Annotated in this window: 101 protein-coding genes and 1 pseudogene (2 of these 102 only partly in view); 56 read left to right on the plus strand and 46 right to left on the minus strand. The window is 65.6% G+C overall.

Translation table 11 applies throughout. The features are described 5' to 3' along the window. A protein-coding gene (locus ACVMB0_RS15490) for a lipopolysaccharide biosynthesis protein (RefSeq protein ID WP_461346812.1) crosses the window boundary here: on the minus strand, positions 1-153 show its start. It extends 1,194 nt beyond the left edge of the window; only the first 153 of its 1,347 coding nucleotides appear in the window; it begins with the start codon at positions 151-153; its stop codon lies off the left edge, out of view. Positions 154-663: 510 nt separating this feature from the next. Between ACVMB0_RS15490 and ACVMB0_RS15495 the strand changes: the two genes are divergently transcribed. Further along, entirely contained in the window at positions 664-1,851 is a 1,188-nt protein-coding gene (locus ACVMB0_RS15495; protein WP_461346813.1) for an FAD-dependent monooxygenase, read from the plus strand. Between the two features lie 26 nt (positions 1,852-1,877). Here ACVMB0_RS15495 and ACVMB0_RS15500 read toward each other — a convergent pair whose 3' ends face one another. Beyond that, entirely contained in the window at positions 1,878-3,008 is a 1,131-nt protein-coding gene (locus ACVMB0_RS15500) for a GNAT family N-acetyltransferase (protein WP_461346814.1), read from the minus strand. A 500-nt stretch (positions 3,009-3,508) separates the two neighbouring features. Between ACVMB0_RS15500 and ACVMB0_RS15505 the strand changes: the two genes are divergently transcribed. Next, entirely contained in the window at positions 3,509-4,321 is an 813-nt protein-coding gene (locus tag ACVMB0_RS15505) for a WecB/TagA/CpsF family glycosyltransferase (RefSeq protein ID WP_456750027.1), read from the plus strand. A 22-nt stretch (positions 4,322-4,343) separates the two neighbouring features. Here ACVMB0_RS15505 and ACVMB0_RS15510 read toward each other — a convergent pair whose 3' ends face one another. Next, positions 4,344-5,555, minus strand: coding sequence for an amidohydrolase family protein (locus ACVMB0_RS15510; RefSeq protein ID WP_461346815.1), 1,212 nt, complete (start codon positions 5,553-5,555; stop codon positions 4,344-4,346). A 133-nt stretch (positions 5,556-5,688) separates the two neighbouring features. On the opposite strand from ACVMB0_RS15510, the gene ACVMB0_RS15515 reads away from it, so the two are divergent. After that, positions 5,689-6,975 (plus strand): MFS transporter, encoded by a 1,287-nt coding sequence (locus ACVMB0_RS15515; RefSeq protein WP_461346816.1) that lies wholly within the window; start codon positions 5,689-5,691, stop codon positions 6,973-6,975. 68 nt (positions 6,976-7,043) lie between these two features. On the opposite strand, the gene ACVMB0_RS15520 is transcribed toward ACVMB0_RS15515, so the two are convergent. From ACVMB0_RS15520 to clpB, 5 genes are all read right to left on the minus strand, one after another. Beyond that, positions 7,044-7,235, minus strand: a complete 192-nt coding sequence (locus tag ACVMB0_RS15520; RefSeq protein ID WP_461346817.1) for a hypothetical protein — start codon at positions 7,233-7,235, stop codon at positions 7,044-7,046. Between the two features lie 81 nt (positions 7,236-7,316). Then, on the minus strand, positions 7,317-8,132 hold the full coding sequence (locus tag ACVMB0_RS15525) for a family 1 encapsulin nanocompartment shell protein (RefSeq protein ID WP_461346818.1): 816 nt from the start codon (positions 8,130-8,132) through the stop codon (positions 7,317-7,319). Then, on the minus strand, positions 8,125-9,183 hold the full coding sequence (locus tag ACVMB0_RS15530; protein WP_461346819.1) for a Dyp-type peroxidase: 1,059 nt from the start codon (positions 9,181-9,183) through the stop codon (positions 8,125-8,127). Before ACVMB0_RS15530 ends, ACVMB0_RS15525 begins: the two co-directional genes overlap by 8 nt. A 120-nt stretch (positions 9,184-9,303) precedes the next feature. After that, the gene (locus tag ACVMB0_RS15535) at positions 9,304-9,570 is read right to left on the minus strand and encodes a DUF2171 domain-containing protein (RefSeq protein ID WP_461346820.1); all 267 of its coding nucleotides are present in this window, start codon (positions 9,568-9,570) and stop codon (positions 9,304-9,306) included. Positions 9,571-9,658: 88 nt separating this feature from the next. Next, entirely contained in the window at positions 9,659-12,271 is a 2,613-nt protein-coding gene (gene clpB / locus ACVMB0_RS15540; protein ID WP_456750020.1) for an ATP-dependent chaperone ClpB, read from the minus strand. A 471-nt stretch (positions 12,272-12,742) separates the two neighbouring features. On the opposite strand from clpB, the gene ACVMB0_RS15545 reads away from it, so the two are divergent. From ACVMB0_RS15545 to ACVMB0_RS15565, 5 genes are all read left to right on the plus strand, one after another. Further along, positions 12,743-14,077 carry a YXWGXW repeat-containing protein gene (locus ACVMB0_RS15545; RefSeq protein WP_461346821.1) on the plus strand — a complete coding sequence of 445 codons (1,335 nt, stop codon included), beginning with the start codon at positions 12,743-12,745 and terminating at the stop codon, positions 14,075-14,077. 86 nt (positions 14,078-14,163) lie between these two features. Continuing rightward, positions 14,164-14,346 carry a hypothetical protein gene (locus tag ACVMB0_RS15550; protein ID WP_456750018.1) on the plus strand — a complete coding sequence of 61 codons (183 nt, stop codon included), beginning with the start codon at positions 14,164-14,166 and terminating at the stop codon, positions 14,344-14,346. Between the two features lie 122 nt (positions 14,347-14,468). After that, positions 14,469-15,371: a DnaJ C-terminal domain-containing protein gene (locus ACVMB0_RS15555; protein WP_461346822.1), complete on the plus strand. Its 903-nt coding sequence runs from the start codon at positions 14,469-14,471 to the stop codon at positions 15,369-15,371. Beyond that, positions 15,368-15,643, plus strand: coding sequence for a chaperone modulator CbpM (locus ACVMB0_RS15560; RefSeq protein WP_461346823.1), 276 nt, complete (start codon positions 15,368-15,370; stop codon positions 15,641-15,643). Before ACVMB0_RS15555 ends, ACVMB0_RS15560 begins: the two co-directional genes overlap by 4 nt. Before the next feature lie 25 nt (positions 15,644-15,668). After that, positions 15,669-15,893 carry a hypothetical protein gene (locus ACVMB0_RS15565; RefSeq protein WP_461346824.1) on the plus strand — a complete coding sequence of 75 codons (225 nt, stop codon included), beginning with the start codon at positions 15,669-15,671 and terminating at the stop codon, positions 15,891-15,893. Between the two features lie 62 nt (positions 15,894-15,955). On the opposite strand, the gene ACVMB0_RS15570 is transcribed toward ACVMB0_RS15565, so the two are convergent. Further along, on the minus strand, positions 15,956-16,189 hold the full coding sequence (locus ACVMB0_RS15570) for a hypothetical protein (protein WP_456750014.1): 234 nt from the start codon (positions 16,187-16,189) through the stop codon (positions 15,956-15,958). Positions 16,190-16,249: 60 nt separating this feature from the next. Continuing rightward, on the minus strand, positions 16,250-17,986 hold the full coding sequence (gene ybaL, locus ACVMB0_RS15575; RefSeq protein ID WP_461346825.1) for a YbaL family putative K(+) efflux transporter: 1,737 nt from the start codon (positions 17,984-17,986) through the stop codon (positions 16,250-16,252). A 114-nt stretch (positions 17,987-18,100) separates the two neighbouring features. On the opposite strand from ybaL, the gene ACVMB0_RS15580 reads away from it, so the two are divergent. The 17 genes and pseudogenes from ACVMB0_RS15580 (at position 18,101) to ACVMB0_RS15660 (ending at position 37,809) form a co-directional block, all read left to right on the plus strand. Beyond that, positions 18,101-18,766, plus strand: coding sequence for an HAD family hydrolase (locus tag ACVMB0_RS15580; RefSeq protein WP_461346826.1), 666 nt, complete (start codon positions 18,101-18,103; stop codon positions 18,764-18,766). 8 nt (positions 18,767-18,774) lie between these two features. Continuing rightward, positions 18,775-19,728 (plus strand): sugar-binding transcriptional regulator, encoded by a 954-nt coding sequence (locus ACVMB0_RS15585; protein WP_461346827.1) that lies wholly within the window; start codon positions 18,775-18,777, stop codon positions 19,726-19,728. Positions 19,729-20,083: 355 nt separating this feature from the next. Continuing rightward, positions 20,084-21,397: an ABC transporter substrate-binding protein gene (locus ACVMB0_RS15590; protein ID WP_456750010.1), complete on the plus strand. Its 1,314-nt coding sequence runs from the start codon at positions 20,084-20,086 to the stop codon at positions 21,395-21,397. A gap of 136 nt (positions 21,398-21,533) precedes the next feature. Beyond that, entirely contained in the window at positions 21,534-22,406 is an 873-nt protein-coding gene (locus ACVMB0_RS15595) for a carbohydrate ABC transporter permease (protein ID WP_456750009.1), read from the plus strand. A gap of 4 nt (positions 22,407-22,410) precedes the next feature. Continuing rightward, positions 22,411-23,241, plus strand: coding sequence for a carbohydrate ABC transporter permease (locus ACVMB0_RS15600; RefSeq protein ID WP_461346828.1), 831 nt, complete (start codon positions 22,411-22,413; stop codon positions 23,239-23,241). A gap of 15 nt (positions 23,242-23,256) precedes the next feature. Further along, the gene (locus tag ACVMB0_RS15605; protein ID WP_461346829.1) at positions 23,257-24,264 is read left to right on the plus strand and encodes an ABC transporter ATP-binding protein; all 1,008 of its coding nucleotides are present in this window, start codon (positions 23,257-23,259) and stop codon (positions 24,262-24,264) included. Between the two features lie 163 nt (positions 24,265-24,427). Continuing rightward, entirely contained in the window at positions 24,428-25,201 is a 774-nt protein-coding gene (locus ACVMB0_RS15610; protein WP_461346830.1) for an SDR family NAD(P)-dependent oxidoreductase, read from the plus strand. A 118-nt stretch (positions 25,202-25,319) separates the two neighbouring features. After that, positions 25,320-26,976: pseudogene (locus tag ACVMB0_RS15615) on the plus strand (FGGY-family carbohydrate kinase). A 12-nt stretch (positions 26,977-26,988) separates the two neighbouring features. After that, positions 26,989-27,927 (plus strand): carbohydrate kinase family protein, encoded by a 939-nt coding sequence (locus ACVMB0_RS15620; RefSeq protein WP_461346831.1) that lies wholly within the window; start codon positions 26,989-26,991, stop codon positions 27,925-27,927. Positions 27,928-28,009: 82 nt separating this feature from the next. Then, positions 28,010-29,440 carry an amidase gene (locus ACVMB0_RS15625; RefSeq protein ID WP_461346832.1) on the plus strand — a complete coding sequence of 477 codons (1,431 nt, stop codon included), beginning with the start codon at positions 28,010-28,012 and terminating at the stop codon, positions 29,438-29,440. Between the two features lie 76 nt (positions 29,441-29,516). Beyond that, positions 29,517-30,467 carry an ABC transporter permease gene (locus ACVMB0_RS15630; RefSeq protein WP_461346833.1) on the plus strand — a complete coding sequence of 317 codons (951 nt, stop codon included), beginning with the start codon at positions 29,517-29,519 and terminating at the stop codon, positions 30,465-30,467. Beyond that, positions 30,464-31,360, plus strand: coding sequence for an ABC transporter permease (locus ACVMB0_RS15635; protein ID WP_461346834.1), 897 nt, complete (start codon positions 30,464-30,466; stop codon positions 31,358-31,360). The genes ACVMB0_RS15630 and ACVMB0_RS15635 overlap by 4 nt, the downstream gene beginning before the upstream one ends. A 2-nt stretch (positions 31,361-31,362) precedes the next feature. Further along, the gene (locus ACVMB0_RS15640) at positions 31,363-32,361 is read left to right on the plus strand and encodes an ABC transporter ATP-binding protein (RefSeq protein WP_461346835.1); all 999 of its coding nucleotides are present in this window, start codon (positions 31,363-31,365) and stop codon (positions 32,359-32,361) included. Next, complete coding sequence (locus ACVMB0_RS15645) at positions 32,358-33,380, plus strand: ABC transporter ATP-binding protein (protein WP_461346836.1); 1,023 nt, start codon at positions 32,358-32,360, stop codon at positions 33,378-33,380. Before ACVMB0_RS15640 ends, ACVMB0_RS15645 begins: the two co-directional genes overlap by 4 nt. A gap of 56 nt (positions 33,381-33,436) precedes the next feature. Beyond that, entirely contained in the window at positions 33,437-34,927 is a 1,491-nt protein-coding gene (locus ACVMB0_RS15650; protein ID WP_461346837.1) for an ABC transporter substrate-binding protein, read from the plus strand. Positions 34,928-35,345: 418 nt separating this feature from the next. Next, a complete protein-coding gene (locus tag ACVMB0_RS15655) occupies positions 35,346-37,055 on the plus strand; it encodes a pyrroloquinoline quinone-dependent dehydrogenase (protein WP_456749997.1) in 1,710 nt (569 codons plus the stop codon). A gap of 184 nt (positions 37,056-37,239) precedes the next feature. Further along, positions 37,240-37,809: a c-type cytochrome gene (locus tag ACVMB0_RS15660; protein WP_461346838.1), complete on the plus strand. Its 570-nt coding sequence runs from the start codon at positions 37,240-37,242 to the stop codon at positions 37,807-37,809. Positions 37,810-38,007: 198 nt separating this feature from the next. On the opposite strand, the gene ACVMB0_RS15665 is transcribed toward ACVMB0_RS15660, so the two are convergent. Both ACVMB0_RS15665 and bla read right to left on the minus strand, forming a co-directional pair. Further along, the gene (locus ACVMB0_RS15665) at positions 38,008-38,922 is read right to left on the minus strand and encodes an ankyrin repeat domain-containing protein (protein ID WP_461346839.1); all 915 of its coding nucleotides are present in this window, start codon (positions 38,920-38,922) and stop codon (positions 38,008-38,010) included. A 117-nt stretch (positions 38,923-39,039) separates the two neighbouring features. Beyond that, on the minus strand, positions 39,040-39,975 hold the full coding sequence (bla, locus tag ACVMB0_RS15670; RefSeq protein WP_461346840.1) for a class A beta-lactamase: 936 nt from the start codon (positions 39,973-39,975) through the stop codon (positions 39,040-39,042). Positions 39,976-40,075: 100 nt separating this feature from the next. Here bla and ACVMB0_RS15675 point away from each other — a divergent pair, with 100 nt between their 5' ends. Further along, positions 40,076-41,050: a LysR substrate-binding domain-containing protein gene (locus tag ACVMB0_RS15675; RefSeq protein ID WP_461346841.1), complete on the plus strand. Its 975-nt coding sequence runs from the start codon at positions 40,076-40,078 to the stop codon at positions 41,048-41,050. A 190-nt stretch (positions 41,051-41,240) separates the two neighbouring features. Here ACVMB0_RS15675 and ACVMB0_RS15680 read toward each other — a convergent pair whose 3' ends face one another. The 7 genes from ACVMB0_RS15680 to ACVMB0_RS15710 form a co-directional block, all read right to left on the minus strand. Then, on the minus strand, positions 41,241-42,209 hold the full coding sequence (locus tag ACVMB0_RS15680; RefSeq protein WP_456749992.1) for an ABC transporter ATP-binding protein: 969 nt from the start codon (positions 42,207-42,209) through the stop codon (positions 41,241-41,243). Next, the gene (locus ACVMB0_RS15685) at positions 42,206-43,186 is read right to left on the minus strand and encodes an ABC transporter ATP-binding protein (RefSeq protein ID WP_461349659.1); all 981 of its coding nucleotides are present in this window, start codon (positions 43,184-43,186) and stop codon (positions 42,206-42,208) included. The genes ACVMB0_RS15680 and ACVMB0_RS15685 overlap by 4 nt, the downstream gene beginning before the upstream one ends. Then, positions 43,183-44,100, minus strand: a complete 918-nt coding sequence (locus ACVMB0_RS15690) for an ABC transporter permease (RefSeq protein ID WP_456730724.1) — start codon at positions 44,098-44,100, stop codon at positions 43,183-43,185. Before ACVMB0_RS15690 ends, ACVMB0_RS15685 begins: the two co-directional genes overlap by 4 nt. Continuing rightward, positions 44,066-45,022 (minus strand): ABC transporter permease, encoded by a 957-nt coding sequence (locus tag ACVMB0_RS15695; protein ID WP_456749991.1) that lies wholly within the window; start codon positions 45,020-45,022, stop codon positions 44,066-44,068. The genes ACVMB0_RS15690 and ACVMB0_RS15695 overlap by 35 nt, the downstream gene beginning before the upstream one ends. 237 nt (positions 45,023-45,259) lie before the next feature. Beyond that, a complete protein-coding gene (locus ACVMB0_RS15700; protein WP_461346842.1) occupies positions 45,260-47,050 on the minus strand; it encodes a peptide ABC transporter substrate-binding protein in 1,791 nt (596 codons plus the stop codon). A gap of 390 nt (positions 47,051-47,440) precedes the next feature. Beyond that, entirely contained in the window at positions 47,441-48,859 is a 1,419-nt protein-coding gene (locus ACVMB0_RS15705; protein WP_456749989.1) for a M20 family metallopeptidase, read from the minus strand. Between the two features lie 129 nt (positions 48,860-48,988). Beyond that, positions 48,989-50,080, minus strand: coding sequence for a mandelate racemase/muconate lactonizing enzyme family protein (locus ACVMB0_RS15710; protein WP_461346843.1), 1,092 nt, complete (start codon positions 50,078-50,080; stop codon positions 48,989-48,991). 149 nt (positions 50,081-50,229) lie between these two features. Here ACVMB0_RS15710 and ACVMB0_RS15715 point away from each other — a divergent pair, with 149 nt between their 5' ends. After that, positions 50,230-51,591 carry a metallophosphoesterase family protein gene (locus ACVMB0_RS15715; RefSeq protein WP_461346844.1) on the plus strand — a complete coding sequence of 454 codons (1,362 nt, stop codon included), beginning with the start codon at positions 50,230-50,232 and terminating at the stop codon, positions 51,589-51,591. A gap of 53 nt (positions 51,592-51,644) precedes the next feature. Here the strand turns inward: ACVMB0_RS15715 and ACVMB0_RS15720 are convergent, their stop codons facing one another. The 7 genes from ACVMB0_RS15720 to ACVMB0_RS15750 form a co-directional block, all read right to left on the minus strand. Then, on the minus strand, positions 51,645-51,857 hold the full coding sequence (locus ACVMB0_RS15720; RefSeq protein WP_461346845.1) for a hypothetical protein: 213 nt from the start codon (positions 51,855-51,857) through the stop codon (positions 51,645-51,647). A 317-nt stretch (positions 51,858-52,174) separates the two neighbouring features. Further along, positions 52,175-52,549, minus strand: coding sequence for a response regulator transcription factor (locus ACVMB0_RS15725; protein ID WP_456749984.1), 375 nt, complete (start codon positions 52,547-52,549; stop codon positions 52,175-52,177). After that, positions 52,546-53,412, minus strand: a complete 867-nt coding sequence (locus ACVMB0_RS15730) for a S1C family serine protease (RefSeq protein WP_461346846.1) — start codon at positions 53,410-53,412, stop codon at positions 52,546-52,548. Before ACVMB0_RS15730 ends, ACVMB0_RS15725 begins: the two co-directional genes overlap by 4 nt. 96 nt (positions 53,413-53,508) lie before the next feature. Then, positions 53,509-53,631, minus strand: coding sequence for a hypothetical protein (locus tag ACVMB0_RS15735; protein ID WP_456749982.1), 123 nt, complete (start codon positions 53,629-53,631; stop codon positions 53,509-53,511). Between the two features lie 88 nt (positions 53,632-53,719). Continuing rightward, entirely contained in the window at positions 53,720-54,433 is a 714-nt protein-coding gene (locus ACVMB0_RS15740; RefSeq protein WP_456749981.1) for a response regulator, read from the minus strand. After that, the gene (locus tag ACVMB0_RS15745) at positions 54,426-56,081 is read right to left on the minus strand and encodes a DUF4118 domain-containing protein (RefSeq protein WP_461346847.1); all 1,656 of its coding nucleotides are present in this window, start codon (positions 56,079-56,081) and stop codon (positions 54,426-54,428) included. Before ACVMB0_RS15745 ends, ACVMB0_RS15740 begins: the two co-directional genes overlap by 8 nt. Before the next feature lie 307 nt (positions 56,082-56,388). After that, entirely contained in the window at positions 56,389-56,967 is a 579-nt protein-coding gene (locus tag ACVMB0_RS15750; RefSeq protein ID WP_461346848.1) for a hypothetical protein, read from the minus strand. A gap of 440 nt (positions 56,968-57,407) precedes the next feature. On the opposite strand from ACVMB0_RS15750, the gene ACVMB0_RS15755 reads away from it, so the two are divergent. The 6 genes from ACVMB0_RS15755 (at position 57,408) to ACVMB0_RS15780 (ending at position 61,515) form a co-directional block, all read left to right on the plus strand. Further along, positions 57,408-59,042, plus strand: a complete 1,635-nt coding sequence (locus ACVMB0_RS15755; protein WP_456749978.1) for an outer membrane beta-barrel protein — start codon at positions 57,408-57,410, stop codon at positions 59,040-59,042. A 61-nt stretch (positions 59,043-59,103) separates the two neighbouring features. Beyond that, positions 59,104-59,847 carry an outer membrane protein gene (locus ACVMB0_RS15760; RefSeq protein WP_461346849.1) on the plus strand — a complete coding sequence of 248 codons (744 nt, stop codon included), beginning with the start codon at positions 59,104-59,106 and terminating at the stop codon, positions 59,845-59,847. A gap of 39 nt (positions 59,848-59,886) precedes the next feature. Continuing rightward, entirely contained in the window at positions 59,887-60,054 is a 168-nt protein-coding gene (locus ACVMB0_RS15765) for a hypothetical protein (RefSeq protein WP_456749976.1), read from the plus strand. A 105-nt stretch (positions 60,055-60,159) separates the two neighbouring features. Next, entirely contained in the window at positions 60,160-60,321 is a 162-nt protein-coding gene (locus tag ACVMB0_RS15770; protein ID WP_461346850.1) for a hypothetical protein, read from the plus strand. A gap of 4 nt (positions 60,322-60,325) precedes the next feature. Continuing rightward, positions 60,326-61,057, plus strand: a complete 732-nt coding sequence (locus ACVMB0_RS15775; RefSeq protein ID WP_461346851.1) for an enoyl-CoA hydratase/isomerase family protein — start codon at positions 60,326-60,328, stop codon at positions 61,055-61,057. Positions 61,058-61,299: 242 nt separating this feature from the next. After that, positions 61,300-61,515, plus strand: coding sequence for a hypothetical protein (locus ACVMB0_RS15780; protein WP_456749973.1), 216 nt, complete (start codon positions 61,300-61,302; stop codon positions 61,513-61,515). Between the two features lie 29 nt (positions 61,516-61,544). On the opposite strand, the gene ACVMB0_RS15785 is transcribed toward ACVMB0_RS15780, so the two are convergent. Continuing rightward, a complete protein-coding gene (locus tag ACVMB0_RS15785; RefSeq protein ID WP_461346852.1) occupies positions 61,545-62,603 on the minus strand; it encodes an AraC family transcriptional regulator in 1,059 nt (352 codons plus the stop codon). 250 nt (positions 62,604-62,853) lie between these two features. Between ACVMB0_RS15785 and ACVMB0_RS15790 the strand changes: the two genes are divergently transcribed. Both ACVMB0_RS15790 and ACVMB0_RS15795 read left to right on the plus strand, forming a co-directional pair. Further along, complete coding sequence (locus ACVMB0_RS15790) at positions 62,854-63,303, plus strand: cupin domain-containing protein (RefSeq protein WP_461346853.1); 450 nt, start codon at positions 62,854-62,856, stop codon at positions 63,301-63,303. Positions 63,304-63,501: 198 nt separating this feature from the next. Beyond that, on the plus strand, positions 63,502-64,995 hold the full coding sequence (locus tag ACVMB0_RS15795; protein WP_461346854.1) for a flavin-containing monooxygenase: 1,494 nt from the start codon (positions 63,502-63,504) through the stop codon (positions 64,993-64,995). A gap of 13 nt (positions 64,996-65,008) precedes the next feature. Here ACVMB0_RS15795 and ACVMB0_RS15800 read toward each other — a convergent pair whose 3' ends face one another. Beyond that, positions 65,009-65,734, minus strand: a complete 726-nt coding sequence (locus tag ACVMB0_RS15800) for an alpha/beta hydrolase (protein WP_456749970.1) — start codon at positions 65,732-65,734, stop codon at positions 65,009-65,011. A gap of 159 nt (positions 65,735-65,893) precedes the next feature. On the opposite strand from ACVMB0_RS15800, the gene ACVMB0_RS15805 reads away from it, so the two are divergent. Together ACVMB0_RS15805 and ACVMB0_RS15810 are read left to right on the plus strand one after the other, a co-directional pair. Then, a complete protein-coding gene (locus ACVMB0_RS15805) occupies positions 65,894-66,871 on the plus strand; it encodes a helix-turn-helix domain-containing protein (RefSeq protein ID WP_461346855.1) in 978 nt (325 codons plus the stop codon). A gap of 22 nt (positions 66,872-66,893) precedes the next feature. Then, positions 66,894-67,961, plus strand: a complete 1,068-nt coding sequence (locus tag ACVMB0_RS15810) for a maleylacetate reductase (protein ID WP_461346856.1) — start codon at positions 66,894-66,896, stop codon at positions 67,959-67,961. A 1-nt stretch (position 67,962) separates the two neighbouring features. Here the strand turns inward: ACVMB0_RS15810 and ACVMB0_RS15815 are convergent, their stop codons facing one another. After that, entirely contained in the window at positions 67,963-69,417 is a 1,455-nt protein-coding gene (locus ACVMB0_RS15815) for a GH1 family beta-glucosidase (RefSeq protein WP_461346857.1), read from the minus strand. Between the two features lie 237 nt (positions 69,418-69,654). On the opposite strand from ACVMB0_RS15815, the gene ACVMB0_RS15820 reads away from it, so the two are divergent. From ACVMB0_RS15820 to ACVMB0_RS15845, 6 genes are all read left to right on the plus strand, one after another. Beyond that, positions 69,655-72,321 carry a M1 family metallopeptidase gene (locus ACVMB0_RS15820; RefSeq protein WP_461346858.1) on the plus strand — a complete coding sequence of 889 codons (2,667 nt, stop codon included), beginning with the start codon at positions 69,655-69,657 and terminating at the stop codon, positions 72,319-72,321. Between the two features lie 78 nt (positions 72,322-72,399). Further along, on the plus strand, positions 72,400-74,052 hold the full coding sequence (locus ACVMB0_RS15825) for an acetolactate synthase large subunit (protein ID WP_461346859.1): 1,653 nt from the start codon (positions 72,400-72,402) through the stop codon (positions 74,050-74,052). Between the two features lie 124 nt (positions 74,053-74,176). Then, entirely contained in the window at positions 74,177-75,817 is a 1,641-nt protein-coding gene (gene pgm / locus ACVMB0_RS15830; protein ID WP_461346860.1) for a phosphoglucomutase (alpha-D-glucose-1,6-bisphosphate-dependent), read from the plus strand. 23 nt (positions 75,818-75,840) lie between these two features. Then, positions 75,841-76,797: an NAD-dependent epimerase/dehydratase family protein gene (locus tag ACVMB0_RS15835; RefSeq protein ID WP_461346861.1), complete on the plus strand. Its 957-nt coding sequence runs from the start codon at positions 75,841-75,843 to the stop codon at positions 76,795-76,797. After that, positions 76,790-77,665, plus strand: a complete 876-nt coding sequence (locus tag ACVMB0_RS15840; protein ID WP_461346862.1) for a dihydrodipicolinate synthase family protein — start codon at positions 76,790-76,792, stop codon at positions 77,663-77,665. Before ACVMB0_RS15835 ends, ACVMB0_RS15840 begins: the two co-directional genes overlap by 8 nt. A gap of 230 nt (positions 77,666-77,895) precedes the next feature. Beyond that, on the plus strand, positions 77,896-80,223 hold the full coding sequence (locus ACVMB0_RS15845; protein ID WP_461346863.1) for a xanthine dehydrogenase family protein molybdopterin-binding subunit: 2,328 nt from the start codon (positions 77,896-77,898) through the stop codon (positions 80,221-80,223). Positions 80,224-80,356: 133 nt separating this feature from the next. Here the strand turns inward: ACVMB0_RS15845 and ACVMB0_RS15850 are convergent, their stop codons facing one another. Genes ACVMB0_RS15850 through ACVMB0_RS15860 form a run of 3 tightly spaced genes read right to left on the minus strand, consistent with a single transcriptional unit; the run spans position 80,357 to position 83,574 of the window. Further along, positions 80,357-81,553 (minus strand): acyl-CoA dehydrogenase family protein, encoded by a 1,197-nt coding sequence (locus ACVMB0_RS15850; RefSeq protein WP_461346864.1) that lies wholly within the window; start codon positions 81,551-81,553, stop codon positions 80,357-80,359. Positions 81,554-81,565: 12 nt separating this feature from the next. Further along, positions 81,566-82,711, minus strand: coding sequence for an acyl-CoA dehydrogenase family protein (locus ACVMB0_RS15855; protein WP_461346865.1), 1,146 nt, complete (start codon positions 82,709-82,711; stop codon positions 81,566-81,568). A gap of 8 nt (positions 82,712-82,719) precedes the next feature. Further along, positions 82,720-83,574, minus strand: coding sequence for an enoyl-CoA hydratase (locus ACVMB0_RS15860; protein ID WP_461346866.1), 855 nt, complete (start codon positions 83,572-83,574; stop codon positions 82,720-82,722). Between the two features lie 159 nt (positions 83,575-83,733). Between ACVMB0_RS15860 and ACVMB0_RS15865 the strand changes: the two genes are divergently transcribed. Genes ACVMB0_RS15865 through ACVMB0_RS15875 form a run of 3 tightly spaced genes read left to right on the plus strand, consistent with a single transcriptional unit; the run spans position 83,734 to position 85,767 of the window. After that, on the plus strand, positions 83,734-84,354 hold the full coding sequence (locus tag ACVMB0_RS15865) for a LemA family protein (protein ID WP_461346867.1): 621 nt from the start codon (positions 83,734-83,736) through the stop codon (positions 84,352-84,354). 20 nt (positions 84,355-84,374) lie between these two features. Further along, on the plus strand, positions 84,375-85,265 hold the full coding sequence (locus tag ACVMB0_RS15870; RefSeq protein ID WP_461346868.1) for a TPM domain-containing protein: 891 nt from the start codon (positions 84,375-84,377) through the stop codon (positions 85,263-85,265). A gap of 4 nt (positions 85,266-85,269) precedes the next feature. Further along, positions 85,270-85,767 (plus strand): TPM domain-containing protein, encoded by a 498-nt coding sequence (locus ACVMB0_RS15875; RefSeq protein ID WP_461346869.1) that lies wholly within the window; start codon positions 85,270-85,272, stop codon positions 85,765-85,767. A gap of 200 nt (positions 85,768-85,967) precedes the next feature. On the opposite strand, the gene ACVMB0_RS15880 is transcribed toward ACVMB0_RS15875, so the two are convergent. From ACVMB0_RS15880 to ACVMB0_RS15890, 3 genes are all read right to left on the minus strand, one after another. Beyond that, on the minus strand, positions 85,968-86,582 hold the full coding sequence (locus tag ACVMB0_RS15880) for a glutathione S-transferase family protein (RefSeq protein ID WP_461346870.1): 615 nt from the start codon (positions 86,580-86,582) through the stop codon (positions 85,968-85,970). An 88-nt stretch (positions 86,583-86,670) separates the two neighbouring features. Further along, a complete protein-coding gene (locus ACVMB0_RS15885; RefSeq protein WP_461346871.1) occupies positions 86,671-87,480 on the minus strand; it encodes an MBL fold metallo-hydrolase in 810 nt (269 codons plus the stop codon). Beyond that, positions 87,477-87,851, minus strand: coding sequence for a Crp/Fnr family transcriptional regulator (locus tag ACVMB0_RS15890; RefSeq protein WP_461346872.1), 375 nt, complete (start codon positions 87,849-87,851; stop codon positions 87,477-87,479). Before ACVMB0_RS15890 ends, ACVMB0_RS15885 begins: the two co-directional genes overlap by 4 nt. 204 nt (positions 87,852-88,055) lie before the next feature. Between ACVMB0_RS15890 and ACVMB0_RS15895 the strand changes: the two genes are divergently transcribed. The 3 genes from ACVMB0_RS15895 (at position 88,056) to ACVMB0_RS15905 (ending at position 91,005) form a co-directional block, all read left to right on the plus strand. Continuing rightward, a complete protein-coding gene (locus ACVMB0_RS15895; RefSeq protein ID WP_461346873.1) occupies positions 88,056-89,111 on the plus strand; it encodes a hypothetical protein in 1,056 nt (351 codons plus the stop codon). 91 nt (positions 89,112-89,202) lie between these two features. After that, entirely contained in the window at positions 89,203-90,750 is a 1,548-nt protein-coding gene (locus ACVMB0_RS15900; RefSeq protein WP_461346874.1) for a hypothetical protein, read from the plus strand. A gap of 90 nt (positions 90,751-90,840) precedes the next feature. After that, a complete protein-coding gene (locus ACVMB0_RS15905) occupies positions 90,841-91,005 on the plus strand; it encodes a hypothetical protein (protein ID WP_167351890.1) in 165 nt (54 codons plus the stop codon). 144 nt (positions 91,006-91,149) lie between these two features. Here the strand turns inward: ACVMB0_RS15905 and ACVMB0_RS15910 are convergent, their stop codons facing one another. Both ACVMB0_RS15910 and putA read right to left on the minus strand, forming a co-directional pair. Continuing rightward, a complete protein-coding gene (locus ACVMB0_RS15910; RefSeq protein WP_461346875.1) occupies positions 91,150-92,355 on the minus strand; it encodes a CaiB/BaiF CoA transferase family protein in 1,206 nt (401 codons plus the stop codon). Between the two features lie 213 nt (positions 92,356-92,568). Beyond that, on the minus strand, positions 92,569-95,580 hold the full coding sequence (gene putA / locus ACVMB0_RS15915) for a bifunctional proline dehydrogenase/L-glutamate gamma-semialdehyde dehydrogenase PutA (RefSeq protein ID WP_461346876.1): 3,012 nt from the start codon (positions 95,578-95,580) through the stop codon (positions 92,569-92,571). Positions 95,581-95,698: 118 nt separating this feature from the next. Between putA and ACVMB0_RS15920 the strand changes: the two genes are divergently transcribed. From ACVMB0_RS15920 to ACVMB0_RS15930, 3 genes are all read left to right on the plus strand, one after another. Next, positions 95,699-96,163 (plus strand): Lrp/AsnC ligand binding domain-containing protein, encoded by a 465-nt coding sequence (locus ACVMB0_RS15920; protein ID WP_461346877.1) that lies wholly within the window; start codon positions 95,699-95,701, stop codon positions 96,161-96,163. 93 nt (positions 96,164-96,256) lie between these two features. After that, complete coding sequence (locus ACVMB0_RS15925) at positions 96,257-96,907, plus strand: hypothetical protein (RefSeq protein WP_461346878.1); 651 nt, start codon at positions 96,257-96,259, stop codon at positions 96,905-96,907. A gap of 70 nt (positions 96,908-96,977) precedes the next feature. Further along, complete coding sequence (locus tag ACVMB0_RS15930; RefSeq protein ID WP_461346879.1) at positions 96,978-99,152, plus strand: tetratricopeptide repeat protein; 2,175 nt, start codon at positions 96,978-96,980, stop codon at positions 99,150-99,152. Between the two features lie 193 nt (positions 99,153-99,345). Here ACVMB0_RS15930 and ACVMB0_RS15935 read toward each other — a convergent pair whose 3' ends face one another. The 5 genes from ACVMB0_RS15935 to ACVMB0_RS15955 form a co-directional block, all read right to left on the minus strand. Beyond that, positions 99,346-99,546 (minus strand): cold-shock protein, encoded by a 201-nt coding sequence (locus tag ACVMB0_RS15935; protein WP_163149424.1) that lies wholly within the window; start codon positions 99,544-99,546, stop codon positions 99,346-99,348. Between the two features lie 286 nt (positions 99,547-99,832). Beyond that, positions 99,833-100,144 carry a SorB family sulfite dehydrogenase c-type cytochrome subunit gene (sorB, locus tag ACVMB0_RS15940; RefSeq protein ID WP_456749944.1) on the minus strand — a complete coding sequence of 104 codons (312 nt, stop codon included), beginning with the start codon at positions 100,142-100,144 and terminating at the stop codon, positions 99,833-99,835. An 11-nt stretch (positions 100,145-100,155) separates the two neighbouring features. After that, entirely contained in the window at positions 100,156-101,355 is a 1,200-nt protein-coding gene (gene sorA / locus ACVMB0_RS15945; protein ID WP_461346880.1) for a SorA family sulfite dehydrogenase catalytic subunit, read from the minus strand. Positions 101,356-101,576: 221 nt separating this feature from the next. Next, the gene (locus ACVMB0_RS15950) at positions 101,577-101,804 is read right to left on the minus strand and encodes a hypothetical protein (RefSeq protein WP_194459279.1); all 228 of its coding nucleotides are present in this window, start codon (positions 101,802-101,804) and stop codon (positions 101,577-101,579) included. A 161-nt stretch (positions 101,805-101,965) separates the two neighbouring features. Further along, complete coding sequence (locus tag ACVMB0_RS15955; protein ID WP_461349660.1) at positions 101,966-103,711, minus strand: adenylate/guanylate cyclase domain-containing protein; 1,746 nt, start codon at positions 103,709-103,711, stop codon at positions 101,966-101,968. Between the two features lie 216 nt (positions 103,712-103,927). Between ACVMB0_RS15955 and ACVMB0_RS15960 the strand changes: the two genes are divergently transcribed. Next, positions 103,928-105,478: a glycosyltransferase family 39 protein gene (locus ACVMB0_RS15960; RefSeq protein WP_461349661.1), complete on the plus strand. Its 1,551-nt coding sequence runs from the start codon at positions 103,928-103,930 to the stop codon at positions 105,476-105,478. Between the two features lie 218 nt (positions 105,479-105,696). On the opposite strand, the gene ACVMB0_RS15965 is transcribed toward ACVMB0_RS15960, so the two are convergent. Together ACVMB0_RS15965 and ACVMB0_RS15970 are read right to left on the minus strand one after the other, a co-directional pair. Beyond that, entirely contained in the window at positions 105,697-106,728 is a 1,032-nt protein-coding gene (locus ACVMB0_RS15965) for a YcjF family protein (protein ID WP_456749941.1), read from the minus strand. Continuing rightward, complete coding sequence (locus tag ACVMB0_RS15970) at positions 106,725-108,188, minus strand: YcjX family GTP-binding protein (protein ID WP_461346881.1); 1,464 nt, start codon at positions 108,186-108,188, stop codon at positions 106,725-106,727. The genes ACVMB0_RS15965 and ACVMB0_RS15970 overlap by 4 nt, the downstream gene beginning before the upstream one ends. A gap of 186 nt (positions 108,189-108,374) precedes the next feature. Here ACVMB0_RS15970 and trhA point away from each other — a divergent pair, with 186 nt between their 5' ends. Together trhA and ACVMB0_RS15980 are read left to right on the plus strand one after the other, a co-directional pair. Further along, entirely contained in the window at positions 108,375-109,070 is a 696-nt protein-coding gene (gene trhA, locus ACVMB0_RS15975) for a PAQR family membrane homeostasis protein TrhA (RefSeq protein WP_461346882.1), read from the plus strand. Between the two features lie 225 nt (positions 109,071-109,295). After that, positions 109,296-110,090 carry an SDR family oxidoreductase gene (locus ACVMB0_RS15980; protein WP_461346883.1) on the plus strand — a complete coding sequence of 265 codons (795 nt, stop codon included), beginning with the start codon at positions 109,296-109,298 and terminating at the stop codon, positions 110,088-110,090. A gap of 287 nt (positions 110,091-110,377) precedes the next feature. Here ACVMB0_RS15980 and ACVMB0_RS15985 read toward each other — a convergent pair whose 3' ends face one another. Then, positions 110,378-110,992, minus strand: a complete 615-nt coding sequence (locus ACVMB0_RS15985) for a TetR family transcriptional regulator (protein ID WP_461346884.1) — start codon at positions 110,990-110,992, stop codon at positions 110,378-110,380. A 91-nt stretch (positions 110,993-111,083) separates the two neighbouring features. On the opposite strand from ACVMB0_RS15985, the gene ACVMB0_RS15990 reads away from it, so the two are divergent. Then, positions 111,084-112,625, plus strand: a complete 1,542-nt coding sequence (locus tag ACVMB0_RS15990; protein WP_461346885.1) for a 4-hydroxyphenylacetate 3-hydroxylase family protein — start codon at positions 111,084-111,086, stop codon at positions 112,623-112,625. 310 nt (positions 112,626-112,935) lie between these two features. Here the strand turns inward: ACVMB0_RS15990 and mdlC are convergent, their stop codons facing one another. After that, positions 112,936-113,992, minus strand: the 3' portion of a protein-coding gene (gene mdlC / locus ACVMB0_RS15995) for a benzoylformate decarboxylase (protein ID WP_461346886.1). 569 nt of this gene lie beyond the right edge of the window; 1,057 of the gene's 1,626 nt are visible here — the last part of the coding sequence; its start codon lies off the right edge, out of view; its stop codon occupies positions 112,936-112,938.

Below are 113,992 nucleotides of genomic sequence, written 5' to 3' on the forward strand. Positions count from 1 at the left end.
CGCAAAGCTGCCAAACGCGTCGGGCGTCATCGCCCGCGCGGCCAGCGAGAACAACGCGAACGCAAGTCCGCCGCTGCCAACCTTGAGCAGGATGGTCCCGGCAACGCCGCGCGTGACGTCGCGCCGCAACAATTGGAGAACGGAAGCAATCACCAGAGAGTTCTCAATATCCAGACAGGCCGTTGACCGTAGCAATCGGTGAAGTCAGGAGTGTTAACGTTTTCTTGCTAAAATTCCGTTCCCTCCGGCTGGCCTGCGGGTGCCGCGTAGCTGCGAACCTGGTAGCTGCGAACCTGACCGATACGATACTGCTCCATTCTGGAACGCTGCTGACTGCGCTGTCTCCAAACGGCGCAGATCGGATTTTTCTCCGGCGCTCGGTCCAGCGGCACGGATCGCGCCGGCCGAGGCCAGGTTTGTGCAGCAAAAGCATTCGTCGAAGCTCCACGGCCCTGCAACTGCCCCGCGATTCTGCTGCGGAGCCTCAAAGGATCAGTTTCAGCACCGCTCCCGGTGCAAGCGGTGTGCCGAAAGCCTGCCGATCGCGCTTCGGTCGCTCTCGTTAACCTCAACGATCGAAGGCGGCCGGTTCGTTCGACAAGGCAGCCAGGCCAGGCAAGGAAATTGCAATTCTGCGGCCAATTCGCCGTGGGAGCGGACATTATGATTGCTGAGGCTGACATCGTCGAAACGGACGTCGCCATTGTGGGCGCCGGTTTGGCAGGCTCGCTCGCGAGAGCCGTCCTCGCCCGAGCCGGGTACCGGGTCGTCCTGATCGACAAGCGCTCGATCCCGCCGGATGAATTCCGTGTCGAGAAGATCGCGGGACGGCAGGTCGATATCTTCCGCCGCCTGGGCTTCATCGACGACGTCGAGGAGGTCGCCACGCCATACGACCGGGTGCTCAACATCCGGGGCGGCAGACTGGTCGATATCGGTGTCGGCCGGTCCTACGGGGTTTCCTATGCCGACCTCGTCAACATGGCCCGCGACCTGACGCCTGATGCGTCGACCTTTCTGCTCGACCAGGTCACCAATGTCAGCTGCAGCGCGGACCGCCAGCAGCTGACGCTGGCCTCCGGCAAGCGCGTCGTCTCTCGGCTGGTCATTCTGGCCACCGGCATGGCGAGCGCACTCGGCTACAATCTCGGAATGCGCCGGCAGGTGATCGCCGCGCGCCACTCGGTGACGTTCGGATTCATGATCGCGCGGCCGGATCATGCTCCGTTCGGCTTCGACGCGCTGACCTGCTACGGCAAGGAGGCGGCCGACGGCGTCGACTATCTCAGCCTGTTTCCGATGTCAGGCGGCATGCGGGCGAACCTGTTCATGTTCCGCGATCCGACCGACCCGATCATGCGCGAATTGCGTCGCGACACCAGGAGAACGCTGCTCCGTCTGATGCCGGGTCTGGAGCGCTACCTCGGTGATTTCCAGATCGTCGGCCAGGTGCAGAATTGGGTCATGGACCTGTCCGTGACCGAGGGCCATCTGCAACCGGGCGTCGTGCTGATCGGCGATGCGTTCCAGACCAACTGTCCGGCCGCTGGTACCGGCGTGAGCCGCCTGCTGGTGGATGTCGAGCGTCTTTGCACCGAATATGTGCCGCGCTGGCTCGAGACCGACGGCATGGGCCCGGAGAAGATCGCGCAATTCTACGCCGATCGGGACAAGCTCGCCGCCGACCGCCACTCGCTGCAATCGGCACGCTTCCGCCAGGCCCTGACCTCCAGCACCGACGTGCGCTGGGCCATGCAGCGGAAGCTGCACTTCCTGCGCCGCATGATCACGCATCGGGTGGACCGGATTCATCCGGGATGGGTCATGCGCGTCCGCGGTGCGCTTCGCTAGGCGACGACAAAGTCCGTCTAAGCGGCTTACCGCGTGCCGGTCGAGGTACGGATCGGCCTGATATCGGCCATCCGCTTGGCGGCCTGCTTGATCCAGGGCGCCTGCTTGAGGGTAAACAACGCAAGCGAGCCGGCCGCGCTGCCGGCTTGCGTCACGACCGACATCGGTGTGGGTTGTCCCCCGAACTGCTTCTTGTAGGGTTCGTCACCGATGGTGAAATCGAGCACGCGATCGCCGCGCTCGATGCAATCCCGGGCGACCCGTTCGAACATCAGCGCGCCGATCGACTGGCTCTTGTACCCCTCGATGTCGAACGCCGTCATCACGACGAGGAGGCTATCGCGGTGGGTCAGCCCGAGGGCGGCCGCGACGACGTTGCCGTCCATCTTCATGGCATAGAGCCGGGTGAACGAGCCCATGCCGCGGAGCGCGACGTCGGAGTAGAAGTCGAAATATTCCGGACGCTGCAGCAGGTCGCCGTCACCCTGTTCGTGAAACCGCGGACCGCGGAACCTGCGCATCGTCTCCATCGCTTCGCCGACGGAAGCGCTGTCGTCGCAGCATGCGAAGGTGAGCGTCCCCTTCTTCTGGATCTGGCGCCATTTCTTCGCCAGTTCCTTCAGGTAGGACTTCCCGAGCGCGTTGATCTGCCATTGCTCGAACGGCGCGACCAGCACCGTCGCATAGGCGTTGGTGTCCATCAGGCTGCGGTGAGGTGCCCCGAGCAAATTCTCGATCGGCATCCTTGCATCGAGCAGTTTGGGTACGCGCAGCAGATCGAACGGCCGCACCAGCTGTCGAATCCGCTCGCAGGCCGCCTGATCCTGCAACAGCTCGGCAAATGTCGCGGTGCTGCAGACCGGCGACAAATAATCGGACACGCGAAGATCGGCGAATTCGATCGTGCGCATCGGCCCGCGCCGCATGCGTAGCATCGGCAGCACGGCTGCGAGTGCCTTGCTTGCGCGACGACGGACGACGACGACCAGTGGCTTCGCCGCGGCCGGAGCAGCGAGCTTGCGATAAAGACTGTCCAGCCACAGCGGATGCTGGAAGGCGGTCGCGTCCGACCATTCAAACAATTCCGCATATTCTTCGGATAAGAAGTCGAATGCGTCGTCGATGCTGACATCGAACGCGTCATCATTCTTATTCATGTGAGACCAAACAAAACGAAAGTTTTCAAAGCGCCGATCAAGCCGACGCGGCGTTGTTATAGCAAAGGCCGATCGGCTCGGGCAGCGGCAGAATATGATTTGTATTAATGTAATTCATCGACCTTTGCATAGTGTTGCTGGTCGAGCGTCCCTTGGCTAGATCAGTCGCGAACGCTGCCGTCCTGCTGCCGCGCGAGCATCGTTAACAATCTACTTACGGTTCGAGCCGAATCCGGGTGCGACGAGATATCACGCGTGGTCTGGACCGGATATTGCAGTTGAGGGCAAGTAAGTTCTGGAGCCCCGCTGAAATGCTGAGTCACTGCCAAAAAGCCCGTGTTTCCTACGCAATTTCGTCCTCGCAGACCGATCGCGAGTGGCCTCGGCGTCTCAATTCGGACATGGCTGCTCCGCCTGTCCGGATTTGCAACACTTCGCGTGGCGAGCCTGTGTCCGCCGCGAGCGCGCCGGGATCGTCGATGCCCGACGGGGCAACCGGCATGCCAGAGCGTCGCGTCAATCCGATCGGCAGGGCTGCGACCGCCGGCGTTCCGCGGGAAACCATCGGCGGGCTGCGGCTCGCCGTGCTCGATCGCGAGCAGACCGCCGACTTCATGGTCGAGGCGGTGCATCCGAACCGGCGGGTCAATCGCCCGCTGTATTTGACCTCGGCCAATGGCGAGGTGCTGTCGCGCTGCTCGACCGAGCCGATGACCGATCGGCTGTTCCGCGCCGCCGACCTCATCAACGCCGACGGGCAGCCGCTCGTCATGGTGTCCAGGCTGCGCTCGTCGAAGCCGCTTCCCGAGCGCGTCGCGACCACGGATTTGTTCCATGACGTCGCATGCAGAGCTGAGAAACTCGGGCTGACGTTCTACCTGTTCGGCGCCAACGAGGCCGAGAACAAGGCGGCCATTGCCAATGTCCGCCGCGCGTATCCGGGGCTCAAGATCGTCGGACATTCGCACGGTTATCTGCGCGGCGATGCGCTGCGGGACAAGGTCGACGAGATCAACGCCCTGGCGCCGGATTTCCTCTGGGTCGCGCTCGGCGTGCCCTATGAGCAGGCCTTCGTCGACGAATTCATGCCGCGGCTCGGCAACGTCGGCGTCATCAAGACTTCGGGCGGATTGTTCAACTTCCTGTCCGGCTCGCGGCCGCGCGCGCCGAGATGGATGCAGATCGTCGGCCTCGAATGGGCCTGGCGGGTTTGGCTCGAGCCGCGCCGGCTGTTCTGGCGTTACCTAACGACCAATCCGCACGCGCTCTATCTGCTGTTCAACCGGACCCGGTCGTCGTCCCCCAAAGACTGAAGTCCGCGCGACGGCGGCGGCCTCAGGACCGATCGGCGTCCTTGACGACGCGATTGTCGCGCGCCACCAGGACTCCGCCCTTGTAGACGGAACGCCCGGAGGGCCGCGCGACCACGGCCTCCTGGATGTGCACGGCGTTCAAGGTGACGAAATCGGCTTTCGCGCCGACATGGAGGCCGTAGCCGTCAAGTCGCAGCGCCTTGGCACCGGCCGCGGTGACCATGTCGAACGCGATCGCGAGCTCCTCGTCGGTGTAGAAGCCCGAGCGGTATCCGATCATCATGGCGCGGCCCAGCATGTCGCCATCGCCATAGGGCCACCAGGAGTCGCGGATGTTGTCGTTGCCGCTGAACACCGTGACGCCGGCTTTCCTGAGCGTGGCGACAGGCGGGAACGGCCGCGCCCCCGGCGCATTGGTCATGATCGCGACGCCCGAGCGCGCCAGGCTGTCGGCGGTCTTCTTCAGCGCATCGGCAGGGATATCGCCGAGCCCGTAGGCGTGGCTGACCGCGACGCGGCCCTCCATGCCGAGCGCGCGCGTCCGTGCCGCGATCTGCTCCACCTCGAAGGCGCCGAGCATGCCGCCATCATGGAGATGGATGTCGACATCGACGCCGTGCTTCTGCGCGACGCCGAACACGACGTCGAGATGCCCTTCGACATTGCGGTCGAAGCTCGCGGGATCGAGGCCGCCGACGGCATTGGCGCCGAGCTTGACGGCCTCGTCGAGCAATTGCGGCGTGCCGGGACTGCTGAGGATGCCGCTCTGCGGAAACGCGACGAGCTGGATATCGATCAGACGGCGGTAGTCGTCGCGCACCTTGAGGATGGTCTCGAGCGATTTCAGGCCCACCGAGCCGTCGACCATGACGTGGCTGCGCATCTGTGTCGAGCCATGCCCGATGCAGAGATCGAGCTGGTTCCGCGCCCGCACGTCCATCGGGGCAGCGGCCGCGAGGTTCTCGGCCTGGAACGCAACCCGTTCGTGAACGTCGAATCCATTGGTGCAGGGGCGGTGCGGCCGCCAGGTATCTCCGTAGAAGCTGGTGTCGAGATGGATGTGACCCTCGACGAAGCCGGGTACGACCAGCGCATTGCCGAGATCGACGATGTCGACCCCGGACGGGCGCGCGGCGTTCGCTTCGATCGCAGCGATGCGGCCGTCACGAACCAGCATATCGCGGCGCATGCCGTCACCGAGCCTGGCATTGATGAAGAGCTTGTCAGCCGGCATCGGATCTGTCCTCCCGCTGATTGTGTCACATGCAGATCGCGCGGCGTGCCATGCCTCAACTCGACCATGCCTTGCCTAACATGAGCAGAGGAATAATACTCGCATCGAACGGCCAGACAAGGAACCGAGAGCGTTGCCGGAGATTGCGAGCAGGGAATTCGATGTCAAGCGCGCAGCCTTTGCCGCGACCATCGGCAATATGCTGGAGTTCTACGACTTCATCACCTACAGCTTCTTTGCGACCGAGATCGGGCGCACCTTCTTTCCCGCGCACAGCGAATACGGCAGCCTGATGCTGTCGCTGGCGACCTTCGGCGCCGGTTTCCTGACGCGGCCGATCGGCGGCATCGTGCTCGGGATCTTCTCCGACCGGGTCGGCCGACGGCCGGCGATGCTGCTGAGTTTCGCGCTGATGGGCGGCGCCATCCTGACCATCGCGCTGACCCCGTCCTATGCCGCGATCGGCATCGTGGCGCCCGTTATCGTGATCCTGGCGCGGATGGTGCAGGGATTCGCGCTCGGCGGCGAGGTTGGCCCGACCACGGCCTATCTGATCGAGATCGCAGCGCCCAGAAATCGCGGCCTGGTGGTGGCCTGGCAGCCCGCCAGCCAGGAGATCGCGGCCACGGCCGGCGCCCTGGTCGGCGTCATCCTGAGCAGCACGATGCCGCCCGACATGCTCGAGGCTTACGGATGGCGCGTCGCATTCCTGCTCGGCGCGGTCTGCCTGCCGTTCGGCATCTGGATGCGTCGCACACTGCCGGAAACGGTCTCGCATGGCGAACATGTCGCCGGGCACGTCGAACGCTCAAGTCACGTCGCACTGGCACGCCGGCACCTTCGCGTGATCGCGCTGGCCGTGATGATCCTGGCCAGCGGCACGATCTCGACCTATGTGACGCAATACATGACGACATACGCCAAGAACACGCTGCATGTGTCGCCGTCGCTGGCGTTCACCGTGTCGCTGGTCAGCAATGGGTTGCAGATCATCGGCGCCGTGCTCGGCGGCTGGCTGGCCGATCGGCTCGGACGCAAGCCGATCATGATCTGGCCGCAGCTCGTCGTGCTGGTGCTGACCTATCCGGCCTTCCTGTGGATCGTGCGCGACCCCGGCGCCTGGTCGCTCTTGTTCGGCTTCGGCGTCCTGTCGTTCATCGGCTCGCTGCCGTTCACGGCCTTCTATGCCGCCTTCACAGAAGCCTTGCCGCAGAACATCCGCGGCGGCGTGTTCGCCACGATCTACGCGATCGCGATCGCGACGTTCGGCGGCACCGCGCAGCTCGTGGTCACGTGGCTGCTGCACGTGACGGGCGATCCGCTGGCGCCGTCCTGGTATCTGCTGCTCGCGGCCGCGGTCGGGATCGTGGCGATGAGCCTGATGCCGGAGACCGCGCCGGTGAAGGCAGGCGAGAAGTAGAGCGTTTTCGAGCGAAGCGGATCCCGGTTCGCGTGAAGGACACGCGTCAAGACAAAACGCCGGCGCGCTCAATCCATGTCGCGGAAGGCGTGGCCGTTGGCCTCGATCTCCTTCACGAGCTGTGGCGGCAGATTGGCCTGCCCGAAGGTGCCGTCGAACACCCAATCCTTGGCATCGGCAAGATCGGGCAGACCGGCGCCCTTGCGAACGTAGAGACCGACCGAGGCCTTCTTCGGATTGATATAGAGATCGTAGCCCATTGCGCGCCTCCTCTCCGTTGAAGCTAGGCGGAAGCTCCGGCCGCGGTCGGAGACTTCCTGGAAGAGTGAACGCCGGAAAGATCAGGCGGGTTTCTTCGCCTCCGGCGCAAGCACCACCGATGCCTCGCTGGTCAGCATCAGGAAGGTCATGGTCTCCTGGAAATACAGCTGGACCGATGTCGCAGAGTGGCTGAGATAGCCGATCGACAGGTCCTGGCCGATCGAGAGCTGGAAATCGCCGCCGCGGGTGGTCAGCAGGACCCCGCCCTCGATCGCGGGCGCCCAGACGATCTTGCCGTCGACCAGGCGCTGGATGTGCTGCAGCACAGGGTAGCCGTCGTCGGTCGCGCCGCCGATTGCGGTATAGGCCTCGGTGCCGAGCAGCAGCGTGTAGGGACCGTTGACGCCGGCGAGCCGCAGCTGGCTCACCGCCTGCGCGACCACATTGGGGTAATTCTTGATGCTCGCCGGCAGCGTCAGCACCGGGTTGCTGCTGCCCTGACGGATGCCCTGAATGCCGGCAGCGGTGTAGCCGTCGAACACCGCGCGATCCTCGGCGAACGCGATTTTTCGCGCGGCGTCCTTGAGCGGGTCCCAGTCGGAATCATTTGCACCGCGCTCGACATCGTCGATCGCCTGACGCGACAGCTCGAACGGCACGCGCAGCTCGACCAGCGCGCGAACGTCGCGCTGCGTCGCCTCGACCCCGTCGCCCGGCGTCGCGATTTTCTTCAGATGGCCGGTGCCCACGGCAGAGAAATCCGTGCCCTTCGGGCCATCGACGTCGACGACACGGCGCGCCGCCAGATGGCGCTTCAACGTGCGCGCGGCTTCCTCTTCGATCTGGGCCCATGCCGCGTCCGAAATGGGGGCCAATCCCCGATGCAGGTTATTCATGTCCAGCGTCTCCTTTCAGCGAGCCGATACCAAGTGAGCCTTCGGCCGGCGGTCGTGTCGGTGCGGGTGCGTCGGCCGCGGCGTCATCCGGCGGCGGCTCGGCGGGCGAGGCGACGGGCGCGGTGTTCGCGGCATCCTCAAGGAAGGTGGCCGACGGAACGAAGTACAGCGTCCCGGTCACGGCGCGGCTGAAGTCGAGCAGGCGGTCGTAATTGCCCGGCGGCCTGCCGACGAACATGTTCTCCAGCATCTGCTCAATCCGGTGCGGGGACTTCGCATAGCCGATGAAATAGGTGCCGAACTCGCCCTTGCTGACGCTGCCGAACGGCATGTTGTCGCGGACGATGTCGAGCTCTTCGCCGTTCTCGACGATCGTCGTCAGGGCGTTGTGCGCGTAGCTCGGCTTCGCCGCATCGTCGAGCTCGATGTCGGACAGTTTTTTGCGGCCAATGATCTTTTCCTGCATTTCGACCGGCAGCTCGTTCCACTTCTTCAGATCGTGCAGGTATTTTTGTACGATCACATAGCTGCCGCCGGCGAACGCAGCGTCCTCGGCGCCGATGATGGTGGCCTCCAGCGCGGCCTGGTCTTCCGGATTCTCGGTGCCGTCGACAAAGCCGAGCAGGTCGCGCTCGTCAAAATATTTGAAGCCGTGCACCTCGTCCGAGGTGGCAACCGCATCGCCGAGCCGCGACATGATCTGGGTCGCGAGCTCGAAGCACAAATCCATCGGCACGGCGCGGATGTGGAACAGCAGGTCGCCGGGCGTCGCGACCGCGTGGTGGACGCCGTTGATCTCGCGGAACGGATGCAGACCCTGCGGCTTCGGCGCGCCGAACAGCCGGTCCCATGCCTCCGAGCCGATGCCCATGACGCAGGACAGCCGGCCTTCGAGATCGCGGAAGCCCACGGCGCGTACCAGCGCGGCCACATCGGCGCACAGCGACCGCACCACCGCATCATATTCCGGATCGGGCTTGATCGTGACCGCAAGGAAGATGGCCGCGCGCGTCAGCTTCGCAGCGACCGGTTGCGGAACGGCTGATGGCACGCAAGTCTCCTCAACTCAAACGGCACGTCGCGACGACGAAAGGCGGGCCGGACGCCGGATCGGCGTCCAGATGCAGGGCAGAGGAGCATGCCATCGGAACCTTTACAAGGGCCCGGATCGCTAGGCTTCCGCGGACGGACCAACCGGCTTGCCGGACTTCTCTTCCTCGAGGGTTACTGCAATCGAGGCATTGGCCGAGAGCCGGACTTTGGAGCCTTCGACACCGGCGACGAAGCCGAGCTCGATATAGTGGTGATGGCCCTTATGCAAGCTGTCGCTCTCGCTTTTCTTGAGCTTGATGCGGTTGCCTTCGACGCGATCGACGGTGCCGACATGCACGCCGTCGGCGCCGATGACCTCCATGTTGTCCTTGATGTTCTGCGTCATGGCGCTCTCCCTGTTGAAGGTCAGCTTGCATATGATGCGCCCAGACGATGCGACGATGACACCGCGTCGTCGGCCATTCCGGCCTGTCTCACACCGGTTCGAATTCGTCCGCCGCCGCGTTCTCGGGCTTCTTGCCGTTGAAGGTGAGGCCGGCCTTGGTCGCGGAGAGTTTGACCTGCGAGCCGTCTCGCACCTCGCCGGCGAGGATCATTTCGGCGAGCGGATCCTGCACGCTGCGCTGGATCACCCGCTTCAGCGGGCGGGCGCCATAGGCCGGGTCCCAGCCTTTCTCCGCCAGCCAGTCGCGCGCCTTGGGCTCGAGCTCGAGATCGATCTTGCGATCCTCCAGCAGCCTGCGCAGCCGCGAGAACTGGATCTCGACGATGCGGCCCATGTCGCTCTTCTGCAGCCGATGGAACAGGATGATCTCGTCGATGCGGTTGAGGAACTCGGGGCGGAAATGCGCTCGCACCATGTTCATCACCTGCTCGCGCACCGCGCTCGTGCTCTGGCCTTCCGGCTGGTTGACGAGATACTCCGCGCCGATGTTCGAGGTCATGATGATCAGCGTGTTGCGGAAATCGACGGTGCGGCCCTGGCCGTCGGTCAAGCGGCCGTCGTCGAGCACTTGCAGCAGCACGTTGAAGACATCGGGGTGCGCCTTCTCGATCTCGTCGAACAGCACCACCTGGTAGGGCCGCCGCCGCACGGCTTCGGTCAGCGCGCCGCCCTCGTCATAGCCGACATAGCCGGGCGGCGCGCCGATCAGCCGCGAAACCGAGTGCTTCTCCATGTATTCGGACATGTCGAGCCGGATCATCGCGGTCTCGTCGTCGAACAGATATTCGGCGAGCGCCTTGGCGAGCTCGGTCTTGCCGACGCCGGTGGGCCCCAAGAACATGAACGAGCCGATCGGCCGGTTCGGATCCTGCAATCCGGCGCGGGCACGACGCACCGCGGTCGACACCGCGCGCACCGCCTCGGCCTGGCCGACGACGCGCTTGCCGAGCATCTCCTCCATGCGCAGCAGCTTGTCCTTCTCGCCCTCCAGCATCTTGTCGACCGGCACGCCGGTCCAGCGCGAGACTACCTGAGCGATATTGTCGGCGGTCACGGTCTCGCTGGCGGACGAGGTCTCGCTGGCTTCGACCGCCGCGAGCTTCTTCTCCAGTTCCGGGATCCGGCCATAGGCCAGTTCGCCGGCCTTCTGGAATTCGCCCTTGCGCTGCGCATTGGCAAGCTCGGTGCGCAGCTGCTCGAGCTCCCCCTTCATCTTCTGTGCATCGGAGAGCTTGCTCTTCTCGGAGCGCCATTTCGACGTCATATCCGCCGACTTCTTCTCCAGCTCGACCAGATCCTTCTCGAGTGTCTGCAATCGGCTCTTGGAGCCGAGATCGGTCTCCTTCTTCAGCGCCTCCTGCTCGATCTTAAGGCGGATGATCTCGCGGTCGAGCGAGTCGAGGTCTTCGGGCTTGGAATCGACCTGCATCTTCAGCCGGGCCGCCGCCTCGTCCATCAGGTCGATGGCCTTGTCGGGCAGGAAACGGTCGGTGATGTAGCGGTTCGACAGCGTCGCGGCGGCGACCAGCGCCGAATCCGCGATGCGCACGCCGTGATGCTGCTCGTACTTGTCCTTCAGGCCACGCAGGATCGAGATGGTGTCCTCGACCGTGGGTTCGGAGACGAACACCGGCTGGAACCGCCTTGCCAGCGCCGGGTCCTTCTCGACATGCTTGCGGTATTCGTCGAGCGTGGTGGCGCCGATGCAATGCAGTTCGCCGCGCGCGAGCGCGGGCTTCAACAGGTTCGATGCGTCCATCGCGCCGTCGCCCTTGCCGGCGCCGATCAGGGTGTGCATCTCGTCGATGAACAGGATGATGCCGCCTTCGGCCGACGTCACCTCCTGCAGCACCGCCTTGAGCCGTTCCTCGAATTCGCCGCGATATTTCGCGCCGGCAATCAGCGCACCGAGATCGAGCGCGAGCAGCGCCTTGTCCTGCAGGCTTTCCGGCACGTCGCCATTGACAATGCGCAGCGCCAGGCCTTCGACGATCGCGGTCTTGCCGACACCGGGCTCGCCGATCAAGACGGGATTGTTCTTGGTGCGGCGTGACAGCACCTGGATGGTGCGGCGGATCTCCTCGTCGCGGCCGATCACGGGATCGAGCTTGCCGTCGCGCGCGGCCTGGGTGAGGTCGCGGGCATATTTCTTCAGCGCATCATAGGCATTCTCGGCCGATGCGCTGTCGGCGGTGCGGCCCTTGCGCAGCGCGTTGATCGCCGCATTCAGGTTCTGCGGATTGACGCCGCCCTTGGCGAGCAGCTTGCCGGCGTCGCTGTCCTTGTCGGCGGCGAGCGCCTGCAGCAGGCGTTCGACCGAGACGAAACTGTCGCCGGCCTTGTCGGCGGCCTGTTCCGCCGCGGCGAAGGCGCGCGCGGTCTCGGGCGCCAGGTAGATTTGACCGGAACCGGCGCCGCTGACCTTCGGCACCTTCGCCAGCGCCTCTTCGGTCGCCTTCAGGATCGCGCGCGAGTTGCCGCCGGCGCGGTCGATCAGGCCGGCCGCGAGGCCTTCGGGATCATCGAGCAGCACTTTCAGGATATGGAGCGTCGAGAACTGCTGGTGTCCTTCGCGCATCGCCAGCGATTGCGCCGACTGAATGAAGCCGCGCACGCGATCGGTATATTTTTCTATGTTCATCGTGGCACCTCAAGGCAACGCGGGCTCATCGAGATCTCGTCATGCCACCGCACGCGCATCGTGTGGTCGTTTCAGCGGAGTGTCAATTGCCCGGCGCGGCCGCCGGAATGCTGCGCCTAAGCTCTTGCGCCGGCAGGTGTTCGTCTCTGGCGCTCGGCCGGGCGCACTGCCACGGACGCACCGTCAGACCCGGCGCCCCGCATCGCGCCGACGGCGGTCCGCTGCTCGCCATTGCGTGCGATCGATGATGCAGCTGCGCGTGGCGATGTTCCATTGAATCGCACGTCACGACGCCACTGCACACTCTGAACTGTCGATGAATGGCAGCGTGATTGCGTTTCCGGTTGCATCGACGTGTTTCAGGCTGGTGTAAGGTGAAGGGGCTAGCGATGAAGTGTGTCGGTGCATTGCCGATGCGCGGAACTTTTGTTCCGGTTCTCACGTTGAACGTGCTCATCGAAGAGGCTCCAAATGACCACTCGTTTCCTTTCGACCGTGTCGTGTGCAGCGATTGCCGCGGCGCTGTTCTCAGCGACAGCTGTTCCGGCAATCGCGCAGGATGCGGCATGCGCGCCGGTCTCCGCCGTCGAGACCGCGCCGCCGCCGTTGCCGACCTACGATCAGCCGCCGATTCCCGGTCCTGGCTACATGTGGTCGCCGGGCAATTGGTCGTGGGACGAAGATCGCGGCGATTACTACTGGGTGCCCGGCACCTGGGTGCAGCCGCCGCGGGTCGGTCTGCTGTGGACTCCCGGCTACTGGGGCGCGTTCGGCGGCGGCTTCATCTTCCATCAGGGCTATTGGGGCGATCGTGTCGGCTTCTACGGCGGCATCAATTACGGCTTCGGCTACGGCGGTGCGGGCTATGAAGGCGGCCACTGGGATCACGGCAATTTCTTCTACAATCGCACCGTGAACAATCTCGGGGGTGCGCGGATCACCAACGTCTACGAGAAGAACGTCACGGTCAATCAGACCACCATCAACAACGTCAGCTACAATGGCGGCCGCGGCGGCATCGAGGTACGGCCGACCCCGGCCGAGCGCGCGGTCGCCAAGGAGCAGCACTTCGCGCCGACGCCGTTGCAGCGCAAGCAGGTCGAGACCGCGAGCCAGGATCCGAGCCTGTTCAAGCGTGCCAATAACGGCGTGCCGGCCGTCGGCGCGACGGCGCGGCCCGGCGAGTTGAAGGGACCGGGCGTGGTCCGCGCGCGGCCGGCCGGCGAGGCGGTGCCTGCCACCGCTGCAAAGCCGGCTCCCGCAGAGCCGGCGCGGCCGGGCGCTCCAGGTGCACCGGCACCGGCTGAATCGCACGCGCTTCCGGTCCCCGGGAAGGAGGCTCCGGCGGTGCACCCGCAAGCTCAGGAGAACAAACCGGCGGTCGAGGAGAAGCGCGCAGCGCCTGCGCCCGAGACCAAGGTCGAGCCGCGGTCTGCGCCGACTGAGTCCCATGCGCTACCGGTTCCCGGCAAGGAAGTTCCGGCGGCGCATCCTTCAGCTCAGGAGAACAGGCCCGCAGTCGAGGAAAAGCGCGCAGCGCCTGCCGCCGAGCCGAAGGCCGAGCCGCGTCCCGCAACGGAAGCGGCGCGTCCTGCCGCACCGGAGGTCCGCAAGGAAGAGCCGCGGGCCGAGCCCCGACCGGAGCCTGCCGCAAGGTCGGAAGCGCGGCCGGAAACGGCTGCACGCCCTGAGCCACATCCGCAGCCGGCGGCACGACCGGAGCCGCACGTTCAGGCCGCACCGCATGTCCAGGCGCCGCCGCATGCCGCTCCTCATCCCGCAGAGGAGAAGCGGCCGGAGCATTAGGGTCGGATCGCGCTCCGCTGGCCCGTTCCGGCGGAGCGCGGTATCTTCTCTGCCCGCGCGCAAGCGATCATCGCTGGAGGTCGGTCATGGCACAGAGTCACGGTGGCAGCGGACAACTTGACGATGGAAAGCCTCGCCTCAGCGAGGATGATATGCAGCGCGCCCTGCTCGGTCCGCGGGGTGTGCCCGGCAAAGCGGATACCGCCAAGATGACGCCGCAGCAGCAAAAGAACATGCCGAACTATCTGGATCCCGGACATACGTCTTAACGCGGCAGTGACATGTGCGTGCTGCGCCGCCCAGCGCCGGGCGGCGCGTCAGCGCACTTGCAAATCGCCTGCTTTTGCGCCCTCATGACTGCAGGTGCACTCACGGTGTTGCGGAGCAGGTTGTGAGAAATCCGTACGAGATTCTTGGCGTTGCGCCCGCGGCATCTGCGGCCGATATCCAGAAGGCCTATCGCAAGCTCGCGAAGAAACTGCATCCGGATCTCAATCCGGGTGACAAGGCGGCCGAAGAGAAATTCAAGGAAGTCGCCGCGGCGAACGATCTGCTCTCGGATCCCGACAAGCGCAAGCGCTTCGACGCCGGCGAGATCGACGCTGATGGCACCGAGCGGCCGCAGCATCGCTACTATCGCGATTTCGCCACCGCGGGCGAGGGGCATCCCTATGCCGACAGTTCCGGCTACGCCGACTATATGGACCAGGACGACGCATTCGCCGAGCTGCTCCGGCGCAGCGAGCAGGCGCGTGCCAACCGGCGCGGCCGCGACCTGCATTACAGCCTTGCGATCGACTTCGCGGAATCGATCACCGGCGCAAGCAAGCGCCTGACGCTGCCCGATGGCGGCACGCTCGACGTGACGATCCCGCCGGGCCTCGTCGACGGACAAATCATTCGCCTGCGCGGCAAGGGCATGCCGGGCAGCGGCAAGGGCGGTCCCGGCGATGCGCTGATCGAGGTCGAGGTGCGCCCCGATCCGCGCTTCACCCGCGACGGTGACGACATCTCGCTGGAATTGCCGATCTCGCTGTCCGAGGCCGTGCTCGGCGGCAAGGTCAACGTTCCGACGCCGACCGGCGCCGTGACCATGACGGTGCCGAAGGGCTCCAACACCGGAACCACGATGCGGTTGCGCGGCAAGGGCGCGCCCAAGGTCGGTGGTGGACACGGCGATGAGTTCGTCAAGCTCAAAGTGGTCCTGCCCAAGGGACCCGATCCGGCGCTCGAGGCCTTTGTGTCGAACTGGGATCGCAAGGCGTTCAATCCGCGCGACGATGGTGCATCATGAACAAGCAGCAATTCCTCATCGATGCGGGTCTCGAGGTGCAGACCCTGGAGTTCTGGATCGAGCAGCAATGGCTGGTTCCCGAGGAGACCGCGCAGGAGATCAGCTTCTCCGCCGCCGACGTGGCGCGTGCGCATCTGATCCGGGATCTAAAGGGGGATTTCGGCGTCAACGACGAGGGGATCGACGTCATCCTGCATCTGGTGGATCAGTTGCACGGGCTGCGCCGTGCGTTCGAAGCGTTGCACAGGGATATTGCGTCACCATCGCGCTAGCTGTCTCGCGAACTGGGAGACCATCATGACCGACAAGCCGACGCCGCTGGCCCATGGCGAGATCGACGTTCTGATTTTGCAGGCGCTGGTGCGCAAGCTGATCGCGAAGGGTGTGCTGACACAAGACGACGTCCGCTCGATGCTGTTCGAGGCTGCCAAGAATCTCGATCTGGTCGGCAGCGAGCTGACAACGGAAGCGGCCAACATCATCGTGCAGGAAGATCTGGCGCCGGCGTTCCTTGGCGGCTAGAGCATGATCCGGAAAAGTGGAAGCCGCTTTTCCGAAAAGATCATGCTCAAACAAAGAGTCTCTCAGGTCTGACCGCCGCGGGTGGAGACCAGCCGGATCTGCGTGATCTGGTCGGCATTGCCGGCGAGATAGGCCTGCGCGTCGCGCACCAGCCGCTCCACTGCGGCGGCGTCGTAGCCCGGATGGCGGGTGTTCAGATGCAAGTCGGTCTCGATCTGCATCGCATTGGTGGTGCCGTCCTTGCCGATCTCGATCGAGAACGACACCAGCGAAACGTGCGGGCTCTTGAATGCCATGTCCTGATCTCCATTGATCCCGCGCGCGACGCGGGCCCGCCCCTTCGACCGGTCCTTGTGTCAGGCTGCCGAGTCTTCCCGGGTCGCCTGCGCATGATGCGGGGCAACAGCCGGATGTCTCCGGTCGAGCTCCTCGATCATGCCTCGAGCGATCTCGCGCTCGCCCATGATGACGATGTCGGCCCCGAGCCCTTTCAGGTGATCGACTTCCGCGTCGGAATGCGCGCGCGCGATGATCTGGATCGCGGGATTGGCGGCGCGCGCCTGCTCGACGATCTGTCCGGCCTCGAACGCTTCGGGGATCGCGATCACCAGCGATCGCGCGCCGGCCGGATTGGTCGCACGCAGTACGCTGGCGCGCACGGCGTTGCCCATCAGGGCTTCGATGCCGCGCTGCTTGAGCTTTGCGACCATGTCGTCGGACGCCTCGACCGCGAGGAACGGCGCGTTGCGCTGATGCAGGGCGTCGCCGACGATGCTGCCGACCCGGCCGTAGCCGACCAGGATGGTGTGATTCTGCAAGTTGGTGACCGGGATCGGCTCGGCGGTTGCGGCGGTCGGCGAGGCGGCCTGCGGCTGCTCCAGCCGCGACGTCAGCCAGTCGACCACCGCGAACACCAGCGGGTTGAGCATGATCGAGAAGATCGCGCCCGCCAGGATCAGATCGCGGCCCGCCTTCGGCAGCAGGTTGAGCGCGACGCCGAGCTCAGCGAGGATGAAGGAGAATTCGCCGATCTGGGCGAGGCTCGCCGAGATCATCAGGGCGGTTGCCATCGGGTGACGGAACAGCACGACGATCAACAGCGCGGCGAGCGACTTGCCGACCACGATGACGAACAGCGTCGCGACGAACGGCCAGGGCTCGCGCACCACGCTGAGCGGATCGAACAGCATGCCGACGGAGACGAAGAACAGCACCGCGAAGGCGTCGCGCAGCGGCAAGGTCTCCTGGGCGGCGCGCTGGCTCAGCGGCGATTCGCGCAGCATCATGCCGGCGAAGAACGCGCCCAGCGCCAGCGAGACCCCGAACAGCTTGGTCGCGCCGAACGCGATGCAGAGCGCGATCGCGAGCACCGTCAGCCGGAACAGCTCACGCGAGCCGGTATGCGCGATGTAGTGCAGCACCCATGGGATCAGTCGGCGTCCGACCACCAGCATCAGCGCGATGAACAAGGCGATCTTGATCAGCGTCAGCACCAGAACGCCGGTCAGGCCGAGTCCGAAGCGGGCGGCAAGCGGGTCGGAGGTGAGCGCCGCACCATCGCCGCCGCCCTGGAAGCTCGCCACCGCCGGGAACAGCACCAGCGCCAGCACCATCGCGAGATCCTCGACGATCAGCCAGCCGACCGCGATCTTGCCGCGCTCGGTGTCCATCAGTCGGCGCTCCTGCAGCGCGCGCAACAGCACGACGGTACTTGCGACCGACAATGCCAATCCGAACACCAGGCCCGCGCCGACGGTCCAGCCCATCAGCAAGGCGAGAGCGAGGCCCATCAGCGTCGCGACCGTGATCTGCGCGACCGCGCCGGGCACCGCGATCTTGCGCACCGACAGCAGGTCGTTCAGCGAGAAATGCAGGCCGACGCCGAACATCAGCAGGATGATACCGAGCTCCGCGAGCTCGGTTGCCAGCGCCTGATCGGCGACGAAGCCGGGCGTGAATGGCCCGACGGCGACGCCCGCGAGCAGATAACCGACCAGTGGCGGAACCCGGAAGCGCTGGACGATGGTCCCGAAGATGAAAGCCAATCCGAGGCCCGCGACGACAGTCGCGATCAGAGGTGTGTCATGCGGCATTTCGCCTTGTCGCACAGCATGGTTGGCGGTGCACCGCGACCATTTGAGGCGCGGCATCGCACCACGGAACTGTGATCTATTGCTCATGACGTGAGCATATGATCTCATGCCGGGATGGATCCGCGGCTCCCGGACACCGATCTGGTCATCTTCGACTGCGACGGCGTGCTCGTCGACAGCGAGGCATTGAGCTGCCGCTGTCTCGCCGAGGCGATGGTCCGGGCCGGCATCGCGATGACGACCGAGCGGGCGCTAGAACTCTTTCTCGGACGCAGCACCTCCGCCCTGCTTGAGTATTGCCGTGACGTGGGCGAGCCGTTGCCGGAAAATTTCCTACCCGATCTGGCGGTCCAGGTCCGCGAGACGTTCCGCTCCCAGCTCAAGCCGATCGCGGGCGTCGCGGCGGTGCTCGCACAACTGCGGCTGCCGTATTGCGTCGCCTCGTCGAGTGACCTCGCGCGGGTGAAATACTCGCTGGAGCTGACTGGTCTTGCCGCAAGCTTCGGGCCGCGGCTCTACACAGCGCAGATGGTCAGGCACGGCAAGCCGGCGCCGGATCTGTTCCTGCATGCGGCGAGCGCGATGGGCGCCGACCCCGGCCGCACGCTTGTGATCGAGGACAGCGTGAGCGGGGTGACCGCGGCGAAGGCCGCGGGCATGAAAGTGTGGGGATTCGTCGGCGGCACCCACTATCGGTTGACGGACGGCAATGCTCTGCTGCGGCAGGCCGGGGCGGATCGAATCTTCGCCGCGATGACGGATTTCTGGATCAAAGGCTGACACGGACGATGGCTGCGCCCGACAACGAAAAGTCTCGCCTCGACGACGCGGCGCGCGCCGGCTGGCTGTATTTCATCGCCGGCCACACCCAGGATGAAATTGCAAAGATGCTTCAGGTGTCGCGTGCCTCGGCGCAGCGCCTGGTGTCGCTGTGTTTGGCCGAGCGGCTGATCACGTTTCGTCTCGAACATCCGATTGCGGCCTGCATGGAGCTCGCCTCGCGGCTGAAGGCGCGGTTCGACCTGGTGCATTGCGACGTGGTGCCGACGGACCCGGCGGCGCCGCTGTCGAATGCGGGGATTGCTGAGCGCAGCGCCAATCTGCTGGAGACGACGCTGCGCTCGGTGACGCCGGTCATCGTTGCGCTCGGCACCGGCCGCGCGGTGCGCGCCGCGGTCGAGCGGGTCTCGCCGATCGAGCGGCCCGACCACCAGATCGTCTCGCTGGTGGGCAACATCTCCGCCGACGGCTCGGCGAGCTTTTACGACACGGTGGGTCGGCTTGCCGACCGCACCGGCGCACGACATTACCCGATGCCGCTGCCGTTCCTGATGTCGAGCGAGGACGAGCGCAACCGCATGGTGCGCATCGACCCGATCGCGCGGGTGAGGGCGGTCGCCGCCAAGGCCGATCTCAGGCTGATCGGGATAGGCCAGATGGACCAGAAGGCCCAGGTCCATGTCGACGGCTTCGTCACCCGCGAGGAGCTCTTGGAGATGATGCGGCTCGGCGCGGTCGGTGAGGTGACCGGCTGGGCCTATGACGCCAAGGGCCGCCTGATCAAGGGTGGCACCAACAAGCGGCTGACCAGCATTCCGCCGCAGGTCCCTGCGGTCTCGACCACGATCGCGGCCGCCGTCGGCATCGCCAAGGTGCCGTCGATCAAGGCCGCACTGGCGGGCCGGGTGATCAACGGCCTGATCACCGATGAGGCCACGGCGCGCGCGGTGCTGGATCGCTAGGGCTGGATAGTTCGAGTCGAGCAGCGCGCCGCTTCACCTCGCCCCGCTTGCGGTCGGAATGCATCGCCAGATGGCATTCCGGGTGAGGGGGACTCTCCACGTACTCGTCTGCTTTCGTATGCGCGGAGAAAGCCCCTCACCCCAGCCCTCTCCCCGTAAGAACGGGGCGAGGGGGCGCAGTCCCGTCGCGGTCACCAATCGCTCTCTTCGCTCCTGCAAAAACTCCATTCCAGCGTGCCGCGGAACCCGCAATCGTGCGGGACGGCGCAGCCGCGCGCTTGACAAAATTTGGCGACAGGATGAACATACGCTCAACACGTGGGCATATGCTCAACGTGGCATAAGGGAGGTCACCTTGAAAAACGTCCTTTGCGCCGTTGCGGGCGCGGCCAGTCTTTTGATCTCTGCCCCCTCGATCGCCCAGACCACGCTGACGGTTGCGACCGTCAACAATGGCGACATGATCCGCATGCAGGGGCTCACCAGCGAATTCACCGCGAAGAATCCCGACATCACCGTGAAATGGGTGACGCTCGAGGAAAACGTGCTGCGCCAGCGCGTGACCACCGATATCGCCACCAAGGGCGGCCAGTTCGACGTGCTCACCATCGGCACCTATGAGGTGCCGATCTGGGCCAAGAAGAGCTGGCTGGTGCCGCTCGACAAGCTCGGCGCCGATTACGACGTCAATGACCTGCTGCCGAAGATCAGGGACGCGGTCTCGGTCGACGGCAAGCTCTATGCCGCGCCGTTCTACGGCGAGAGCTCGATGGTGATGTACCGCACCGACCTGTTCGACAAGGTCGGCCTGAAGATGCCGGAGAGCCCGACCTGGGACTTCGTCATCGACGCCGCCAAGAAGCTGACCGACAAGTCGGCCGGCGTCTATGGCATCTGCCTGCGCGGCAAGGCCGGCTGGGGCGAGAACATGGCGTTCCTGACCGCGATGTCCAATTCGTTCGGCGCGCGCTGGTTCGACGAGAAGTGGGAGCCGCAGTTCAATTCGCCGGAATGGAAGAAGACGCTCACGACCTATGTCGACCTGATGAAGCAGGCCGGCCCTCCCGGCGCCTCCTCGAACGGCTTCAACGAGAACCTCGCTTTGTTCAACGCCGGCAAATGCGCGATGTGGATCGACGCCACGGTGGCGGCGTCATTCGTGACCAACCCGGCGCAGTCCACGGTCGCCGGCAAGGTCGGCTTTGCGCTGGCGCCGAACACCGGTCTTGGCAAGAACGCCAATTGGCTGTGGGCGTGGAGCCTGGCGATCCCCGCCGGCTCGAAGAAGGTTGAAGCGGCCGAGAAGTTCATCGCCTGGGCGACCAGCAAGGATTATTCCAAGCTCGTCGCGTCCAAGGAAGGCTGGTCCAACGTGCCTCCGGGAACACGGACCTCGCTGTACCAGAATCCCGAATATCTGAAGGCGGCGCCGTTCGCCAAGATGACCTTGGCCTCAATCGATGCGGCTGATCCGAGCCACCCGACCGTGAAGCCGGTGCCCTATGTCGGCGTGCAGTATGCGGCGATCCCCGAATTCCAGGGCATCGGCACCCAGGTCGGCCAGCAATTCTCGGCCGCGCTGTCCGGCTCGACCACAGTCGATGCTGCGCTGTCAGCTGCGCAGTCCGCCACCGAGCGCGAGATGAAGCGCGCAGGCTACATCAAGTAGTCCACGCGATCCGATCGCCAGGGCGTGTCAAAACACCCTGGCCGCCGACCAGCTTAGACCTCCCGAGCTGGATCACTTGCGACCATCCTGTCCCGCAGCGGGATGGTCGCTCCTTTCCCTAGAGAAGGAGGCGGGGATGGCGACCCAGCAGACCCAACTGCTCGCACGCACGCTGCTCACGCCCGCGGTGGCGCTGCTGTTCATCTGGATGATCGTGCCGCTGGCGCTCACGATCTATTTCGCGACCCTGCATTACAATCTGCTCGATCCGGGCTCCGAATCCTTCGTCGGGCTGGAGAACTTCCGCTACTTCCTGACCGATCCGGCGTTCCTCGCCTCGCTGCAGAACACGCTGGTGCTGGTCGGCTCGGTGCTCGCGATCACGATCGTCTTCGGCGTGCCGCTGGCGCTATTGCTCGACCAGCAGGTGGTCGGGCTCTCGATCGTCCGCCTGATGGTGATCGCGCCGTTCTTCGTGATGCCAACGGTGAGCGCGCTGGTCTGGAAGAACCTGCTGATGCATCCGGTGTCCGGCCTGTTCGCCTGGATCGCGCATCTGTTCGGCCTGCCGGCGATCGACTGGTTCAACGACGCGCCGCTGTTCTCGGTGATCCTGATCATCTCCTGGCAGTGGCTGCCGTTCGCGACCCTGATCCTCCTGACCGCGCTGCAATCGCTCGACGAGGAGCAGAAGGAGGCGGCCGAGATGGACGGCGCAAGCGCGATCTCGACCTTCATCTACATCACGCTGCCGCACCTGGCGCGCCCGATCACCGTGGTGATCCTGATCGAGACCATCTTCCTGCTCACGGTGTTCGCGGAGATCTTCGTCACCACCGGCGGCGGCCCCGGCCTGCAGACCACCAACATCGCCTTCCTGATCTATTCGCAGGCGCTGATCCAGTACGACGTCGGCAGCGCCTCGGCGGGCGGTCTGGTTGCGGTGGTGCTCGCCAACATCGTCGCGTTCTTCCTCGTTCGCATCGTCGGCCGGAATCTGGAGGCGTAACGTCATGGCACGGATGGTCACGACACGACGCAAGGTGATCTCGACGGCGGCGGCCTGGCTGGTCGGCTTCCTGATCTTCTTCCCGATCCTCTGGATGGTGCTGGCGAGCTTCAAGACCGAGCTCGAGGCGTTTGCGATCCCGCCGTCATTCCTGTTCTTCCACTGGACCACGGAGAACTACGTCACCGTGCAGGAGCGCAGCGATTATTTCCACCACGCGCTCAACTCGATCATCATCGCCGGCGGCTCGACCTTGATCGCGATGCTGATCGCGATCCCGGCGGCGTGGTCGATGGCGTTCTCGCCGACCAAGCGCACCAAGGACGTGCTGCTCTGGATGCTCTCCACCAAGATGATGCCGCCGGTCGGCGTGCTGGTGCCGATCTACCTGATCTTCCGCTCCGTCGGCCTGCTCGACACCCGCACCGGCCTGATCTTCATCCTGTGCCTCGGCAATCTGCCGATCGTGATCTGGATGCTGTTCACCTATTTCAAGGAGATCCCGAAGGACATCCTCGAGGCGGCGCGGATGGACGGCGCCACGATCGGGCGCGAGCTGATCTACGTGCTGACGCCGATGGCCGTGCCGGGCCTGGCCTCGACGCTGCTGCTCAACCTGATCCTGGCCTGGAACGAGGCGTTCTGGACCCTCAATCTGTCGACGCTCGAGGCCGCGCCGCTCACCGTGTTCATCGCATCCTATTCGAGCCCCGAAGGATTGTTCTGGGCGAAACTGTCGGCGGCGTCGACGCTCGCGATCGCGCCCATTCTCGTGCTCGGCTGGTTCAGTCAGCGGCAGCTCGTCCGCGGCCTGACCTTCGGCGCGGTCAAGTAGCAGAAAGGCTTTTCCATGGGTCAGATTACGCTGCAGGGTGTGCAAAAATCATTCGGGCCGGTCCACATCATCAAGGGCGCCGACCTCGACATCGCCGACGGCTCCTTCGTCGTGTTCGTCGGTCCGTCGGGCTGCGGCAAGACAACGTTGCTGCGGCTGATCGCGGGGCTGGAGGACGTCACCGGCGGCGCCATCCTGATCGACGGCCGCAATGTGGTCGACGTGCCGCCGGCCAAGCGCGGGCTGTCGACGGTGTTCCAGTCCTACGCGCTCTATCCGCATATGAGCGTGCGCGGCAACATCGCATTCGGCCTGAAGATGGCGGGCATCGCCAAGGACGAGATCAACCGCAAGGTCGAGGCCGCCGCGGCCACGCTCAACCTGACGCCCTATCTCGAGCGCAAGCCGCGCGAGCTGTCCGGCGGCCAGCGCCAGCGCGTCGCGATCGGGCGCGCGATCGTGCGCGAGCCAAAGGCGTTCCTGTTCGACGAGCCGCTGTCGAACCTCGACGCCGCGCTGCGGGTGCAGATGCGGCTCGAGGTGACGCGCTTGCAGAAACAGCTCGGCACCACGGCGATCTACGTCACCCACGACCAGGTCGAGGCGATGACCATGGCCGACAAGATCGTGGTGCTGAACGGCGGCAAGATCGAGCAATACGGCTCGCCGCTGGAGCTCTATGAGAAGCCGGCAAATTTATTTGTCGCCGGTTTCATCGGCTCGCCGAAGATGAACTTCGTCACCGGCGACCTCGCTAAGCAGCAGGGCGCGACCACCATTGGCGTGCGGCCCGAGCATCTGAAGGTCGAGCGCGACGGGCAGGGCGGCTGGCACGGCACTGTCTCGGTCGCCGAGCATCTCGGCAGCGACACCTTCCTCTATGTCGATGCCGGGCCGCAGGGCATGCTGACCGCGCGCTATGTCGGCGAGCTCGACCTGCATCCGGGCGACAAGGTGTCGCTGATCCCGGATCCGGCGCGCATCCATCGTTTCGACGACAGCGGTAAATCGATCCGCGCCTAGGGCATGATCCGGACCCGGAGGGCCGCGTCAGCGCAAAATATGAAGCGGTTTTCCGAACAGATCATGCCCAAAAAAAGAAGCACGGACGATCTCCGCCGTCGATCTCGCTCTGGCCGGGGCGGCACACCCGCGACATGCGGGCTCTAGGCAAAGGAAGAAGAAAATGTATCTCGAGAAATTCAAGCTCGGCGGCAAGACCGCCATCATCACCGGCGCCGGTCAGGGCATCGGGCTCGCCTGCGCCGAAGCGCTGGCGGAAGCCGGCGCCAAGGTCATCATCGGCGACCGCGACGCCAAGGTTGCTAATGACGCGCAGGCGGCGCTGAAGGCGAAGGGTTTTGACGCCGATATCGCGCTGATGGATGTGACGGATTCCGGCCGCGTCGCCGCGGTCGCCGACGAACTGGTGCGCAAATATGGCAAGGTCGACATCCTGGTCAACAATGCCGGCATCGCGCGCAGCGAGACGCCGGCGGAGACCGTGACCGACGAGCACTGGCTCAACGTCATCGACGTGAACCTCAACGGCACCTTCTGGTGCTGCCGCGCCTTCGGCAATCACATGCTGAAGGCCAAATCCGGCACCATCGTCAATGTCGGCTCGATGTCCGGCTTCATCGTCAACAAGCCGCAGGAGCAGTGCTTCTACAACGCCTCCAAGGCCGCGGTGCACCATCTCACCAAATCGCTCGCGGCCGAATGGGGCGCGCGCGGGGTCCGCGTCAACGCGGTGGCGCCGACCTATATCGAGACGCCGCTGAACGCCTTCGTGAAGAACAGCCCCAAAATGTACGACGCCTGGATTGGTGGAACCCCGATGGCCCGGATGGGGCAGGTCGACGAGATCGCCTCCGTGGTCCTGTTCCTGGCCTCCGATGCGGCGAGCCTGATGACCGGAAGCATCGTTCTGGTCGATGGCGGTTACACTTGCTGGTAGGCTCGCGCCGACGCATGATCCGGAAAAGTGGGGACCGGTTTTCCGGATCATGCTGACACAGAAAGTAAGAGCGCGATGACGTTTCCAAGACACGTCGTCACGCTCCGACGGAGCGGACATGCGGCAAGCCTATATCGGGGTGGACGTCGGAAGCACCAGCGCCCGCGCCGGCGTCTTCGACGAGGCCGGCAAGCTGTTGGGCTCGGCCCGGCATCCGATCCGGGTCTGGCACGAGGGTGGCGATATCGTCGAGCAATCCTCCGATGACATCTGGGTGGCCTGCGTCGCCTCCGTCCGTAGTGCGATGCAGGAGGCCGCGGTTGCAGCCGAACACGTCAAGGGCATCGGATTTGACGCGACCTGCTCGCTGGTCGTGCTCGACCGGGCAGGCCGGCCGCTGACCGTCAGCCCGTCCGGCGATCCCGCGCGCAATGTCGTGGTCTGGATGGATCACCGCGCGATGGACGAGACCGAATTCGTCAACGCGACCGGCGACAAGGTGTTGCGCTATGTCGGCGGCGCCATCTCGCCGGAGATGGAGATCCCGAAGATACTCTGGCTGAAGCGGCATCTGCCGGCGACCTTCGACGCCGCTGGGCACTTCTTTGATCTCGCCGACTATCTCTCGTTCCGCGCCAGTGGCTCGCTGGCGCGCTCGACCTGCACGGTCACCTGCAAATGGACCTATGTCGCGGGCGATGGCGGCTGGAGCGAGCCCTTCCTCCAGCGCGTCGGGCTCGATGCGCTCGCCGCTGATCGCTTTGCCCGCATCGGCAACGAGATCGTGCCGCCCGGCTCGCCACTCGGCCGCGGGCTGTCCGAGGATGCCGCGCGCGATCTCGCCCTGATGCCGGGGACAGCGGTCGGCGCCTCGCTGATCGATGCCCATGCCGGCGGCGTCGGCGCGATCGGCGGGCGTGATGGTTCCGGCGCCGAGGTCGATGTCTGCCAGCGGCTGGCCTACATCATGGGAACGTCGGCCTGCATCATGGCGACCACCGTCGAGCCCTGCTTCGTGCCCGGCGTCTGGGGGCCGTATTTCGAAGGCATGGTGCCGGGCTTCTGGCTGAACGAGGGCGGCCAGTCCGCCGCCGGCGCCGCGATCGATCATCTGCTCAAGTCGCACCCGGCGCATGCCGAGGTTTCGGCCGCGGCCAAGACCGATGGCGTCGACGTCATCGAATACCTCGAGAAGCGCATTCTGGCGCGCAGCGGCAGCGCCGGCGCGGCCGCGCTGCTCGCGCGCAACGTTCACGTGCTGCCGGAATTCCTCGGCAACCGCTCGCCCTATGCCGATCCCGGCTCGCGCGCCGTGATCGCCGGGCTCGATCTCGACACCGACGTGTCGGCGCTGGAGCGGCTGTTCGTCGCCGGCCTGTGCGGGCTGGCCTATGGCCTCGCCGACGTCATCGAGGCCTTGCAGGCCCATGGCGTCGACGGCAAGACCATCGTGATCGGCGGCGGCGCCAGCCGCAGTCCATTGGTCCGCCAGATCATGGCCGACACGACGGGCTACACGGTGGCGTTGCCGCAAACCCAAGAACCCGTATTGCTCGGCGCCGCGATGCTGGGCGCGGTCGCCAGCGGCGCGCATAATTCGATCAACGCGGCGATGGCCGGCATGTCGGCGCTCGGGCGGCTGAGCGAACCGACCAAGCCCGAGCTTGCCGATTTCCACCGGAAGCCGGAAGCGCGGCGTGCACAGGATGCTGCGGCAGCTCGATCACGACAGCCGCGAGGCGATGAAGCAGGCGCCCGGCGAGGCGCCGACTTAGGGTGTTTGTTCTATGCTGCTGAGCTGCGGAGATGCGCTGATCGATTTCCTGCCGTCGCGGACGGCGGATGGACACGAGGCCCTGACGCCCGCGGTCGGCGGATCCTGCCTCAACATCGCAATCGGCAGCGCCCGGCTCGACGTTCCCACCGGCTTTGTCGGCGGCATCTCGACCGACACGTTCGGCCGGATGATCGCCGATCACGCCACGGCGTCAGGTGTCGATCTCGGCCGCGCGGTACGCAGTGATCACCAGGCGACGCTGGCATTTGCTCGTGTGACAGGAACCGAGACGCAATACGCCTTCTATGATGCTGACACCGCATCCCGGAACTGGACCTACCGGCGCGAGACGGTCGCGCTTGACGGCGTGACGTGCGTCCACACCGGCTCGACCACGCTGGTCCATGACAAGGGAGCGGCCGAGACGCTGGCCTTCATCGACGACGCGCGTTCCAATGTGACGATTGCGCTCGATCCGAACTGCCGGCCGAATTTGGTCAAGGATAAGGGCGCCTATCGCACACGCATGCTGGCGTTCTGCGGCAAGGCGGACATCGTGAAAATGTCCGACGTCGATTTTGCGTACCTCTTCAGTGATGAGACCTATGCGGCACGGGCCGAGGCGCTGCTGTCGGGTGGCGCATCGCTCGTCGTCATCACGCGCGGCAATGATGGCGCTTTGGCCTGGCATCGCGAGGCAGGATCGCTTGAGGTCAAGGCACCGGTGGTGACGGTCGTGGATACGATCGGTGCCGGGGATAGCTTCCAGGCGGCGCTGCTCGCCGCGTTGCATCGGCTGGACCGGATCGCGCGGCAGCGACTGCGCGAGGTCTCTGCGGCCGAGCTCACCCGCGCGCTGTCCTTTGCCTGCACATGCGCCGCCTTCACCTGCACGCGCGCGGGGGCCGATCCGCCGCGGAGCCGGGAGTTGCCCGTAGGCACCTGGTAAGCCATGCGCCCGGAGCGATGGACTTGCTCCACGAGGCACGGCACGATGTCGTCATCGAAGATCGATGCGAGCCCGTGCCGGAATGAGCGACGACCTGTGCCTGCTATCAGCCGTTGAACTTCGCGCCCGGATCGCCCGCAAGGACGTGTCTCCCGTCGAGGTCACGGCTGCGGTGCTGGCCCGTGCCGAGCGGCTGCAGCCCGAACTGAACTGCTTCATCACGCTGTGCGGCGACGAAGCGATGGCGCAAGCCAAAATCGCCGAGCGTCAGGTCATGGCCGGCGAGCCGCTCGGCCTGCTGCACGGCATCCCCTTCACCGTGAAGGACATCGTCAGCACCAGGGGCGTGCGCACGACGTTCGGCGCGGTGCCGTACAAGGACAACGTGCCGGACCATGATGCCGTGGCGGTGGCCAGGCTCCGTGCGCAGGGCGGCATATTGATCGGCAAGACCACGACGCCGGAGTTCGGCAGCAAGTGCCTGACCGACTCGCCGCTGTTCGGCCGCACCCGCAATGCGTGGAGCGCCGAGCGCTCGAGCGGCGGCTCCAGCGGCGGCGCGGCGGTCGCGGTCGCAAGCGGCATCGCGCCGCTGGCGGTTGCGACCGACGGCGGCGGCTCGACCCGGATTCCCGCGGCCTGCAACGGCGTAGTCGGGATCAAGCAGAGCAACGGCGTGGTCCCGCACAGCCAGGTGCAGGACGCTTTCGGCAACCAGACCTATGTCACGCCGACCACACGCACCGTCGCCGACACCGCGCTGATGATGCAGGCGATGGCGGGCGAGGATGCATCCGATCCCTGGTCGATCGGCGTGCCGGTGCCCGACTATCTCGCCGTTGCCGCGCCGCGCGGCGATCTCCGCGGCAGGCGGGTGCTGTTCTGCCTGTCGCCGCCGCGGCGGCCGGTGACCGCGGATGTCGCAGCAGCGTTCCGGTCGAGCCTCGACCGGCTGGCCGGCCTCGGCGCCGAGCTCGAGGAGTTCTCCGGCGAGGGCTTTGACATCGAGCCGATCTGGCGCGCCATCAATCACACCGTCTGGCGCACCCGGTTCGAGACACTGGCCGCCGATCATCCCAACGATCTCAGCCCAACCTTCCTGAAACAGCTCGCGCTTGCCGCCAAGGTGAGCGGTGTCGATTACCAGCAGGCAATGTTCGACCGCACCGCGCTGTTTCGCCGGGTGCAGTCGCTGCTCGCGCGCGGCGACCTCCTGGCGATGCCGACCCTGACCCGCACGGCGCTGCCGATCGACCAGGATCTGTTCGGCGGCATCGATATCGATGGGCAGAGCTTCGACAGCGTGCGGCCGCACTGGTTTCCCTGGACCATGCTGTTCAACATGACCGGACATCCCGCAGTCAGTATCCCCGCAGGCTTCGGCCGCGACGGCCTGCCGGTCGGCCTGCATCTGGTCGGCCGCTTCCGGGCCGATGCGGAACTGCTGCGTGTCGCGGCGCTGTTCGAAGAGGCGAGCGATCTGCTCGGGCGCTGGCCGGCCGTCGCGTCGTGAACGGCGCGGCGAAGGGCTTGCATTCACTCGCGAACATGGTGAAACCTGCGCTTCGTTCCTTACTCCTCGGGCGCGCATGAGCGTATTCTTCCTGCGGCGGATCCTGACCCTGGTGGCGACGCTGTTCGCGGCCTCGCTGATCATTTTCCTGGTGCTCGACGCGCTGCCCGGCAATGCCGCCCAGATGCTGATGGGTGCCGACGCCTCGCCGGATGCGGTGCGCGCGCTCACCGTCAAGCTCGGGCTCGACCAGCCGTTGACGGTTCGCTATCTGCTCTGGCTCAAGGGCATGGCAATCGGTGACCTCGGCAACAGCTATGTCTACGGTACGCCGGTCGCCGGCCTGATCGCGGAGCGGCTGGTGCTGACGATCCCGCTCGCGATCATGTCGATGCTGATTACGGTGGTGCTGGCGCTTGCCGCGGGCATCTACACCGCCGCCAACCACAACAAGCTTGGCGATGTCGGCGTGATGTCGCTCACCCAGATCGGCATCGCGCTGCCGAACTTCTGGTTCGCGATCCTCCTGATCCTGCTGTTCTCGGTGAAGCTGCAATTGCTGTCGGCCGGGGGCTTCGCCGGCTGGGATGACGGCATCTGGCCGGGGATCCGCTCGCTGCTGCTGCCGGCGATCTCGCTTGCCGTGGTGCAGGCCGCGATCCTTGCCCGCGTCACGCGCTCGGCGGTCCTTGAGGTGCTGCGCGAAGACTTCGTGCGTACCGCACGCGCCAAAGGGCTCGGCAAGCGCGAGGTGCTGTGGCGCCACGTGCTGCGCAACGCCATGATCCCGGTGATGACGGTGATGGGCCTGCAATTCGCCAACCTGTTGGCCGGCACCATCGTGATCGAGAACGTGTTCTACCTGCCGGGTCTTGGCCGGTTGATCTTCCAATCGATCGCCAACCGCGACTTGATCGTGGTGCGCAACTGCGTGATGCTGCTGGCGGCGATGGTCGTGATCGTCAATTTCGTGGTCGATGTGCTCTACGCCTTCATCGATCCGCGCATCAAGGTGTCCAACCTGTGAGCGCGCCGCTGACCGCATCCGCCGGCACGCCGGCCATCGTGCCGGGCGCGAGGCCCGCGACCGGGTTCTGGCGCCGCGCGCTGCGCCATCGCAGCTTCGTGCTCGGCGCGGTGCTCAGCCTGCTGGTGCTCGGTGCGGCGATGTTGTCGCTGGTCTGGACGCCGTGGTCGGCTTACGACATCGATGTCGCCTCGAAACTGCATCCGCCGTCGGCGGCGCACTGGCTCGGCACCGATGCACTCGGCCGCGATATCGTCTCGCTGCTTTTGGTCGGCGCGCGCTCCACCATCCTGGTCGGCGTCATCGCCGTTGGCATCGGCCTCACCTTCGGTGTCTGCCTCGGCCTGATCGCAGCAGCCCGCAAGGGCTGGACCGAGGAGCTCATCATGCGGCTGAGCGACTTCACCTTCGCGTTTCCCGCGGTGCTGTCGGCGATCATGCTGGCCGCCGTCGCCGGTCCCGGCATGCTGACGTCGATCACTGCGATCGGCATCTTCCAGATCCCGACCTTCGTCCGCGTTACCCGCGGCTCGGCCAATGCGATCTGGGCCCGCGAATTCGTGCTGGCAGCGCGCGCCGCGGGCAAGGGCTCGTTCCGGATCACCGTCGAGCACGTGCTGCCGAACATCCTGTCGATCCTGATCGTGCAGGCGACGATCCAGTTCGCGCTCGCGATCCTCGCCGAGGCCGCTCTGTCCTATCTCGGGCTCGGCACCCAGCCGCCGCAGCCTTCCTGGGGCCGCATGCTCAACGATGCGCAGACGCTGCTGTTCCAGTCGCCGATGCTCGCGGTCTATCCCGGTGCTGCGATCGCGATCGCGGTGCTCGGGCTCAATCTGCTCGGCGATGGCTTGCGCGATCTGCTCGATCCGCGCCTGGCGCGGGAGCGTTGAGCATGAGCGAGGCCCCGCTGATCGAGGTGAAGGATTTGGGCGTTCGGCTCAACACCAGCCGCGGCCCGGCGCAGGCGGTACGCGGCGTCAGCTTTGCGCTGCGCCGCGGCGAGACACTGGGGCTGGTCGGCGAATCCGGCTGCGGCAAGTCGGTCACCGCGCTGGCCCTGATGGGGCTGCTGCCGGACAGCGCCGTGATCAGCGGCAGCATCCGGCTCGACGGCACCGAGCTCGTCGGATTGCCGGACAGAGCCTATTGCAAGCTGCGCGGCAACCGCATCAGCATGATCTTCCAGGAACCGATGACCGCGCTCAATCCGATGCACACGATCGGGCATCAGGTCGCCGAGCCCTTGCTGCGCCACACCGGCGTCTCGGCCGCGCAAGCGCGGCAAGAGGCGATCGCCTTGCTCGATCGCGTCGGGTTGCCTGATGCAGCCAAGCGTATCGATGCCTATCCGCACCAGTTTTCCGGCGGCCAGCGCCAACGCATCACGATCGCGATGGCGCTGGCCTGCCAGCCCGACGTGCTGATCGCGGACGAACCGACCACCGCCCTCGACGTCACGATCCAGGGCCAGATCCTCGATCTGATCGCCGGCCTGGTCGAAGAGCGCGGCATGGCGATGATCCTGATCTCGCACGATCTCGGCGTGATCGCCGAGAATGTCGCGCGCATGATGGTGATGTATGGCGGCACCGTCGTCGAAAGCGGCGAGACCAACACCGTATTCACGCGGATGGGCCATCCCTATACGCAGGGCTTGTTCCGCGCCCGCCCACGGCTCGGCGCGCGCAAGGGGACGCGGCTCAAGACCATCGCCGGCACGGTGCCGGAGCTTGCCGATCTGCCGGCTGGATGCACCTTCGCCGATCGCTGCGCGATCGTGGAGCGCCGTTGCCGCGCGGCTCTGCCGGCCGTGGTCGATGTCGGCGCCAGCCATGGCGTGCGCTGCATCCGGACCGATATCTCGATGGCTGCCGGAGGCGTCGGCGCATGACGGCAGCAACCGCATCCGCAGTGCCTCTGCTCGAGGTCACTGATCTCGCGCAACGCTACACGCTGCCGCGTGAAAGCCTGTTCAAGCCCGCAGCACAGGTGCACGCGCTCAACGGCGTCACGGCGCGGGTCATGCCGGGCAAGAGCCTCGGCGTGGTCGGCGAATCCGGCTCGGGCAAATCGACCTTTGCGCGGCTGGTGATGGCGCTGGAGCGGCCGTCGTCGGGGCAGGTCGTCATGCTGGGCAGCGACCTCAACCAGCTGCCGCCCGATGAGCTGCGCCGCGCCCGCCGCGATTTCCAGATGGTGTTCCAGGATCCCTATGGCTCGCTCGATCCGCGACAGACCATTGCGCGGATCGTCGCCGAGCCGCTGACGGCGCTCGGGCGCATCGATCGCGCCGGCCTGCGCGAGCGCGTCGCCATTGTGCTGCGCCAGGTCGGGCTGCGCGATGCCGACATGGACAAGTTCCCGCACGAGTTCTCCGGCGGCCAGCGCCAGCGCATCGCGATTGCGCGCGCGCTGATCACGCAGCCGAAGCTGATCGTCGCCGACGAGCCGGTCTCGGCACTCGACGTCTCCGTGCAGGCGCAGGTGCTCAACCTGATGCAGGACCTGCAGGACGAGTTCGGCCTGAGCTACATCCTGATCAGCCACGACCTCGCGGTGGTCGATCTGCTCTGCGACGAGATCGCGGTGATGTATCTCGGGCGGATCGTCGAGCAGGCGCGGCCTGCCGATCTGTTCGCGCACGCTGCCCATCCCTATACGCGCGCGCTGCTCGATGCGGTCCCGCGAGCGCGCCCCGGTGGCGGCAGGCGCCGCCGCGGCGCGCAGGCGATTGGCTCGCAGGCGTCGGCCGCGACCGGCTGCCCCTATGCGCCGCGCTGCCCCCTGGCCGATCGGCATTGTCGCGAAACCGCGCCTGCGCTACGCACCATGCGGGATGGCCATCTCGCGGCCTGCCATCACGCCGAAGCCGTGATGGCGCTGCCGCCAGTGGTCGCGGAAGCCGGTTAGTGTTTTGTATCGGGCTGGCCTAGATTGAGCAAAGAACACGTCCGGGGAGCAGAGCAATGTTGAGGAAATTGTGCGTCATCGCGGCAGTTGCCGCGCTCGCCGCAGCGCCGCTGCCGAGCTTCGCGCAAGGCAAGAAGGACAGCGTCGTGATGGGCATGACGCTGGAGCCGCCGGGGCTCGATCCGACCAACGCGGCGGCCGCGGCCATCGCCGAGGTCACGCTCTACAACGTCTACGAGACGCTGACCAAGATCAACGAAGATGGCTCGGTGTCGCCGCTGCTCGCCGAGAGCTGGCAGGCCTCGCCTGATCTCAAGACCTACACGTTCAAGCTGCGCAAGGGCGTCAAATTCCACAATGGCGAGCCATTCGATTCCGCGGCGGTGAAGTTCTCCTACGAGCGCGCCGCGGCGCCGGCCTCGACCAACAAGGACCGCAGCCTGTATCAGGCGTTCGCGTCGGTGACGGCGCCCGATGCGGACACCATCGTCATTGCACTCAAATATTCCGAGCCGAACCTGCCGTTCCTGCTCGGCCAGGCGTCGGGCTCGATCGTCGAACCGAAGAGCGCGCCGACCGATGTGACGCAGCCGGTCGGCACCGGGCCCTATACGCTCGGCAGCTGGACCAAGGGCTCGTCGATCACGCTGGTGAAATGGCCTGATTATCGCAACGCCGCCGCGATCAAGCTTGCCAAGGTGACGATTCGTTTCATCGGCGATCCCGCAGCTCAGGTTGCGGCGCTGCTGTCGGGCGATGTCGATGCGTTTCCCAGGGTCGGCGCGGCGCGCAGCCTGGCGCAGTTCAAGGCCGATCCGCGCTTCAGCGTCCTGATCGGCGGCTCCAAGGCCAAGACCATCGTCGGCATCAACGAGCGCAAGAAACCGCTCGACGATGTGCGGGTTCGCCGCGCCATCCTGGCCGCGATCGACCGCAAGGCGATGATCGACGGCGCGGTCGACGGTTTCGGCACGCCGATCGGCAGCTTCTACACCCCGGGCTCGCTCGGCTATGTCGATACCACCGGCATCAATCCCTACGATCCGGAGCTCGCCAAGAAGCTGCTGACGGAGGCCGGCGTCAAGACGCCACTCGAGCTCAGCCTGAGGCTGCCGCCGCCGGCCTACGCCCGGCAGGGCGGCGAGATCCTCGCCGCGCAACTCGCCAAGGTCGGCATCATTGCCAGGATCGAGAACGTGGAATGGGCGCAGTGGCTGTCGCAGGTCTTCACCGGCCCGCACAACTACGACCTCACTATCGTCTCGCATGTCGAGCCGTTCGATCTCGTGAAGCTGACCGAACCGGACTACTATCTCGGCTACAAGTCCGAGGCATTCAACGCGCTGTACCAGCAGATCATGGCGACGCCCGACGAGGCTGGCCGCGCAAAACTGCTCGGCGACGCACAGCGCATGCTGGCGACCGACGCGGTGGCCGGCTTCCTGTTCCAGCCGCAATGGATCACGATCGCCAGCAAGAAGCTGAAGGGCGTGTGGAAGGACGTCCCGCAATTCGAGAACGACTTTTCGGCCTGGTCCTGGGAGTAGACGGTCGCCGGCGGAGGCCGATGGCCTCTGCCGGCGCTGCTCCACGCGCGATGTCGTCGCTTGACGCTTAGTCTCATTTTGCTTGCTGCGCCTGCGAAGGCGAATGTCGCCCGCGATGCGTGAAAGCTGCGGAAGCGCCCGATATCGCTTGGATTGATGCCAGCCCGCGTTTGCCGCATTCGGCCGCGCGACCGCCTCCAGTTGCGGCTTCGCATTCAGCGCATCGGTTGTCTTTGTGAAAGACGGCGCTAACATGGAACCCATCCATCGATACCTGTCGTTGTTCTTTTTTTGATCATCTATTGCAGCGCAACCAAGCCACGCGACGGTTGCGCGCTCGCTACGGCGGCCAGGCCTCGAGGGGGAAGTAGCAAACACCCATCCCTGACATCGCAACCAAGAAATAACGGGGGAAGACATGTATGTGAAAGGGCTTGCGGCATTTGCCGCCGCGGTCGGCGTGGGCCTGTTGTCGGGCGCCGCCATCGCACAGGAAGTCAAGCAGGAGAAGCAGTCGGTCCTCGGTAACGCCAATGTATCGCCGGTGACCCAGGAGCAGCTCAACGCCGCCGACAAGAACAGCAAGGACTTTCTGCTCACCAACGGCAATTACGCCCAGACCCGGTTTTATCCAGGCAAGCAGATCAGCCGCGACAATGTGAAGAACCTGCACGTCGCCTGGATCTTCCAGACCGACGTCAAGGAGTCGCTCGAGACATCGCCGATCGTCGTCGACGGCGTGATGTATGTCACGACCTCGTTCAGCCATGTCTATGCGCTCGACGCCAAGACCGGCCAGCAGCTCTGGCACTACGCCCACAAGATGGGCCCGATCACCGTCTATTGCTGCGGTCCGAACAATCGCGGCGTTCAGGTGCTCGGCGACCGGGTCTATCTGGCGACGCTGGATTCCAAGCTGCTGGCACTGAATGCCAAGACCGGCGAGGTGGTGTGGACCACCAACATCGCCGATCCCGAGCTCGGCTACAGCGAGACGATGGCGCCGACCGTGGTCAAGGACAAGGTGCTGATCGGCACCAATGGCGGCGAATACGGCATCCGCGGCTTCGTACGTGCCTATGACGCCAAGACCGGCAAGCAGCTGTGGAATTTCAACACCATTCCGGAGAATTCGGTCGGCGTCTGGGCGACCAAGGACGCCACCGGCCGCGACATGCATCGCAATATCCAGGCCGAGAAGGACATGCTCGCCAAGATCGGCGATCCCTATGCCAAGCTCGGCGGCGGCGTGTGGCAGAACCCGTCGATCGATCTCGCGACCAACCGGATCTACTTCGTGGTCGGCAATCCGTCGCCCGACCTCGACGGTTCGAACCGGCCCGGCGACAATCTCTACACCAACTCGTTGGTCTCGCTCGATCTCGACACCGGCAAGTATGTCTGCCACTTCCAGTACATCGCCCATGACGTCTGGGATCTCGACGCGGTCAGCCCGACGGTGCTGGTCGACGTCAAGGACAAGGGCGGCAAGACGATCCCCGGCGTCATCCATGCCGGCAAGACCGGGCACATCTATGTGCACGATCGCAAGGACTGCAGCCTGATCCGCTTCTCCGAGGCGATGGTCCCGCAGGAGAACATGTGGGTGCTGCCGACCAAGGAAGGCGCGCGCATGCTGCCCGGCGCCAATGGCGGCGTCGAATGGTCGCCGATCGCGACCGATCCGGGACAGGAGCTGGCCTACGCCATCAACCTGCACCAGCCGATGACCTACCACGTCGAAAGCTCGGCCTATCCGAACGGCAAGCTGTGGCTGGGGGGCGCCTTCAAGGTGATCCCGAGCGAGAAGCAGTCCGGCAACATCACCGCGGTGAACTACAACAACGGCAAGATCAAGTGGCAGGTCAATACGCCCGAGCCGATGATCGGCGGCATCCTCGCCACCGCCGGCGGCCTGGTGTTCACCGGCGAAGGCAACGGCAAGTTCGCGGCGTATAATTCGTCGAACGGCAAGGAATTGTGGAGCTTCCGCGCCGGCGCCGGCGTCAACGCGCCGCCGTCGAGCTACATGATCGGCGGCAAGCAATATGTCGTGGTCGGCGCGGGCGGCAATACCCAGCTCGACTACAAACGCGGCAACAACATCATCGCCTTCACGCTCGACTGAGCGAGAGACAAACAAAGGTGGGGAAGCGGGACCGGTATGGTCCCGCTTCTGTTTCTTCGGATGAGCGATCAGGCCGCGTCATTGCGAGCGCAGCGAAGCAATCCATCGTGCCGCATATGTGGAAGGATGGATTGCTTCGTCGCTGTCGCTCCTCGCAATGACGATTGCGCTTCAGGATGAGTGGATGTCTTGTAAATTATTGATCTGCGCTACCGCGCTGCTGCTGTTGCTCACGGCCGAGGCGTGCGCCGAGACGATCGAGGACAAGGTTGCGGTCTGCGCCGGCTGTCACGGTGCGGACGGCAAGCCGGTCGACAAGACCATTCCGACGATCTGGGGGCAGCAGGCCGGCTATCTCTACATCCAGCTCCGCGATTTCAAGCGCGGCGATCGCAAGAGCGACATCATGCAGCCGATCGCGACGCAGTTCGAGCGCGACGACATGCTGGCGATCGCCGAATATTTTTCGCAGAAGCCGTGGCCCGACCTCGGCCAGCCGCGCGCGCCGAAGGACGTCGCGGCGAAGGCGATGACGGCCAGCGCGTCGGTCGGCTGCCCGGCCTGCCATCTCGATCGCTTTCAGGGTGACGGCACGGTGCCGCGGCTCGCCGGGATGGGACGCGACTACCTCGCCAAGACCATCGCCGATTTCCGCAGCCGCGCGCGCGGCAACAATCCCGGCATGTCCGATCTGATGCTGGCGACGTCGCCCGACGACCTCGCCGCGCTGGTGGAGTATCTGGCGGGGCTGTGAGCGGCGTGCCTAACGTCGCCCCGCGTGCGGGGAGAGGTCGGATCGCATCGTGAGATGCGATCCCGGTGAGGGGGAGAGTCTCCGCAAACGCATCTCCTGCTGAGTGCGCGGTGACAGCCCCTCACCCCAGCGCTCTCCCCGTAAGAACGGGGCGAGGGAGCGCAGCACCGCCGCTGTTCAAACCGGTTCTATTGTTTCTCACCGCGGCGTCAGCTCTTCGCGCAGCGCCGACAGGATGGTGAGGTCGGCGGCATGCTTGCCGGTCTTGTCGGCCAGCGAAGCATCGGCGCCATGGGCCAGCAGGGTCTTTGCGATCGCCGGATGATTGCCTTCCGCGGCGATCATCAGCGCGGTGCGGCCGCGCGCGTCGCGATCGTCGATGCTGGCGCCGGCGTCCAGCAGATACGACACAACCTCGAGCGCCTGCGCTTCCGGTACGGCCTCGTCCGGCCCGGCGGCCCACATCAACAGCGTCAGATCGTTGGCGTAGCGCGTGTTGACGTCGATCTCGCGCGCGAGCAGCTGCTTGACGATGCCGAGCTGGCCGGCGGCGGCGGCATACACGATAGGCGGCTTGCCGGTGTCGTCAGCCTTGCGGCCGTCGGCGCCGTGCGCCAGCAGCAGGCGCACCACCATGTCCCGGCCGGCATACGCGGCGGCCGCAATGGGGGAGGCACCGCTGCGCCCGGTGAGGTTGACGTCGGCGCCGCGGTCGATCAGCCGCTGCACGATCGCGACATGGCCGCGCTCGGCGGCAAGATACAGCGCGGCCGATCCCGCGAGGTTGCGGGCATCGACCGGCGCGCCGCGCGCCAGCAGCAGATCGACCATGTCGAGATGGCCGGAGCGGGCGGCGTGACTCAGCGGCTTGGCGCCGAGCCGGTCCCGCGCGTCGACCGAGGCGCCGTGGTCGAGCAGATCGGTGGCGAGGTTGACGCAGTCGGCATTGGCGGCCGCGAACAAGGTCAGCGAGATCTCGATTGCGCTGAGCTGGGCCTTGTCGGTCTCATACTTGCGGATCAGCTCGCGGCACCGCGCCGGGTCGGGCGCGGCAAAGCTGCCGTGGACGTGGCCTGCGACAAGCAGCGCGGCGAGGGCGATGCGACGAACCAAGATAAGTCCTCCGGATGGCCTGCCGAGCGCATCGCCATTCGGATCGAGCGTCGCATGATCCTTGGTTGCTGCCAAGCCGCGCAGCGGTATCACGCTGCGCGGCATTGTCGTCCTGCGCTAGCCGCTCTGCCCGGTGCTGGCATTGGCAACCGCGCGCGCGACGTTGGCGATCACCTCGTTGCACGTCTCCATCGGCGCGCTGGCCCCGGTCAAGTAGACCGTCACAATGATCGGCTTGCGGCCGGGCGGCCAGAACACGCCGATATCGTTATAGGTGCCGCGCTCGCCGGTGCCGGTCTTGTCGCCGACCCGCCAGCCGCGCGGCACGCCGGCGCGCAGCCGCGTGTCGCCGGTCTTGTTGGCGACCATCCAGTCCACGAGCCGCTCACGCGAGGCTGCCTGCAACACATCGCCGAGCACCACGCGTTGCAGATCCTTCAGCATCGCGGCCGGGCTCGTGGTGTCGCGCGGATCGCCGGGCACGGCTTCGTTCAACGCGACTTCCCAGCGGTCCAGCCGGCTGACATTGTCGCCGATGGTGCGGAAGAAGCTGGTGAAGCCGGCCGGCCCGCCGATCTCGCGCAGCAGCAAATTGGCGGCGGTATTGTCGCTGAGCGTGATGGCGGCCTCGCAGAGTTCGGACAGCGTCATGCTCGATCCGACGTGTTGTTTGGCCACGGGCGCGTAGGCCAAGATATCCTTGGCTTCGACCTGAACGCGCTGGTCGAGGCTGGATTCGCCACGGTCGACCCGGTGCAGCACGGCGGCCGAGGCCAGCGCCTTGAAGGTGCTGCACATCGGGAACCGTTCGTCGCCGCGCTGGCTTACGCGCAACCCCGTCTCCGTGTCGAGCACAGCGATGCCGAGCCGGCCGGTGGTCGCCAGCTCGATGCGCGCAAATTCCTGCTGCAGCCCTCGCGCCGCCCCGCTTGCTCCCGCCGCGGCGCTCTGTCCGGCCGCGGCGCTCTGTTCTGCCGCAGCGCTTGGCCGCGGCAGGGTGCACGATGCCGCAAGGCCCAGCGCGCGCCATCCAAATGTCCGTCTCGTCAGCATGTCTATACTCCCGTTGGCGGCGCGAACCTGCCGAACCGCGTGACGGCCGACAAACAATCATTTATACAACGAGGCATGAGAAAAACTTGGTCATGATGCCGTGCGCCGGCATCTCCCGCTGAACGCGTTGCGCGCCTTCGAGGCCTCCGCGCGGCTGCTCAGCTTCACTCGCGCGGGGATGGAGCTGCGCGTGACGCAGACCGCGATCAGCCATCAGGTCAAGCAGCTCGAGGATACGCTCGGCGCAAGCCTGTTTCGCCGGCTGCCGCGCGGATTGGTGCTGACCGACGAGGGGCTGGCGCTGCTGCCGGTGCTGACCGACGCGCTCGATCGGATCGGCGCTGCCATCGACCGCATCGAGGCCAAGGGTACGCGCGAGGTCGTCACCGTCGGCTGCGTCACGACGTTCGCGACCGGATGGCTGCTGCAACGGGTCGATCGCTTCAAGCGCGCGTATCCCTATATCGACCTGCGCCTGCTCACCAACAACAACCGCGTCGACATCGCGGGCGACGGGCTCGATCTCGCGCTGCGGTTCGGCGACGGCTCCTGGCACGGCACCGAGGCGATCCATCTGCTGTCGGCGCCGCTGTCGCCGGTGTGCTGCCCCGATGTCGCGGGCCGGCTGCGCAAGCCCTCCGATCTCGCGCAGGAATTCCTGCTGCGCTCCTACCGCGCCGAGGAATGGCCGTTGTGGTTTGCGGTCGCCGGCGCGCCGTGTCCGAAGATCCAGGGTCCGATCTTCGACAGTTCGGTGGCGATGGCCGAGGCCGCCGCACGCGGCGTCGGCGTTGGATTGGTGCCGATCGCGATGTTCAACAACGAACTCGTGTCCGGCCGGCTGATGCGGCCGTTCGCGGCCGAGGTCCCGGCGGGCTCGTACTGGTTGACCTGGCTGAAGTCGCGCGAGGTGACGCCGGGCATGCGTGCGTTTCGCGACTGGCTGCTCGAGACGTTGCGGGCGGAGGCGAGTGAGGGGAGGGAGGTAGGAGGTGAACTTCCTTCACGACCGAAGGCAAACACCAAGGCCAAACCGAAGGCTAAGACGAAGGCCGCGAAGAAGCGGAGGCGTTAGCCTTCCGAGTAATGCTCTCTAACACCGTCATCCTGAGGAGCCGCGAAGCGGCGTCTCGAAGGATGCACGGCCCGGCTGGTGGCCGTCGACCCTTCGAGACGCGCTGCGCGCTCCTCAGGGTGACGGTGAGGAAGTGGAATGCACGGCAAATCGATGCAGTGCTCGCCGTTGTCCTGCAGTGCGATCCATCCTACGCCAGATGGCACGCCACAAAATGCCCGTTGCTGCCTTCGCGCAACTCCGGCGCGGATTGGCGGCAGCGCTCTTCGGCGATCGGGCAGCGGGTGTGGAAGTGGCAGCCCTTGGGTGGATTCATCGGGCTCGGCACGTCGCCCTTCAGGCGGATGCGGTCGCGCTTCGCCTTGGGGTCGGCCACCGGCACCGCCGAGAGCAGCGCCTTGGTGTAGGGATGCTGCGGGTTGCGGTAGAGATCGCTGGCCTTGGCGAGCTCGACGATGCGGCCGAGATACATCACCGCGACGCGGTCGGAGATGTGCTCGACGACCGAGAGATCGTGAGCGACGAACAGATAGGTGAGGTTCAACTCCGCCTGCAGGTCTTCCAGCAGATTGATCACCTGGGCCTGGATCGAGACGTCGAGCGCCGAGACCGGCTCGTCGCACACGATCAGCTTCGGCTCCAGCGTCAGTGCGCGGGCGATCGCGATGCGCTGGCGCTGGCCGCCGGAGAATTCGTGCGGGTAGCGCCGCATGTGCTCGGCCTTCAGCCCGACCTTGACGAGCAGGCTTGCGACGCGGTCTTCGCGCTCGCTGGCCGAACTCACGAGATTATGGATGATGAAGGGCTCGCCGAGGATCGCGCCGACCGTCATGCGCGGGTTGAGCGAGGCGAACGGGTCCTGGAACACCAGCTGCATGTTGCGCCGCATGGCGCGCAAATCGCCGCCGCCGAGACCCGTCACGCTCTGGCCGTCGAATACGACATCGCCGGAGGTCGGCTCGATCAGCCGCAGCACGCAGCGGCCGGTGGTCGACTTGCCGCAGCCGGATTCGCCGACCAGCCCCAGCGTCTCGCCGCGGTTGACCGAGAACGACACGCCGTCGACCGCATAGACCTGGCCGACCTCGCGCGACAGCAGGCCGCCAAGCACCGGAAAGTGCTTCTTCAGATTGGACACGCGCAGCAGCGGTTCGCTCATGACGCGTCTCCGAGGTGGCAGGCGATGCGATGGCCGGGCGCAATCTCGCGCAGTCGCGGCTCCCGTTCGGTGCAGATGCTCATGGCGTGCTTGCAGCGGGGCGCAAACCGGCAGCCGGGCGGCGGGTTGATCAGGATCGGCACCGAGCCGCCGATCGCCTCCAGCCTCGTCTTGTGCTCGGCATCGAGATCGATGCGCGGGATCGAGCGGATCAGGCCCCGGGTGTAAGGATGGCCGGGATTGCCGAACAGCTCGTCGACCGGCGCCTCTTCCACCACCTTGCCGGCATACATCACGACGACACGCTGCGCGGTCTCGGCGACCACGCCCATCGCGTGCGTGATCAGCATCACCGCCATGCCGAAGCGTTCCTTCATGTCCTGCAAGAGGTCGAGGATCTGCGCCTGGATGGTGACGTCGAGCGCGGTGGTCGGCTCGTCCGCGATCACGAGCTTGGGCCGGCAGGCCAGCGCCATCGCGATCATCACGCGCTGGCGCATGCCGCCGGAGAACTGGTGCGGATAATGATGCACGCGGCCCGCAGCATTGGGGATCTGCACCAGCTTCAGCATCTCGATGGTGCGTTCCAGCGCCTGCTTCTTGGTCACCGCCTCGTGGCGGCGCAGGCTCTCGGAGATCTGCTCGCCGATCGTGAGCACCGGGTTGAGCGAGGTCATCGGCTCCTGGAAGATGAAGCCGATCTCCTTGGCCCTGATGTCGTCGAGATCGTGGCTGGTCAGCGGCACCAGGTCGCGGCCTTCGAAGATGATCTCGCCTGCGACGATCCTGCCCGGCGGCATCGCGATCAGCTTCAGGATCGACATCGCGGTCACGGTCTTGCCGCAGCCGGATTCGCCGACCACGCACAGCGTCTCGCCGCGGTTGATGCTGATGTCGACGCCGTCGACCGCCTGGAGGATGCCGTCGTCGGTCGAGAAATGGGTCTTCAGGCCCTTGATGTCGAGCAGCGCCATCAGATCACCTTGCGCGCGTCGAGCGCGTCGCGCAGCCCGTCGCCGATGAAGTTGATGGCGACCACCGCGATGAAGATCGCGCCACCGGGAAACAGCGCCCAATGCGGGCCGATGTCGAGGAAGTCCTTGGCGTCATAGAGGATGCGGCCCCAGGTCGGCGTATCGGGCGGGAAGCCGAGGCCGAGGAACGAGAGCGTCGATTCGGCGATGATCGCGGCGGCGACGTCGATCGTGCCGGCGATGATCACGGGGCCCAGCGCGTTGGGCAGGATGTGGCGCACGACCTGGCGCACCGGGCTTGCGCCGAGCGCGCGGGCCGCCTCGACGAACTCCTTCTCGCGCAGCGACAGGAACTGGGCGCGCACCAGGCGGGCGACCGGCATCCAGCGCAGGCCGCCGATCACCAGCACGATCAGGATGAAGATGCCGCCCTCGGGGCCGAACACCGCCTTCAGCCCGTCGCGGAACAGATAGATCAGCATCAAGAGCAGCGGCAGCTGCGGCAGCGACAGGAACAGGTCGGTCAGCCACATCAGCGCATAACCGAGCGCGCCGCGCGACATGCCCGCGAGCGCGCCGATCAGCGTGCCGACGAACACCGAGACCAGCATCGCGGCAAGGCCGACCGCAAGCGAGATGCGGCCGCCATAGATCATGCGGGCGAGTAGGTCCTGGCCGAGATCGTCGGTGCCGAACGGATGCGCCAGCGACGGTCCCTGCATGCCGGCCAGCACGTCGATGTCGCTGATCGAGACGCGCCAGACGAACGGCCCGATCACGACGGCCGCGATCAGCAGCAACAGCAGCACGGCGCTGACCACTGCCGGCTTGTGCCGGCGGTAGCGCCGCCAGGTTTCGCGCAGGGGCGAATAGCCGCGCCGCTCAGCGGAAGGAGATGCGAGGGTCAAGCCAGCCATAGAGGACATCTGCGATCAGGTTGAACAGCACCACGAGACACGCGAACACGAAGGTCACGGCCATCACGACCGGCGTATCGTTGGCGAGGATGGAGGAGATCAAGAGCGAGCCGATGCCGGGAATCCGGAAGATCTGCTCGGTGACGATGGCGCCGCCGAACACGGCGGGCACTTGGAGCGCAACGAGCGTGACCACCGGGATCATCGCATTGCGCATCACATGCTTGACGATCACCTTGGCCTGCCCGAGCCCCTTGGCGCGGGCGGTGGTGACATAGTCGAGCCGGATCACGTCGAGCATCGCCGAGCGCACGAACCGCGTCATCGACGCCGCCTGGAACAGGCCGAGCACCATCACCGGCATGATGGCCTGCCGGATCATCTCGAGCGCCCATTTGATGCCGCTGCCCGGCACCTCGGTGTAGACGAACGGCAGCCAGTCGAGCTTCACCGAGAATACCAGGATGAACAGGATGCCGGTGAAGAAGGTCGGTAGCGAGAAGCCGATGAAGGCGAAGGTGTTGGCAAGCTGGTCGAAGATCGAATAGGGCCGGGTGGCGGCATAGACGCCGACCGGGATCGCGATCAGCAGCGCCAGCAGCTGCGACGAGCCGACGACGTAAAGCGTGGTCGGCAGCCGCTGCAGGATCAACGTGTCGACATCGACCCGGCTGACAAAGGAGAAGCCCCAGTCGCCCTGCGCCATCGCCGCGAGCCAGTGCAGATAGCGGAGATAGATCGGATCATCGAGGCCGAACTTGGCGCGCAGCGCCGCCTGCACCTCGGGCGGCACGTTCGGATTGGTCGCGAGCTCGCTGAACGGATCGCCCGGCGCGAGCGCCAGCACGACGAACAGAACGAGCGAGATGCCGAGCAGGCTCGGGATCGCGATCATCAGGCGGCGCAGGATATATTGACTCATCTGGAGGTCATTTGACTAACGCTCGCACAGAGCATGATGATTATGCTTCCCATCGAGTGGCGAGCCTCACCTCGCCCCGCGTGCGGGGAGAGGTCGGAATTCAAGCGCAACTTGAATTCCGGGTGAGGGGGACTCTCCACGAACTCATCTCTCACGGTATTTGCGGTTAAAGCCCTCGCCCCAACCCTCCCCGCAAGGACGAGGAGAGGGAGGAGCAAAGCTCAAGCCTCTCGCGGCTCAGGTTTCACGATACCAGTCTTGCAGATTATCGGTTTGGTTGGCCCAACCGGAGAGTGCGGGCCGCACCGTGTTGGAGCAGGCCTCCACCGCGAGGCGATGCATCACAGGGATCACCACCGTGTCCTGCCACATCAGATCGTTGCACTTGATGTAGAGGTCGGCGCGCTTGATCGGGTCGATCTCGGTATCGGCGGCGTCGATCGCGGCGTCGAAATCCTTGTTGACCCAGCGCGGGAAGTTCTGGCCCTGCCACTTATTCTCCTTGGTGGCGACGTTGCGCGAATGGTAGCGGCGCATGTGCAGGGCCGGGTCGGGTTGCGTCATCGGGATCTGGAACATCTCGATGTCGGCGTAGAACTTGGAATAGGTGTCGGGGTTGGCGACGTCGGAGGAGAAGAACACCGAGGCCACCACCGATTTCAGCTCGACGTCGATGCCGGCCTTCTGACAGGCCTGCTTGACGATCGCCTGGGTCTTCTGGCGCGGTCCGTTGATCGAGGTCTGGTACAGGAGCTTCAGCTTCTTGCCGTCCTTCTCGCGGATGCCGTCGGAGCCTGCCTTCCAGCCCGCCTGTTCGAGCAGCGCGCTCGCCTTCTCGACCGAGAATTCCCATTTGGTGTTCTTGGAGACGAACTCCTCTGGGCCGTTGAGATAGTTGGCGGTGGTGCGGCCGGCACGGCCGTAGATCGCCTTCTTGACGGACTCGCGGTCGACCAGCAGCGCCAGCGCCTTGCGCACCGCCGGATCCGACAGGATCGGATGCTTGGTCTTCATCGACGAGCGTTCGCCGTCGATTTCGGTGTTCGGGTCGGTGAAATTGATGGCGATGAATTCGATGTCGCCGCCGACGGCGTAGAGCGTCTTGCCCTTGCCGCCCTTTTCCAGCCGCAGCAGCACCTCGTCCTCGACCTGGATGTTCCAGGCGAAATCATATTCGCCGGTCTGGATCACGGCGCGCGCCGCCGACACGGCGTCGCCGCCGCCCTTCATCTCGATCGTGTCGAAATAGGGCCGGTTCGGCATGTGATAGTCTTGATTGATTTCGCCGCGGATCAGGTCACCCGGCTTGAACTCGACGAACTTGTAGGGGCTGGTGCCGACCGGCTTGAGGTTGTTGGGCGCCTCGCGCGACTTGCTGCCCTTGTAATCGGCGAACAGATGCTTCGGGATGATGCAGCCATAGGCGCCGACGAACGCGTTGGCCCAGAACGGCGTCGGCTCCTTGAACTTGATGCGGACCGTGAGGTCGTCGACCTTCTCCACGGTCATGCCGGAATAGGTGCCGCTCGAGACGGCTGCGGTTGCCGGATCACTGGCATATTCCCAGTTGAACACGACGTCGTCGGCGGTGAACGGTTTGCCGTCATGCCATTTGACGCCGGGCTTGAGTTTCCAGACCACCGTCTTGGCGTCGGCGGAGAGCCCGCCGTTCTGGATCGAAGGGATTTCCGCGGCGAGGATCGGATTGAGATGGCCATCGACGTCCCAGCTGGCGAGCGGCTCGTAGAACAGCCGCGAACCGTCCTGGTCCTTGGTTCCGGTTGCGAAATGCGGATTGAGCAGGGTCGGGCCCTGCCACCACAGCAGCTTCAGCGGGCCGCCGCCGCCGCGCTTGGTCGGCTTGTAGGGATTGGGGCTCTGCGCCATCGCGACGCCGCCGATCGCCAGAATCTGGTTTGCCATCGGCGCGGTGAGGCCGACCGCAATCATTCGCTTGACGAAAGCGCGGCGATCCATCCGCCCGTCCTTCACGTCGTCGATCATGCCTCGCAGATTGTTGTCGAACATAGTCCCCTCGGTCCGGCTCACGTGTGATTGCGGCGGGCCGTGGAACCGGCCGCCGTGCTGGCGGGAGATGGCACACCGAATGACCGCGAAGGTCAACGCCTCCCGGGGGCCAACGCCTAGGTCTTTTGGCTATCGCTTGTGCAGAAGTTGTCCCGGTCGCACAGGAGTTCGGCATTTCGGCGCCAAACCGCGGCATACGTCCCTCGCAGCTGCGGAAAATTTGTTCGTTATCCTTTGTTCTGAGATGCTTTTTTGCCACGCAACCGCGTTTTCACGCGAAGGGACTGCCCCCTTCGCGTGATGCAAACGCCTCAAAAATCCAGAGCCTCGTTCCGATCTGATCGGAACGAGGCTGCCGCCGGATTTCGCGTCGACGAGGAGACGCCGCCCTCAGGCCACCGACATATCCAACGGCGGTGCAACATTCGCCGGCAGCGGGCTGACATAGGGCGTTCGTGCGGTCCGCTTCTTGAGGTCGGCCTTGGCGGCCGCGATCAGCTCCGGCTCCAGCAGCGCCTTGACGCCGAGACCGGCCATCGCCTTGGCGGCCTGCACCATCGCCTTGTGCGCGGCAGGGGTCTTGCCCTGCGCCACAACCTGCCAGGTGTGGAACGGCGTACCGATTGCAACCGTCGGTGCGTGAACCTGCACCGTCGGCACCACCCAGCTGACGTCGCCGACATCGGTCGAGCCGATCAGCGGATTGCGCTTGGCATCCATCGGCACCAGGAAATCGGCCAGCGGCCGGTCGGTCGGCTCCATGCCGATCGCGTAATATACCGAGGCGATGTCCTTGTCGGTCAGGGTCGCGCGGATCTTGCCGGCGAAGTCCTTGTCGGCATCGTCGAAATGCGGCGGTCCGAGTTCTTCCATGATCCGGTGCAGCGTCGCTTCCAGCGGCGTGTTGGGCAGGATGTTGGAGACCGCGGAGATGATCTTCATCTCGACCTTGGTCTCGGTCATCAGCGCTGCGCCCTGCGCGATCTTGTGCACGCGCTCGACCAGTTCGTTCATGCCGGGCAGGTCACGGGCGCGGATCGAGTAGCGGACGCGGGCATGGGCCTGCACCACGTTCGGGGCGATGCCGCCGGTGTCGAGCAGCGCGTAATGCACCCGCGCATCGCTCGGCATGTGCTCGCGCATGTAGTTGACGCCGACATTCATCAATTCCACCGCATCGAGCGCGCTGCGGCCGAGATGCGGCGAGGCCGCGGCATGCGAAGTCCGCCCGGTGAAGATGAAATCGGCGCGGGTGTTGGCGAGCGACGGCGTCACCGCCACCTCCCAGAAGCTGTGCGGGTGCCAGGTGATGGCGATGTCGGCATCCTCGAACGCACCACAGCGCACCATAAAGGCCTTGGCCGCGCCGCCTTCCTCGGCGGGACAGCCATAGTAACGCACCCGGCCCGGCACCTTGTTGGCGGCGAGCCAGTCCTTCACCGCGGTGGCGGCGAGCAGCGCCGAGGAGCCGAGCAGATTATGGCCGCAGCCATGGCCGTGGCCGCCGCTCTCGACCGGGCGGTGCTCGGCGATGCCGGCCTCCTGGCTGAGGCCGGGCAGGGCATCGTATTCGCCGAGGAACGCGATCACCGGGCCGCCTTCGCCCCATTCGCCCATCACTGCGGTCGGAATGTCGGCGACGTTCTCGGTTATGCGGAAGCCCTGATGGCGCAGTTCGGCCAGATGTTCGGCGGATGAGCGCGCCTCGGTGTAGCAAACCTCGGGCATCGCCCAGACGCGGTCGCTCAATTCGATGAAACGCGGCTTGATCGCGTCGACGCCGCGCCAAACATCACTACGGTTGTCCATTTGCTCCGATCCTCGAGTAAGGCAATCTGAAGCGCGAAACGCTAGCAGCTTGCCGCGACCTCGCCTAGCGCCTGGCGGCAGACCTGCTTTTCCGAAAGTCACGACTTGGTGTGCAGAAATATCTCTGCGTCAGGCGGCGTTGAGCCGCTCCAGGCCCTTCCAGTCGAAGGCGATGCCGTGTCCCGACCGATCCGGCGCAATCGCCATGCCCTGATCCAGAACTAGTGGATGCTCAATGTAACGATCAAGGCCGAAACCGTGCGCCTCGAGATACGATCGATTCGGGCACGCAGCCAGCAGATGCACGGTGATGTCATGCGCGCCATGGCTGGTCACCGGGACGTTGAAGGCCTCGGCGAGCCGCGCGATCTTCATGAAGCTGGTCACGCCGCCGCAATTGGTGACATCCGGTTCGGCATAGGACAGCGCGCCGCCGGCGATATAGGGCTTGAACTCCCAAAGGCTACGCAGATTTTCGCCCGCCGCGATCGGCACGCCGCCGGCCTGCAGGATGCGGGCATGGCCTGCGACGTCGTCAGGAATGGTCGGCTCCTCGAGCCAGGTCAGGTCGAATGGTTGCAGGGCGCGCGCGGCGCGGATCGCTTCCTCGACGCTCCATTTCATGTTGGCGTCGGCCATCAGCGGAAACTCGTCGCCGAGTTGGCCGCGCATCGCCTTCACGCGCGCGACGTCGGACGCCAGGCTCGGCCGGCCGACCTTCATCTTGATGGCGCGAAAACCCTTGGCGAGATTGTCGTCGGTCTGCTTCAGCAAGCCATCCAGCGGCAGATCGAGATCGATGCCGCCGGCATAGCAGGGCACGCGACGGTCGAAGCCGCCGAGCAGCCGCCACAGCGGCAGCGACGCCCGGCGCGCCTTGAGGTCCCACAGCGCGATATCGAGCGCGGACAGCGCAAGCACCGCCGGTCCGCCGCGGCCGCCGTAGTGCAACGCCCACCACACTTTGTGCCAAAGCTGCTCGGTGTCGTCCGCCTCCATCTCGCGCGCGATGCCGGGGATTTCGCGGCGCAGGATGTCGGCGACGGCACCGCCATTGCGGCCGACCGTGTAGGTGTAGCCGGTACCCTCCGCGCCCTCGGCGTCGCGGACGCGGATCGTGACGAGCTCGAACGCGGTGATCTCGCCATGCGTGCTGTCGCTCAATACGACCGGAAGCGGGATCTTGTAGAATCCGATGCTGAAGTCCTTGAGGATGGCCACGCCGGAACTCCTTGTCACAGGATGAATGCAATGCGCGGCACACGATCCCAAAAGTGTCCGCCCTCCGCAACCTTGCGCACGCGAATGTCTGCCTTGAGCGATCGGCGTGCCTGCCCCTATGATGTGGTTCGCGGGACGTGGTTCGATCAATGCATGATGCAATTCCGTCGCTATTGCCGAGAAGTCCGGGCCACCGGTTCGTGATCTATGCCGACGCCTGCTCCGGCGTTGCCGGCGCGCCGCATGAGCGCAGCTTCGCGTCGGTGAACAATGTGGTCCGCCGGCTGCATCCGGCGCCCGAATTCATTCTGTTCCCCGGCGACGAGATCATCGGCCTCACCGCTGACGCCGACGCGTTGCGCGCGCAATGGCGGCATTGGTTCGAGGTCGAGATGAGCTGGCTCGATCGGCGCGCGGTGCCGCTGTGGCACACGACCGGCAACCACACCACCTATGACGAGATGAGCGAGGCGGTGTTTCGCGAGGAGCTGAAGTTGCCGCGCAACGGCCCGCCCGGTCAGGACGGGCTGTCCTACTGGGTGCGCCGCGACAATCTCGTGATGGTGTTCGTGCACACGCTGTGGAGCGGGCTCGGCGGCGAGGGGCATGTCGAGACCGACTGGCTGCAAGCGGTGCTCGAACAGCACAAGGATGCCAGGCACAAGCTCGTGCTCGGCCATCATCCCGTGTACCCGATCAACGGCTTCAGCGGCAGCTATCAGCGTGAGATCGGCCACGAATACAGCGCGCGATTCTGGGATATCCTCGTGCGCGCGGATGTCACTGCCTATCTATGCAGCCACATTCTCGCCTTTGACGTCCAGGTCCATCGCGGCGTGCTGCAGATCTGCACCGCAGGCGCCGGCACCGCGCACCGGATGCCCGAAGGCGTCGAGTATCTGCATTGCGTGCAGGCGGCGCTCGATCAGCGTGGCCTCCGCTATCAGGTGCTCGATACCGAGGGTGCCGTGCGCGAGCAACTCGCATGGCCGCTGCCACCCTTCGACAGCGCCGCGTGGTCGCCGCTGCCGCGCGGCACCAGCCCGGCACCGCTGTCCGGGATGCCGGCGCCCGCGACGGTGGTCGCCCTGAAATTGTCGGGCCGCACCGCCGCCGGCGTCGCCGCGCCGCAAACGCTGCTGTGCACGCCGGTGCCTGGCATGATCGCGCCGCTGTGGCTCGGCTTGCGCGGACCGAACCAGACGCTGACCCTGATCCTCGGGCGCGAGCGCGGGCGCAGTCCGCATTACTGGGTCGGTCCCGATCTCGGCGCCGACAGCGATTTCGACCTCGATGTCGCCCTTTATCCGGACATGGGTCCGGGCGGCGTGCTGTGGCGACACAGCGCTGAGGCGCGCTGGACGTCGTGCACGGCGATCTCGGCGACCGGGCTCGAACGGTTTTCATGGCCGGCCGACTGGCGCGTCGGCCACGGCGAGGGCGGGCCGGATCACAAACGCTATGCCGGCCCACGGCTGGATGTCGCGGCGGCGGTCATCGCATTGTCTTGAACGAAGGCAACGTCTGCACCGTCGAGCAACAGCGCTGCATCTCCGTGTGCGTTTCAGTCCGGCGCTTTCGGCTTGGTCCGTCCCGCGCGCTTCAATTCACGATCGATCAGCGTGCAGACCCGGCGCTCCGCCAGCAGGTCGAGCCGCGCGCGCGTGACGCCCTGCCTGGTCTTGCCGTCGATTTCGAATGACCAACTCCAGAGGTCGGGTTCGATGTTGGTGAGTGAGTATTCAATGTCCCGGTGGCGATGGATCAGCTTCTTCATGCCGTTTCTTTTTGTGAGCTGAGCTTGCATAGCCAGATCGGCAACGCGTCAGTATCCGGTCGACTACTTACGCATTTGGTCTAAGCGAGGTCCGCAAGGCGGAATTTTCGCAGAGCTCGCGCAGATCATGGCGCGAAATGCGAGCTGTGCTCACAGATGGTGCCACACACTCATTGTCGTCCCGGGCTTGACCCGGGATAACCATAGGGTGCAATTGTTGTGCGATGCTATGGCCCCAGCGCCGCTTACACAACGCGGTGGTTATGGGTCCCTGCTTTCGCAGTGACGACGCGACCATCGACGACCGCGGCCACCCTTCACAGGTTGATCACCCCGCGCCGCGCCGCATGCGCGACCGCGTCGGTGCGGCCGGTGGCGTCGAGCTTGTCGAGCAGGGAGCCGACGTGAAACTTGGCGGTGTGGACGGAAATCCCGAGCCGCTGCGCGATCATCTTGTTGGATGCACCTTCGGCCAGCAGCGCCAGCACGTCGAGCTCGCGCGGCGTCAGCTCGAAATCGCCGGCGCCCGCGGCCTCCCGGTTGCGGGCGACGATTGCCGCCGTGGTCGGCTCGCCCGGCGCGGCAAGCCGCAGGCCGGCGACGCTGCCGAGCAGGGTCGCCAGCCGGTCGGCGAGCACAGGATCGTCGATCTCGAGCGCGATGACGATATCGGGGGCAGGCTCGCTGCTCACGTCTCGGGCCTCTCGCCGACCGTCACCTTGAAGCTCAACGGTTCGCCGCCGCGATGCACCGTCAGCTCGACGACGCTGCCGACGCTCTGCGGCCCGAGGCCGCGCGACAGCGCCCGCACGCCCGACAGTTTCTCGCCGTTGACGGCAACGATCACGTCGCCCTGGCGGATGCCGGCGGCGGCCGAGGGCCCGGCCTTGTCGACATTCATCACCATCGCGCCGAGACCGTCGTCGAGACGGACCGGCTGCAACCCGACGCCGAGATATCCGCGCGCGATGCGGCCGCTCTTTTCGAGCTGGGCTGCGACCCGCTCGATGGTGGCAGACGGAATCGTCAGCACGCGGCGCGGGCCGAGCACGGCCATGCCGAACGGCTCGCCCGCGGCATTCAGCGCCAGCCCGCCCTGCTGGCTGTGGCGCAGGCGGACGTCAAGCTCGATCCGCGCGTCGATCTCGCCGCCGCGCAGGCTGCGCCAGGCCGGCCCCGACAGCGCGACCATGCCGAGCCGCGCGCTCGCCGCGCCGCGGTCGGCCGCGGCGATCACCGCGAGCGATCCGAGCGGCGGGATGTCGCTCGACAGCTTGACCGGCGCGATATCGCTATCGACATGCAGCAAAGCGATGTCGGTAGTGTGGTCGCGTCCGGCGACGACGGCCGGCTTGCGGCTGCCGTCGGCGAGCTGGATCTCGATCTCGCCCTCATCGGCGAGCGCCTCGTCGGCGGTAACGACAAGGCCCGTCTTCCAGATGAAGCCGGATGCGCGGGCGCGATGCGAATGTACGGAGACGATCGCGGGGGCGGCACGCGCGATGGTGTCCGCAAGGGCTGATGACAGCGAGGAAAGGATGTTCGGTTCGGTCATGGGAAACTCCGTTGGCTTCCCTCAATCTGGGATGTTGCGCATGGCGGCGAAACTGGCCGGATGGGCAGGGCCGGGACCCAGGACCGTCCGTGCACCTCAGCCGCGGTCCCGGGTCCGCCAGCCGAGCAAGCCGAACACCGCCACCAGTGCGGGCACGATCAGCATCCAGTTCTGACCCTCGAAGCCGAGGAAGTGAAATGGTTGAATCAGGAACTGCACCACGTGCCCCTTTTGCGGGCACGCTAAGGCTTTCCGGAGCGAAAATATATTATTTTTGTATATATGCCCGCCGGCAGGCGACCGATCTTTAATCGGCGACGCTGGTCTCCAGCCGGTTCTCCAGCCGATAGCCGACCCCGGACTCCGTTACCAGCAGCCGCGGCTGGTTCGGATCGGCTTCGATCTTCTGGCGCAGCTTGCGCACCAGGATGCGCAGATACTGGATGTTGTCGCGCTGGTTGCCGGTCCAGATCTCCTTCAGCAGCTGATCGTGCGTCACCACCAGTCCGACATGGACCGCAAGCACGTGCAGCAGGCGGTACTCCTTCCGCGTCAGCTTGATCCTGGCCTGGTTGAGCGAGACGGCGCGGCTGACCAGATCGACCGACAGCGAGCCGACCACGACGACCGGATTCTCGGTCGGGCTCTTGAAATAGCGGCGCAGCGCGGCGTCACTGCGCGCCAGCAGCTCGGCCATACCGAACGGCTTGACGACATAGTCGTCGGCACCCGCCTGCAACAGGCGCACCTTCTCGTCCTCGTTGGATTCGACGGAGAGCACGATCACCGGGACATTGGACCAGGAACGCAGCCGCTCCAGCGTCTCGCTGCCGTGCAGGTCCGGCAAGCCGAGGTCGAGGATCACGAGGTCGGGCGCATTGAAGGTCGCGATCTTCAGGCCTTCGGCGGCATTCTCGGCCTCGACGACGGAGAAGCCGTGAATTTCAAACCCGGCGCGCAGGAAGCGGCGGATCTTCGGCTCATCGTCGATCAGCAGGACAAGGTTACGCGGCTTACTCATCGTCGCAGGTCACCAGTTCCGAATCTGTAGGTAGCTGCGCCGGTAGCAAGATCGATGCCGTCGTGCCGAGGCCGTGGCCGCGGCTCGCTATCTCCACGGTGCCGTCATGTGCCCTGATGAAGGTCGATGCGATCCAGAAGCCGAGCCCCGAGCCGGGAACGCTCGCCTGGTGGCGCGGGCTGCGGAACGACTTGCGGCCGAGGTGGCGCTGCTCGTCCGGCGTGACGCCGACGCCCTGATCGATGATCGACATCACGACGCGTCCGTTGTCGTGGCGGGTCTGCACGGATATCGTCGACCCGGATGGCGAGTATTTGGCGGCATTCTCCAGCAGTTGGCCGCAGGCTTCCTCGATCAGGCCGCAATCGACCTTGAGCAGCGGGAGATCGTCGTCGAACCCGATCTCGAGGCGGTGCGCCGCGAGCCGCCGCGCCCGCGCCTTGACCGCGGCATTGACGATGTCGCGCGGGTCGGACCATTCGAGACGGGGCGTTAATCCGCCGGCCGTGACCCGCGTCGCGTTCAGGAGATTGCGGATGTGGCCGTCGAGTCGGACCACCTCGTCGGTGACCGCCTCGATCAGCGAGCGCAGCCGGTCGTCGGCCGCGACCGCCGGCATCTCCCGCATCACACTCACCGATCCCTGGATGGCGGCGAGCGGCGAGCACAGTTCGTGCGACAGCGTGCCGTGGAAGGCGTCGCGTAACAGCTCGGCCTGCAAATGCAGACGGGCATCGTCCATCGCCTTGCCGATGTCGAGCCGTTGCAGAGTCAGCGAGACCTCCTCGAGCACGGCCTCGATCCGGCGCGCGCGCAATTTGAGCGCATCGCGCGTACCGCGCCCGACGTTGATGGCGATGACGCCGTGCACCGCGGTTTTCGAAGCCACGGCGCGCAACAGCCAAACATCCTGGGTGGTCTCATCGACGACGCTGCGATCGGTCGCGCCGACCGCGGCCGTCATCGCCGCCGCGCTGTCCCGGACGGCGGGCGGAGCCACGGCCGATTCGGGCGCGGATTCGAAATGACCGCCGGCAGATGCGACGAACAATGCGGCGCGATGGCCGAGTGTGTGCGCCAGATAGTGCCTGACGGCGCCGATCAGATCCGCGATCGTGAAACAGGCGGCGAGACGCTTGGAGAATTCGTAGAGGTGCTGCATCTCGCGTTCGCGACGCCGCAAACGCTCGGTCTCCTGACGCAGGCGCGACGCCAGGTTGCTGCTCGCCAGCGCGACGATGAGGAACACGAGGAGGTCGATCGCCTCCTGCGGGCTGTCGACCCGCAGGCTGTAGAGCGGCGTGAAAAAGAAGAAATCGGCGGCTGCGATCGCCGCCAGCGACGCCAGAGTGCCCGACCAGATGCCCCATCTCGTGGCGGCAAAGATGACGGGGATCAGGTAGGCGATCGGCACCAGGTTTGCGGCGATCGGCTCTTCGAGCGCGAACAGGATCGCCGTGATGGCGGCGATCGATCCGACCGATCCCAGCAGGGGCAGCACGTTGCTCCAGATCAGCGGTCTCTGCTTCTCGTCGAAACCGGACGCGACGATGTGCTCGGCTTCGGTGCGGCGCGCGCGGACATCAGCGAGCCGTTGAAACAGGGGCAGGGAGTAGATCAAGGATTTTGCCTTCGTAGAGAACGACACCGGATGATCCTCGTCACGGCCATTGCGGCCCGCACGAAATCCGCCCCGGCAACATCCAATGGGAGCGCTGAAGACGCGGGCGCAGTGCCGTCAGAACGGCGCATGTCCTCGCGAATGGTTCAACGTTCGACCGTCGGTTGCTGCTCCGATGTCACCAACTACCCAGCGATCCGAGCATTCCCCAGGAACGGATAGAAAATCCATGTTGTTGCGGCGGGCGAGAAATATAAAAGAAATAGTCGAATCCCGGACTCCGGCCTTGCTGAGTGGATCGATGGGCTGCTCGCCATGGCGCGGCGAGGCGCCTTCAGCGTTGCTCGAGCAGGGCGGCATCATCCGATTTCTGCAGCATTTCGCTGACGTAGCTCAGCGCCAACCGTTCTCCGGCGAGCTCCGGCTTCGAGGTGCCGTAGAGGCCGAATTCGCCGGTCTGGCTCGCCCGCGGCGGAGTGAGCTTGGCGATCGCGGCGGCGCTGAAATATTTCGGCGGATAGAGATAGAAGTCCATCAGCGGGGTCTGTGAACCGCCCGCTTGCCGCTTCAGCACGGCAGCCGCTCTCGCGCCTTGCTCCGGATAGAGCGCAGCCCAGCCCGCAAAGCTGCTGGCCAATATCTCCAGCGACAGGATCGCGGTTGCGATCTCGACGAAGCCGCGATTCGACTTCTTGGCGCTTCGCGTCGTCGAGGCCTTGCGCAGCTGCTGCCTGAATTCGTCGTGCCGCTGGATAAACGGCCCGAGCCGCGCCCGCCACAACATGTCGGGCAGACAGGCATAGCCATGGATGTCGTGATAGCTCTCGATCAGGTTGCGGCACTGCGCCGTGAGATTGGCCGGCAGAAAGTTCAGATCGATGTCGCCGATCTCATCGCCGCTCGCACAGTTCATCACGTTGACCACGATGCGCGGCGCTCCGTTGCTACCGCGGCGAAGGATTCGCCGGATGAAGTGAGCTTAGCCGCTGCGCGCGTATATCTTCGATGCGGATTCACTGCGATCTGCGTAGCAATAAAATAGCGTCCGCGTTGACGATGATCGCGAGACCGATCGAGCTATGGCAGAAATGGCACAGGTCGCGCGGATTCTCTCGCATCGCAACGCGCGGCTGTCACAAAACCTTACGGTTCTTGCCGGGTTCTTCAGCAATCGCCGATGCAAATGACGCTTATCTGCGCAAGCCGGGCGAAGCCTGTCGTTCCGGCTATTTTATCTTAATGAAAGCGCGGCGAGACCCGTATCGCCTTTTTCTCGAGCCCCCACGAAAGATTACGCAGACGTTACACGCGAGAGCGCTCGAAGCGTCGGTAGCAATAGCTTGGGGCAAAATCATGAAGAGACTGTTTCTGGCGGGCGTATCGTTGGCGGCGGTGGGCCTGGTCAACGCGGCACACGCTGCCGACGCCAATCCGCCGCTGCTGAAGGCGCCGGCGGCGAACTGCGATCCATACAAGAATTACGCCTGCCTCGACGGCTATCTCGGCAGCGACTTCTTCACGCGTTTCATCAATTACTACCGGCTCGAATGGGGGCATGACTCCGCGCCATCGGATCCGAAAGCGCCGCCGTCCCGCCGCGACTATTGGCCGGCGACGCCGCAGAGCACGCCGCCGATGCCGTTCACGGAATGGCCGTATGGCGGCACGACCAGCATCGGCGTGACGCGGCCGAGCTCGGTCGACAGCCCGCTGATGGCGGCGCTCGGCACCACGCCCGCCGGACAGTGGATGAACGATGCGCATATCCAGGTCTATGGCTGGATCAACGCCGGCGGCAATCTGAGCTCCAACTCGGTTCGCGGCGGCAACGCGCCGGCCGCCTACGACTACAATCCGAATACGGTGCAGCTCGACCAGGCGGTGCTCTATATCGAGCGGCTGCCCGACACGGTCCAGAAGGATCACGTCGACTGGGGCTTCCGCATCGCGCCGATCTACGGCGAGAACTATCGCTACACGACTGCCTACGGCCTGTGGAGCAACCAGCTCCTGAACCAGAACAAGAACTACGGCTACGACCTGCCGATGGCTTACGGCGAAGTGTTCATCCCGCAGATCGCCGAAGGCCTGCTGCTGCGGTTCGGCCGCTTCATCTCGATCCCCGACATCGAGGCGCAGCTCGCGCCCAACAACTACATGTATACGCACTCGATGACGTATACGTTCGACAACTACACCAACACGGGTCTGCAGAGCACGCTGGCAGTCACCAAGAACTGGATGCTGCAACTGGGCGTCTCGGTCGGCAGCGACACCATGCCGTGGAATGCCGGCGCCAAGATCGCCAACCCGTTCCCCAATCCGCTGTTCCCCGGCACCACCATGCTGAAGGATCCCGGCGCGATCCCGAGCGTGACCGGCGGCGTGCGCTGGACCAGCGACTCCGGCAACGACAGCGTCTACGTCGTCGCCGACGCGATCAACAGCGGCACCTGGGGTTACAACAATCTGCAATGGTACGGCCTGACGGCGTACCACAAATTCAATGACCAGTGGCACATCTCGTTCGAGACCTACAATCTGCATCAGAACAATGTGCTGAACGCCAACAATCCGGCGGCAATGGCCGCCTATGCCGCCGGCGGCACGCCGTTCTCGCCGCAATATCTGCCGTTCAATGCGCCGGGCCTCGCCCAGTGCAGCAGCGCGACGGTGTTCGCCTGCACCGCGTCGGTGCAGACCTATCTGGCCTACCTGAATTACAAGGCCTCGCCGCTCGACAACATTTCGTATCGCATCGAGTTCTACGACGACAAGCAGGGACAGCGCACCGGCGTCAAGACGCGCTACGTCGAGACCGGCATCGGCTGGCAGCACTGGTTCTCGCCGCAGATCGAGATCCGGCCCGAGGTCTCCTACTACAGGTCGCTGGATGCGAATGCGTTCAACGGCAATTCCAATCTCGGCATCGCCCCGACCAAGAATTTCGCTCTGATCGGTTCGGCGGACATCATCATTCACTTCTGATCGTGAGCGCGCCCGGCATGCCCGCCGGGCGCTTCGTCAGAACAAGGGACAGGGGAACAACATGAAGCGAATTCTTCTCACATCCGCAGCGCTCACGCTGCTGGCTGCGACCTCGCCGGCGCTCGGCGCCGACCTTCCGATGTACACCAAGGCGCCCGCGATCGCGGCGCTGGCCTACGACTGGTCCGGCTTCTATGTCGGCGTGTTCGGCGGCGGCGGTTACGGCAACCACAATCTCAACAACGCGCTCGGCCCGGCCGGCTTCGCCGACTACACCATCAACTACTCGTCGACCGGCGGAATCGCGGGCGGCGAAATCGGCTACAACGTGCAGAGCGGCAGCATCGTGGTCGGCGTGGAGGCCGACGGGTTCTGGTCCGGCATCAAGGGCAGCGACGTCTCGCAATTCAACGCCGGCACCTTGCCGATCGCCTCGGTCGATGCGACCAGCCTGCGCGACGGCTTCACGCTGCGCGCCCGCGGCGGTATCGCGCTCGACCGCCTGCTGCTGTTCTTCACCGGCGGCTGGGCCTATGGCGACTTCCAGCATACCAACACCGATCCGGTGTTCGGCGTCGATCAGTTCAGCGCCAACAGGAGCGGCCTGACCGCAGGCGGCGGCATCGCCTATGCGCTGACCAACAATCTGATCGGTAAGTTCGAATATCGCTACTACGACTTCGGCCGCTACGAGCGCGCCGCGCCGCTCAATGGCCAGCTCCCCTACACCGTCGATAACACCTACTCGGTCGTGACGCTCGGCCTCGACTACAAGTTCGGCGGTCCGGTGGTCGCGAAATACTGATCGGTCAAAGCACAGGTGCAACGCAGGAAGGAGGACAGCATGGGGATCTCGACATTGAGGCAAGCATTGTTGCGCATCGTCATGATCGCGGGGCTCTGTGCCACGGCTGCCGGCTGCATCAGCGACGCGGCGGCACCGACCGCGGATGGCGCCACGCCGATGCGCTACTACGGGGGCCCGAAATCCCCGATGTGGGCGAGCCAGTAGGCCCGCCGATGCGACGGCTTCGCTTTCACGCGAAAGGGCGCGCCGGCATCAGGCTCGCCATTCATGTCGGCGTGCTGCTGGCTGTCGGGGCCGGGGGGCGAGGCGATGGCAAAGTCCAGGCGCCACTGCCATCCCCATCGGCCGCACCGCCATCCGATGCACACGGCGGCAGTGCCCGCGCCGGTGCAGCCGGCGCTGCATCTCGGGCCGATGCGCTACTACGGCGGTCCGAAGTCGCCGATGTGGCGCGCGCCGTTGGAGTTTTGAACCGATGGCCGGACGCGTCGCGGTCCGCGAGCAGGGAGCGGTGCTGACGATCGTGCTGCTGCAAGCGGACGGCACGAACGCGGCCGGCGATGGGCTGTATCTCACCATGACAGGCGCGATCGAGGCGGCGCAGTGCAATCCCGCTATCCGTTGCATCGTTGTGACCGGCGGGTTCGATGTCTTCGCGGCCGGCAGCGACCCTGCCGATCATCATGCTGCCGGGGGCGCAGCGCCGGAAACAAGTTCTCCGCAGACGGTAGGCAGGTTTCTGCAGGCGCTCGCCGACAACGCAAAGCCGATCATTGCCGCCGTCGAAGGTGCGGCGATGGGCATCGGCACATCCCTCGTCTTCAGTTGCGACCTTGTCATCACAGCCGCATCCGCGACGTTTGCCTCGCCGCTGGAGTCTCATGATCTGGTCTCGGATGGTGCGATCGGCTTGTTGATACCCCGGCGCCTGGCTCACCACCGCGCCCTCTCGATGCTCGTTTCCGGACGGCCGATGCGGGCGGAGCGAGCCTGTGATGCGGGTCTGATCGACGTGACCGTTGCGCCGGGACAAGCGGCGATCGAAGCGGAGCGGATCGCGCAGCAGCTCTGTCGGTTGCCGGCGGGCGAAATCTCGGGAATCCACACCCTGCCGAAGCCGTCGGCGCAGGATGTGCTGCGGCGGATGGCGGCGGACGACGATCATCGCAGCATGGCGTTGGAAGCGACCGCAGCGCGGCGTAGGTGACGCGAGCGGCACGGGCTGTCCCGTCCGCGACTTGTGCGGCGCCGCAATCGGCTGGGCCTCGTCGCATTCGGCTTTCCTGATCGACGCGGCGGCTTGCCCAAAAAATCAGCAGCTGATGATTATTGTTGCGATTCATAGGAATCGGGACCAGCATTCCTCATCGTCAACAAGACGCCGGGCAGAGGCGTCGATTGGAAACGCCTATCGCTGTTCGGATGTGTCTCAGCCTCCTGGAGGGTGCGATGCTGAAGTCCCTTGCTATCCTGATTAGTGCCGTCGCGATTGCCGCCTTGATGGCGCCCGCCGCCCATGCCGGTGCATCAGCCAGTGCGCCGACAAAATACGCACAGCATTCACAGCAGGTGACGAGCGTGCGCATGGTCAGGCAGACCAAGCGGATCGACACGCCGGTCACGGATTTTTCGGCCCAGGCGAAGACGGCGCCATTTCACCGCTAGACTAGCGGCGGATCGTTGCCCAGGACGGCTCAACTCAGCCGGTGCAACGTCGCCTTCGGCGTCTCGCCGAACTTGGCGCGATAGGCGCTCGCCATCCGGCTCAGATGGGTGAAGCCGAGGTCGAATGCGATATCGACGATGCGTTCGCCCGGCCGCGCCGTCTTGAGCCGGGCGTTGAGATGGGCGAGGCGGATCTCGAGCAGCATCTCGGAGACCGTGGTGCCGAAGTGGCGGCGGAACCCGAGTTGCAGCGCCCGGACACCGGTGCCCGCGATCTCGGCAAGCTCGGCGAGATCCAGCGGCTCGGTGGCGCGGCTCTCGAGATAGGCGCGCACCCGCTTCAGCGCCGCAGGCTGCGCCTCGGTGCGGCCGTTGAAGACGTCGATCGCCGTACTCAGGCTGTGGCGCTGCTCGTTGAGCAGGGCGTTGAGAAACTGCTCGCGCCAGTCGGCTGCCGCAAGCGCAGACAGCGTGCGGCGTGGCCCGAGCTGCTCGGCTGCCATCACGAGATGTTCGATCCTAGCCGAGAGCGTTTGCCCGAGCGGTCCGTTCAGCGCGACGGCAGGATCGAACTCGACCGGCCGGACCGCCACGCCGCCCAGCGCGGCGGCGCGATGCTCCACCAGCTTGCGGTCGAGCAGCACGATGAGCTGGGCGCAGTCATCGCGCCAGGTCATCTCGGTCGGAATGGTCGGCGACAGCAGCGAGGCGCAGTGTTGCGGCCCTGTCGTGAGCTCGCGCGCGGCGGTCCGCACCGAGGCCGAGCCGGACAGCGGCATCTGCAACAGAAAGAAGCGGTCGAGGCAGCCGGGATTGATCGCGACCGATCCGCCATAGGCGACATAGTTGACGGAGAAGCCGTCGAAATCAGCGCAATTGTGGTGTGCGGAGAAATCGCGCTCGGAATGGTCGACCGGCGTCAGATCGTGCGGACAGAAGATGCGGCCGATCGCTTCGGCCGCGTCATCGACCCGTGCGGTCGCGACGCGCGCGAAATCCTTCAGCCTTGCCTTTGCAGGATTTGCCTTGCCAGGATTTACCTTGGCAGGATTGACCCTTGCCGTAACCTCGTTGCCAACAGCAGTCACGCCGGCCGTCCGAGTTGTTTGAGGTCTAAAATATCTGATAGCGTAATCCATTCGCCGGCAAAGGGGAACGCTGTTTTGTCGCGCAAACTGCCCGATCGGCGCGCAGGCCGATGCGACGGCCTTGGGCAGAATTTGCTCCCGCATTGCAGCATGAGCGTGCCGGCTGCGGATTCGTTTAGCGGCTAGACAGCCCCACCGGCTGGCGACAGGCTCCGTGTCCGCAAGACGCATCAACACTGGAGAGGCTGACATGGGCACGCTCGAAAAAGGCATTACCCGCACCGGCACCGGCTACGGCGGCAAGACCTGGAATATCCTGGGCCAGGTCTATTACCCTAAGGCGGTCACCGACTCGACCTTCGCGTTCGAGACCAACAGCGATCCCGGCCAGTTCGTGCCGGTGCACATCCACCCGACCCAGGACGAGTTCATCCTGGTGCAGGAAGGCGTGCTCGATCTCAAGCTCGACGGCGTCTGGGTGCAGGCCAAGGCCGGCGACCTCGTGCGCATGCCGCGCGGAATTCCGCACGGCTATTTCAACAAGTCAGACAAGCCGGCGCGAGCACTGTTCTGGGTGTCGCCGATGGCGAAGCTCGAGGCGCTGTTCGAGAAGCTCGACAATCTGACGGACCCTGCCGAAGTGGTTCGGATCTCCGCCGAGCACGAGGTGGATTTCCTGCCGCCGGACGCCAACGACTAGAGCATGATCCGGACCCGGAGGGCCGCGTTAGTGCAAAGTGCGAAGCGGTTTTCCGAAAAGATCATGCTCAAACAAGAGAGCTAAAGCGAGCTGACACTACGCATGCGAGGCCGCAATCGCCGGAGGAGGCTCCGGCGATGACGGGGACGCGTGCGCCTTAGCGAAATTGGATCTGTTCATTCATCGCGGAGACGTTTCATGGTCAAGCAGAAGCATGTGTGCGTCATCGGCGCCGGCATTTCAGGGCTCGCCGCCGGCAAGGCCTTTGCCGGTCGTGGCCACCGGGTGACGATCATCGAGCGCAGCGGCGATCTCGGCGGGGTCTGGGAGCCGGCGCGCTCCTATCCCGATGTGCAGACCCAGAGCCCGAAGGAGCTCTATCGCTACACCGACAAGGCGATGCCGGAATCCTATCCGGAATGGCCGAAGGGGCCGCAGGTCCATGCTTACTTGCGCGACTATGCGCGCAGCCATGGGCTCGAGGGCGCGATGCGGTTCAATACAAAGGTCGAGGGCATGACGCGCCGGGCCGACGGCAAGCCGGGCTGGACACTGGCGCTGCGCTCGACCGATGGTGCCACCGGCCGCGAGGATTTCGACTTCGTCGCGGTCTGCACCGGACAATTCAACGAGCCGCAGTCGCTGCCGCTTCCCGGCGAGGATAGTTTCAAGGCGCAGGGCGGCCAGATTCTGCACTCGTCGCAATATGGTGACCCCGATCTTGCCAAGGGCCGCAAGGTCGTGGTGCTTGGCGGCTCCAAATCGGCGACCGATATCGCGGTGAACGCGGTCAATTCCGGCGCCAGCGAAGTCACCATCGTGTTTCGCGAGCCGGTGTGGCGGATCCCCTATTTCATCGGCGGCCTCGTCAACTTCAAGCGCATCCTCTACATCCGCGCCCAGGAGCAGATGTTCGCGAGCTGGGGCATCGGGCCGATGGCGCGCCTCGCGCATGCCGTAGCCAAGCCGTTCGTCTGGGCGAACTGGCGCGGCCTCGAGAGCATGCTGAAGATGCAGCTCAAGCTGAAGCAGTGCGGCATGGTGCCGAAGGAGCGGATCGAGGACGGCGTCAATTGCTCGGTGCCGATCGCAACCCCCGGCTTCTATCCGATGGTGGCCGACGGCCGGATCAAGGCGGTGCTCGGCACTTTCGACCATTATGACGGCAACACCATCGTGATGCGCGGCGGTCAGCGTGTCGCGGCCGACATCGCGGTGCTCGCGATCGGCTACAAGCTCGGTGTGCCGTTCCTGCCCGCGGAGTATCAGAAGAAGCTGGTCGAGCCCGACGGGCAGTACCGGCTCTACCGGCTGATCGCCAATCCCGATCTGCCCGACATGGGCTTCGTCGGCTTCAATTCGAGCTTCTGCACCGTGCTGTGCGCCGATCTCGCCGCGAACTGGCTGGTGCGGTATGCCGACGGCCAGCTCGCGCGGCAGCCGAGCGCGGCCGAGATGCAGGACAACATCGCGATGATGCTCAACTTCAGGCGGGTCGAACGTCCGGCGGCGGGCGTCTATGGCGGGCTGTGCGTCGCGCCCTACCACTTCAAGCATTTCGACGAGCTGCTGGCCGACATCGGCACCACGGCGTCGCGCCGCAACCCGCTCGTCGAGAAGTTCACGCCGCCCGACGCGGACGCCTATGCACGCTTTCTCGCGACCGCGCCCGCGTACAAGGCGGTCGCATAGAGCATGATGTCGTTCAGTCCCGGCCGGCGTCGAGGAAGGCCTGCGCCAGGCGCTCCGGGTTGGAGAAGCACAGCTCGTGGCTGCCCGGCACCTGGATCAGGCGGAACAGGCCGAGCTTCTCCGACAACCGCGGATGCCAGGGCAGGCCGTGCGGCAGCGCGGTGTCCTCGGTGCAGTTGACGTAGGATTTTGCGATCGGCATCTCGGCCGGATTGGTTCGCAGCACGATCTTGTCCTGAAACGTCTTCAGCGGGTGCGGATTGAGCACGTCATAGGCGCGCTGCGCGGTATCGAGATCGGCGTCGTTGATGAAGGCCTCCCGCCAGATCGGGAACGGCAGCACCACCGAGCCGTCGCCGCGCTCGGCATGGATGGCGTCGAACAGGCCGACATAGTGCGGCGGCACCATGTCGTTCAGGGACTCGCCATTGTTCGGCACGAACGCGTTCCAGTAGACGAGGCGGCGGATGCGATTTGCGGCGGCATCGGCAACGCCGGTGATGACCATGCCGCCATAGCTGTGACCGACCAGCACGACGTCCTTCAGATCGTGCTCGCTCAGATAATCCACGATCGACTGGATCGCCTCGGCAAGGCCTGAGTCCTTGCGATCGCCGGGCCGGTTGCCCTTGATCGTCGGGGTGTGGACGACATGGCCAGCCTTGCGGATCGCAGCCGCAACCGGTTCGAACTCGGCGCCGGTATGCCAGGCGCCATGGACGAGAACATAGGTCGACATGCTGTGCTTCTCCAATTGTGCTTCTTCAAGCGGTTTGGTTAGATCGACGCTCGCTTCCTGTGATGGCGCGACGTTCGTGCGGCGGTTTGTCGGATATTGCGGTAGCCGGACCGGCCGCGCTTGGCTGAGACTGCACTGAACTAGGCTCGGAGTGCACTGATGCAACAAATCGCTCGCCCGGACCGCGCGCCGGGTCTCGCCTGGAATACCGAGGATGTGCGGCCTGCCGAGCAGTTCGCCTATTACCGGGAGGCGATCTGCCAGGTGTTCATGAAGCTGACGCCCGAGCCGACGGACAGGTCCAGCTTTCCGGCACGGATCGAACGCATCGGACTGGGCGCGGGCGCCATCAATCGCGTCACGTTTCCCGGTCACCTGGTGCGCCGTTCGGCGAGCGATATCGCGGCCTCGAGCAGCAGCTGCTTCTACCTCAATCTGAAGCTTGCCGGACGCTGCCGGATCGACCAGGACGGCCGCGCCGTCGAACTGTCGCCGGGACAGGTCGGCATCTTCGACAGCGCGCGGCGGTTCGCGCTGCATCACAGCCAGGGCCCTGCGCTGCAGGTCGCATCGTTCTGGGTCCCGACGCAATTGCTGCGCGATCGTCTGCCGCCATCGTTCGAATTCGGGCCGGCGCGGGTGTCCGACGATCCGCTGGTCGGTCATCTCATCGTGGAGACCGCGCAGGCGCTCAACTCGGCGGCGTCCGGCATGCCGGAAGCGGAAAGCGCACGGCTGTTTGGCGTGCTGCTCGACCTCGTGGCGCTGAGCCTGTCGCGCGACGGCCGGCGCGGCGCGGACCCGATGAGCCTGGTGGAGGCAACCTGGATCGCGCTGCGCCGAGCGGTGGATAGCCGGCTGCGCGAGCCCAGGCTCGGCGTCGCCGCCATCGCGGCCGCGATCGGCATCAGCGAGCGCTATGTCCACAAGCTGTTCGAGCGCGCCGGCACCACATTCGCGAGCTACGTGATGGACCGTCGGCTCGACGGCGCGGCGCGGGATTTGAAGGACCCGGCGATCGCCGGGCGCGCGATCGGCGACATCGCATTCGACTGGGGCTTCTCCGATCTGTCGCATTTCACCCGGCGCTTCCGGCATCGTTTCGGCTGCACGCCGCGTGACTGGCGCCGCGGGTAAAACAACGGTTTCGGACATCGCCATGCCGCAGTCGTTCACCTATCAGGTCAGCCCGATGCGCGTCGTGTTCGGCGTCGGCACGGTCGCGCAGCTGGCGGACGAGCTCGACCGGCTCGGCATCGGCCGCGCGCTGGTGCTGGCGAGCCGGCGGCAGCAGGCCGAGCTCGGCGATCTCGCAGCCTTGACCGGTGGCCGCATGGCCGGCGTGTTCGATGGCGCGGTGGTGCATACGCCGGTCGCGGTGACCGAGCGTGCGATGGCGGTGGTCGGCGAGCTGAAGCCCGACGGCGTGGTCGCGATCGGCGCCGGCGCTGCGACCGGCCTCAGCAAGGCGATCGCGCTGCGCACCGACCTGCCGCAGCTGATCGTGCCGACCAGCTATGCCGGCTCCGAGATGACGCCGGTGCTCGGCGAGACCGTGGACGCGGTCAAGACCACGCAGTCGTCGCCGAAGATATTGCCCGAGGCCGTGATCTACGACGTCAACCTGACGCTCTCGATGCCGGTGAAATTCTCCGCGATATCGGGCCTCAACGCGATCGCGCATGCGGCCGAGGCGCTGTATGCCCGCGACGGCAACCCGATCACTTCGTTGATGGCGGAGGAGGCGATCGCAAAGCTCGCGTTGTCGCTGCCGGACGTGATCGCGCGGCCGCGCGACCTCGACGCGCGGTCCGATGCGCTCTATGGCGCATGGCTATGCGCGGTCTGCCTCGGCACCGTCGGCATGGCGCTGCATCACAAGCTCTGCCACACCGTCGGCGCGCTGTTCGATCTGCCGCACGCGGAGACCCACGCGGTGCTGCTGCCGCACACCATCGCCTACAACATGCCGGCGGCGCGCGATGCCATCGGCCGCGCCGCGCGGGCGCTCGGCACATCCGACGCAGCCGACGGCCTGTTCGATCTGTCGGCCAAGCTCGGCGCGCCGCGCTCGCTCGCCGAGATCGGCATGCCCGAAGGCGGCATCGCAAAGGCGGCGGCGCTCGCGACCAGGAATCCTTACTGGAATCCACGGCCGATCGAGGAGAGCGGCATCAGCGACCTGCTCCGGCGCGCCTGGTCCGGCGCGCGGCCGCAGTCCGGATAGATCAGACGCCGATCGCATTGCGCGCGATCACGTCGCGATAGAACGCCGCGCTCAGTTTCGGCACGCGGGCCTGGGTCTCGAAGTCGACGCGGTAGAGACCAAAACGCTTCTCGTAACCGAAAATCCATTCGAAATTGTCCATCAGGCTCCAGAGGAAATAGCCGTGGACCGGGACGCCGTCGGCGGTCGCCCGCTGCAGTTGCGCGAGGTAGTTGCGCAGGAACATGATGCGGTCGAGGTCGTAGATCTGGCCGTCCGGCTGCAGCTTGTCCTCGCCGGACGTGCCGTTCTCGCTGATATAGATGCTCTTGATGTTCCAGAGCTTGGCGGCGATCCGTGGCGCCCAGTAGATCGTCTCCGGCGCGATCCGCAGCCAATCCGAATTCATGTGCGGGAACGAGGCCGGCATCGGCAGCGGCTTCCAGCCGGGCGCGCTGTCGGTGGCGACGACATAGCAGTGTGGCGCGTAGATGTTCAGCCCGACGAAATCATTGGGCTGAGCGATGATCTTCAGCTCCTCGGCGGTGAATTTGGGCGCGTCGGCGCCGGCATATTGCAGGAAGCCCTCGGTGTACCGGCCTTCGAGCAGAACGCCGAGAAAGCCCGCGTTGAGCTCGCGCGTCGCGATCTCGGTGGCGCGGATGTGCTCCGGCGTGTTGATCGCTGGCACGCAGGCGGTGATGTTTTCGGCCGGGCCGACCCGCGTGCCGGGGCGGGCCTTGGCGCGGATCGCCTGCACCGCAAGGCCGTGCGCCAGAGCGACATGGTGGCGCGCCTGGTTGACCTCGGCCGGCGGCAGTTTCAGCCCCGGCGCGTCGACGCCGAGCGCATAGCCGAACGGCAGGAAACGGCCGACTTCGTTGAGGGTGAAGATATTCTTGACCCGGTCGGTCAATCGCTGCGCGACATAGCCGGCATAGTCGCCGAACGCCTTTGACGTGTCGCGCGAGCGCCAGCCGCCGACCCGGTCCTGCAGCGCCTGCGGCAGGTCCCAGTGATAGAGCGTGGCGTAGGGCTCGATGCCATTCGCCAGCAACTCGTCGACCAGGCGGTTGTAGAAGTCGAGGCCCTTCGGGTTCGGCGTGCCGGTGCCGTCGGGAAACACCCGCGGCCAGGCGATCGAGAAACGATAGGCCCTGGCGCCGAGATCCTTGATGAGGCGGACATCCTCCTTGTAGCGGTGATAATGCTCGTTGGCGCGGTCGCCGGTCGAGCCGTCCTCGATCTTGCCCGAGGTGTGGGTGAAGGTGTCCCAGATCGACGGGCCACGGCCGTCTTCATTGACGGCGCCCTCGACCTGGTAGGACGAGGTCGCGGTGCCCCAGACGAAGCCGGCCGGAAAGTTCGCGCCATCCGGCCGCGGGGCCCGGTTCGCTGCTTCGGCAGGGGCCGACAGGCCGAGTGCCGAGAGGCCTGCAAGGCCCGCAAATTGCCGGCGCGAGAATTTTCCGAACATTGCTATCTCCCGTCGCCGGTCGTTGCGGTTGGAATGCCGGTTGCAAGTTAACCTTCCACCCGGCTGTGGAGCAACAAGGGCGGGCAACGTGGCGCGTGCGTGTCAATCGCCGCAAGCCGCTGCGACGTCGATGTCGCGGAGTTGTCAGTTTTGTGGCGACATTTTCTCTACTAGATTGCCTGCCAGGTGTTTCCGGAATGCCCTCCGAAAATCTCATCGATCCCCGTGAGCCGCGCGATGAACAAGCCTGCAACTCATGTCCGACCCGCGCTGCTGCATCGTCTTGCCACAGCGATCGGGATGCTGTTGGTGACGGCCGCTGCCGCGCAGGCCGAGCAGACATTCTCATTTAACAGCACGCCGGGAAAGCTGCCGAAGACGGTCATCCCGCTGCGCTACGCGATCGAGCTGACGCCCGATTTCACTAGCCTTGCTTTGCCTGGTGTGGAGACCATCGACATCGAGGTGCGCGAGGCCACCGCGCAGCTAACGCTGAACGCGATCAACACCACCTTCACTGAAACCACGATCGATGACGGCGCACAGCGCGCGGAGGTCGTGACCGACGCTGCTGCGCAGACCGCGACGCTGACCTTCGCCAAGCCGCTTGCGGTCGGGCTGCACAGGCTGCGCGTTGCCTTTACGGCACAGATCAACAAATTCGGTACCGGCCTGTTCTCGGTGGACTATCCGACCCCGACTGGAATCAAGCGGCTGATCTCCAGCAAGCTGGAGCCGGCCGACGCGAGGCGGATCTTTCCGTGCTGGGACGAGCCGTCGTTCAAGGCGAGCTTCGCGCTGACGGTGGTAATCCCGCGCAATCTGCTCGCGGTCGGCAACATGCCGGTCACGAGCGAGCAGCCGATCGGTGGCGATCTCAAGAAGGTCGTGTTCGCCCCGACGCCGAAGATGTCGAGCTATCTGTTCGTGCTCACGGTCGGCGAGCTTGAGCGGATCACGGCGGATGCCGGCGGCGTCACGGTCGGCGTGGTGACGACTGAGGGCAAGAGCGGGCAGGGCCGCTTTGCGCTCGACAGCGCAGTGAAGCTGCTCGGCTATTACAACGACTATTTCGGCGTGACATATCCGCTGCCGAAGCTCGACCTGATCGCGGTTCCCGGCGGGTTCGGCGGGGCGATGGAGAACTGGGGCGGTATCACGTTCTTCGAGAGCCGGCTGCTGTTCGATCCCGCGACCAATGCGGAGACCGCGCGGCGCGGCATCTTCGCCATCATCGCGCACGAGATGGCGCATATGTGGTTCGGCGATCTCGTCACCATGGCATGGTGGGACAATCTCTGGCTCAACGAGGGCTTTGCCAGCTGGATGGCGACCAAGGCCTCGGAGCAGTTCTATCCGCAATGGCAGAACTGGCTGAACGGTTACGGCGCCAAGCAGTTCGCCATGGCGCTCGACGCGCGCCGCACCTCGCATCCGGTGCAGCAGCCGATCGCCGATCACAGCGAGGCGGTGACGGCGTTCGACGCCATCACCTACAACAAGGGACAGGCGCTGATCCGGATGCTCGAGACCTATCTCGGCGAACGGCCGTTCCGCGACGGAATCCGCAAATACATGGCCGCGCATGCCTACAGCAATTCCACCACGGCCGATCTCTGGCAGGCGCTGGAAAGCGCCGGCGGCAAGCCGATCACCGGCATCGCCGGCTCCTTCACCGAGCAGAATGGCGTGCCGCTGATCCTGGCCGAGACGGCCTGTGATGGCGCGGCCCAGCGCCTGATCTTGCAGCAGGATCGTTTCGTGATCGCCCCGGCCAACGATCCGCCGCTGCCGGCACACAGCTGGCAGATTCCGGTTGCGGTTGGCCCGGCCCACGGCAAGCCGTTCGACGAGATATTGCTGAAGGGCAGCGCCGAGATTCCGGCCGGTGCCTGTGGCGATGCGATCAAGGTCAACCTCGGCGACGTCGGCTATTTCAGGGTTGAATACGGCCCGAAGAACCGTGCGGCGTTGCTCAACGCATTCCCGCAGATGCAGGTCGTCGACCGGCTCAATGTCGTCACCGACAGCTGGGCGCTGGTGCAGGCCGGCCGCGCCGAGGCGCCGTCCTATCTCGCGCTGCTCGACGCGCTCGATGTCGGTGACCATCGCGCGGTGTGGGACCAGGTGATCTCGACATTCGCCACGCTCAACCGTCTGTCGCGCGACCGTAGCGAACGGCCGGACATCGAGGCCTATGCCCGCGCCAAGCTGCGCCCGGTGTTCGATCGGATCGGATGGGACGGGCGCGGTCCCGCTGACGACGACACCGCACTGTTGCGTGCAAGCCTGATTTCGACGCTTGGCGATCTCGGTGACGCGGATATTGTGGCCGAGGCGAAGCGGCGCTTTGCGACGTTCCTCGACGATCCCGATTCGCTGCCGACCACGCTGCGCGATGCCGTCACCCACGTCGTCGGCATCACCGCCGATCGGAAAACCTATGATCGGCTGCTGGCGCTCGCGCGCAAGAGCGCGGCGACCAATGAGCGGCTGCGCTACTATTTCGCCGCGGCGAGAGCCCGTGATGCCGAGCTGGCCCGCGCGACGCTGGCCCTGACGCTGACCGGCGAACTGCCCGACACGATCGTCACCGGGATGATCAACGCGGTGGCGGGCGCCGGCGAGCAGCCGCAGCTCGCCTGGGACTTCGTCCGGACCAATTTCGATGCGTTGCTGGCAAGGCAGGGACCGAACTTCCGCGACCAGTTCGTTCCCAATTTCATGACCAATTTTACCGATCAGGCCCACGCCGCGGAGCTCGCCGCGTTCGCTCCGTCGCAGTCCACCAGCGGCGGGCGGGTGATGGTGGCGCGCGCCTTGCAGGCCATCGCGATCTCGGCCGACCTCTCCGCTCGCGTGCTGCCCGCCGCCGACGCCTGGATCAGGGCGCACAAGCCGTGAGCTCGCGAAGGAGTTTCCGGCGGCGCGCGATGCGGCTATGCTCGGCGCGCGGCATGCAATCAACGAGGCGAGGCTGATATGGTCAAAGGTTCCGATTTGCTGGTCGCGGCCCTCGAGAATGAGGGCGTGGAACGGGTGTTCGGCGTTCCCGGCGAGGAGAATCTCGACGTCGTCGAGAGCCTGCGCAAATCCTCGATCAAGCTGATCGTGACCCGCCACGAGCAGGCCGCGGCCTTCATGGCGGCGACCTATGGCCGCCTGACCGGCAAGCCCGGCGTTTGCATCACGACGCTCGGCCCGGGCGCGCTCAATCTGACCACCGGTGCCGCTTATGCGCTGCTCGGCGCGATGCCGATGGTGATGCTGACGGGCCAGAAGGGCATCCTGAGCAGCCGGCAGGCCAAGTTCCAGATCGTCGACATCGTCAACACGTTCCGGCCGCTGACCAAGCTGTCGTTGCAGATCGTCAGCGGCGCGACCATCCCGACGCTGGTCCGCGACGCGTTCCGGATCGCAACCCAGGAACGGCCGGGCCCGGTGCTGCTCGAACTGCCGGAAGACATCGCGGGCGAGGAGACCGCACCGGTCGAGCTGGTGCATCCGCATCCGATCGAGATTCCGATCGCGCATGCCGCGGCCCTCGACCGCGCCGCCGACATGATCCTGAAGGCGCAGCGTCCGCTGATCATGCTGGGTGCTGCGGCGTCGCGCCCGCGCTCGACCGCCGGGATCGGCGATTTCGTGCGGCGCACGAAAATTCCGTTCTTCACCACGCAGATGGGCAAGGGCACGGTGTCCGGCGGCACCAATCAGTACATGGGGACCGCCGCGCTGAGCGAGCGCGACTATGTGCACGAGGCGATCGACCGCGCCGATCTGATCATCGCGATCGGCCACGACACGATCGAGAAGCCGCCCTTCATCATGGGCCCGAAGGGGCCGCAGGTGATCCATGTCAGCTACACGCCGGCCAATGTCGAGCAGGTCTATTTCCCGCAAGTCGAGGTGATCGGCGATGTCGGGCCGAGCCTCGAACTGCTCGCTGACCGGGTCGAGGGCAAGCTGCCGCATGCCAGCGCGCTGCTCAGCCTGCGCGCGGGCATTTTGGCCAAGGTTACCGATCGCGCCACCGAAGGCCGCTGGCCGCCGACGCCGCAGCGCATCGTCCACGATGTGCGGCAGGTCATTCCCGAGGACGGCATCGTCGCGCTCGACAACGGCATGTACAAGATCTGGTTCGCGCGCAACTACCGCACGCTGCTGGCGAACTCGCTGCTGCTCGACAATGCGCTCGCCACCATGGGCGCCGGCCTGCCGTCGGCAATGATGGCGGCGATGCTGTATCCGAAGAGCCGCGTGCTTGCGGTGTGCGGCGACGGCGGCTTCATGATGAACTCGCAGGAGATGGAGACCGCGGTCCGGCTCAAGCTCAATCTGGTGATCCTGATTTTGGAAGACTCCGCCTACGGCATGATCCGCTGGAAGCAGGCGGTCGACAATTTCCCGGATTTCGGCCTGACCTTCGGCAATCCGGATTTCGTCAAATATGCCGAAAGCTATGGCGCCAAAGGCTCGCGGATCGAGAGCACGGAGGCGATCGTTCCGACGCTCGAGCGGGCGTTCTCCGGTGGCGGCGTGCATCTCGTCGTGGTGCCGATCGACTATACCGAGAACAAGCGCGTGCTGGTCGACGAACTGCGCGAGAGGGTGCAGCAGATCGACGTCGAATAGCGGATTGCCACCGGCCGCACGGAACGAAAAGCCCTCGGCTTGATTGAACGTAAGCCGCCATGGTAGCACGCCGCATCATCACCCGTTGTGCTGATGGTCGGCGATACCAGATCTGAGAGGTCACGTGACTGCACCAAATCCCGCCGCCGGAAAACCGATCGATCCGTCCCAGCTCGCCAATGTGCCGCGGCTGGTCACGGCCTATTTCGCCGGCAAGCCCGACCCCGGCGATCCCGCCCAGCGAGTTGCGTTCGGCACCTCGGGCCATCGCGGCTCGTCGCTGAAGAATTCCTTCAACGAGGACCACATCCTCGCCACCACGCAGGCGATCTGCGATTACCGGCGCGAGAAGGGCCTCACCGGCCCGCTGTTCATCGGCATCGATACCCATGCGCTGGCCGAGCCGGCGCTGGCGAGCGCAGTCGAGGTGTTCGCGGCCAACGGCGTCGAGATCATGATCGACGCGCAGGGCGGCTACACCCCGACGCCTGTGATCTCGCACGCGATCCTGAGCTACAACAAGGGCCGCAGCACCGGCCTTGCCGATGGCGTCGTCATCACGCCGTCACACAACCCGCCGGAGGACGGCGGCTACAAATACAATCCGCCGCATGGCGGCCCGGCCGACACCGACGTCACCGCCTTGGTCGAGAAGAACGCCAACCGCTATATAGAGGCCGGCCTCAAGGGCGTCGCGCGGATGCCGTATGACCGCGCGCGCAAGGCCGCGACCACGCATCTGCACGACTACGTCACGCCCTACGTCGCCGATCTCGGCAACACCGTCGATCTCGCGCTGATCAAATCCGCCGGCGTCAGGATCGGGATCGATCCGCTCGGCGGCGCCGCGGTGCATTACTGGCAGCCGATCATCGCGCGCTACGGCATCAACGCGTCCGTCGTCAACTCTGCAGTCGATCCGACCTTCCGCTTCATGACTGCGGATTGGGACGGCAAGATCCGGATGGACTGCTCCTCGCCCTATGCGATGGCGAGCCTGATCGGGATGCGCGACCGCTTCGACGTCGCCTTTGCCAACGACACCGATGCCGATCGCCACGGCATCGTGACGCGTTCGAACGGCTTGATGAACCCGAACCATTTCCTCGCCACCGCGATCGCTTATCTGTTCGAGCACCGGCCGCAATGGAGCGGGGATGCCGCGATCGGCAAGACCATCGTGTCGAGCTCGATCATCGATCGCGTGGCCAAGAAGCTTAACCGCAGACTGGTCGAGACGCCGGTCGGCTTCAAATGGTTCGTCGACGGGCTCGGCAGCGGCGGATTCGGCTTTGCCGGCGAGGAAAGCGCCGGCGCGTCGTTCCTCAAGCGCGACGGCTCGGCCTGGACCACGGACAAGGACGGCATCATCCTCGGCCTGCTGGCAGCGGAAATCATCGCCAGGACCGGCCGCGATCCGAGTGAACTGTTCAACGGGTTGACCGCCGAGCTCGGCGTGCCCTCTTACGAGCGCATCGACGTCGCGGCGACGCCGAAGCAGAAGAACGCTTTGAAAGCACTCGGGCCCGAGCAGCTCAACATGACCCAGCTCGCCGGCGACCCGGTGCGCGCGGTCCGGACCAAGGCACCGGGCAACGATCAGCCGTTCGGCGGCATCAAGGTCGAGAGCGAGGCGGGCTGGTTTGCCGCGCGTCCCTCCGGCACGGAAGACGTCTACAAGATCTACGCCGAGAGCTTCCGCGGACCGGATCATCTGAAAAAAATCCAGGGCGACGCGCAGGCCGCGATCGCCAAGGTGTTCTGAAGGCGCGGGGCGGGGCGGAATTCATGCGTGTCTTGTTGACCGGCTCCTCCGGCTGGCTCGGCCGGTTCCTCGCGCCACGGCTGCGCCAGACCGGCCATGACGTGACCGGCCTCGACGTTGTCCCGGGCGAGGCGACCGATGTGGTCGGCTCGGTGGCCGACCAGTCGGCGATCGATCGTGTGTTCGGCGATCGCGGCATCGAGGCCGTGATCCATGGCGGCGCATTGCACAAGCCCGATATCGCGCGGTTCGCGCCGCAGGCTTTTGTCGACGTCAATATCTCAGGCACGCTCAATCTGCTGCAGGCGGCTGTTGGCGCCGGCCACAAGCAGTTCGTCTTCACCTCGACCACGTCATTGATGATCTCGCAGGCGATCCGCGACGAGGAAGGCCATGCGGCGGTCTGGCTCGACGAGACGACGGGGCCGCTGGAGCCGCGCAACATCTACGGCGTGACAAAACTCGCCGCCGAAGGCCTGTGCCGGCTCTACAGCCGCGAGCATGGCCTGAATTGCGCGGTGCTGCGCACCAGCCGCTTCTTCCCCGAGGACGACGACACGATCGTTGACATTCACGGCGAGAACCTGAAGGCGACCGAGCTGCTGTATCGCCGCCTGACCGTGGAGGACGCCGCCGAGGCCCATGTCGTGGCGCTGGAGAGGATCCGAGGCTTCGAAGTCTTTGTGATCAGCGCGCCGACACCGTTTGCGCGCAGCGACGTCACTGAGCTGAAGGCGGATGCGGCAGGCCTCATCGCGCGTCATTTCCCCGACGCGCCGGCGCTGTTCGCGCGGCGCGGCTGGCACCTGCCGACATCGATCGGCCGGGTCTACGATGCCGGCAAGGCCGAACGGCTGCTCGGTTTCCGCGCGGTAACCGACTTTGCCGCGGTGCTCGGGGCGCTCCGCCGCGGCGAACCGCTTCCATTTGCGCACGATCCCGACTATGTCTCGCCGTCGACGAGGCTCGCAAATGGCTGATTTCCACGGCGTCTTCCCGTATCTGGTGTCCCCGGTCGATCCCGCCGGCCATGTCCGCACCGAGGTGCTGGGCCGGCTCTGTGACGATCTGGTCAAGGCCGGTGTGCATGGGCTGACGCCGCTCGGCTCGACCGGCGAGTTCGCCTATCTCAACAATGCGCAGCGCATGCAGATGGTGGCGACCACGATCGAGGCCGCCCAGGGCCGTGTGCCCGTGGTGGCCGGCGTCGCCTCGACCTCGACGGCCGACGCGGTGGCCCAGGCCAAGGCCTATCAGAAGCGCGGGGCTGCCGGCATTCTCGCGATCCTGGAGGCGTATTTTCCGCTCAGTGACGCCCAGGTGGAATCCTATTTCCGCGCCATCGCCGACGCCGTCGATATTCCGGTCGTGATCTACACCAACCCGAATTTCCAGCGCTCCGACCTGACGCTCGACGTCATCGCGCGGCTCGCTGAGCATCCGCGCATCGGCTACATCAAGGACGCCTCGACCAACACCGGGCGGCTGCTGTCGATCATGAACCGCTGCGGCGACAGCCTGAAAGTGTTTTCGGCATCAGCCCATATTCCAGCCGCAGTGATGCTGATCGGCGGCCATGGCTGGATGGCGGGGCCCGCCTGCATCATTCCACGGCAGAGCGTCGAGCTCTACGATCTCTGCCGCCGTGCCCGCTGGGACGAGGCGATGGTGCTGCAGCGCAAGCTCTGGCGCATCAACGAGGCGTTCGCCCGCTTCAATCTCGCCGCCTGCATCAAGGCCGGGCTTGCGAGCCAGGGCTATGATGTCGGCGACCCCGTGCCGCCGCAGGCGCCGCTGACGGCCGAGCAGCGCAAGGTGGTCGAGGCCGCGTTGCGCGATCTGGCCTGAACCTGGCTTGTGGGTTGCAGGCGTTTTCACCACCTGGTCATTCCGGGGCGAGGCGAAGCCTCGAGCCCGGAATCCATCTATGCGCATACTCCGTGGCGAAATGGATTCCGGGCTCGCGACTACGTCGCGCCCTCAGATGCGCAATTGCGCATCGGGGAATGACGGTCAGTTGTCTAAAATCCAAAATCCGCTAAAACCCGCCGAAATTTCTGAACTCAAGGACTCTTCTGATGAACATTCTTCCCGGCAATATGCGTTTTGGTGCGGGCCAGCCGGTCAAGCGTCTGGAAGACCAGCGGCTGGTCACCGGGAAGGGGCATTTCATCGACGACAAGCCGCAGGACGGTGCGCTCTGGCTGCACGTGCTGCGCTCGCCGCATGCCCACGCCAACATCAGGTCGATCGACACCAGGGCGGCGCTGGAGATGCCCGGCGTCAAGGCGGTCTATACCGGCGCCGACCTCGTCAAGGACGATATCGGCACGCTGCCGACGCTTGCGATCTTCAAGCGGCCCGACGGCTCGCCGATGACGGTGCCGCCGCGGCGCCTGCTGGCGCATGAGGTGGTGCGCTACGCCGGCGAGGGTGTCGCGGCCGTGGTCGCGACCTCGCGCGAGCTGGCACAGACTGCTGCCGAAGCGATCGAGATCGATTACGAGGTGCTGCCCTCGGTGGTCGATCCGGTCGAGGCGGTCAAGCCCGGTGCACCCGTGGTCTGGCCGGAGGCGCCCGACAACATCGTCGCCGCGATGAGCTATGGCGATGCTGCCAAGGTCGAAGAAGCTTTCGCCAATGCTGCGCATAAAGTGTCGCTCGACCTCGTCAGCCAGCGCCTGGTGCCGTCGGCGATGGAGCCGCGCTCGACCATTGCCGAGATCGAGAAGAAGACCGGGCGGCTCATTCTCCATGTGCAGTCGCAGACCCCGGGCTCGACCCGCGACCTCTTGGCAGAATCGATCCTGAAGCGGCCGAAGGACAGCGTGCGCGTGCTGGTCGGCGACATCGGCGGCGGCTTCGGGCAGAAGACCAGCCTCTATCCCGAAGACGGCATCGTCGCCTATGCCGCGAGCAAGCTGAACGAGAAAATCCGCTGGCGCGGCGACCGCACCGACGAGTTCGTCGGCGGCACCCACGGCCGCGACCTGACCTCGACCGGCGAGTTCGCGCTCGACGCCAAGGGCCGCGTGCTGGCCTATCGGGTGCGCTCGATCGGCGGCACCGGCGCCTACTCGTCGGGCACCGCCAACGTCATCCCGCTGGTGCTCGGCCCGTTCGTGCAGACCGGCGTCTACGATCTGCCGCTGGTGCATTTCGAGGTGAAGTCGGTGATGACCCACACCGCGCCGGTCGGCGCCTATCGCGGCGCCGGCAGGCCCGAGGCGGTGTTCATCGTCGAGCGGCTGTTCGATGCCGCCGCGCGCCAGATCGGCATGGACCCGCGCAGCATCCGCAAGGTCAACTACATCAAGCCGGCGCAACTGCCTTACACCAACGCGGTCGGGCAGGTGTACGACTCCGGCGCCTTCGCCCACATGCTGGAGCGCGCCTCCGATCTCGCCGACTGGAACGGCTTTGCCGCGCGCAAGAAGGCGGCGAAGAAGAAGGGCCTGCTCTACGGCCGCGGCCTCACCAGCTACATCGAATGGACCGGCGGCCGCGCCCACACCGAGAACGTCTCGCTGCATGCGACCGCCGAAGGCCGCGTCATCCTGCATTCCGGCACCATGGCGATGGGCCAGGGCCTCGCCACCACCTACACCCAGATGATATCGGATACGCTCGGCGTCGCGATGGACAAGATCGACGTCATCCAGGGCGACACCGATCTCGCCACCGGCTTCGGCAGCGTCGGCTCGCGCTCGCTGTTCGTCGGCGGCACCGCGGTTGCGGTCTCCAGCAACGACATGATCAACAAAGCCCGCGACAAGGCCTCCAATCTGCTGGAAGCCTCGGTCGAGGACATCGAGTATCGCGACGGCTTCCTCACCGTGGTCGGCACCGACAAGCGCATCAGCCTGTTCGAGATCGCGGCCAAGGAAAAAGGCGCAAAGCTCTCGGTCGAAAGCGAGGGCAATGTCGACGGGCCGAGCTGGCCGAACGGCACCCATATCTGCGAGGTCGAGATCGATCCCGAGACCGGCGTCACCCGCGTGGTGCGCTACACCACGGTCGACGACGTCGGCGTCGCGGTCAATCCGATGCTGGTGACCGGGCAGGTGCATGGCGGCGTCGTCCAGGGCATCGGCCAGGCGCTGTACGAAGGGGTGGCCTACAGCGAGGAAGGCCAGCTCTTGACCGCGAGCTATCAGGATTATTGCATCCCGCGCGCCTCGGACATTCCGCCGATCACGGTGACGCTCGATCCCTCCGCGCCCTGCAAGACCAATCCGCTCGGCGCCAAGGGCTGCGGCGAGTCCGGTGCGATCGGCGGTCCACCCTGCATCACCAACGGCGTGATGGACGCGCTGAGCGAGCTCGGCATCACCCAGCTCAACACGCCGCTGACGCCGGTGAAGATCTGGCGGGCGATCCGCGACGCGAAGGCGGGGGCTGCGTGAGGCCGCGCTCTCTCCACCGTCATTCCGGGGCATCGCGAAGCGATGGGCCCGGAATCCATTGGGCCTCAGAACATGCGGCCTGATGGATTCCGGGCTCGCGTTGCGCGCGCCCCGGAATGACGGGGAGAGGGCGTTACAACCCCAGCACCATCTTCGCGATGATATCCCGCTGGATCTCCGACGATCCGCCGAAGATCGTATACGCCCGCCCGTTGAGATATTCCGGCACCACCGGCAATAGCTCCTCCGGGATCGCCGGCTCGTGGTTCAACCGGTAGAACGGCCGCGCCGGCTCCACGGCCAGCCCATCCTGGCCGATCACGTCGACACCGAGCCGCGTCACCGCCTGGCGGATCTCGCTGACCCGGAGCTTGATCAGCGACGACACTGCGCCGGGATTCTGCCCGGTCTGCAACGCCGACAGCACCCTGAGCTCGGTCATCTCCAGCGCATCGATGTCGACCTCGGCTTCCGACATCCGGATCGCAATGTCCGGGTCGTCGATGGCGTGGCCGGTGATATCGGACTCCGCGAGATCGGAGATCGTCTTCAGCGCCTCGCGCAGTTTTGCCGATGCGATGCCGGAGCCGCGCTCAAATTCAAGCAGGTACTTGCCGTAGGTCCACCCCTTGCCTTCCTCGCCGACGCGGTTGGCGATGGGCACGCGGACGTCGTCGAAGAACACCTGGTTGACCTCATGGTCGCCGCCGATGGTCAGGATTGGCCTCGTGGTGATGCCTGGCGTCTTCATATCGATGAGAATAAAGCTGATGCCGTCCTGCTGCCGCTCGCCGTCGCTGGTGCGCACCAGCGCGAACATCCGGTTGGCGTGATGCGCATGCGTGGTCCAGATCTTGGTGCCGTTGATGACGTAGTCGTCGCCGTCGCGCACCGCGCGGGTCTTCAGTGACGACAGATCGGAGCCCGAACCCGGCTCGGAATAACCCTGGCACCAATAGTCTTCACCCGAGAGGATTCGCGGCAGGTAAAAGTTCTGCTGCTCGGGCGAGCCGAAGCCGATGATGACCGGGCCGACCATCTTCACGCCCATCACGTTGACATTGGGCACGCCGGCGCGGGCGCATTCGGCCTCGAAGATCCAGCGCTGCGCCGGTGTCCAGTCCGGCCCGCCATGCTCGACCGGCCAGCCCGGCGCACCCCAACCCTTCCGGTGCAGCGCGCGCTGCCAGGCCATGCCGATATCGGGATCGGAGAACACCGACGGCGTCAGCGCGGTGGCGCGCTTCATCTCCGGCGTCAAATTCTCGGCGATGAAGTCGCGGACTTCCTGTTCGAAGGCTCGTTCCTCGGCATTGAAGGTGAGATCCATCTGCGCTCTCCGTCAGGCGTGGACGCGGCCGCTCAACGCGGCGTGGCGGCGATAATGATGGGCGCTGCCGCCGAACAGCGTGTCGAAGGCGAGCAGCCGCTTGAAATAGGCACCGATGTCGAGCTCCTCGGTGACGCCCATGGCGCCATGTAGCTGCACCGCCTGCTCGGCGACAAAGCGCGCGCATTTGCCGATTTTTGCCTTGGCGCCGGACGCCGCGCGGCCGCGGGCCACAGGCTCGGCATTCGCCATCAGCGCGGCGCGCAGCGCCATCGAGCGCGCCTCGTCGACCTGCATCGCGACATCGGCGAGGCGATGGCGGATCACCTGATTGGCCGACAGGGGCCGGCCGAACTGTTTCCGAATCTTGGTGTATGCGAGCGTGGTGTCGAGCAGCGTCTGCATGATGCCGACCGCCTCGGCGCCGAGCGCAGCCATCGCGCGGTCGACCACGGTCTCGATCGCCGGCAGGGCATCGCGGCCGTCGCCGAGCAAAGCGTCGGCGGGCACTTGCACATCCCTGAGATCGAGATTGCAGCCGCGCCCGCCGCCGAGCCGCGCGTAATCGCGCAAGGCAAGGCCCGCCGTTCCAGCCGGCACCAGGAACAGCGCCACCCTGCCGGATGCACCATTGGCGTTGGCGATGCGGGCGGAGACGATGATCTGGTTGGCGGCGGCGCCGTCGAGCACCGCGATCTTGCTGCCGTTCAGCCGCCAGCCATCGGCAGTTTTGGTGGCGGTCGCGTCGACATGCGCGAGGTCGAAGCGCGCGGCGCGCTCCGAATGCGCGAAGGCGAGCGTCAGCGCACCCTCCGCCACCTTGGGCAGGATTGCGTGCCGCTGTGCCTCGGTGCCGCATTCGGCGACCAGCGCAGCGCCGATCACGACGGTGGAGAGGAATGGTTCCGACACGAGGCCACGGCCGAATGCCTCCATCAACAGCCCGATCTCGATTGCGCCGCCGCCGAGCCCGCCATGGGCTTCGGCAATCGGTAGCGCCAGCCAGCCGAGCTCGGCGAATTGTTTCCAGATCGCCGGCGAATAGCCCAGCGGATCGTTCGCCGCTTTCTTGCGATGCTCCGATGTGAACGTCTCCGCCACGAAGCGGTCGGCACTTTCGCGCAGCAGGCGCTGCTCGTCGCTGAGGGTGAGGTCCATCTGGCTTTCTACACGTTGGCGGTTTTCTTGACGGAGGGATGCAGGCCCGCGGGGTCCACCACCATGCCGAATTCCTGCAGATTGTGGGCGTGGCAGAGCTGGTGCAGCGCGAAAGCCTGATCGATCGCAGCCGGCTGCCCCATGATGTCGATCGAGCGGTTCACCGCCTCCTTGCTGAGCTTCAGCGCAAAGGCGGGCTTGGCGGCGATCCGCCGCGCCAGCGCCAGCGTGAAGGAGGTGAGATCGCCGCGCGGCACCACGTGGTTGACCATGCCGAGGCGATGCGCCTCGTCGGCGCTCCAGACGTCGGCAGTGAACAGCATTTCCTTGGCCTTGCGCGCGCCGAGCTCCCAGGGATGCACGAACCACTCGACGCCGCAGACCCCCATCGTCACCACGGGATCGCAGAACTCGGCATCACTGCTCGCGACGATCAGGTCGCAGGCCCAGGCCAGCATCAACCCGCCGGCGATGCACTTGCCGTGCACCTCGGCGATCGTCGGTTTTGCCAGATTGCGCCAGCGCCGTGTGATCTGCAGGTAGATCTCTTGCTCGCGCGCGAAGCGGCCATGGGCATTGGGTTCGGCAAACCCGCCCCAATTTCCGACTGGCGGGAAATCGACGCCGGCCTGGTTCTTGGCCCCTGGCCTGAGATCGTGACCGGCCGAGAAATGCGGGCCGTTGCCGGCGAGGATGATGACCTTGACCGCGTCGTCCTGCACCGCCTGGTCGAAGGCGGCGTTGAGGTCGTAGGTCATTTGCAGGTTCTGGGCGTTGCGAGCCTCCGGGCGGTTCATCACGATCCGCGCGATCGCGGGCTCGGGCCGCTCGACAACAATCGTCTCGAATTGTTCAGACGCCATGGATCCCTCCCAGGATCGATTTTTTCGCCATGATGAACGGCGCGGGGAGGGAGTGGCAAGGGCTATCGCCTGCAAAAGCGAGCGCGAAATCCGCCGCGCGGGATTATCGCGCCGAAATCTGTTAACCTGACGAGAGAATCCACCGGGAGGACCATCTTTATGCGCAAGCTTTGGACCGTGCTGGCAGCGCTGGCGACCTTGAGCCTGACCAACTGCGGCTACAACGCGATCCAGACCAATGACGAGCAGGTCAAGTCGAACTGGTCGGAGGTGGTGAACCAGTACCAGCGGCGCGCCGATCTGGTGCCGAACCTGGTCAACTCGGTGAAGGGTTTTGCGCAGCAGGAGAAGGACGTGCTGCTCGGCGTCACCAACGCGCGCGCCAAGGTCGGCAGCATCCAGGCAACGCCCGAGGTGCTCAACGATCCCGCCGCGTTCCAGAAGTTCACGCAGGCGCAGGGCGAATTGACCGGCGCGCTGTCGCGGCTCCTGGTCGTCACCGAAAATTATCCGCAGCTGAAATCCGATGCGCTGTTCCGTGATCTGATGGCCCAGCTCGAGGGCACCGAGAACCGCATCACGGTGGCGCGCAACCGCTACATCAAGTCGGTGCAGGACTATAACGTCGGCATCCGCACCTTCCCGAACAATCTGACGGCGATGGTGTTCGGCTACAAGGAGAAGCCCAACTTCACGGTCGACAATGAGAAGGAGATCTCGACCGCGCCGAAGGTCGATTTCAATCCGGCGCCGTCGCCGTCCCCCGCGCCGTCGAAGTAACGTCGGCTGCGCCTGTCGCGATGACCGCCGCACGCGTCATCCTGCTCGCCTTCCTGCTGGGCTTCATGTGCCCGGCGTGGGCCGAGGTCGCAGTGCCTCCGCTCACCGGCCGCGTCGTCGATCAGACCGGGACGCTGTCGGCTGGCGACGTCGCATCGCTCTCCGACCGGCTGCAGGATCTTCAGACCCGCAAGGGCAGCCAGATCGCCGTCCTGATCGTGCCGACCACGGGCGAGGAGACCATCGAGCAATTCTCGATCCGCGTCGCCGAGGCCTGGAAGATCGGGCGTAAGAAAGTCGACGACGGCGCGCTGCTGGTGGTCGCCAAGAACGACCGGCATCTGCGCATCGAGGTCGGCTACGGCCTCGAAGGCGTGCTGAGCGATGTCGTCACCCACCGCATCATCGACGAGGACATCACGCCAAAATTCAAGGCCGGCGATTTCGCCGGCGGCATTTCGGCCGGCGTCGACCGGATGATCCGGCTGATCAATGGCGAGCAATTGCCGGCGCCGGAGCCCGAGCATTGGCAGGCGCCCAATGTCGTCGACTTTGCCAATCCGGTCGTGATCTTTGGTGTCATCATCGTGGCGGGCTTCCTGCGCGGCCTGCTGGGACGGCTGCTGGGCTCGGTCGCGACCGGCGGCATCGTCGGCGTCTTCACCTGGATGGTGGCGGGCTCGTTTGCCACCGCGCTGGTGGTCGGGTTGTTCGCTGGTGTTGCGGCGTTGATCTTCGGCGGCTTGAACTTCGGCGGTCCGGCGGCCGGCTCCGGGCCATACCGGCGCGGCGGCGGTTATTCCGGGGGCTGGTCCGGCGGCGGGGGCTGGAGCAGCGGCTCGAGCAACGGCGGCGGCTTCAGCGGCGGAGGCGGCAGCTTCGGCGGCGGCGGCGCCTCGGGGAGCTGGTAGGCACATGAGCATCAAGCGCATCGGCAAGCATCTGCTCGAACACCGCTGGCGGGTGCGGCGTGAATTTCCGCCGCGCGTGCTCGACGCCATCGAGCAAGCGATCAAGGCCGGCGAGGCGACGCATTCGGGCCAGATCCGCTTCGTCGTCGAGGGCGCGCTCGACGGCGTGCCGCTGTTCCGCAACCAGCCGGCGCGGGAGCGGGCGCTCGACGTGTTCTCGCATCTGCGGATCTGGGACACCCATCACAACAATGGTGTTCTGATCTATCTCCTGCTCGCCGACCGCGACGTCGAGATCGTCGCCGACCGCGGCATTGACGCCAAAGTCGGCCACGCCGGCTGGGAGGCGATCTGCCGTGCGATGGAAACGGATTTCCGGGCCGGCCGGTTCGAGCAGGGCGTGATCAACGGCATCGCCGCGGTGTCGCGCGAGCTGGCGAAATATTTCCCGCGTGCCGACGGTGGCCCGAACGAGCTGCCGGACACGCCCGTGGTGATTTAGCGTCAGGCCACCTGCCCTCGAGGGGCGACGCAATTTCCGAATAATAGAATTGTACTACTGATTTGCCCGACGTGTCAAGCGGCCGCGTCGAATGCCGGCACCGCCGCCGGCTCCTTTGCATGGGGTTGTTTTGCACGTTTTGGCAGGGCGCCCCCGCGGAGGCAGGCGATAGCCCTGCCCCCAGGACGGTGAAACTTGACCTACGCCTTCACCGATGGCCGCGCGGCGACACGGTTGAACCAGGCGACGATGTCGGCGTTCGAGGGGTCCAGCGGCTGGCCGACCTGGTTGCCGAAATCGATCCAGCAATAGAGCAGCATGTCGGCAAGCGTGAAGCGCTGGCCGCAGATGTAGTCGCGGCCGTCGGCCATCTGGTCGTTGAGCCATTTGATGCGGTTGGCGGCGATCATCTTCAAGCCCGGCGAGGCCTCCGGCGCGACCGGAATGCGCTTCTCGAAGAATTTAAGCGCCTCGCCGAAGCGGTAGCCATTGGCGAGCGGCTCGGCGATGTTGAGGTCGACGCGGCGGGTCCACATCCGGCATTCCGCGCGCTCTTCCGGCGTGCTGCCGATCATCGCGGGCGAGGGGTGCTTTTCCTCGAGATATTCGCAGATCGCGGTGATTTCCGAGAGGTAGTTGCCGCAGTCGAGTTCGAGCGCCGGCATCTGGCCGTGCGGATTGCGCTTCAGATGGTCCGCCTCGCGGTTTTCGCCCTTGCGCAGGTCGACGGTCTGTTTGGGGATCTCGATGCCCTTCTCGGCCATGAACATGCGCACGATGCGCGGATTGGGGCCGATCGAGTCGTATAGTTTCATGGTCCTCGCTCCCTGTTGTTTTAAGCGTTGTTTTGCCGCTGTTGAACAGGCCGCGCACGGATTTGTCAAATGTGAAGGCGAGCGAAGCTCAATCGTCGAGCTTGTTGAGGTCGCGCACCGACTGCATGATCGGCTCGAAATTCGAGCGCGCGTCAAGCGCATCGAACAATTGCGCGGTGTCCTCGAGCAGGCCATGCGAGCGTTGCAGCGCGATCCGCACATCGTCCTGCGGCGTGTCGGAAAGCCGGCCATGGCCGGACAGCAGGATCTTCGAATTGAGTCCCTTGATCCGCTCCAGCGACTGGATGTAGTCGGCAATCGAGCCGGAGCCGAACACGCCGCCCATCACGCCGCCCGGCATCAGCGTGTCGGCGGCGAACAGCAGGCCCTTGTCCTGGTCGAACAGCGAGATGCAGGCCGAGGTATGGCCCGGCGTATACATCACGTTGAGGCGGAAATTACCGAGGTCGATCAGATTGCCTTCCTCGAGCCAGATGTCGATGTCGATCGGCACGTTCGGCTCGTTGAACATCTTGCGCAGCATCGAGAAGTCGTCGCGCAGCATGATCTTGTTGGCGGCGAGCCGGTGCGCGGCGATATAGGCCGAGCCGTGGAAATGATAGGCCGCGCCGATGTGATCGAGATGCTCGTGGCTCAGCACCACCATGTCGATCATCTCAGGTGTCACCCCGAGATGATCGAGGCAGGCGACCAGCGACGGATAATTGGTCGACAGCCCGACGTCGATCATGATGGTGCGCTTGCTGCCGCGCACCAGATACGCGTTGGCGGCGCGGTTCTTGAAACGGATCTGGTAGACGTCGTCCGCCGCCTGGATCAGCGTCGCGACGTCGGCATCGAACAGCGTCTTGAACGGGCTTGGCTTGCGGACGCTCATGGTGCGCCTGCGGTTCGGTAAGTGACGGCGTTGGAGGCGCGCAGGCGCTTCGAGAGCGCATCCATCACCATCAGCGCGAAGGCCGGCTGCTGGCTGACCAGATAGACGAAGCGGGCGTGGTTGATCCGCATCACCCGCGTCGCCGGCGCCGAGGCGATCGCGGTTGCCGAGCGCGCCGAGCCGTCGATCACGGCCATCTCGCCGAAGAACTCGCCCTTGCCGAGGCTGACGATGACCGTCTTGTTTCCGCCATCGATCTTGGCGATGTCGACCTTGCCGTCGAGCACGACAAACAGCTCGCGGCCGGTCGAGCCTTCCTCGAAGATGACGTCATCGACACCAAATTCATTGATGCATTTCTCGATCGTCATGGTGCTCCCCTGCCTTCTGGCTGGAAGATGGCGGTATGTTAATCGGGAAAGCGCCGCGCGCAAACGGAGCTGACGCAGATTGCCGCAGCGCCGCATCGCCCAAATCCGGCCCGGAAAACTCCCTAAAATTTAGGTAATGGCGGAGCGGGGTAACCATTTCGCAAGCAATAAAAGTTACCGAATTCTCAACCCAGTCTGGAGACTTTGAACGTGAGTGAGCAGCAGAGCGAGCCGGTCAGCGGTCAAACCGGCGCCGAAATGGCGGCGAAAGGCGAGCCCGCGATGGCCGCGGCCGGTGTCGAGGCTCCGCGGCTCGCGCCCGAGCAGGAAGAGACCTCGCCAAAGGCCGATGCGCCCAGGATCGACGCGCCGAAGGTTGATGCCCCGAAGGTCGAGCCGTCCCGCCTTGATCCCGCGATCGGGGCCAGGATCGATGCCAAGATCGACGGCAAGATCGACCCGACCAAGATGGACGTGCCTGAGGTCGAGACCGGCAAGCGCGAAGAGCCGCGTTTCCCGGGCAAGCTGATGATCATGGCGCCCGGTGAGCGGACCTGGGACCACGAGGCGACCGCATCCAAGCCCGGTGCCGAGCAGACCGCCAAACCGGCCGGCACGCGCCGGCTCGGGGCGATGGCCGCGGTGATCGCGCTGGCGACCGTGGCTGGCGCCATCGGCGGCGCGATTGCGACCGCAGGCCTTGGCCATCTCGCCGCCCCCGCGGCTGCTTCCGTCAGGGACGTGGCTGCCAACGACGCTGCCGCCAAGGAAGCGGCCGATGCCGCGATCGCCCGGATCGACTCCGAGATCGCAGCCCTGAAGGCCAGCGTCGAGCAGACCGCCAAGGCCGGCCAGGCCCAGTTCAGCAAGGCGACCGACCGGATCGAGAAGGTCGAGAAGGCCCAGGCCGAGCCGATCGCCAAGCTCAACAAGCTCAGCGAGACCGTCGAGAAGCTGCGCGCCCCGCAGACGACTGTCGCCGCTGTGACGCCCGCCCGCGAGGTCACGGGTTCGGTCCCGCCGGCAACCACGGCGGCTGCACCGGTTGCCCCCAAGCCCGAAATCGGCCGCCTGCCGGTGATCGACGGCTGGGCGCTGCGCGACGTCGGCAATGGCGGCGCGCTGATCGAGGGCCGCGGCGGCATCTACGAGGTCTATGCCGGCGATCCCGTCCCCGGCCTCGGCCGCGTCGACGCCATCCGCAAGCAGGACGGCCGCTGGGTCGTCGTCACCAGCAAGGGCCTGATCGTCTCGCGCTGATCCACGAAACCTGACAACAGCAAGGCGCTTCACCGCGATGTGAAGCGCCTTTTTTCTTGAATAGCGTTTGCCGCGCGGTGTTAGTGGGGGCATGGGCCGCGTACTGAAAAGCCTCCTGCTGATGTCCGTCCTGCTTGGCGGTGCCGTGCCGGCACGTGCCGCCGAGAATCGCGCGCTCGAGCGCGGCACGGCGGTGATCGATCCCGCGATCCTGCACGAACTCGATCACAGCAAATTCAGTCTCGGCCGGATGCTGGCGCCGGAGCGTTCCTCCGATGCGCCGCTGTCCAATCGAGAGCTCTTCGCCTTGTCTGCATTGGTGCCGGTGCGCGAGGCGCTCGACCGTGAATTCGATCGCTATGTCGCGAAGCACAAGGCTAGCCTGCCGAACGAGAGCATCGGCGTCGGCGACGGTTTTGCGTTTCAGCTGTTCGATCGCGCGCTGTTCGAATCCCCTGATGTTCGCTTCGTGCTCGCCGGCATCGTCAACCGCATGGACCGCGCCTATGTGGCGCCGAACGACTGCGGCGAGATTCGGCTGATCTATCGATTGATCCGCACCGACGTGGCGCTGATCGGCGAGAACGCGGTGTCGCAGCGGCTGCCGATGACGCTGAACCTGGTGTTGAAGGCGAAGGGCGACGGCAACGACGCATCACTATCCTGTCGCGAGATCGCGCGGCGCTGGCTGTCGACCGGCGGCACTCAGCTTGCGCTGGAGAAATTGTTCGGCCAGGACGGACCGCTCGAACTGATCGATGCCCGCAATATCGATCGGATCGAGACCAATCTGCAGATCGCCCACGCGCCGAAATCCGCGGTGCGCGATTTCCGTACCGACTATCTGCTGAAGGTGTTCGACTATGATGGCGCGGCGAAACGCTTTGCCGAAGCACCGCTGGAGAACCAGATCGATCGCGATCGCATCCTCGCCGACGAGGCGCTGAAGCGCGACTTCAAGGCGTGGCTGCTCGATCCCGAGCATTTCGCCGCGCTCGATCGCGGCACCTTGCTGATCCCCGATCGCTTCCTCGCGACCGCAGCGGTCGCGCCGACGCCGGCCGGCTTTGATGTCAGCGAGCTGGAGCCCGAATTCGGTATGGTGCAGGGCGAGGGGACGGCCGGCACTGCGGTGTTCTCGGATGACGATATCGTCGGAGCCTTGAAGAAGGCCGCCGCTGACGGGACCAAGCTGCAGAACATCCAGTCGCTGGCCGGCTTCGAGCGGCGGCTCAACGACGTCACCTGCGCCGGCTGCCACCAGACCCGTGGCATCGGCGGCTTCCATTTCCCCGGTGTCGACTGGATGGCGGCAAGGCCGTCGAACTCCACTGTCGTGCCGGCCTCGCCGCATTTCTTCGGCGACCAGCCGCGCCGCCGCGACATCCTGACAAGCTTCCGCGACGGCAAGGCGCCGGATTTCTCGCGCGGCTTCTCCAACCGGCCGCAGGCGCGCGGCAGCATCGAGCTTGCCGGCACCGAATACAGCGACGGCTGGGGCGCGCATTGCTATCTGCCCGGCACGAGGCCGGCCGCGACCGACCGCAGTTTCCGCGGCTGGACCTGCGCCGAGGGGCTCGCCTGCCAGGTTGCCGGGAAGACCTCCCGCATGGGCATGTGCTTCGTGAAGGGGCGCTGATCGGCCGGAACCGAAGCGTCTCCGCGTCATTAATTGATGCTACAGTCGAGCTTGCCCAGGATCTGACAGCTCTTGACCGGAGACGGCCCGATGAGTGCTTCCGAGGACAACAAGCAGCGTAACCGCGAGATCGCGGCCAACGAGGCCGAACGTCAGGCGGTGAGTGCCGTCCGCGTCTCTAGCTGGGCGATCGGGCTCGCGGTCATCATCGGCATCATCGTGGTGGCCATCGTCTGGGCCTGGATGACGCGTTGAGCTTCCTTTGTAGCCCGAATGGAGCGAAGCGAAATCCGGGAACGGAGGCATTCGCGGACGCAGCCGCCCCGGATTGCGCGGAGCCTGTCATCGGGCGCGCATTCGCGCGACCCGTTGGCTCCATCCGGGCTCCGTGTAGCGTGACTACGCCACCGCGCCGGATGCGCGCAGCTTCCGGATCGTGGCCTCGTCGTAGCCGGCCTGGCGCAGGATCTCGTCGGAGTGCTCGCCGACCTCGGGCGGCTTGCGCGGCTGCACTTTCTTGGTGCCGTCGATGAAGATCGGGCTGTTGACCGTCAGCATGGTGTCGTTCTCGAAACGCACCAGCACCTCGTTCTCGATCATCTGCTTGTCGTTCGGAATGTCGTCGAGGATGCCGACGACGCCGAACACCAGGCCGTTGCCGTCGAGGATCTTGCGCCATTCGGCGAGATCCTTGCTGGCGAACACCTCGTCAAAAATCTTGATCAGCTCGACCGAGCGCGCATGGCGGTCCGCCTTGGTGGCGAAGCGGGCGTCGGCGACGAGGTCCTCGCGGCCCATGCAGCGCGCCAAGGTCGGCCATTGCCGGTCTTCATTGAGCAGCGACAGGATCAGCCAGCGGCCGTCTCTGCACTTGTAGTGGTTGGTGACGGCGTTGAGCGCCTCTTCGCGCGGCTTGCGCTTCTTGAACTTGGCGCCGGCAAGCTTGGCCTGCGCCAGCACGCCATTGGCCCAGACGCCGTTGGCCATCAGATTGGTCGAGACGTGCGAGCCCTTGCCGGTCTTCTCGCGCTGGAACAGCGCGGTGACGATCGCGCCGTAGAATGCCATCGCGCAGGGATGGTCACCCATGCCGGCGACCGAACGGGCCGGCGTGGTGTCCTCGTCGGCACGCACCAGGTCCATCAGGCCGGAGCGGGCCCAATAGGCGTTGGAATCGAAGCCGGGCTTGTTGGCCTCCTCGCCCTTCTCGCCATAGCCGGTGAACGACGCGTAGATCAGCCGGTCGTTGAGATGGGCGAGATGATCATGGGTGATGCCGAGTTTTTCGCGGACCTGCGGCGGCATGTTGGTGATGAACACGTCGGCCTCGGCGACCAGCTTGTAGAGCACCTCGCGGGCCTCGGGCTTGGTGAGATCGAGCGCCAGGCTCTTCTTGTTGCGCGCCTCCAGCATCCACGCGAAATTGTGCTCGCTCGCGGGATAGCCGGGCAGATTGGGCAGGTTGCGGTAGGGGTCGCCGGCGCCGGGCGGCTCGATCTTGATGACGTCGGCGCCGAAGTCGGACAGCACGGTGGCGGCCGCGGGCGCTGCGATGAAGCTCGCGCAGTCCAGGACCTTGAGCCCGTCAAAAATGCCTTTTTCCATCGTGCCGTCGCTCCCGTGGCGCTTGTTGGTGTTTTTCCGGTAGCTGGAATTATCGCGTGCGATGATCCCGATCAGAGTGCCATTTGAACCATCTCGGGGGCACGATGCAACGGGTTGTTGGCCGTCATTGCGAGGAGCGTAGCGACGAAGCAATCCATGCCTCAACAAGTGGAGGTGTGGATTGCTTCGCTTCGCTCGCAATGACGGTGCCTGTTACTCCACCCCCGCCATCAGTGCCGCGTTGCCGCCCGCAGCCGCCGTGTTGATCGTGATCGTCTGCTCGGTGGCGAAGCGTGTGAGGTAATGCGGGCCGCCCGCCTTGGGGCCGGTGCCGGAGAGGCCGCTGCCGCCGAACGGCTGCACGCCGACCACGGCGCCGATCATGTTGCGGTTGGCGTAGATGTTGCCAACCTGGAGGCGGTCGATCACATGCTCGATGGTGTCGTCGATGCGCGAATGGATCCCGAGCGTCAGCCCGAAGCCGGTCGCCTCGATCGCGGCCAGCACGTCGCCGAGCCGCTCCGCACGGTAGCGCACGACATGCAGGATCGGGCCGAACACCTCCTCGGTGAGCTGGCTTGCCGCCGACAGTTCGAAAATATGCGGCGCGACGAAATTGCCTGATGGCGCCTCGCCGGCGAGATGCACCCGCCCTTGCTGTTTCATCCGCGCGATATGGGCATCCAGCCGCTGCTTCGCCTCGGCATCGATCACCGGACCGATATGCGTCGACGGCTCGGAGGGATCGCCGATCTTCAATTGGCGCGCCGCGCCGGCGATCATCTCGATCATGCGATCGGCGACATCGTCCTGCACGAACAACAGCCGGAGCGCCGAGCAGCGCTGGCCGGCGGAGCGGAACGCCGAGGTCACGACATCGTCGGCGACCTGCTCGGGCAGCGCGGTGGCATCGACGATCATCGCATTGATGCCGCCGGTCTCGGCGATCAGCGGCACGATCGGGCCATCCTTGGCGGCAAGCGTGCGGTTGATCGACCGCGCCACTTCCGTCGAGCCGGTGAAGACGACACCGGCGATCGCAGGATGCGCCACCAACGCGGCGCCGACCGCGCCGTCGCCCTGGATCAGATGCAGCGCCGATGTCGGCACGCCGGCCTGATGCAGCAGGGCGATCGCCTCGGCCGCGATGCGCGGGGTCTGCTCGGCCGGCTTTGCGATCACCGCATTGCCGGCCATCAGCGCCGCCGTCACCTGGCCGAGGAAGATCGCGAGCGGGAAATTCCATGGCGAGATCGCGACGAACGCGCCGCGGCCGTGCAGCTCCAGCACGTTGCTCTCGCCGGTCGGCCCCGGCATCGTCTCGCCACTGCCGAACAGTTTTTGGCCGAGCGCGGCATAGTAGCGGCAGAAGTCGATCGCCTCGCGCACTTCGGAGAGCGCATCGTCGAAGGTCTTGCCGCCTTCGCTTTGCAGCAGGGCGAGGAAATGTGCGCGACGCTGCTCGAGCAGGTCGGCGGCCTTGTCGAGGATCGCTGCACGTTGTGTGGCCGGCGTGGCATTCCAGGCCTTGAAGCCACCGCGCGCGGCGGCGACCGCTGCATTCGCCTGCTCGGTCGTCGACGTCGCGACTGGGTTGGGCGCAGCCTTGCGCTCGGCTGCGATCGCCGAGGTCAGCGCGTCCAGCGCCTTTCGTTCCCCGAACTCGATGCCGTGCGAATTCGAACGCTGCGGCCGATAGAGATCGGCCGGCAACGGAATTCCGGAATGCGTGGCCTTGTTGTCAGCGCCGATGATGTCGGCAGGGCGGCGCAGCAGGTCGACGATCGACACGCGATTGTCCGCGGCCAGCGCCACAAAAGACGAGTTGGCGCCGTTCTCGAGCAAGCGCCGCACCAGATAGGCAAGCAGGTCGCGGTGGCTGCCGACCGGCGCATAGGTGCGGTGGGCGATCTCGGGTCTGTCTTCGCCGAGCTGCGCGTAGAGCGCCTCGCCCATGCCGTGCAGCCGCTGGAATTCGAAGCTGTTGGGATCGTCCGATAGTTCGAGGATAGTCGCGACCGTCAGCGCGTTGTGGGTGGCGAATTGCGGAAACAGCCGCGGCCGCAATGCCAGCAGCTTGCGCGCGCAGGCGACGTAGTTCAGGTCGGTCATCGCCTTGCGGGTGAACACCGGATAGCCGTCGAGCCCGCGCTCCTGCGCGCGCTTGATCTCAGTGTCCCAATAGGCGCCCTTGACCAGCCGCACCATCATCCGGCGGTCGAGCGCGCGTGTCAGTGCATCGATATAGTCGATCACGTCTGCGGCGCGCTTCTGATAGGCCTGGATGGCGAGGCCAAAGCCGCTCCATCCGGCGAGCGACGGGTCGGCGAAGGCCGCTGCGATGACGTCAAGCGACAGCTCCAGCCGATCGGCTTCCTCCGCATCGACGGTGAAGTTGAGGTCGAACGCTTTGGCGCGACGCGCCAGATCGATCAGCTGCGGCACCAACTCGCTCATCACTCGCATATGGCTGACCGCCTCGAAGCGCGGATGCAGCGCAGAGAGTTTCACCGAGATGCCGGGCCGGTCGGGCAGGGGCTGATCGCCGGCCGCCTTGCCGATCGCGTCGATCGCGCGGGCGTAGGATTCGAAATAGCGATGGGCGTCGTCGGCGGTGCGCGCGCCTTCGCCGAGCATGTCGAAGGAATAGCGCGAGCCGCGGGCGGTGTGCGATTGTGCCCGCGCCAGCGCCGCCTCGATGGTCTCGCCGAGCACGAAATGGCTGCCCATCAGCCGCATCGCCTGCCGCGTCGCGGCGCGCACCGCCGGTGCGCCGAGCCGTTTGGTCAGCCGGCCGATCGTTCCCTGCGGTGTCTCGCCGGGCTGGATCACGCGCGCCGACATGCCGAGCGCCCAGGCCGAGGCATTGACCAGGAACGCGCTGGATTTGGTCTCGTGGTTGACGAAGTCGCCCTGGCCGAGCTTGTCCTCGATGAACTGGTCGGCGGTGCGCGCGTCAGGCACCCGCAGCAGCGCCTCCGCCAGCACCATCAGTGCCAGCCCCTCCTTGGTCGACAGCGCGAACTCCCGCAGCATGTCCTCGACCCCGCCGAGCGGATCGTCGTTCGCCCTGATCGCCTCGATCAGGCGGGTCGCGGTGCGGTCGATGCGGGCCTCTGCCTCCGCACCGAGCCTGGAGTCCCGGCGCAGGCGGCCGGCGATGGCGCCGTCGTCGGGGGCATAGGGCGGGCTGAACGGCGGCGGGAGCGGGGACGGGTCTGGCATGGTGGTGGTTCCCTGGGGTTTGCACGGGAACACCTACGCGCCCGTGGACCGTAGTTCGATAGACAAATTAGCAGATTTGCCTTAGAAAATCAGGATCAATTATCATACTGCCGTAGATATGACAGACATTGACAAGACAGACCGCAAAATCCTCTCGATCCTGCAAGGGGATGGGAGGATTGCCAATGTAGAGCTGGCCGAACGGATCGGCCTGTCGCCGACCTCCGTCGGTGAACGGCTGAAGCGGTTGCAGCGCGACGGCTTTGTCGAGGGCTATGGCGCACGGCTCAACCCGCACCGGCTCGGGCTCGGCCTGCTGGTGTTTGTCGAGGTGCTGCTCGACAAGACCACGCCGGATGTATTCGAGAAGTTTGCGAAGGCGGTCCAGACCGCGCCGGAGGTGCTGGAGTGTCACATGGTGGCCGGCGGCTTCGATTATCTGGTCAAGGCCCGCGTCGCCAACATGACCGCCTATCGCCGTTTCCTCGGCGAGACCCTGCTGGCGCTGCCGGGCGTGCGCGAGACGCGAACCTACGCAGTGATGGAGGAAGTCAAGCGCGATGCGCCGCTGCCGGTCGGTTGACGACCGGCGATGTGATCCACAGCCGTGCGCCGGATGTATTGGCATCGTGACGCACCCGCGATAATCCTGTCGTGCAGGGTAGGGCAGTGGTTCATGGAAGACGCCGATCAGCCGATACGGATCAAGCGAGCCGGGTTTGCCGGTGCGCTTGCCGCACTCATGCTTGCGCTGCCATCAGCGGCACCGGTCCGCGCGGCCGAGCTCAGCTCCGGCATTATGCAACTCTATACCTCGGTCTCGATCTATCCGCCGTCGGCCTCGACGATGACCGTGTGCTACGGCTTCGTCTGCCGGCGCCGCGAGATGCTCGACTTCAACGCAGCCGACAGGGCGGCGCTGAGCAGGATCATGGCCACCGGCCGCGCCAACGCGGCCGCCGAACGCGCGGCCGTGCAAAAGGCGGTGATCTGGTTCGACCGCCGCATGGGGCCGATCCTCGGCACCGACAAGCGCGTGGCGAAAGCGGACTTCCGCGCCAACGACGACAAGCACAATTACGATTGCTGGGACACGACGCGCAACACGACCAGCCTGATGCTGGTGATGCAGTCATGGAATCTGTTCAAGTTCCACGACGTCGGCGATCCCCACTACCGCGGGTTCTCGCTGGGGCAGACGCCGCACAATACCGCCGTTCTGCTCGAACGCGCCACCAAGGTGGAATGGGCCGTCGATCTGTGGCCCCGCGGCTATCTGCAGCCGCCAGACGTCATGACCGTCGCCAGATGGGTGACGGAAGATTGAACGGCCGAGTGTTGCCGCCGCGTGTTCCGTGGTGTTCCACTCCCGTTGATTTTAGGAGTCTGCGTCATCGGTGCTGGAACCGAACCCCAAAGTTCGACACGACGTTCTGCGCCCATCACTTTTCGAGCCAAGTGACGCGGTAAGATTAGCAGCATTCGGTCAAACCCGAGGCTACGATATGCGTCTGCGTCCGACTAGCACCGATGCCGCGACCCGTGGTGTTCGTTTCCAATTGTTGCTGGGGCTTGTGCTGCTGTGGCCGGTGCTTGCCGGCCCGGCTCGCGCCGGCGACGTCGAGGACTGCAACGGGCCGCCGACCGACAAGGCCGAGGCGGCCTGCTCGGCCATCATCGACGATGCCGCGCGCTCCACGGAGGATCGCACCAAGGCTTTCGCGGGCCGCGCGCGGGTCTATATCGGCCGCAACAAGTTCGATCAGGCCTTGAGCGATACCGAGGCTGCGCTGCAGCTGAACCCGCAATTCGTTTCGGCGCTGATCGCGCATGGCTATGTGCAGCAGCGCAAAGGCAAGGCGGATCAGGCCCGCGCCGATTTCGATCGTGCGATCGAGCTCGAGCCGAAGAACCCGTTCGGCTTCCTCGCGCGTGGTAATCTGCGCGCCGATCAGCACGCCTGGAGCGATGCGATCTCGGACTACGACCAGGCGATCACGCTGCGACAGGATCTGCCCGCGGCCCATGTCGGACGGGCGCGGGCCTATGTCGAATCCGGGCAGCCCGATGCGGCGCTGGCCGACGCCAACACCGCGATTGCCGTCAATGCGAACACGCCGAACGCGTTCTACTGGCGCGGCCAGGCCTACCGGCGCAAGGGCGACATCGATCACGCGATCGAGGATTTCTCCCGCGCGATCGCGCAGGCACCGCAGACCGAGCGCAACGCCTATTTCGCCCGCGCCCAGCTCTACAGCGCCAAGGGCGACTACGTCCGCGCCATTGGCGACTTCGATTGGCTGTTGAAGGTTCTTCCCGACAACAAGGAGATCCAGCAGCAGCGCCAGCAGGCGCTCGCGATGCAGGCCGAGCTGGCGAAGGCCGGTGCGGCTCCGCAATCGCCGGCGGCGTCGGCTCCGGCGGCGCGGCCGTCCGCTCCGGCCGCGGCCGCGAGCAATCAGCAGATCGAGCAGGCAAAGCAGTTCATCGCGCAGGGCAATTTCGCCGGTGCCATCGGCAGTCTCAGCCAGGTGCTCAGCGGTGAACCGCGCAACGAGACGGCGCTGCGGCTGCGCGCAATGGCCTATTCACGGCTCAGCCGGCTGGCCGAGGCGCGCAACGACTTCAACGATCTGCTCAAGCTCAAGCCGAACGATCCCCAGTTGCTCGCCTTCCGCGCGCTCAATGCCGCAGGCTTGCGGCAGTTCGACGAAGCCACCGCCGACGCCAGCCGCGCCATCACGCTCGACCAGAACAACTCGCTGGCTTACCTGGCGCGGGGCCTCGTCAAGGCGAGCACCGGCAAGGTGCAGGATGCGCTCGCCGATTACGATCATTCGATCTCGCTCAATCCCAAGGAGACGCTCGCCTACACCGAACGCGGCCTCGCTTATTTCGGCCTCAACCAGCTCGACAAGGCGCTGTTGGATTTCGATCAGGCCCTGGCGCTGGTGCCGACCAATCTGGTCGCCAAATCGTGGCGCGGACTTGCGCTGATGCTCAAGGGCCGCGCCGACGAAGGACTGGTCGACATCAACGGGGTACTGGAGCGAAGTCCCAACAATCCGACGGCGCAGCTCGGCCGCGCGCTCGCGATGCTGACCTCGGCGCAATATGACCGCGCCGTCGCCGCCTTCGACCAGATCGTTGCCAGGGCGCCCAACGATCCCTTCGCGCATGTGCTGCGCGCGCGGGCCTATCTCGGGCTGAAGAAGCCGGATGATGCGATGAAGGATCTCAATCTGATCCTGAGCACGCGGCCCGATTATCTGGCCGCGCTGACGCTGCGCGGCATCACCTGGTCGGCGCTGCGCAACTACGACAAGGCGGTCGAGGATCTCGATCGGGCGATTGCGCAGAAGGAGACCGTTGAGGGCCTGTTCGCACGCGCCAAGGCGCACGAGGCGCTCAACCATGCCGACAAGGCGACCGAGGATTTCCGCAAGGCCACCCAGCTCGCGCCGTCGAGCGTGTTCGATGTGCTTGCGCAGGCCGAGTCGAAGCGGAAAATCCAGGAGCTGTCGAAGCGGGTGCCGTGCGGCAGCAGCGGCCAGGGCGGCACCTGCCTGTGACGCGGCGGCCCGGTAGCCGCGACGTCCGCAACGGGAAACAGCAAAGCGCGCGATCGATCGCGGCCGAAAAGTTCAACGTCGTGGCGCGCGGGCATCGTGCCCGCCCCGCCGAACGTCACGTTGTGTAATGTTGGATCGGCCCCCACTCCCGGATGGCGTCCGAGAGTGCGCCGCCGGATCTGGCGCTGACGCGCTAGACCTTCAGGTTTTCGGCGGACGTCTTGCCGCGATTTGCAATTTCTTCGTATTCAACCGACTGGCCTTCATTGAGGCTCTGAAGGCCGGCCTTCTGAACTGCTGAAATATGCACGAAAATGTCCTTGCCGCCCGATGCGGGCTGGATGAATCCGTAGCCTTTGGTCGGGTTGAACCACTTCACTGTACCTTTGGGCATTCCAGTCGTCTCCGCGGAATCAATCGAAAACAGACCAGCCGGTCCCCGCACAAACCGGCTTGTCCGTACCGCACAGGATAGCAGTTTGAAAAAAGCTGGGTAGATCAAACCACGGTGTGTTTTTGCCCGGAAACAACCCGCTTTGCGGGGGTTTGGTGCCGGATTGCCTGTTTCGTGGTCAATTGATGCGCTGCAAAATGGTTGGTTCCGCCGAACCCGAATTGACCAAGCGGCCCCGCGCGCGGGCCGTTCAGCTGCCGCGCGCGGGGCATCGATCGACGGCCTCTCAATAGGTCGCGGAGAGATACTCGACAATCTTGCCGACGTCCGCCTGGTCGATCGGCGCGCCGTAGACCTTGATCATTTTGGTCACCTCGGCCTGCCAGAAGTCCTTCTTGAACTTCTCGCCCTGCGGCTGGGTCTTGATGTAGTCGGCCGAGTGGCAGCCGGTGCAATTGCTCTGCACCACGTCGAGGTTGGGCCCTGGCTTGAGCGCCGCAGTCTCCTCGGGAAGCGTGTAGTTAACGGGCGCGGCCATCGCAGCTCCGATCGACAGCACGGCGATCGCGGCGAAGGTGAGAAGCAGCTTGCTGGTCATGATGCTTCTCCTCACGCCGCGGTGACGCGCACGGTTTCGACGACGTTGCGCAGATAGCCGGCCGGATTCCACAGCGGATCCATCGGCTGGGTATCGCCGGCATTGTTGGTGGCGCGCACTTTCAGCTCCGAGGGTCCGGCCGCGAGTTTCACCGGCAGCTTCCATTCACGGAACGCGTATTTGCCGAGGTCCTTGCCGAGCTTGGCCGGTGTCCAGCTGTTGCCGCCGTCGGTCGAGACCGTGACCTCCTTGATGCCCTTGCCGCCGTCGAAGGCGATGCCGCGCAGCATGGTGCGGCCTGCTTTGACCTTGGCGCCGTCGGCAACGCTGGTGATGAACGAGCGCACCGTGAAACGGTTGATCGGAATTGTCGCCTTCGGCGCGGTGCCGGGCTCGACCGCGTTGTTCGGCGTGTCCGGTATCCGGTAGGCGGACTTCATCCAGAAACCGTCGAACACGCTGTCGATCACGGTGATCTCGTTGAGGTGCTTGACCCAATAGGTGCCGTAATAGCCGGGCACCACGAGGCGGAGCGGGAAGCCGTTGAGGAACGGCAGGTCCTCGCCGTTCATGCCCCAGGCCAGCATCACCTCGCCGTCGCGCGCGTGGTCGATGTCGAGCGCCTTCACGAAGTCCGGCGTCGTCTCCATCACAGGTCCGTCCATGCCGTTGAAGGTGACCTGCCTGGCGCCGGCCTGCACGCCGGCCATGTCGAGCACGGTCTTCAGCGGCACGCCGTGCCAGCGCGCGCAGCCCATCGCGCCGTTGCCGAGCTGGCCGCCGGCAACGCGCGGATTGAAGAAGCCGCGGCTGTTGCCCGAGCACTGGTTGACGGCGACGAGTTCGGTGGCCTTCAGCTTGCGGATATCCTTCAGCGACAGCTTCAGCGGCTTGTCGACCTTGCCCTTGATCTCGAGCGTGAACTTGTCCGGATCGAGGTCATAGGGGATGCCGGCGAGGTGATAGCGCACGAAGAACGCATTGTTCGGCGTCAGCGGGCCGTCATTGAAGATCGCAAACGGCGTTTCCAGCTGCGGCGGCCGGCTGGTCAGACCGATCATCGGGCGCTTCTGCGGGTAGCGCACCAGCGGCCGTTCGCCATTGCCGAACGGCAGCGTCACGGTGTCGAGGGCGAAGGCGCCCCTTGATCCCAGCCCCGCCGCCAGCGCGGCCAATCCGGCGCGCTTCATCAAGTCTCGTCGATCGAGCATTCCGCTTCCTCCGAAGCTGTTCTGTCCCGGGCTGGTCATCACCAGGCCCGGATTGCCTTGCGCGCCGTCGCATCATCGACTGCGCGCGGTCACAAATGTCGCACCTGACAACTGCAAGTCAATTGAGCTTTCGCAGCGCTTACCGGCGTTGCATTGCAGTAACGAAAAGCCCCGATCGCATCAGGCGACCGGGGCATTTCGATTCCAGGTAATTGGTTCGATCAGTAGCAGACGTTCACGGTGCGATAGCGATAACCGTAGGGCGTCAGCACCAGGCGGGTGACGTAGCAGCCGGAATCGACGAAACCGACGGAGATGCCCGGGCCACCCCAGAAGTGATGATGGTACGGATGCCAGAAGAACGGCTTGGCGGAGGCTGCGGTCGGCGCCAACGCGGCGGCAGCAAGCGTTGCGGCAGTCGCGAGGGCAAGCGTGACTTTGCGAAGCATGGTCGTCTCCTTCAGATGCGCGTTGAACGCTGTCGCGGCGCGGTTGCAGTGTTACCCATCGTCCGTCAGTCGCATCCGGGATGGGACGCGTTCGAGCATCGCTGCCGAACGCGCGTTCGGATGTGCGGAAGGTCACACTCGGAGTGGGGTCGGGATTCCGGTCAGGCGGCGACGGCGCGGCGGTCGTCGACCAGCGTCGACAGCAGGCGCGTCGTCTCGACCGTGCGCACGGCCATCGGCTCGTTGCGGCCGCGGATCGCAACCTCCTGCGCCGGCAGGGCATCGTCGGCGAGGCCCGCGGTGGCGCGCACCTCGTCGGAGATGACAGCCTCGCAGGCCAGCGCTTTCGTCATGTCCTGCAGCCGTGCCGCGACGTTGACGGCATCGCCGAGCGCGGTGAACACCATGTGGTCGCGATAGCCGATATCGCCGACGATCACCTCGCCGCCATGGATGCCGATGCCGAAGCGGATCGGCTCGCGCAGATCGTGGCTGAGGAACTGGTTCAGCTCGTCGATATTGGCCGAGATCAGCGCCGCTGCGCGCAGCGCCTGGCGGCAGGCCTCATGCCGCTCGGTGGTGAGTCCGAACAGCGCCAGCATGCCGTCGCCGATGAACTGGTTCGGCCGCCCGCCGGCTTCCAGCACCGCCTGCGACACCGCGCCGAGGAAACGGTTGACGATGAACACGGTGTCGAACGGCAGCCGCTTCTCGGCAAGCTGGGTCGAGCCGCGCATGTCGACGAACATGCTGACCAGATAACGCTCCTGGCCGACCCGCGCCGGATTGGCGGCGTGCGCGTTCGCCGACATCGTGCTCGGCAGGAACAGCTGGAAGAAGGTCAGGTCGCCGGTCGGCCGCAGTTGGCAGGCGAGCCGGATCGACGGATCGTCGGTGCCGACCCGGTGCAGCACGAAGGCCTCGCGCGGCGACGGCTCGGGCAAGGCGGCGTGATCGCCGATGATGCGGATGCGGCAGGTCGAGCAGCGCGCCCGGCCGCCGCAGACGCTGGCATGCGGAACGTTATAGCGCAGGCTCGCTTCCAGCACGCTCAGCCCTTTCGGCACCCGCAGCGTGCGGCCGTTGCCATAGGACAGCGCGATCATGCCGCCGCGGCGCTCCAGCAGCGCACGCGCGCCGCGTGCGAGCAGCACGAGGCCGAGCAGGCCGAGATAGCCGATCGACAGCCCGTCGGTGATCTTCTCGAGCATGGCGCCCTGGGCTGCCGTGCCGAGCTTCTGCACCGACAGCTCCTCGCGTCGCCAGTCGGGATCCTGATAGTCCGCCACCGTGGCGCGGCCGGCCTGATAGATGCCGAGCATGGCCAGGGTCGGGATCAGCACGGCCGTCGCGAGCAGGAACGGCGCGGCCCGCTGGAAGAACGCGCGCAGCCGCAGCCAGAAATACAGGCCGATGCAGCCATGCACCCAGGCGATCACCAGCACCGCCAGCATCACCCACAGCCGGTTGGGCGAGGCGATGAAGAAGGTGTACAGCTCCTGCGGGTAGAGCTTCTCGTGCCCGTACAGGGGCTGACCGAGCCGCACGCCGACGACGTGCGCGACGATCAGCATCGGGACGCTGAGGCCGAGCGTGAGCTGCAGCGGCTCGATCGCCTTCCAGTGGAACTCGCGGCGCGAAAAAAGCGCCCAGATGCCGAGCCCGGTGTGCACCAGGCAGGCGGTGTAGAACACGATCGCGACCGGCAGGAACTGCCAGAACTCGGTGTGGTAGTGCACCCCGATCGCCATCGCCTCGGTCGAGATATTGCCGAGCGCGTGGTTGAGGAAATGGCTGATCAGGTAGGCGAACATGATCGCCCCCGTGACGAGGCGCACCTGCCGCAGGCCGACGCCGCGGGCCAAACCTTGGAGATCCTGCAGGTGCTCGCGCGAGGGGGAGGCCATGTGATTCATGATCGGCAAGTCTAGTGCTTAATTCCCGCGCTGAACACCATCGCGGGTCCGGACGGCCGCATTGGCGGGCCGTGCCGAACGTTGACACTCCGTTAAGAGTCGAACAAAAAGCGCGCCGTGACGATAGCCCCTCCCGATAACATCCGCGTTAAGCCGGCCCGTGCGCGCGCGGCGGACTGGCGCGGCGTCATCGCCGTGATCGTTGCGATGACCGCGATGCGGCTGGTCTATGCCCACGCGCTCGATCTGCGCACCGACGAGGCCTATTACTGGACCTGGTCGAAGGAGAACGTGCTGTCCTTCCTCGACCATCCGCCGATGGTCGCCTGGTTCATCCGCTTCGGCACGGCGATCCTCGGCGACACCAATCTCGGCGTCCGGCTCGGCGGCATCGTGGCGATGCTGGCGACCCAGCTGCTGCTTGCCGACATCGTCCGCCGCACCACATCGGACAATGTCCGCGCCGTGATGCTGGCACTGCTGCTGCCGGAGGCGGCGCTGTATTACGGGCTGCTGATGGCCAAGGTCGCGCCCGACACCGCGCTGATCCCGTTTTCGGTGGCGATGCTGTGGTCGCTGGTGCGGCTCGCGCAGAGCAATGACGGGCGCTGGTGGCTCGCCGCAGGGCTGTTCGCCGGACTGGCGCTGCTGTCGAAATTCACCGCGATCATGTTCGCGCCGGCGGTGCTCGCCTTCGCGCTGGTGCCTGACTGGCGCTGGCGCTGGCTGCGCAGTCCATACCCCTATCTCGCCGCGCTGGTCGCGATCATCGTGTTCTCGCCGGTCTTGATCTGGAACGCGGAGCACGACTGGGCCTCGTTCCGCTTCCAGGCGGTGCGCGCCACCGCCGAGCGCGACCTGACCTTCCGCACACTGGGCGAGTTCATCGGCATGCAGTTCGGCCTGGTCGGCTTCGTGCTGCTGCCGGTGACGCTGTTCGCAACAGTGCTGATGGCATGGCGCGGCTATCTCAGGCGCGAGCCGGTCGCGATCCTGCTGGCGACCGCGGTGCTGGTGCCGTTGATCTACTTCCTCTGGAAGTCCCTGACCTTGCGGGTTGGCGACACCTGGCCGATGTTCCTGTGGCCGGCCGGCTTTGCGGCGGTTGCCATCAATGTGACGCGGATGCCGTTCGAGGGCTGGTCGGTCGGGCTCGTCAAATCGACGGTGTATTGGGCAAGGACTGCGATTTCGACCGGCATCGTGTTCGTCGTCTGCGTCTTCCTCTATTACATGTTCGCGCCGTGGAATCTGATCGGCCGGACCGACCCGATCGGCACCGAGGCCGGCTACGACGCCGTGGCCGCGCGCGTGCTGGCGCAGGTGCAGTCGACCGGCGCGACCTGGGTCGCGACCACGGACTATCGCACCTATGCGATGCTGCGCTGGATGCTGCGCGGGAAGCTGCCGGTGATCGAGGTCAACGAGCGCGGCCGCTTCCAGGGCTTTGCCGATCCCGGCATGGACAAGATCCGCGATCACACAGGCATCTATGTCGGACGCGAGCCCGAGAACAATCTGCCGCTGTGGAGCGAGACATCAGCGGTCCGCCAGCCGCTGGAGCGCGTGACGCGGAGCTGGCGCGGCATGGTGATGGACACCTATGCGCTGGAGAAGATCACTGGCTGGACCCCAAATCTGTCGCCGCCGCCCGACACCACCTTCTTCCGCTGGCGCGTGCTGGCGATGCATCTGGAGCCCTGCGAGATCACCTTCTCCCCTTGTGGGAGAAGGTGGCAGCCGAAGGCTGCCGGATGAGGGGTATGTCTCCGCGGGCACAGTGCATGTGGATGGATACCCCTCACCAAGCGAGTTCGTGATGAGCACTTGAGCCGCCCTCTCCCACAAGGGGAGAGGGCGCAGCAACTGACATCGCGTGATCGTCGCATTCGTCGGGGCGGGCAAAGCGCAGCGTGCCCACCACATCTTGCGTTACTGTTGATGGTTGGCACGCTGCGCTTTGCCCACCCTACAGACTATTCCGCTTCCTCACGCTTGCGGATCAGGTCCTTCGCCAGATCGGTCAGCGCGGGACGGGGCAAAGCATTGAAGGGGAGCGGGCGGGTGACGTCGATCGCGGCGAGGCCGAGGCGGGCGGTCAGCAGGCCGTTGAGCATGCCTTCGCCGAGCCGCTGCGAGAGTTTTGCCGCGATGCCGTGGCCGAGCATCTGCTGGATCAGGCTGTCGCTCGCGGCCATGCCGCCGGTGATTGCCAGATGCGCGATGACGTGACGCAGCAGCCGGATCATGCCGAGCGCGCCGGGCCGGCCGCCATAGAGCCGCGCCAGCTGGCGGATCATCCGCAAGCTCGCCACGAACACGAACAGCACGTCGAACAGCGCGCGCGGGCTGACCGCAGTGACGACCGAGACGCGCTGCGCGGCAGATGACACCAGCCGCCGCGCCTCCTCGTCGAGCGGCGTCATCAGCTCGCGCTCGGCGAGGCGGATCATGTCGGCGCCGTCGATGATGTCATCGGTGTGGCTCTGTAGCGCGCTGCGGGCGCGGGCGAGCTGCGGGGTCTGGTGCGCGAGCTTGAGCAGATCGACAACGATCGCGCGGCTCGCGGCGCGGTCGTCGCTGATCAGCACCTCTCTAGCGCGCCGATGCAGCTTCTCGATGGTCGCAAGCCGCGCCAGGCCGACCAGTTCGCGGGTGGTGACGACGGCCAGCGCCACTGCGGCGATGACGGCGAGCGCCAGCCCGAGCACGCCGAGACCTTCGTTGCGCGCGAACAGATCCTCGACCAGATTGAGCACGCCAAGCCCGGTCCCGAGCACCACGAGGCCGGCGACCGCGCTCCAGAACAGCGTGCCCCAGCGGAAGCCGCGCCGTGCCGGCAGCAGCGGCGTATCTGTTGGCACCGGCAGCTGTGCCGGCTCGGCCTCGCGCACGATCTGGATCGTGCCGCGGGTGAGGCGGCCGGCCTCGTCCGGATCCATCACGACCACGCCGGGATCGTCGAGCTTGAACGTCGCCGGCCGCCGCGGGGGCGTCTTCTCGTTCATTGCAGTCTGTCTCCGATCAGGAACTGGAGGGCGCGGTCAAGGCGGATGTGAGGCAGCGCCGGCTCCGCGTCGCCGTTTCGTTCCAGCTTCGGTGGGCGGAAGCGCAGGAAACGATAATCGGCCGCCTCGGCGTCCGAACTGGAGAGGCCGCGGAAGCCGCCGTTGAACAGCTCCTCCGGATTGTCGGGCAGGTCGCCGGGAAAGGTCGCGACCTCGGTCTCGCCGTCGAGCAGCTCGCCGTTGGCGACCTCGCCAGGGGCCGGGGTGCCGAGGATCGACGGCAGCCGGTCGCGGCCGCGTGCGACCTGCGCTTCGCGCGTGGCGCGCACCGCGGCGAGCGCCACCACGTCGATGCCGGCGCCGGCATATTCGGCACGCTCGGCGGCCTTCGCCACGATCCGCCGCAGCACGGCTTCGAGGCGGTCGTGGCTCTGATGGTGCAGATGGTCGGCCTTGGTCGCCGCGAACAGGACGCGGTCGATGCGCGGCCGGAACAGCGCGCTCAGGATCGTGCTGCGGCCGATCCGGAAGCAGTCGAGGATGCCGGCGAGCGCGGCCTCGAGGTCGTGCAGCGCCTCGGGGCCGGCGTTGAATGCGGCGAGCGCATCGGCTAGCACGATCTGGCGATCGAGCCGCGCGAAGTGATCGCGGAAGAACGGCCGCACCACGACGTCCTTGTAGGCCTCGTAGCGCCGTCGCATCATGGCCCACAGGGAGCCGTCCGGCGCGCTGCCGTCGATGGGCATGTCGAGCGGCGCAAAGGTGAGCGCCGGCGTGTTGGCGAGATTGCCCGGCATCAGGAAGCGGCCGGGCGGCAACAGGCTCATCGCAAAACGCTCGTCGCGGCAGGCGCGCAGATAGTCGGTGAACAACCGCGCCTCAGTGAGCGCGGCCTGCTCGTCCTCCTTGCCCTCGGGCTTCAGCGTCGCGAGATGCGCGTGCCATGGCGCCGCGAGCTTGGCGCGCAGCGGCTCGCGCGACAGCGCAAGGCTCTCCGCCGACCATTGCTCGTAGCTCTTGTTGAGCAGCGGCAGGTCGAGCAGCCACTCGCCGGGATAGTCGACGATGTCGAGGGTGAGCTTGCGGTCCGCGCCATTTTGCCGCTGATACTCGATCACCAGGCGGAGCTCGGAGATGTCGCTGGTCGAGCTCGGCCATGTCCGCTCCTCGATCAGGGTGCGGACATGGTTCTCATAGGCAAAGCGCGGCACCGCATCGTCCGGCTGCGGGGCGAGATAGGCGCGCGCGATCCGCCCCGAGGCGTAAGCCTCGAACACCGGGAAGCGGCCGCCGCGGGTCAGCCCGTGCACCAGCGCGGTGATGAACACGGTCTTGCCGGCGCGCGACAGGCCGGTGACGCCGAGCCGCAGCGTCGGGTTGAACAAACCCCCGCCATAGTCGCGCAGCGCCCGCGCCGAGAGACGGGCTTCCTCGACGATATCTCGAAACCTGGGGGGCATGGAGGTTTGACGAAAGACCCGGCAAGAGGAGCCAAAAGGGGCGGAGATCACCCGCAAGGTGGCGATTATCGGGCCGAAATCAAGCTTCACATTTCCGGCGCCTTTGCAGGCCAGGGGATTGCAACAGGATTGAACGCGCCGCGGCGCTCGCGCTACCTATATCTATCGGCACACAGGAAAGCCTGCATGACGGTCTTCCGCCTGAAGCAACTCGCCTCGAGCTCGATCCATGCGGCCGGCGCCGCATTGTGGAACTACGACCGCGCCGAGCTGATCGCCGACGGCGTCGTTCACCTCGTCGGCGTCGCTTTCGGGCTGGTGGCCGCCACTGCGCTGATCGTGCTGACCGCGGTCCATGCCGGCCCGTTCGATGTTGCCGTGGTGTCGGTCTATGTCGCCGGCCTGCTCGCGATGCTGACGCTGTCGGCGACCTATAATCTCTGGCCGGTGTCGCGCGCCAAATGGGTGCTGCGGCGCTTCGATCACTCCGCGATCTATCTCTTGATCGCCGCGACCTATACGCCGTTCATCGTGGAACTGAAGGACAGCTATTTTGCGATTGCGCTCTTGGTCGGTGTGTGGTGCGTCGCGATCGTCGGGATCTGGCTCAAGCTCCGTTATCCCGGCCGTTTCGACCGGATCTCGGTCGGGCTTTACCTCGCGATGGGTTGGAGCGGCATCATGCTCTACGACCGCGTCGTCAAGGCGCTGCCGGCGATGGCGCTCGGCTTCGTGCTGGCGGGCGGCATTCTCTACAGCCTCGGCGTGATCTTCCACTCCTGGCGGCGGCTGCGTTTCCAGAACGCGATCTGGCACTGCTTCGTGCTGTGTGGCGCCGCCTGCCATTACACCGCGGTATTCGACGTCATGCTGGCGAGCTGAAGGTCTCGCCATCCGCGGCGGATGGGCTATCATGTTTCGTGATAGGCCCGTTCGTTCAGCCCCTCACCGTCACCCTGAGGAGCCGCATAGCGGCGTCTCGAAGGGTCGACGGCCACCAGCCGGGCCGTGCATCCTTCGAGACGCGCTCCGCGCTCATCAGGATGACGGGAGGCGCAGGGTTGGGTGAGCAAATCGACAGCGAGCAAAGATATCGGGAGGACGGCCATGCAGGTGGCAGGTAAAGTGGTGGTGGTCACCGGCGGTGGCAATGGCATCGGCAAGGCGCTGTGCGAGGCGTTCCATGCCGCGGGCGCAGCCAAGGTCGTGGTGGTCGACCTCGATCATGCCGCGGCCGAAAAGGTCGCAGGCTCGGTCGGCGGCGCCGCTTTCAAATGCGATGTCGGTCAGGAGAAGAACGTCCTGCATGTGATCGAGGAGACCGAGCGCATGTTCGGCCCGATCGCGCTGTTCTGCTCCAATGCCGGCATCGGCGGCGGCTTCGATCCGCTGTCGAAAAACGCCGGCGGCACCTCGGACGAGCCGTGGTCGCGAAGCTGGGCGATCCATGTGATGGCGCATGTCTATGCCGCGCGGCATCTGGTGCCGCGGATGAAGGCGCGCGGCGAGGGCTACTTCCTCAACACGATCTCCGCCGCGGGCCTGCTGTCGCAGGTCGGCAGTCCCGCTTACTCGACCACCAAGCACGCCGCGGTCGGCTTCGCCGAAAACCTCGCGATCTCGCACCGCGCCGACAACATCAAAGTCTCGATCCTCTGCCCGCAGGGTGTCGACACCAACATGCTGCGCTCGATCCCGAAGGGGCCGCAATCCGGCGACGGCGATCTCACCGCCGAGCAGGTCGCGCAGGACGCGCTGAAGGGCATCGAGCAGGAGACCTTCCTGATCCTGCCGCACCCGCAGGTGCTCGGCTACATGCGCAAGAAGACCGAGAACTACGACCGCTGGATCGGCGGCATGGCCAAGATCCAGGCCAAGATGCGCGAGGCTTACGGGAAGTGAGACCCGTAGCCCGGATGGAGCGCAGCGCAATCCGGGGCGGGCGTCGTCGCGTGAATCCCGGATTTCGCTGCGCTCCATCCGGGCTGCGATACTGATCGCGCAACTCGCTGCGACGTGGGGTGAGCACATTGGTCAGTCTCTCTCCCCCGCATCCGCCTTCGCCAAGAGGCTTCGGCGGACAAGAGGGGGAGGGAACCCTTCCGCCGGTGCCATTCTCATTTGTGCGGGTGTCCATCGCGTGATCAGCGCAATTGGCTCGCGAAATCGGATTGATCGTCAGCCTAGCCTCACTCCTTGCCGAGCTGCGCAATCTTTTCGCGCAGATAAGCGTCCATCAGATCGGGCGCGGAGGCGCCGAACATCCTGATGCGGCCGGTGTGCAGCAACAGCAGCAGGCCGGTGGCGTGGGCGAAGCAATCGACCATCACCGTGTTCGCCTTCTGCTTCGACGCACCGAGTGCTTCGGCCGCCTCGGCGATCGGATGCAGCGCGGCCTCCAGCGCGGCGTTGAGCACCTGGTCGCGGTCGTGGCCGAGCCCGGCCGGCTTCATGCCGCCGCGGAACAGATAGAAGCCGAGATCGAGGTCGCGCGGGTTCTCAGCATAATAGCGGAAGAAGCCCATTCCCGCGGCGTGCAGCCTCTGCTTGGCGCCACGCGTGGTCGCGACCGCCGTGCTGACGGCTTGCCCGAGCGAGGCCAGCGATTGCCGCAGCACCTCGGCATAGATTGCTTCCTTGGAATCGAAATGGAAATACAGCGCCGCCGGCGTGTAGCCGGCGCGCGTCGCGATCGCCCGCAGGCTCGCGCCCTCGAGGCCCTCTTCGGCGAACACGCTGCGCGCCGCATCCAGGATCAGCTCCCGCTTGTGGCGGCTGACCGCCTCCTTCCTGCTCTCGCGCATCTGCATGTCCGGTTCGATTCCGTTCTTGACTCAATTCTAACAGTGTTCAATAATCTAACAATGTTCAAATAAATGAGCAAGGGAGAGCGCCATGCTGATGACGGCTGCGGACTACCGGGACTCCCTGCGCCGCTACAAGCCACGGGTCTTCGTCAATGGCCAGGCCGTGGCGAGCGTCGCGGACGAGCCATTGCTGGCGCCGGGCGTCGCCGGCGTCGGCGTGACCTACGATTTCGCGCACCGGCCCGAACACGTGCCGATCATGACGGCGCGGCAGGGCACGTCAGGCAAGACCGTCAACCGCATGCTCCACATCAATGAGCGCTCGCAGGACCTGCTCGACAAGCTCGAGGCGGTGCGGCTGGTGTGCCGGACATCGGGCTGCGCCCAGCGCTATCTCACCCATGATGCGCTGAACGGTCTCTATCAGGCGACCAGGCTGACCGACGATCGCCATGGCACCGACTACAGCCAGCGCTTCCTCAACTATCTGCACCAGGTGCAGGACCAGGACCTCACGCTCGGCGTCGCCATGACCGATGCCAAGGGCGATCGCTCCAAGCGGCCAGGCCTGCAGGCCAATCCGGACGTCTATGTCCACATCAAGGAGCGCCGCCGCGACGGCATCGTGATCCGCGGCACCAAGGCGATCGTCACCGGCGCGCCGTACATGCACGAATTCCTGGTCATGCCGTGCCGCACCCACGCGCCCGACGACAACGATTTTGCGGTGTGCTGCGCCGTGCCGGTCGATGCACCCGGCGTCACCATCGTCGCGCGTCCCGCCGGCCGGCCCGGCGACGCCTCGGCAAAGTTCTCGGCGAAGTACGGCCAGTCGGTCGGCGTCGTGATGTTCGACGATGTGTTCGTGCCGCACGACCGCGTGTTCCTTGCCGGCGAGACCGAGGAGGGCGGTTTCCTCACCACCTCATATGCTACGCATCACCGCCACTCCTGCATCGGTGCGCGCGCCGGCTTCGGCGATCTCCTGATCGGCGCCGGTGCTCTGATGATCGAGGCCAACGGGCTCGATGCCGAGAAGCACGCCCATATCCGCGAGGCGATGGTCGAGCTCATCACCATCACCGAGAGTTTTTACGCCTGCGGCGTCGCGTCATCGGTCTACTGCACCAAGGACCCGGCCGGCTCGGTGATGCCGGATGCGGTGTTCTCCAACATCGGCAAACTCTTGTTGGCGACCAAGATCTACGACATGCACCGCGTGGCGCATTACGTTTCGGGCGGCCTGATCGTGGCGCTCCCGGGTCCCGACGAGGACCACAATCCCGAGACGCGCGCCTCGCTCGCCGCAGTGATGGGCGGGCGTCCGGATATTCCCGCCGAGCAGCGCGCCGAGGTGGCGCGGCTGATCGAGGACCTCACCGTCTCGCACGAAGCCGGCTGGTATTCGGTGATCTCGCTGCACGGCGGCGGCTCGCCGGAGGCGATGAAGCGCGAGATCTGGCGCAACTATCCCGTGATGGAGAAGGCCGAGCTGGTCGAGAATCTGCTCGGCCGCGGCCTGGTCGACGACGGACAGCGGGTGTCGAAACAACCCGGCCGCTGCTGCGCCACCGGCTGCGAAGTGCCGGCGCCGCCGGCGGTGGAGCACGAACCCGCCCTCGTAAGGTGAGCAAGCTGGACGGGCTCCCTCCCCCCTTCCCGGGCCTTGCGGGGGAGGGTTGGGGGAGAGGGTAAGCCCCGGGGCGAGACGATTGCCGCAAGTCTTCCGTTCGCAATCTCAATCGCGCGCGTAGAGCCTCATATCGAGTGAGCATGCCGTGTGGCACCCCTCTCCCTAACCCTCCCCCGCATCCGCTTTCGCCAAGAGGCTTCGGCGGACAAGAGGGGGGAACCCAGCCGCAAGTGCCTCCCTAACGAGTGGGTGAAGCCAGAGTGCTTGCGCGGCTGCCTTGTGAGCGATGACGGAGCGGCGTTCGCCTTCAGCTCTTCTGCGTGTAAAGCAGCGGCACCGCGGAATCGACCATCACCTCGATCAGGCTCGTGCCTTGATGTGACAGTGCACGCTTATAGGCGCCGGGAAGATCGGCCGATTTCGTCACCCGCATTGCGTCGCAGCCCATGCCTTCGGCGAGCTTGACGAAATCGATGCCGGGCAAATCGAGGCCCGGCACGTTGCGCACCTGCATCACCTGGCTGAACGAGCGCATTGCGCCGTAGCCGGAATTGTTCATCACGACGACGGTCAGCGGCAGCTTGCGCTGGGCCGCGGTCCACAGCGCCTGGACCGAATACATCGCCGAGCCGTCGCCGATCAGGCAGACGGTGCGCCCCGTGCTGCGGCCGAGCGCCATGCCGACCGCGGCCGGCAGGCTGTAGCCGAGGCCGCCGCTCGCCATGGTGTAGAAGCTGTCCTGGCCGCGCATCGGCATCGCCTTCTGCATCAGCGGGCGATGCGACGGCACCTCCTCGACCAGCGCATCATGCGGGCCCATCGCGGCCGAGAGTGCGTGCAGCGCGTATTCGGCGGGGATCGGATCGCCGGCCGCGGGCGCCGGCGGCAGGATGCGGCCCGCCGGTGCGGTGCGCCTGGTCTCGGGCAGCAGCGCGAGCAGCGCCGACAGTGCCGGCTTCATCGTCGCGACGATGCTGTGGCCGGTCGGCGTCATTGCGGCGGCATCGGGATCGTCGGTGATCTGGAAGATCGAGGTCGCACCGTCGAAGATCGCGGCGTGGCCCTCGACATGGAAGGTGAACACGGGTGCGCCGACCACGACGACAAGATCGTGCTCGCGCAACGCATCGGAGAGCTGGCCAGGGGCGGCATGCAGGAAGCCGGCAAACTGCGGATGGCGTTCCGGAAACGAGCAGCGCGCCGAGAACGGGCTGGCCCAGACCGCAGCCTTGGTCTTCTCGGCGACGTCAACCATGAGATCGACGGCTTGCGCGCGATCGACGGCGGGGCCGACGACGAGGGCAGGGCGCTTCGCCTCGCCGAGCGCGGCCACCAGCGCCTGCATCGCGGCCGCATCCGGGCCG

The organism is Bradyrhizobium sp. USDA 4451, assembly GCF_054822585.1.

What these genes read in the sequence shown, in the direction of transcription:
- ACVMB0_RS15980 (WP_461346883.1), top strand. Translation starts at nt 109,296, where the DNA reads ATGCAGGTGGCAGGTAAAGTGGTGGTGGTCACCGGCGGTGGCAATGGC.
- ACVMB0_RS15525 (WP_461346818.1), bottom strand. Translation starts at nt 8,132, where the DNA reads ATGAATAACCTGCATCGGGGATTGGCCCCCATTTCGGACGCGGCATGG.
- ACVMB0_RS15845 (WP_461346863.1), top strand. Translation starts at nt 77,896, where the DNA reads ATGAACATTCTTCCCGGCAATATGCGTTTTGGTGCGGGCCAGCCGGTC.
- ACVMB0_RS15705 (WP_456749989.1), bottom strand. Translation starts at nt 48,859, where the DNA reads ATGGACAACCGTAGTGATGTTTGGCGCGGCGTCGACGCGATCAAGCCG.
- ACVMB0_RS15720 (WP_461346845.1), bottom strand. Translation starts at nt 51,857, where the DNA reads ATGAAGAAGCTGATCCATCGCCACCGGGACATTGAATACTCACTCACC.
- ACVMB0_RS15645 (WP_461346836.1), top strand. Translation starts at nt 32,358, where the DNA reads ATGACGGCAGCAACCGCATCCGCAGTGCCTCTGCTCGAGGTCACTGAT.
- ACVMB0_RS15900 (WP_461346874.1), top strand. Translation starts at nt 89,203, where the DNA reads ATGGGCCGCGTACTGAAAAGCCTCCTGCTGATGTCCGTCCTGCTTGGC.
- sorB (WP_456749944.1), bottom strand. Translation starts at nt 100,144, where the DNA reads ATGACCAGCAAGCTGCTTCTCACCTTCGCCGCGATCGCCGTGCTGTCG.
- ACVMB0_RS15545 (WP_461346821.1), top strand. Translation starts at nt 12,743, where the DNA reads ATGACCACTCGTTTCCTTTCGACCGTGTCGTGTGCAGCGATTGCCGCG.
- ybaL (WP_461346825.1), bottom strand. Translation starts at nt 17,986, where the DNA reads ATGCCGCATGACACACCTCTGATCGCGACTGTCGTCGCGGGCCTCGGA.
- ACVMB0_RS15860 (WP_461346866.1), bottom strand. Translation starts at nt 83,574, where the DNA reads ATGGCGTCTGAACAATTCGAGACGATTGTTGTCGAGCGGCCCGAGCCC.
- ACVMB0_RS15790 (WP_461346853.1), top strand. Translation starts at nt 62,854, where the DNA reads ATGGGCACGCTCGAAAAAGGCATTACCCGCACCGGCACCGGCTACGGC.
- ACVMB0_RS15755 (WP_456749978.1), top strand. Translation starts at nt 57,408, where the DNA reads ATGAAGAGACTGTTTCTGGCGGGCGTATCGTTGGCGGCGGTGGGCCTG.
- ACVMB0_RS15570 (WP_456750014.1), bottom strand. Translation starts at nt 16,189, where the DNA reads ATGGCATTCAAGAGCCCGCACGTTTCGCTGGTGTCGTTCTCGATCGAG.
- ACVMB0_RS15815 (WP_461346857.1), bottom strand. Translation starts at nt 69,417, where the DNA reads ATGTTCGGAAAATTCTCGCGCCGGCAATTTGCGGGCCTTGCAGGCCTC.
- ACVMB0_RS15885 (WP_461346871.1), bottom strand. Translation starts at nt 87,480, where the DNA reads ATGAGCGTCCGCAAGCCAAGCCCGTTCAAGACGCTGTTCGATGCCGAC.
- ACVMB0_RS15800 (WP_456749970.1), bottom strand. Translation starts at nt 65,734, where the DNA reads ATGTCGACCTATGTTCTCGTCCATGGCGCCTGGCATACCGGCGCCGAG.
- ACVMB0_RS15740 (WP_456749981.1), bottom strand. Translation starts at nt 54,433, where the DNA reads ATGAGTAAGCCGCGTAACCTTGTCCTGCTGATCGACGATGAGCCGAAG.
- ACVMB0_RS15560 (WP_461346823.1), top strand. Translation starts at nt 15,368, where the DNA reads ATGAACAAGCAGCAATTCCTCATCGATGCGGGTCTCGAGGTGCAGACC.
- ACVMB0_RS15610 (WP_461346830.1), top strand. Translation starts at nt 24,428, where the DNA reads ATGTATCTCGAGAAATTCAAGCTCGGCGGCAAGACCGCCATCATCACC.
- ACVMB0_RS15650 (WP_461346837.1), top strand. Translation starts at nt 33,437, where the DNA reads ATGTTGAGGAAATTGTGCGTCATCGCGGCAGTTGCCGCGCTCGCCGCA.
- ACVMB0_RS15810 (WP_461346856.1), top strand. Translation starts at nt 66,894, where the DNA reads ATGCCGCAGTCGTTCACCTATCAGGTCAGCCCGATGCGCGTCGTGTTC.
- ACVMB0_RS15730 (WP_461346846.1), bottom strand. Translation starts at nt 53,412, where the DNA reads ATGACCGAACCGAACATCCTTTCCTCGCTGTCATCAGCCCTTGCGGAC.
- bla (WP_461346840.1), bottom strand. Translation starts at nt 39,975, where the DNA reads ATGCTGACGAGACGGACATTTGGATGGCGCGCGCTGGGCCTTGCGGCA.
- ACVMB0_RS15910 (WP_461346875.1), bottom strand. Translation starts at nt 92,355, where the DNA reads ATGGAAAAAGGCATTTTTGACGGGCTCAAGGTCCTGGACTGCGCGAGC.
- ACVMB0_RS15585 (WP_461346827.1), top strand. Translation starts at nt 18,775, where the DNA reads ATGGCTGCGCCCGACAACGAAAAGTCTCGCCTCGACGACGCGGCGCGC.
- ACVMB0_RS15835 (WP_461346861.1), top strand. Translation starts at nt 75,841, where the DNA reads ATGCGTGTCTTGTTGACCGGCTCCTCCGGCTGGCTCGGCCGGTTCCTC.
- ACVMB0_RS15955 (WP_461349660.1), bottom strand. Translation starts at nt 103,711, where the DNA reads ATGGCCTCCCCCTCGCGCGAGCACCTGCAGGATCTCCAAGGTTTGGCC.
- sorA (WP_461346880.1), bottom strand. Translation starts at nt 101,355, where the DNA reads ATGCTCGATCGACGAGACTTGATGAAGCGCGCCGGATTGGCCGCGCTG.
- ACVMB0_RS15870 (WP_461346868.1), top strand. Translation starts at nt 84,375, where the DNA reads ATGACCGCCGCACGCGTCATCCTGCTCGCCTTCCTGCTGGGCTTCATG.
- ACVMB0_RS15655 (WP_456749997.1), top strand. Translation starts at nt 35,346, where the DNA reads ATGTATGTGAAAGGGCTTGCGGCATTTGCCGCCGCGGTCGGCGTGGGC.
- ACVMB0_RS15510 (WP_461346815.1), bottom strand. Translation starts at nt 5,555, where the DNA reads ATGCCGGCTGACAAGCTCTTCATCAATGCCAGGCTCGGTGACGGCATG.
- ACVMB0_RS15640 (WP_461346835.1), top strand. Translation starts at nt 31,363, where the DNA reads ATGAGCGAGGCCCCGCTGATCGAGGTGAAGGATTTGGGCGTTCGGCTC.
- ACVMB0_RS15775 (WP_461346851.1), top strand. Translation starts at nt 60,326, where the DNA reads ATGGCCGGACGCGTCGCGGTCCGCGAGCAGGGAGCGGTGCTGACGATC.
- ACVMB0_RS15550 (WP_456750018.1), top strand. Translation starts at nt 14,164, where the DNA reads ATGGCACAGAGTCACGGTGGCAGCGGACAACTTGACGATGGAAAGCCT.
- ACVMB0_RS15565 (WP_461346824.1), top strand. Translation starts at nt 15,669, where the DNA reads ATGACCGACAAGCCGACGCCGCTGGCCCATGGCGAGATCGACGTTCTG.
- ACVMB0_RS15875 (WP_461346869.1), top strand. Translation starts at nt 85,270, where the DNA reads ATGAGCATCAAGCGCATCGGCAAGCATCTGCTCGAACACCGCTGGCGG.
- ACVMB0_RS15765 (WP_456749976.1), top strand. Translation starts at nt 59,887, where the DNA reads ATGGGGATCTCGACATTGAGGCAAGCATTGTTGCGCATCGTCATGATC.
- ACVMB0_RS15985 (WP_461346884.1), bottom strand. Translation starts at nt 110,992, where the DNA reads ATGCGCGAGAGCAGGAAGGAGGCGGTCAGCCGCCACAAGCGGGAGCTG.
- ACVMB0_RS15950 (WP_194459279.1), bottom strand. Translation starts at nt 101,804, where the DNA reads ATGCTTCGCAAAGTCACGCTTGCCCTCGCGACTGCCGCAACGCTTGCT.
- putA (WP_461346876.1), bottom strand. Translation starts at nt 95,580, where the DNA reads ATGCCAGACCCGTCCCCGCTCCCGCCGCCGTTCAGCCCGCCCTATGCC.
- ACVMB0_RS15680 (WP_456749992.1), bottom strand. Translation starts at nt 42,209, where the DNA reads ATGAGCGAACCGCTGCTGCGCGTGTCCAATCTGAAGAAGCACTTTCCG.
- ACVMB0_RS15760 (WP_461346849.1), top strand. Translation starts at nt 59,104, where the DNA reads ATGAAGCGAATTCTTCTCACATCCGCAGCGCTCACGCTGCTGGCTGCG.
- ACVMB0_RS15920 (WP_461346877.1), top strand. Translation starts at nt 95,699, where the DNA reads ATGACAGACATTGACAAGACAGACCGCAAAATCCTCTCGATCCTGCAA.
- ACVMB0_RS15625 (WP_461346832.1), top strand. Translation starts at nt 28,010, where the DNA reads ATGAGCGACGACCTGTGCCTGCTATCAGCCGTTGAACTTCGCGCCCGG.
- ACVMB0_RS15580 (WP_461346826.1), top strand. Translation starts at nt 18,101, where the DNA reads ATGGATCCGCGGCTCCCGGACACCGATCTGGTCATCTTCGACTGCGAC.
- ACVMB0_RS15660 (WP_461346838.1), top strand. Translation starts at nt 37,240, where the DNA reads ATGTCTTGTAAATTATTGATCTGCGCTACCGCGCTGCTGCTGTTGCTC.
- ACVMB0_RS15805 (WP_461346855.1), top strand. Translation starts at nt 65,894, where the DNA reads ATGCAACAAATCGCTCGCCCGGACCGCGCGCCGGGTCTCGCCTGGAAT.
- ACVMB0_RS15520 (WP_461346817.1), bottom strand. Translation starts at nt 7,235, where the DNA reads ATGGGCTACGATCTCTATATCAATCCGAAGAAGGCCTCGGTCGGTCTC.
- ACVMB0_RS15795 (WP_461346854.1), top strand. Translation starts at nt 63,502, where the DNA reads ATGGTCAAGCAGAAGCATGTGTGCGTCATCGGCGCCGGCATTTCAGGG.
- ACVMB0_RS15990 (WP_461346885.1), top strand. Translation starts at nt 111,084, where the DNA reads ATGCTGATGACGGCTGCGGACTACCGGGACTCCCTGCGCCGCTACAAG.
- ACVMB0_RS15535 (WP_461346820.1), bottom strand. Translation starts at nt 9,570, where the DNA reads ATGACGCAGAACATCAAGGACAACATGGAGGTCATCGGCGCCGACGGC.
- ACVMB0_RS15960 (WP_461349661.1), top strand. Translation starts at nt 103,928, where the DNA reads ATGACCGCGATGCGGCTGGTCTATGCCCACGCGCTCGATCTGCGCACC.
- ACVMB0_RS15505 (WP_456750027.1), top strand. Translation starts at nt 3,509, where the DNA reads ATGCCAGAGCGTCGCGTCAATCCGATCGGCAGGGCTGCGACCGCCGGC.
- ACVMB0_RS15690 (WP_456730724.1), bottom strand. Translation starts at nt 44,100, where the DNA reads ATGGCTGGCTTGACCCTCGCATCTCCTTCCGCTGAGCGGCGCGGCTAT.
- ACVMB0_RS15605 (WP_461346829.1), top strand. Translation starts at nt 23,257, where the DNA reads ATGGGTCAGATTACGCTGCAGGGTGTGCAAAAATCATTCGGGCCGGTC.
- ACVMB0_RS15855 (WP_461346865.1), bottom strand. Translation starts at nt 82,711, where the DNA reads ATGGACCTCACCCTCAGCGACGAGCAGCGCCTGCTGCGCGAAAGTGCC.
- ACVMB0_RS15825 (WP_461346859.1), top strand. Translation starts at nt 72,400, where the DNA reads ATGGTCAAAGGTTCCGATTTGCTGGTCGCGGCCCTCGAGAATGAGGGC.
- ACVMB0_RS15970 (WP_461346881.1), bottom strand. Translation starts at nt 108,188, where the DNA reads ATGCCCCCCAGGTTTCGAGATATCGTCGAGGAAGCCCGTCTCTCGGCG.
- ACVMB0_RS15630 (WP_461346833.1), top strand. Translation starts at nt 29,517, where the DNA reads ATGAGCGTATTCTTCCTGCGGCGGATCCTGACCCTGGTGGCGACGCTG.
- ACVMB0_RS15700 (WP_461346842.1), bottom strand. Translation starts at nt 47,050, where the DNA reads ATGTTCGACAACAATCTGCGAGGCATGATCGACGACGTGAAGGACGGG.
- ACVMB0_RS15500 (WP_461346814.1), bottom strand. Translation starts at nt 3,008, where the DNA reads ATGAATAAGAATGATGACGCGTTCGATGTCAGCATCGACGACGCATTC.
- ACVMB0_RS15595 (WP_456750009.1), top strand. Translation starts at nt 21,534, where the DNA reads ATGGCGACCCAGCAGACCCAACTGCTCGCACGCACGCTGCTCACGCCC.
- ACVMB0_RS15865 (WP_461346867.1), top strand. Translation starts at nt 83,734, where the DNA reads ATGCGCAAGCTTTGGACCGTGCTGGCAGCGCTGGCGACCTTGAGCCTG.
- ACVMB0_RS15840 (WP_461346862.1), top strand. Translation starts at nt 76,790, where the DNA reads ATGGCTGATTTCCACGGCGTCTTCCCGTATCTGGTGTCCCCGGTCGAT.
- ACVMB0_RS15820 (WP_461346858.1), top strand. Translation starts at nt 69,655, where the DNA reads ATGAACAAGCCTGCAACTCATGTCCGACCCGCGCTGCTGCATCGTCTT.
- ACVMB0_RS15695 (WP_456749991.1), bottom strand. Translation starts at nt 45,022, where the DNA reads ATGAGTCAATATATCCTGCGCCGCCTGATGATCGCGATCCCGAGCCTG.
- ACVMB0_RS15600 (WP_461346828.1), top strand. Translation starts at nt 22,411, where the DNA reads ATGGCACGGATGGTCACGACACGACGCAAGGTGATCTCGACGGCGGCG.
- ACVMB0_RS15620 (WP_461346831.1), top strand. Translation starts at nt 26,989, where the DNA reads ATGCTGCTGAGCTGCGGAGATGCGCTGATCGATTTCCTGCCGTCGCGG.
- ACVMB0_RS15935 (WP_163149424.1), bottom strand. Translation starts at nt 99,546, where the DNA reads ATGCCCAAAGGTACAGTGAAGTGGTTCAACCCGACCAAAGGCTACGGA.
- ACVMB0_RS15715 (WP_461346844.1), top strand. Translation starts at nt 50,230, where the DNA reads ATGCATGATGCAATTCCGTCGCTATTGCCGAGAAGTCCGGGCCACCGG.
- ACVMB0_RS15880 (WP_461346870.1), bottom strand. Translation starts at nt 86,582, where the DNA reads ATGAAACTATACGACTCGATCGGCCCCAATCCGCGCATCGTGCGCATG.
- ACVMB0_RS15925 (WP_461346878.1), top strand. Translation starts at nt 96,257, where the DNA reads ATGGAAGACGCCGATCAGCCGATACGGATCAAGCGAGCCGGGTTTGCC.
- ACVMB0_RS15750 (WP_461346848.1), bottom strand. Translation starts at nt 56,967, where the DNA reads ATGAACTGTGCGAGCGGCGATGAGATCGGCGACATCGATCTGAACTTT.
- ACVMB0_RS15780 (WP_456749973.1), top strand. Translation starts at nt 61,300, where the DNA reads ATGCTGAAGTCCCTTGCTATCCTGATTAGTGCCGTCGCGATTGCCGCC.
- ACVMB0_RS15905 (WP_167351890.1), top strand. Translation starts at nt 90,841, where the DNA reads ATGAGTGCTTCCGAGGACAACAAGCAGCGTAACCGCGAGATCGCGGCC.
- ACVMB0_RS15850 (WP_461346864.1), bottom strand. Translation starts at nt 81,553, where the DNA reads ATGGATCTCACCTTCAATGCCGAGGAACGAGCCTTCGAACAGGAAGTC.
- ACVMB0_RS15890 (WP_461346872.1), bottom strand. Translation starts at nt 87,851, where the DNA reads ATGACGATCGAGAAATGCATCAATGAATTTGGTGTCGATGACGTCATC.
- clpB (WP_456750020.1), bottom strand. Translation starts at nt 12,271, where the DNA reads ATGAACATAGAAAAATATACCGATCGCGTGCGCGGCTTCATTCAGTCG.
- ACVMB0_RS15770 (WP_461346850.1), top strand. Translation starts at nt 60,160, where the DNA reads ATGGCAAAGTCCAGGCGCCACTGCCATCCCCATCGGCCGCACCGCCAT.
- ACVMB0_RS15965 (WP_456749941.1), bottom strand. Translation starts at nt 106,728, where the DNA reads ATGAACGAGAAGACGCCCCCGCGGCGGCCGGCGACGTTCAAGCTCGAC.
- trhA (WP_461346882.1), top strand. Translation starts at nt 108,375, where the DNA reads ATGACGGTCTTCCGCCTGAAGCAACTCGCCTCGAGCTCGATCCATGCG.
- ACVMB0_RS15495 (WP_461346813.1), top strand. Translation starts at nt 664, where the DNA reads ATGATTGCTGAGGCTGACATCGTCGAAACGGACGTCGCCATTGTGGGC.